The following is an 83,427-nucleotide window of genomic DNA, read 5'->3' on the forward strand; positions in this document are numbered from 1 at the left end:
GCTTCGAAGCCTTCAACCAATTCCATGGTTTTTGGGTCCAGAGGAATCTGACCCGACATGTAAACAGTGTTGCCAGCCTTGATCGCCTGGGAATACGTACCGATGGCGGCCGGAGCCTTGTCGCTGTTGATAACGGTCTTGGTCATGTATGACTCCTTGTGAGGGGTTGGCTACGCGCGCATGCGGGTGATGCGGATGACCCCGGTCAGGGCGCGCAGTTTCTTGATCACGCGGGCCAGGTGCACGCGGTCGTGCACACTGACCACCAGTTGGACCACGCTGATACGACCGTCGCGTTCGTCCATGCTGATTTTTTCGATATTGCCGTCGGCCGCATTGACACTGCTGGCCAGCAGGGCGATCAGGCCGCGCTGGTGTTCCAGCTCGACCCGCAGCTCGACGTTGAATTCGCCGGTGACATCCTTGGCCCACGAGAGCTGGATGCATTTTTCCGGGTTGTGGCGGATTTCGCTGATGTTGCGGCAGTTGTCCAGGTGCACCACCATCCCTTTGCCGGCGGACAAATGGCCGACAATCGGGTCGCCCGGGATTGGCGTGCAGCACTTGGCATAACTGAGCACCAAGCCTTCGGTGCCGCGAATCGCCAGCGGACCTTCCGGGCTTGGCAGCTGTTCACCTTCGCCAAGCAGGCGGCGGGCGACCACGTAAGCCATGCGATTGCCCAGGCCGATGTCTTCGAGCAGGTCTTCGATCAGTTCGAGGCGGTATTCGTGGAGCATCAACTGCACGCGCTCGGCCGGGACTTTTTCCAGGGAGCTGTCGAAGCCGTTGAGCACCTTGTTCAGCAGGCGTTCGCCGAGGCTGATGGACTCGGAGCGGCGTTGCAGCTTCAGCGCATGACGGATGTGGGTCCGCGCTTTGCCGGTGACCACGAAGTTGAGCCAAGCTGGATTTGGTCGCGCGCCCGGGGCGCTGACGATCTCGACCGTGGAACCGCTTTGCAGCGGTTCGGACAGCGGCGCGAGACGACGATTGATCCGACAGGCGATGCAGCTGTTGCCCACATCGGTGTGCACCGCGTAAGCGAAGTCGACCGCCGTGGAGCCTTTGGGCAATTCCATGATCCGGCCTTTAGGCGTGAACACGTAGACCTCGTCCGGGAACAGGTCGATCTTCACGCTTTCGATGAATTCCAGCGAGTTGCCGGCTCGTTGCTGCATTTCCAGCACGCCTTTGACCCACTGGCGGGCGCGCGCGTGAGTGCCTTTGGGCTGCTCGTCGCCGCTGGATTTGTACAGCCAATGGGCGGCGATGCCGTTATTGGCCATCTCTTCCATTTCACGGGTACGGATCTGGATCTCGATCGGAACACCGTGCATGCCGAACAGCGTGGTATGCAGCGACTGGTAGCCGTTGGCTTTCGGGATCGCGATGTAATCCTTGAAGCGCCCCGGCAACGGTTTGTACAAATTATGTACAGCGCCTAGCACGCGGTAGCAGGTATCGACCTTGTCGACGATGATCCGGAACGCGTAGACGTCCATGATCTCGTTGAAGGCCCGACGCTTGCCGCGCATTTTCTTGTAGATGCCGTAGAGGTGTTTCTGCCGCCCGCTGACCTCGCCCTGAATGCCATCGATGGCCAGGCAGTGGCTGAGGGATTCTTCGATCTTGTTGACAATTTCCTTGCGGTTGCCCCGGGCGCGTTTGACCGCCTGGTTGATCCGCGCGGAACGCATCGGATGCATGGCCTTGAAGCCGAGGTCTTCGAACTCTATGCGGATGGCATGCATACCCAGCCGGTTGGCGATGGGCGCATAGATTTCCAGGGTTTCCTTGGCGATTCGCCGGCGTTTTTCACCGGATAGCACTTCCAGTGTGCGCATGTTGTGCAGGCGGTCGGCCAGCTTGACCAGGATCACACGAATATCGCGCGCCATGGCCATGGCCATTTTCTGGAAGTTTTCGGCTTGGGCTTCGGCTTTGGTCTCGAAGTTCATCTGGGTCAGTTTGCTGACCCCGTCGACCAGTTCGGCCACGGTTTCGCCAAACTGCGCTTGCAGCGCTTCCTTGGCAATACCGGTGTCTTCGATCACGTCATGCAGCATCGCCGCCATCAGGCTCTGATGGTCCATGTGCATGTCGGCAAGAATATTCGCCACTGCAAGAGGATGCGTGACGTACGCCTCACCGCTGCGGCGGCGTTGGCCGTCGTGGGCTTGTTCGGCGTAGAAGTACGCTCGGCGGACCAGATTGACCTGGTCCTTGCCGAGGTAGGCCGATAAGCGATCGGCGAGGGCGTCTATGCTCGGCATGATGATTCCTGCCGTTCGTTGTGACCCCGCGCCGTGCTACGTCGACCAGGCATGGACTTATACTGCCTCGTTGGACTCGTCCTCGAACGCTGCGAACAGCGGTTCGTCTTCGACGATTTCAGCGTTGGCAATGAACTCGTAGCTCATCAGCCCTTCAGCGATTTCACGCAGCGCTACAACAGTAGGCTTGTCGTTCTCCCACTGAACCAGGGGCTCTTTGCCACCGGTGGCCAGTTGACGGGCACGCTTGGTAGAGAGCATGACCAGCTCAAAGCGGTTTTCCACGTGTTCTAGGCAGTCTTCAACGGTTACGCGGGCCATGGTATTCCTCGGAGCGAATGCAATATGCGCGCTGCCCGGTTGGGCGAGCGGACTCAACAGTTTAAAAAATCACCAGCGATTAGGGAAGCGCTGATTTTTTGACCAAGCTCTTCAGCGCGCTACAAGTGCCAATGTAAAGCCCTTGCAGCGGTTTTGGGAAGCGCTGTTTAGCCAAGCAATTCAGCCAAAAGTTTTCCGTTACGCTGCTGCTGACGCTTCTGATGCAGCTGATTGGCACGGAAAATTGCCTTTAGATCGTCCAGTGCATGGGCGAAATCGTCGTTGATGATCAGGTAGTCGTAGTCGACGTAGTGGCTCATCTCGCTGACCGCTTCGCGCATCCGGCCTTCGATGATTTCGTCGCTGTCCTGGCCGCGATTAGTCAGGCGCTGACGCAAGGCTTGCTGGCTCGGCGGCAGAATGAAGATCGAACGGGCCTGAGGCATCAATTTGCGTACTTGCTCGGCGCCTTGCCAGTCGATTTCCAGAATCAGATCGTGGCCTTCGTCCAGGGTCTGCTGCAAGTGGCTTTGCGAGGTGCCATAAAGGTTGCCGAAGACTTCGGCGCGCTCCAGGAAGTCGCCGTGTTCGATCATCTTCACGAACTGTTCGCGCGAGACGAAGTTGTAGTTCACGCCGTCCACTTCGCCCGGGCGCATGGCGCGGGTGGTGTGGGACACGGAAACCTGGATTTGCGGCTGAGCGTCGATCAACGCCTTGACCAGGCTGGTCTTGCCGGCGCCCGAAGGCGCGGAAATGATGTAGAGAGTGCCGGTGCTGTGGGTCATGTCGGGTTTGCCTTACTCAATATTCTGCACTTGTTCGCGCATCTGCTCGATCAACACTTTGAGGTTGACCGCCGCTTGGGTGCTGCGCGGGTCGAAGGCTTTGGAGCCCAGTGTGTTGGCTTCGCGGTTGAGCTCCTGCATCAGGAAGTCCAGGCGCCGACCGGCAGCGCCGCCGGATTTGAGTACCCGGCGAACTTCGATGATGTGAGTGCTCAGGCGATCCAGTTCTTCGGCGACGTCGCTCTTTTGCGCGAGCATGACCATTTCCTGTTCCAGCCGCTGCGGGTCGAGGTCGGCCTTCATGTCGGTGAAGCGGTCGAGGACTTTCTGGCGTTGGGTGGCGAGCATCTGCGGGACGAGCTCACGCAGGATCACCACATCTTCTTCTATGGATGTCAGGCGTTCGTTGATCAATCGTGCCAGCTCTGCGCCTTCGCGCTCGCGGCCGGCCTTGAGTTCTTTCAAGCCCTGATTGAACAGCGCCAGGGCCTCGGCATTCAGCGCTTGCGGGTCGATGGCATCGGCCACCAGCACGCCGGGCCACGCCAGGACTTCCAGCGGATTCAACGCGGCCGGGTTCTTGATCAGGCCGGCGACCGTCTCGGCGGCTGCGACCAGTTGCGCGGCGCGCTCGCGGTCCACTTGCAGTGGTTTGCCGGTGCTTTCTTCGGTAAAGCGCAGGGTGCATTCGAGCTTGCCCCGGGACAGTCCCTGGCGCAGGGCTTCACGGACCGCGCCTTCAAGGTCGCGGAAAGATTCCGGCAGGCGCAGGTGGGGTTCCAGGTAGCGGCTGTTGACCGAGCGCAGTTCCCAGCTCAGGGTGCCTTGGGCGCCGGCTTTCTCGACGCGGGCGAAGGCGGTCATGCTGTGCACCATGGAGGTACCTCGCAATGCGGGTCGGCGCGTAACCCATGGTTTCGCGGACCCGCTATCAGTGAATTAAAGCCGACAGGCAGCAAAGGCGCAGGATTGTAGCGCAGTGGGGTGGATGCGCCCAAACACACGCTGTGACAAAGAGCTGCAGACCGTCGGCTACGCTCTATTCAGGGCCTTCAATCGTCGGGTGATTTTTTTAGAAGTGCCCACAGGCGGCCCACGGCTCTATAATGCTCGGCAGTTTTCCGTCCTCCGTACAGGTAATCCCTATGAAACGTCCAAGTGGTCGCGCTGCCGATCAGCTCCGCTCGATCCGCATTACCCGCAACTACACCAAACACGCCGAGGGTTCTGTACTGGTCGAGTTCGGTGATACCAAAGTCATCTGCACCGTCAGCGTCGAGAATGGCGTGCCACGTTTCTTGAAAGGTCAGGGCCAGGGTTGGTTGACCGCCGAATACGGCATGCTGCCGCGCGCCACTGGCGAACGTAACCAGCGTGAAGCGAGCCGCGGCAAGCAAGGTGGCCGCACTCTGGAAATCCAGCGTTTGATCGGCCGTTCCCTGCGCGCGGCGCTGGACATGTCCAAGCTGGGCGACGTCACCCTGTACGTCGACTGCGACGTGATCCAGGCTGACGGTGGCACCCGCACCGCGTCCATCACCGGTGCCATGGTTGCACTGATCGACGCCTTGAAAGTGATCAAGAAGCGTGGCGGCCTCAAAGGTGGCGACCCGCTCAAGCAAATGATCGCTGCCGTTTCGGTGGGCATGTACCAGGGCGAGCCTGTGCTTGACCTCGACTACCTGGAAGATTCGGCTGCCGAGACTGATCTCAACGTAGTAATGACCAGCACTGGCGGCTTCATCGAAGTTCAGGGCACTGCCGAAGGCGCGCCGTTCCAGCCGGAAGAGCTGAACGCAATGCTGGCACTGGCGAAGAAAGGCATGAACGAGATTTTCGAACTGCAGAAGGCTGCACTGGCCGACTGATCGGACCTGCTCCACGCAAGGAGGACGCCATGAGTGACGAGCAACTGCCGCTACCCACACCGAGCCGAGAGGTGCGTCAGTGGGCAATGTTTTGTCACCTGTCCGCCTTGCTGGGGATCTGGCTGCCGTTTGGTACGCTGATCGGGCCGTTGATTCTCTGGCAGATGAAGCGCGAATCAGATCCGTTCATCGACGCGCAAGGCAAGGAGGCGCTGAACTTTCAGATCACCGTCGCCATTGCTTCGGCTATCTGCTTTCTGCTGATGGTGGTGATCATCGGGTTCTTCCTGTTTGGTCTGGTCGCGATCGGTGCGCTGGTATTGACCATCATTGCCGGCGTGAAAGCCAATGAAGGATTCCCTTACCGGTATCCGTTCACTTGGCGGTTGATCAAATAATGATTCGCCACGCAAATGCCCTGACTTGTCGAGGCATTTGCTTTTTTGAAACTGCTTCCCAAGCGTTGCCATAGCAATATCCCGCTGCCGCAGTATTACTGCGCACTATCGCTCTTACACTTCTAGTCACAACTGCTTCGCTTCAGCGCCGCCTATGTACTTGGCAATGAGACTTCGCGGTTGATAAAGTTGCCCCACGCAATATTCCGTCAGAAATATTTCGATATATTCAGACCATTGAAGGTCCTTGAATTCAAAGCAAATCAGTGTTGAGAAGATCAACCTGTTCAAGAGGCGTGTCCAGGTAAAAAGTTCGCCCCTGAATATATATCAAAGAATAATCCCAATGGTTCAACTCGATTTTTATGGAACACTTGTGGCCGCCTCTTTAGTACTGTTACTGGGGCGCGGACTCGTCACACGAATCGGTTTTTTACGCGGTTACAATATCCCTGAGCCTGTAGCAGGCGGCCTGCTGGTTGCTCTGCTTCTCCTGGCTTTGCGGGGATTTGATATTGACGTCCGATTTGACACCTCACTGCAAACTCCCTTGATGTTGGCTTTTTTTGCCACCATTGGCTTGAGTGCAGACTTTTCCAGTCTGAAAAAAGGCGGGCGCGTAGTGGGGATCTTCCTACTGGCGGTGATCGGGCTTCTGGTGGTCCAGAATGCCATGGGCATCGGTCTCGCAAAGGCCTTGGGGCTCGATCCGTTGATGGGCTTGTTGACGGGCTCGATTACGTTGTCTGGCGGTCACGGTACAGGCGCTGCGTGGGGAGCGACGTTCAGCGAGAAATTTGGTCTGGCTTCCGCCTCTGAACTCGCGATGGCCTCTGCTACATTTGGCTTGGTGCTGGGTGGTTTGATTGGTGGTCCGGTCGCCCGCCTGCTCATCAAACGTGTCCAGACACCCGGTTGCGAGAAAGATAAGCCGCGTCTGCCGAAGGGCTTTGAGCAGCCAAACAAAGAGCGCTCGATCACGCCATTTTCGTTTATCGAGACGCTCGCCCTGATCGCGGTCAGTCTGATGGCAGGCTCCCTCTTGAATGGCCTGCTCCACGGAACTGCATTTGAGTTGCCGACGTTCGTATGTGTCTTGTTCGTGGGTGTGGTTTTACGCAACGGCCTTTCCGCTCTCGGCTTGTATCAGGTGTTTGAGCGTGAAGTTTCGGTGTTGGGGAATGTCAGCTTATCGCTGTTTCTGGCGATCGCTTTGATGTCGCTCAAACTATGGGATCTGGCGGCATTGGCTTTGCCGATCTTTATCATCCTGGCTGCGCAAGCGTTGGTCATGGCACTGTTTGCAATTTTCGTGACATTCAGAATGATGGGCAGCAACTATGATGCGGCAGTTCTGGCGGCAGGGCACTGCGGTTTTGGGCTAGGAGCCACGCCAACTGCCATCGCTAACATGCAAGCGGTGACACAACGTTACGGACCTTCGCAAATAGCGTTTCTAGTGGTGCCAATGGTGGGTGCTTTCTTCATCGACATCATTAATGTCATCGTGATCAAGTTGTACCTGGCGCTGCCGTTTTTCGCCGCTACTTGAAGGTATAAAGCATAAGAAAAATGCCCGTGTCGCAAGATACGGGCATTTTCGTCAACCGGTCAGCAGGTTCTCGTGTCAGCGAAACCTAAATCGTCAGCGTCCAGTCGTAGTCCACGATCAGCGGTGCGTGCTGCGAGAACCGCGGCTGACGTGGCAGACGCGCGCTGCGCACGAAGCGCCGCAGGCCCGGGGTCAGTATCTGGTAGTCGAAACGCCAACCCAGGTTGAGCATTTCGGCCTGTTCATTGTCCGGCCACCAGCTGTACTGGTCGCCTTCACGGCTGACTTCGCGCAGGGCGTCGACATACCCCATGTTGCCGACAATCTCGTCCATCCAGGCACGCTCAGGTGCCAGGAAGCCCGGGGATTGCTGGCTGTCGCGCCAGTTCTTGATATCCAGCTTCTGTTGCGCCACGTACAGCGAGCCACAATAAATGTACTCGCGACGTTTGCGTCGCTGTTTATCAAGATAACGGGCGAAGTCGTCCATTAGCTTGAACTTCTGGTTCAAGTCTTCATCGCCATTCTGCCCCGAAGGGAGCAGCAAGGTCGCGATGCTGACCTTGTCGAAATCGGCTTGCAGGTAACGCCCGTAGCGGTCGGCCGTCTCGAAGCCGAGACCGCTGATGACTGCCTTCGGTTGCAACCGCGAGTACAAAGCCACGCCACCTTGGGCGGGAACTTCGGCTTCGCAGGCATAAAGGAAGTAGCCATCCAGTTGGAAGGCTGGATCGTCCAGTTCAAAGGCGGAGGCGCGGGTGTCCTGCAGGCAGATGACGTCGGCGTTCTGTGCTTGCAGCCAACTGAGCAAACCACGCTCGACTGCAGCCTGAATACCATTGACGTTCACACTGATGATCCGCATAAGTGGCCCCAAAAATCGCGTGCGGGTATGATACACGGCGTCTACCTAATTAGCTAAATCCGTGGTATTTGGGGTTTTTTTCATGCAAGCGTATCAGCGCGACTTCATTCGTTTTGCCATTGATCGTGGCGTTTTGCGCTTCGGTGAGTTCACCCTGAAGTCCGGACGCACCAGTCCTTACTTCTTCAATGCCGGCCTGTTCAACTCGGGTTCTGCCCTGGCGCAGCTGGGGCGTTTCTACGCAGCAGCCATCGTCGAGAGCGGTATTTCGTTCGATGTGCTGTTCGGCCCGGCCTACAAAGGCATCCCGTTGGCGGCGACCACCGCCGTGGCGCTGGCCGAACATCATGGCCGTGATCTGCCATGGTGCTTCAACCGCAAGGAAGCCAAGGCCCACGGTGAAGGCGGCAGCCTGGTCGGCGCGCCATTGACCGGCGACGTGCTAATCATCGACGACGTGATCACCGCGGGCACCGCCATCCGTGAAGTGATGCAGATCATCGCTTCCCAGGACGGCGCCAAAGCCGCTGGCGTGTTGATCGCCCTGAACCGTCAGGAGCGTGGCAACGGCGAATTGTCGGCCATCCAGGAAGTGGAGCGTGACTTCGGCATCCCGGTGATCAGCATTGTTTCGCTGAATCAGGTACTGGAATTCCTGGCCGATGATCCGCAGCTCAAGCAGCACCTGCCTGCCGTCGAAGCCTACCGCACCCAATTCGGCGTGTAACCGCATTCCCTGTGGGCGCGGGCTTGGGTGGCGAGGGAGCTTGCTCCCGCTGGGCTGCGTAGCAGACCCAAGGATTTTGTGAGTGCTGCGCACTCAAGCGGGAGCAAGCTCCCTCGCCACAAAAAGTGGATTGTCATAGGGATTGCAGGCAAAAAAAGACCCCGCTCAGCTAGGCTGTGCGGGGTCTTTTTTTTGTCGGCGCAGTCTTCGCCATTTTCCTATCAACTTTAGCGCCATCCCCAGGTTGAACAGGGCAAACGCCAGCAGCGCCAGGACAACTAACACGTAAAGCGTGTCGATCGTGACGAGATCTGCATGGCTCAGTCCTCCAGGATTATTTTTTGCTGCTGCTGAATGTCTCGGCCTTTTTGATCCCGACGGGTTTATTGGCTTTCTCTGGGTACGGGTCAATACGGGCGTCGCCCTGACCAGTCAGAATTTTCCAGCCGTGTCGTGTATGTGGTGTTTTCCGGAGTTGCGGGCACGGTGGCATCGAAGTCTTGGCCTGGTTCGAATACTCATGACCGCAATCGACGCAGGCATAGGTGCCAGGTGAAACATCGCTGCCATATGGGACGTAGTCTTTTTGCATCGGTAGATCTCCTGTGGATTCAGGGAAGATCCTATGCAGATTGATTCTTTTGCGATGTCAGACGTTTCGCCCAATAAGGTCAGGAATTTCTTGCGCGCATAAAAAAGATCGCAGACTTCGTCAGCTCCTACAGATTTTTCGTACATCCGAAATCCAAGGAGCTGCTGAAGGCTGCGATCTTTTTAAGGTTTTGAATCAGTGACGCTTGCGATTGCTGATCAGCGTACCCACACCGGTGTCGGTGAAGATTTCCAGCAGAATCGCATTGGGCACCCGACCATCGATGATCAACGAACTGCCCACGCCGCCTTGTACTGCTTCCAGTGCGCAACGGATCTTCGGCAGCATGCCGCCGTAGATAGTGCCGTCGGCGATCAGGTCGTCGACCTGTTGAGTCGTCAGACCGGTCAGAACCGTGCCCGACTTGTCCATCAGGCCGGCGATGTTGGTCAGCAGCATCAGCTTTTCAGCTTTCAGTGCTTCGGCGACTTTGCCAGCCACTAAGTCAGCGTTGATGTTGTACGACTCGCCGTTAGCACCGACACCGATAGGCGCGATCACCGGAATGAAATCGCCTTTGACCAGCAGGTTCAACAAGTCGGTGTTGATCCCGACCACTTCGCCGACGTGGCCGATGTCGATGATTTCCGGAGTGGTCATCTCGGGGGTTTGGCGGGTGACGGTGAGCTTCTTCGCACGAATCAGCTCCGCGTCCTTGCCGGTCAGGCCGATGGCGCTGCCGCCGTGACGGTTGATCAGGTTGACGATGTCCTTGTTGACCTGACCGCCGAGGACCATTTCCACCACGTCCATGGTCGCGGCGTCGGTGACGCGCATGCCGTCGACGAAGTGGCTCTCGATCGACAGGCGCTTGAGCAGGTCGCCGATTTGCGGGCCGCCGCCGTGAACCACCACCGGGTTGATGCCGACGGCTTTCATCAGCACGATGTCGCGGGCGAAGCCGGTTTTCAGCTCCTCGCTTTCCATCGCGTTGCCGCCGTATTTGATCACCAGCGTCTTGCCGACATAGCGGCGAATGTAAGGCAGCGCTTCGGACAGGACCTTGGCGGTGTTGGCGGCGGCTTCGCGTTCGAGGGTCATTCAGGGCTCCGGGTGTTTCAAATCAAAACGGTAATTGGAGATCAGGTGCAACGCGTTTCAGCTGGACGTGGAATACATCCTTGATGCGCTGCAGTTCAGCCTCGTCATCGGCCTCGAAGCGCAGCACCAGCACCGGTGTGGTGTTGGAAGCGCGAACCAGGCCCCAGCCTTTGGCATAGTCGACTCGCACGCCGTCAATGGTGGTCAGGTCGGCGCCTTCACCCCATTGCGCATCGTGCAGTGCATCAATGATGCTGAATTTGCTCTCTTCGGTCACATGGATATTGATCTCTGGCGTAGAAATATCGTTCGGGAAGGTTGCGAACAGCTCTTCCGCGGTGGATTTTTCCTTGCTGAGGATCTCCAGCAGCCGCGCGGCGCTGTAAATACCGTCGTCGAAACCGAACCAGCGTTCCTTGAAGAAGATATGCCCGCTCATCTCGCCGGCCAACAGGGCGCCGGATTGTTTCATTTTCTTTTTGATCAACGAGTGACCGGTCTTCCACATCAGCGGCCGACCGCCATATTCCTTGATCAGCGGGATCAGGCGGCGGGTGCATTTGACGTCGAAGATGATTTCCGCGTCCGGGTTGCGCGCCACGACGTCGCGGGCGAACAGCATCAGCAGGCGATCAGGGAAGACGATGCTGCCGGTGTTGGTGACGACGCCTACACGGTCGCCGTCGCCGTCGAAGGCCAGGCCCAGGTCGGCGTTGGTTTCCTTGACCTTGGCGATCAGGTCCACGAGGTTCTCAGGCTTGCCCGGATCCGGGTGGTGGTTCGGGAAGTTGCCATCGACTTCGCAGAACAGCGGAATGACTTCGCAGTTCAGCGCTTCGATCAGTTGCGGGGCAATCACGCCGGCCGCGCCGTTACCGCAATCGACCACCACTTTCAGGCGGCGGGCGAGTTTGATGTCCTGGACGATTTCGGTGTTGTAGCGGTCGAGGATCTCGACCTTGGTGATGCTGCCCTTGCCGCTGCTCAGGTTGTTGGTCTTGAGGCGTTCGTGCAGGGCCTGGATCTGTTCGTTGGCCAGTGTGTCGCCGGCAATGACGATCTTGAAGCCGTTGTAGTTCGACGGGTTGTGGCTGCCGGTGAGCATCACGCCGGATTTGCCGGCCAGTACGTTGGCGGCGTAGTACAGCGCTGGGGTTGGCACCAGGCCGACGTCGCTGACGTGGCAACCGCTGTCGGCCAGGCCCTGGATCAGTTGTTCCACCAGTTCCGGGCCGGACAGGCGACCGTCACGGCCGACGGACACGTTGGGTTCGTTCTGGGCCAGGCTCTGGGAGCCGATGGCGCGACCAAGCCAATAAGCTGTTTCAGCGTTCAAGAATTCCGGGACGGTGCCGCGAATATCGTAGGCGCGGAAAATGCTGTCGGGGAACTTGGGTGCGACTTGGGCTGGGGTGCTCATTTCTGGAAATGCTCCATCTCTAAAGTGGCTGGACAAGCCTGCGAAAAACTCGTTGGCTGGCTCAAACTGAAGGGTATGACGGCGTTTTCGGCAGAGAGTTCGTGGTGTGCAAAGGCCATGTCACCAGCGTCCTCGAGCGAATGCCCGGCCAATGCCTTGATTTTCGGCGGTAAACCTTTCAGGTGAGGTCTGCGCAATTTTTCGTCCTTGAAATACAAAATGCAGGTTTTTAGGCCGGGCAGCACGCCCGGCCTCTTTGTAATCAGTGGCTGCCGGAATGTCCGAACCCGCCGGTACCACGCTGGGTTTCGACGAACTCTTCAACCATTTCGAAATGCGCTTGAACCACCGGTACCAACACCAATTGGGCCAGGCGTTCGCCTACCACCATGTTGAAATCGGTCTGGCCACGGTTCCAGCACGACACCATCAGCGGGCCTTGGTAATCGGAGTCGATCAAGCCGACCAGATTGCCCAGCACGATGCCGTGCTTATGACCCAGGCCGGAGCGCGGCAGAATCAGCGCCGCCAAACCTGGATCGCCAATGTAGACGGACAGGCCAGTCGGAATCAGCAGGGTTTCGCCCGGCTTGATGATGGTGTCTTTTTCCAGCATGGCGCGCAGGTCGAGGCCGGCGGAGCCTGGCGTGGCGTACTGCGGCAGCGGGAATTCGGTGCCGATGCGTGGGTCGAGGATTTTGGCTTGCAAAGCGTGCATGTAAATTAAACCTGGTTCAGACGTTCGGCGATAAAAGTGATCAGCTGGCGGGCAATCTTGCCCTTGCTGGTCTGGGCGAAAAGTGTGGCGTGTAGCTCGCGGTCGATCACGCTGCAGGCGTTTTCTTCGCTGTTGAAGCCAATGCTCGGGTTGGCGACGTCGTTGGCGACGATCAGATCGAGGTTCTTGTCTTTCAACTTGCGGGCAGCGTAATCGAGCAGGTGTTCGGTTTCGGCGGCGAAACCGACACTGAACGGACGGTCAGGACGGGTGGCGATGGTGGCCAGGATGTCTGGGTTGCGCACCATCTGTAGCAATAAGCCGTCGCCGTTTGTAGGGTCTTTCTTGAGTTTCTGTGGGGCGACGACTTCCGGACGGTAGTCCGCGACCGCAGCAGAGGCGATGAACAGGTCGCAAGGGATCGCCGCTTCGCAGGCGGCGAGCATGTCGCGGGCACTGACCACATCGATGCGCGTGACGCGATCCGGGGTCGGCAGGTGCACAGGGCCTGTGATCAGGGTCACGCGGGCGCCGGCTTCTACCGCGGCTTCGGCCAGGGCAAAGCCCATTTTCCCGGAGCTGTGGTTGGTGATGTAGCGCACCGGGTCGATGTTTTCCTGGGTCGGGCCGGCGGTGATGAGCACGTGTTTGCCGGTCAGCGCCTGACGCTGGAAGCAGTCTGCCGCGCACTGGGCGAGGTCGTTGGCTTCGAGCATGCGGCCCATGCCGACGTCGCCGCAGGCCTGGCTGCCGGATGCTGGGCCGAAGACCTTGAGGTCACGGCTTTCGAGGGTTTGCAGGTTCGCCTGGGTCGCCGGGTCACGCCACATGGCCTGGTTCATTGCCGGGGCAACCGCGACCACGGCGTCGGTGGCCAGCACCAAAGTGGTCAGCAGGTCGTCGGCAATACCTTGGGCCAGGCGCGCGATCAGGTCCGCCGTGGCGGGAGCGATCAGCACCAGGTCAGCCCATTTGGCCAGCTCGATGTGGCCCATCGCGGCTTCGGCCGCCGGGTCCAGCAAATCGAGATGGACCGGATGCCCGGACAACGCCTGCATGGTCAGCGGAGTAATGAATTCGCTGCCGCCACGGGTCATGACCACGCGCACTTCGGCGCCCTGGTCGATCAGGCGGCGAACCAGCTCGGCGCTCTTGTAGGCAGCAATGCCGCCGCCGACGCCCAGAACGATGCGTTTCCGATACAGCCGCTGCATAGGTCTGCCTTTCATTTCGTTGATGACTGCGTGGCGATACCCCCTCCCCAGGAGTGAAATCGCCCGCAAAAAAGATGGGCTACGATATCACAGCGACCGCTATGGAACAGCGGCGCCCACATTCCAGGGAGGTGCTATGAGTATTCGTGATTGGCCGGCGGCGGAGCGGCCGCGGGAGAGGTTGCTTGAGTTGGGCTCGGGGAGTCTTTCGGACGCCGAACTGCTGGCGATTTTTTTACGAACCGGCGTGTCGGGTAAAAGCGCAGTTGATCTGGCTCGACACCTGCTGAATCAGTTTGGCAGCCTGCGCTCACTGCTAGAAGCTGATCAGGCTACGTTCAGCAGGCAATTAGGGCTTGGGCCAGCGAAATTCGCTCAGCTGCAAGCGGTACAGGAAATGGGCAGAAGGCATTTGGCCGAACGTGCGCGCCAAAAATCGGCACTGGAAAATCCGCAGGCGGTTCGTGACTACCTGAAATCGATGTTGCGTCACGAGCCTCACGAGGTGTTCGGGTGTCTGTTTTTGGATTCCAAGCATCAAGTGCTGGCGTTTGAGGCATTGTTTCGCGGCTCTATCGACAACACGAGCGTCCATCCCAGGCAGGTGGTCAAGCGCGCCCTGGCCCATAACGCCGCAGCGCTGATCCTGTGCCACAACCATCCGTCGGGTAACACCGACCCCAGTCAGGCCGACCGAATGCTGACCAAGCGCCTGCAAGAGGCGCTGGAGTTGATCGATGTGCGGGTGCTAGACCATTTCATCGTCGGTGACGGCGATCCGCTGTCCATGGCCGAGTATGGGTGGATGTAGGAGGAAGGGCGGGTTAAGCGAGTCCATGTGGGAGCGAGCCTGTGGCGAGGGGGCTTGCCCCCGTTTGAGTGCGTAGCGCTCACAAGATTTTTGATGCATCAGAGATTTTGGGGCTGCTTCGCAACCCAACGGGGGCAAGCCCCCTCGCCACAAAAGCCCGCTCCCACAGGTTTTGTGTTGGTGCTTATGGCTTGAGGACTACCTTCGAGTAATCCTGGCGACCAAACGGACTGACCTGATAGCCCTGCACATCCTTGCGTGTCAGCGCAAAGGCCGTCGGGTGCACCAGTGGCAGCCACAACGCCTGTTGCTGGATCTGCGCCTGAGCCTGTTCATAGAGCTTGGTGCGTACACCTTGCTCGCCGGTGGTCTTGCCGGCGCTGATCAGCTTGTCCAGGTCCTGGTTGCAGTAGCGGGCGAAGTTGGTGCCGGATTTGACCCCCGCACAGGAAAACTGCGGCGTGAGGAAGTTGTCCGGGTCACCGTTGTCGCCGGCCCAGCCCATGAATAACAGGTCGTGCTCGCCGGCCTTGGCACGGCGAATCAGTTCGCCCCATTCGATCACACGAATCTCGGCCTGAATGCCGATTTCCGCCAGATCGGACTGAAGAAGCTGCGCGCCGAGGCTTGGATTGGGGTTCAGCAGGCTGCCGGAAGGGCGGGTCCAGATGGTGGTCTGGAAACCATTCTTGAGCCCGGCCTTGGCCATGAGTGCCTTGGCCTTTTCGATGTCATGCGGGTAGCCCGGCAAACCTTTGGCGTAGCTCCAGGTATTGGGCGGATACGGGCCGTTGGCGGGTTCGGCGGTGTCTTCGAACACGGCTTTGACGTAGTTGGCCTTGTCGAACGCGAGATTGATCGCCTGGCGTACTTCAGGCTTATCCAGCGGCGGGTGTTGGCTGTTGATGCCCACGAAGGCGGTCATGAAGGCGTCAGTCTTTTCGACTTTCAGGGTGGGTTCTTTCAGCGCGGCCTGTACGTCCAGCGGTTTGGGCGACAGGGCAATCTGGCATTCGTTGCGGCGCAACTTCTGCAAACGCACGTTGGCATCGGGGGTGATGGCGAAGATCAGCGGGTCTATCGACGGCTTGCCGCGGAAGTAATCCGGGTTGGCCTTGTAGCGAATCGAGGCGTCTTTCTGGAAGCGCGTGAAAATGAACGGACCGCTGCCGATCGGCTGGCTGTTGAGCTTTTCCGGAGTGCCGGCCTTCATCAGTTGGTCGGCGTACTCGGCCGAATAGATCGAGGCGAAACCCATGCTCAGGGTTGGCAGGAAAGTCGAGTCCGGGTGATCGAGAGTAAAGCGGATGGTGAGCGGATCCAGTGCGTCGATCTTCTTGATCAGCGCGGGTAACTGCATCGACTGGGCATGCGGGAAGCCGCTTTGGGCGATCTTGTGCCACGGGTGCGCCGGGTCGAGCATGCGGTCGAAGCTGAATTTCACGTCTTCGGCGGTCAGGTCGCGCGTCGGGCTGAAGTACTCGGTGCGGTGGAATTTCACCTGCGGGTGCAATTTGAAGACGTAGGTCAGGCCGTCGGGTGTGACTTCCCAGCTGTCCGCCAGGCTGGGGATCACTTTGCCGCTGGCCGTATCGAAGTCCACCAGACTGTTCATCAGCACGTCGGCCGAGGCGTTGGTAGTGGTCAGCGAGTTGTATTGCACCACATCGAACCCTTCCGGGCTGGCCTCGGTGCAGACGCTCAGGGCGGCGGCATGGGCCAAAGGGCTCAGTAGAAGCGGGGCGAGCAGCAGCGGTAGGGCAGCAAGGCGCATGGTCGGATTCCTTTACAGATCGAAGGCCCATCTGCAAGTGCAGTCTGGAAAAGGCTTACCCTAGTAGGCTCTTTTACAAATGACTATCCCCTTTTTCATTTTGAGGGGAGTATGGGCAACTGTTTTCGGTGAGTAGCGATTGAGGAAAACCCTGAATGGGCCCGTTGGCCGATTCTCTGCGACGAGCGGTCGTTCTCGGGGACAGCCTTTGTCCAAGGCGCTCGGCGCCCGAAAACCCAGGTTTTTATCAACTCAATGCACACCGGTTGTTGTTGCTCTCTAGTCTTTCTGGTATAAAGCAGCGCTCTTTTCTAGGGGCCCGGTTCCTTCACTGTAGGTGTAGCCGGTAAGACCTCTAAAGAAACGCGGCGCCTGGCGCCAAATGACTGAGAGATTAAGCGGCCAACCCATGCCGGGTTGGGCATGTGGTTTTAGAGGGCTGAGGCATGTCGAGAGTATGTCAAGTTACCGGTAAGGGTCCGGTGACTGGGAATAACATTTCCCACGCAAACAACAAAACCCGTCGTCGTTTCCTGCCGAACCTGCAGCATCACCGCTTCTGGGTTGAAGAAGAGAAACGTTTCGTGCGTCTGCGCGTATCTGCCAAAGGCATGCGTATCATCGACAAGCGTGGCATCACTGTCGTGCTGGCCGAAATCCGCAAAGCCGGCAAGATCTAAGGGAGCTAATCATGCGTGAATTGATTCGTTTGATTTCGAGCGCCGGTACTGGTCACTTCTACACTACCGACAAGAACAAGCGCACTACTCCGGACAAAATCGAGATCAAGAAATTTGATCCGGTTGTTCGTAAGCACGTGATCTACAAAGAAGGCAAAATCAAGTAATTGATTTTTCCCTCTTACAAAAAAGGCCCGTATCGCGAGATACGGGCCTTTTTTGTTGGCTGTGGGTTTTGTGTTGTCTGTCAGGGCCTCATCGCGGGCAAGCCACGCTCCCACAGGTTTTGTGATCGACACAGATCCTTGTGGGAGCGGCGGTGCGGCGATCCGACTTGCCCGCGATGAGGCCGGCCCAAACAGCACAAATCCTCAAGCCTTCTGTTCAAACACCACATAGATCTTGCGGCACGGCTCCAGCACTTCCCAAGTGCCTTTGAAACCGGCCGGGATTACGAAACGATCGCCCACACGCAGGGTCTTGGCGTTGCCCTCGCCGTCGCGCAGTACTGAAACCCCCTGAACGATTTCGCAGTATTCGTGCTCGGTGTAGTTCACTAGCCACTGGCCGACTTCGCCTTCCCAAACACCTGCACTCATCTGGCCGCACGGGCTGTTGTAGTGGTTGTACACCGCTTGCTCGGGGTCGCCCTTGAGGACTTTCGCCGGGTCTGGTCGATAGCGATCGGGCTGGGTAGTGGCCTGGCTGAAATCGACGATATCCTGAATGCTCATGCTGGTATTCCCCCGTGATTGCGCTGGAAAATTGAAAGTCTATGTTTATTAAAATGAACATCGCAAGGCCGTTTGCCGGCCTTGTGTCAAATATATTGAAACTTCACCGGCCGCTGGTTTAGGGTAACGGTTGCCTTGAGCCGAAAAGCAGGCTGGCCGGGCAGAATTCCTGACAGTGCCCGCATAGAACGCGGGGCACTCGTATTCAATAAGAGGAGGACACTCGAATGACCACCCTGACTCGTGCCGACTGGGAACAACGCGCTCGCGATCTAAAGATCGAAGGCCGCGCCTACATCAATGGCGAATACACCGATGCCGCCTCTGGCGAGACCTTCGAGTGCATCAGCCCGGTCGATGGCCGCCTGCTGGGCAAAATTGCCAGCTGTGATGCTGCCGACGCCCAGCGTGCCGTGGACAATGCCCGCGCCACTTTCAATTCCGGCGCCTGGTCGCGCCTGGCGCCGACCAAGCGCAAAGCCACCATGATTCGTTTCGCCGGTCTGCTGAAGCAGCACGCCGAAGAACTGGCCCTGCTCGAAACCCTGGACATGGGCAAGCCGATCAGCGATTCCTTGTACATCGACGTTCCCGGTGCGGCGCAAGCCCTGAGCTGGAGCGGTGAAGCCATCGACAAGATCTACGACGAAGTCGCCGCCACTCCGCATGATCAGTTGGGTCTGGTGACTCGCGAGCCGGTCGGCGTGGTCGGTGCGATCGTGCCATGGAACTTCCCGTTGATGATGGCCTGCTGGAAGCTCGGCCCGGCGTTGTCCACCGGTAACTCGGTGATCCTCAAACCTTCCGAAAAATCGCCGCTGACGGCCATTCGCATTGCGGCGCTGGCGGTTGAAGCGGGTATTCCGAAAGGTGTGCTGAACGTGCTGCCGGGTTACGGTCACACCGTCGGCAAGGCCCTGGCTCTGCACAATGACGTCGACACCCTGGTGTTCACCGGTTCGACCAAGATCGCCAAGCAACTGCTGATCTACTCCGGCGAATCGAACATGAAGCGCGTCTGGCTGGAAGCTGGCGGCAAGAGCCCGAACATCGTGTTCGCCGATGCGCCGGACCTGCAAGCCGCCGCCGAAGCCGCTGCCGGTGCCATCGCCTTCAACCAGGGCGAAGTCTGCACCGCCGGTTCGCGCCTGCTGGTCGAGCGTTCGATCAAGGACAAATTCCTGCCGCTGGTGATTGAAGCCCTGAAAACCTGGAAACCGGGCAACCCGCTGGATCCGGCAACCAACGTCGGTGCGCTGGTGGATACTCAGCAGATGAACACCGTGCTGTCCTACATCGAGTCCGGTCACACCGATGGCGCCAAACTGGTGGCCGGCGGTAAGCGCATTCTTCAAGAAACCGGTGGCACTTACGTCGAGCCGACGATTTTCGATGGCGTGAGCAACGCGATGAAAATTGCTCAGGAAGAAATCTTCGGTCCGGTGTTGTCGGTCATCACCTTCGACAGCGCTGAAGAAGCCATCCAGATCGCTAACGACACGCCTTACGGTCTGGCCGCTGCAGTCTGGACCGCCGACATCTCCAAGGCTCACCTGACCGCCAAGGCTTTGCGTGCCGGTAGCGTGTGGGTCAACCAGTACGATGGCGGCGACATGACCGCGCCATTCGGTGGCTTCAAACAATCCGGCAATGGTCGCGACAAGTCGCTGCATGCGTTCGACAAGTACACCGAGCTGAAGGCGACCTGGATCAAGTTGTAATGCGTAGCGGGCCCCGGTTCATATCGAGGCCCGACGCAACATAGACCCCTTGTGGGAGCGAGCCTGCTCGCGATAGCGGTATGACAGTCGACGTCAACGTTGAATGTTGCTCCGTCATCGCGAGCAGGCTCGCTCCCACATTGCTTTGCGCTGCACATAAAATATCCACAGGAGTGTGGAACATGCGTTGGGCGACTTATTTCGCCGTTTTGGCGTCTGTCTTGAGTGTCGGCCTGGCCCTGGGGGTCAGCATGCCGTTGGTTTCGCTGCGTCTGGAGGGCTGGGGTTACGGCTCGTTCGCGATCGGCGTGATGGCGGCGATGCCGGCCATTGGCGTACTGCTGGGGGCGAAAATCTCCAGCCACCTCGCAGCCCGTTTCGGCACGGCCAATCTGATGCGCCTGTGCCTGTGGGCCGGTGCGATATCCATCGGTTTGTTGGCAGTGTGGCCGAGCTACCCCGTCTGGCTGGTGTTGCGGTTGATGATCGGGGTGATCCTGACCCTCGTCTTCATCCTCGGCGAAAGCTGGATCAACCAACTGGTGGTCGAGCAATGGCGCGGTCGGCTGGTGGCGCTGTATGGCAGTAGCTATGCCCTGAGTCAGCTGGCCGGGCCGTTGCTGTTGGGGGCGTTGGGCACCGAGCATGATTACGGCTTCTGGGTTGGCGTCGCTTTGCTGATGGCTTCACCGCTGCTGTTGCTGGGCCGTAGCGGAGCGCCCAGTAGCGAAGCCTGCAGCGTGACGCTCCGCGACTTGCTGATTTTTTGCCGCAATCTGCCAGCAATTGCCTGGGCGGTGTCGCTGTTCGCCGCGTTCGAAGCGATGATCCTGACTTTATTGCCGATCTATTGTCTGCGTCAGGGCTTCACCACGGAAATCGCCTTGGCGATGGTCAGTACGGTTGTGGTGGGTGATGCCTTGCTACAACTGCCGATCGGTGCGCTGGCTGATCGCCTGTCGCGGCGAACGTTATTCGCCGGCTGCGCAATACTTTTGCTGCTGTCGAGCCTGGCGATTCCGTTGTTGATCGATACGTTATTGATCTGGCCGCTGTGGGTGGTGTTTGGCGCCAGTGCCGGCGGATTGTTCACCTTGTCGCTGATCCTGATTGGCGAACGTTATCGCGACGATGCCTTGGTGCGGGCCAATGCCCATATTGCGCAACTGTGGGGAATTGGTTGCTTGATCGGGCCCTTGCTGGCCGGTGCCGGCAGCCAATGGATCAGCGGCCATGCCTTGCCGTTATTGATGGCAGCAGGTGCGTTGGGATTGGTGATTCTGGTGTCGCGGCAAGGGGCGTTTGGGGCAGTGCAACCTACGTAGTTTTGTAGCAGCTGCCGAAGGCTGCGTTCGGCTGCGAAGCAGTCGTAAACCGGGTTTACTCGGTTAACCTGAAAGTCCGAGGTGCCTGATTTTACGACTGCTGTGCAGCCGAACGCAGGCTTCGCCAGCTGCTACAACATTCGCTCCAGGCCGACCTTGCTGCTAAGCCACGAATTGAAGTGTCGCCACCACCCCCCCGGTTCTTTGGTCAATATGCGCTGCTTGCCGTCATCTTCGGTGACCCAGACGATTTGACCCTTTTCCAGTCGAGCCTGATAGCTGAGGGCGGGCGCCATTCCCTCAAGTGCCAGTTCGCGCACACGCGCGGCAAGTTTCGGGCTGTCCACCAGGACCCCGACTTCGGTGTTCCACAGCACTGAGCGCGGGTCGAAATTGAATGAGCCGATGAAGGTTTTTTGCTGATCGAAAATAATCGCCTTGCTGTGCAGGCTGGAATCGGAACTGCGGTACGACCCGCTGTGAAACAGACGCGGTCCGCTGCCGCTGTCACCGTTGTCGCCGGGCTGGCGGCGTAATTCGAACAGCTGCACGCCGTGCGCCAGCAAGGCTTTGCGATAAGGCGCATAACCACCGTGCGCTGCCGGTACGTCGGTGGCTTCCAGTGAGTTGGTCAGCACACTGATCGATATGCCGGCATCGGCGCGACTGGTCAGGTATACCAGGCCCGGTTGGCCGGGTACGAGGTAGGCCGAGACCATGATCAGTTCTTTGCTGACCCCATTAAGCTCAGGTGCCAACTGAGTAGTCAGCAGTAAGTGTGGATCCGGCTCGCCCTCGGACAGGACTTTGCTCGGTGCGTCCCACAATGCCTGGTTCCAGGCCCAGATCAGCTCGCGGCGCCAGACATCCAGGCGCGGGTGAGTGGTGTAGGCCATCAACTGCTGATAAAGCGCGTGGTTCTGTTTTCGCGTTTCCTCCAGGGACTCGTCCAGTCGGGTCCGGGTATTTTTCAAATCCCTGGCTGTCGGCTTGCTTGAGAGAAACTGCTCGATCGGCTTGCTCAGGGCGCTGTTCCAGTATTGGTCGAAACTGTGCCCCAGTTGCTCTGCAACCGGGCCGACACTGAGCATGTCGATGTCGGTGAAATTGAGGTTGGGCTCGGCATCGAAATACTCGTCCCCCAGGTTGCGTCCGCCAACGATCGCCGCGCTGTTATCCGCCACCCACAGTTTGTTGTGCATGCGCCGGTGTTGCAGCGACAGGTTGAAGAGCCGGCCCATGGTTCGTGTGACGACCGTGCTGCGGCCCAGATGCAGCGGATTGAACACGCGGATCTGAATTTTTGGATGGGCGGCAAGGGTCGCGATGATCCGGTCCAGGCCATCGCTGGTGGTGTCGTCGAGCAGGATCCGTACCCGTACTCCACGGTCGGCAGCCTTGAGCAACTCACCCACCAATATCCGCGTACTGATGCCGTCATGGACGATGTAGTACTGCAGATCGAGACTGCTTTGGGCGTTGCGAATCAGCTCGGCGCGGGCGGTGAAAGCCTCGGAACTGTCGGATAGCAAGCGAAAGCCCGATTGGCCCTGATGGGGGGCAGCCTGGGCCTGGATCGAGCGGCCGAACGCCGAGTTCGTCGCCGGTAGGGCCTGGCTCGGCTCGCGAGGGGCGTTGAGCGTCGTGCAGCCACCCAGAAACGAGGCGAGTAACAGAAGAGCAAGCAATGGCTGTCTGATTCTCACGGAGCGTGTTCCGGGTGGTGGCGGTTAGCATATGGACGCCGCATCCCGAGGAAAGGTCAGTCGGTTTCCGCCAGCAGTTTGATGGCCGCCGCACCGACCTTGCGTACTGCTTCTTCAATCTGCGGGGTTGTTTTGGCAGCGTAGTTCATTCGCAGGCAATTGCGGTATTTGCCCGAAGCGGAAAAGATACTGCCGACGGCAATCTGCACGCCTTGGTCATGCAGCGCTCGATTGAGCTTCAGGGTGTCGAAGCCCTCCGGCAGTTCGACCCATAGCATGAAGCTGCCTTGCGGGCGGCTGGCGCGGGTACCCGCGGGGAAATAGCGGGTGACCCAGTCGATCATCGCGTCGCGATTGCGCTGGTATTGCGTGCGCATCCGCCGCAAATGCGGTTCGAAGTGCCCGGCCTTGAGAAATTCGGCAATCGCAATCTGCGGTTGCGGCGCAGTGCAGCCGGTGCTGATGTACTTCATGTGCAGCACCCGTTCCAGATAACGACCCGGCGCGACCCAACCAATGCGCAGGCCCGGTGCCAGGGTCTTGGAAAAAGAACTGCAGAGCAGGACGCGGCCGTCTTCGTCGAAGGATTTGATGGTGCGTGGGCGCGGGTAGGTGTAGGCCAGTTCGCCATACACATCGTCCTCGATAATCGCCACGTCAAAACGCTGTGCGAGCGTCAACAGCGCACGCTTGCGCGACTCCGGCATGATGTAGCCCAACGGGTTGTTACAGTTGGGGGTCAACTGTATGGCTTTGATCGGCCATTGCTCCAACGCCAGTTCCAAAGCATCGAGGCTGATACCAGTAAGCGGGTCGGTGGGGATTTCCAGCGCTTTCATGCCCAGGCCCTTGAGGGTCTGCATGGCGCCGTGAAAGCTCGGCGAATCCACGGCCACGATGTCACCCGGCTCGCAAATGGCACGGATACTGGTGGACAGTGCTTCGTGGCAACCGGTAGTGATTACCAGATCGTTGGCGCTCAACTGGCAGCCCGAATCGAGCATCAGGCGAGCGATCTGCTCGCGTAATTCGAGGGTACCGTAGATGTTGTCGTAATACAGACCGGGCATGTCCTGCCGACGGCTGATTCGCGCCAGGTTGCGCAGCAGCGGTTTCATGGTCGGGGTGGTGATATCCGGCATGCCGCGACCGAGTTGCACGACGTCCTTGCGCGGTACGGCGCGAATCAGCTCCAGTACCTGATCCCACTGCGAAATATCCACCGGTCGTTGGGCTGGCCGGCCAACCACTGGCAGCTCCGGCAGCTCGCGACTCACGGGCACGAAGTAGCCTGACTTGGGTTTGGGCATCGCCAGACCAACGTCTTCCAGCACTCGATAGGCCTGCTGCACCGTGCTCAGGCTGACCCCGTGTTCGACACTCAACGCCCGCACCGAGGGCAGCCGGTCGCCGGGACGATAGAAGCCCTGTTCGATACGTGTGCCGAGCAATTCGGCGAGATTGACGTAGAGGGTCATGGCGCAGTCTCGATGTGGGTGATTCGGTTAACCAGTACAGATGGGGCGAAAATAAGTGATTCAGACGCTGAAACGGAAAATCTGTATGGGCTTAATACAGCATCATTGAATCTGTAATGCTTTTCGTCGTCCGCGCATCATGAAAGCTCTGGCTACCCAAGTAAACAGGAGCGACGAAAATGAACGGCTTGAGCGATGTGCGGCTGACGTTACACAGTCAGGAACTGGCGGCAGGGCAGAAAAACGGCGCGCGCGAGGCGGTCATGCGCAACGCACCGTCCTGCCTGGGTCGCTGGGGCCTGTTCTGGCATCGTCTGCACACGCGCAAGGTGTTGCTGACGCTGACACCGGAGCAGTTGATGGATGTAGGGCTGAGTCGGGAGCAGGCGTTGGAGGAGGGACTTAAACCGTTCTGGCGGATCTGAGTTCTATGGCGCTTTAAGGGGCCTCATCGCGGCATGGGTATCTACACATCTCTAAAGCCATCGGCTGGCTACCCAGCCGATGGCTTCTTTCGCAAAACCCGCCAGTTCCTGTGGGGTGTAGTGCTCCAGCGTTTCGCACATCATCACCAAAAGCATGGACAAACCGGCCAACACCGCAGACGCGGTAACCGGCTGCGAGCGCTTCATTTGTCGACCCGATAGACGGACCAAAAAGTCCCCCGTTTGCTCGGAAAATTCACCCTCTCCCCGCATTATTCGCCAACTTACCGCACACGCCTGGCTGGCAATCAGTAGCCCATGCCAGTCAGTTAAGCCGTAATGCTACCTGTAGCAGCTGGCGAAGCCTGCGTTCGGCTGCGTAGCAGTCGTAAAATCAGCCACCGGGATGCGTCAGGCGGACCGCGTGCCCGGATTCACGACTGCTTCGCAGCCGAACGCAGCCTTCGGCAGCTGCTACAAGGAAATGCGTCGCGGCTGAAGTTGCTTAACTGACTGGCATTAGGGCAAGCCCGCTCCCACAGGGATTGCGTTCGACTGACAGGCATTGGAACCTCCTCCCCTATCCTCGTTTCGAAACCCCAGACAGCAAAACGCCCGGCGTCTGCGCATTGCAGAGGCCGGGCGTTGCGCTGAAGCCTGCGATTTACTGGATAGTGACGTTGCCAGCGCCGCCGAGTTTGCTCATCACGAAGCCGACAAATTCCTCGAGGGTCATTTTCTGGCCGTTGAAGTCCACCTGATTGTTGGCGTAGTGCAGCTTGGTGACGACGTTGTTACCGTCCAGTTTCGCCAGTTGTGTACCGACCGCCATGCTGCCGAACATGTCGGCGGTTGCGCCCGCCTGATCGGCGATGAGCTTGGCGTCGGTCTGGCCGTCGATTTGCGATTGCACGGTGAGCACGTCAACCAGCATTGGCTTGGACACCAATAGGTTGAAGTCCAACAGTGCGATCAACTGCTTGACCAACTGGTCTGGCGGCAGGTCCATGGACTGCGGCTTGGTCAGGTCCAGCACCAGATTGGCGCGGCTTTCGCCGTTGCTGGTGTTGAACGACAGGTTTTCCAGAGCCACCTGCGGGCCGGCGGCCAGCAGTTTCTCCAGACCGGTCTTGACCTGCGCTTCTTCGGCCGGGGTCAGGTTCAGCTCCGGCACCGGTAGACCAGCGGCAGCGGCTTCAGCGGCGGCCTTCTCGTACGGTTGCAGTTTGGTCTGGTAGATCTGCATCAGCGACATCGTTGACGGGATGTCGAGGTTTTTCAGGCTCATGGCCATTTGCGCAGAGCCGATAACCTTGCCGTTCAAGGACACTTCACCGACCTTGTAATCGGCACGCCCCGAAGCGTTGGTGCCCGATTCCTCAGTCTTGTTCTTCATTTCAAAGTTCTTGAAACCGAGTACCGATTGCTTGGGACCAAAAGTGGTTTTGCTGTTAGTCAGCTCGACGGTGTTTTCGCCGACGTAATAGCCGTACGTGCTTTTGTTCAGGTTACTGGCCAGGGTCAAGCCGTTGAGCTCGACCTTCACCGGGGTCTGATCTTCGGCCACGGTGGTCAGTTTCAGACTGTCCATGTAACCGTCGGCCTTGACCTTTTGCGCCTGGGCACTGGCAGCTACGTCCAGCTTCATCCCGGAGAAGGTCAGATTGGACTTGTCGTCCAGTGCTGCTTCCAGTGGCAGAAATTCAAGGGTGCCTTTGGTGGAGTTGTCGTAGCCGATGTTGACCACGCCTTTGACCGGGGATTTGTCCTTGGCGGCGGCGAACCACTTTTCGGTCAGCGGGGTCTTTTCCAGCTCGTAGTGACTGGTGGCCAGGACCGGCAACCACTTCAGCGACACCAGACGCGAGAACGGCAGAGGGCCGTGTTCGATGCGATCGACGAATAGCATCTCCATCGGCGCTTCACCAAACATCTCGCCCTCGCCCTTGAGGCGGTAGTGCGCGGTGCTGCTGAACACATGGCGGTCCAGCGACACCAGCTCCAGAGACGCCGTGCCGTTGGAACCAGCCAACGCGGCTTGCAGCTCTTTGTTGGCGTCGGCAATCGAGGTGTTCAGCACTCCATCGAGTTTGCTGCCGGTGTACCACGCACCGCCAGCGCTGATTGCACCGATGGCCACGACAATTCCTAGAAGCACGCCTGCTGATTTATTCATGAAGTACCCGATCAATGTCCGTTGTTGGAAGTGTGGTCGTCTTCCCTGAACCCATGACGGGTTGCGGTCACGACTTAAAGTGGGATGGAGATTAGCATTTGCGCCGCAACGCGGCCCAATGATTAAAGGTGAAAGAGTGTCTATGGGCCGTGCAGATAAGTTGAGAGTATCAGCGGACATAAGATCGCCTTCGCGGGCAAGCCTCGCTCCTACAGATTCGTGTCGTGCGTAATATTCGTGAAACGACACAAATCCTGTAGGAGCGAGGTTTGCCCGCGAAAGCGTCAGTCCAGCCAACATCAATTCAGGAATACTGAACCTCAATCTCATCCAGCTGATGATCGAAGCTCTTCAGCCGCGCAGTCCACGTATACACCAGCACTTCAAAATCCCGATTGATCACCGCCCCGCCGGTCACTTCCCCGCGTGGGTCGCAGAAGTCCAGTTGATAGCGCTCGCGGGCCATGGCAGTGGCGACATCGGACAGCTCTCGCGCATTGTTGAGCCAGTGCCACCCCTCGTCAGCCACTTGCTTGTCCAGCGCCAGGCATTGTTTTTTCAATGTTTCGAGGCTTTTTTCCAGTGGCGTGCCGGTGAGTTCACCCATGACTTCCTGGAACGTACGCCCCGGTTGCCAGTAACTGCCCCAGAAATACCGGTCGAATACCGTTTCGACGCGACGCAAAGCCACCTTGGTGTCCCAGATCTGTACCAGGATCTTGCCTTGTTCGAGGTGTTTTTTCTTGATGCGCTGGCCCTGTAATGAAGCCCAGGCGACCACCACGATAGCCATCACGGCGATCAACGCCGCCGCGCTGTCGAGGAACATCAGCGCCGTGTCGAGCTGGTGGGCCAGCATGACGCCGTAGAAATAGGTGGCCGACAGCAAAACCAATGCCGCAATGGCGCACCAAAAGCCGGGAGCGTAAGGGTTTTTCATTATTAGATCCCCATGATCAACGCAAGCCTTGATCGACGGGTTCGCCGCGCGTCCCCATCAATTCAAAGCATAGCAATGGCCTCAGGGTTTGCCGGGTTGTGGACCTTGCGTTCGTCCGCTTTCCCAGCCGCCACCCAAAGCGAGGAACAAATCGATCTGGCTCATGGCCACTTGGGTGTTGGCCGAGGCCAGTTGCGCCCGTACGTCGGTGTAGGTGCGAGTGGCTTGCAGGTCCGCCAAAAACGACGCACGGCCGGCCTGAAAGAAACGGTGGGTCTGGTCTGCCGCCAGTTGCGCCGATTGCTCGGCATCTGCCAACGCATCGCGGCGCTGAAGTTGCGCGGAATATTGCGCCAGGCCGGTCTGAGTCTCGCGGATGGCGTTGAGCACCACACCATCGAAATGCGCCAGCGCGCCTTGGGTCGCGGCTTCGGCTTCGCGGATTCGCGCGCGAGAGCCATTGGACGGCACGGTCCAGCTCAGCAACGGGCCGAAGCCCCAGCGATTGGTCGCCGGTTTGCCGAGATTTTCCAGAATCCCGACCGTGCCAACGGTCGCGCCGATGCTGATGTCCGGGTACAACTCGCCGGTTGCAATGCCGATGCCGGCTGTCGCCGCCGCCAATCTGCGCTCGGCCTGCCGCACATCGGGTCGGCGTTTGAGCAGCGTGGCGCCGTCACCTACCGGCAACAATTGCGCGATTTTCGGCAGCTCGGCACAGTCGCTGGTGCCCGCAGGCAATTGCTCGACCGGTTTGGCCAGCAACATCGATAAGCGGAACAGCCCGGCCTGACGCGCTGCCTCATAACGCGGCAATTCGGCGCGCAAGGATTTGAATTGGGTTTGCGAACGGGTGACCTGGGTCTCATCGCCGCGCCCGGCATCACGCAAGCGCTGGGTCAGCGTGGTGCTCTGGGCTTGCAGGTCGAGGGAATGCTGGGCGATCTCCCGCTCTTCGTTGGCCGCGCAGACCTGGGTGTAAGCCCGCACCACATCGGCCACCAGGGTAATCCGCGCGGTGTCCGCTGCCGCCTGGGTCGCATCGGCATTGGCTTTGGCCGCTTCGATGCCGCGCTGCAACGTGCCGAACAGATCGAACTGATAGGACGTCGTGATGCCGATATCACCGACGTTGGCCACCGGCACTTTATCCGCCAGCAAGTACGCCTCGCCGGACTCCTGCAAACGCTGGGCGCCGACTTTCACGCCGCCGCTCCAACCACCCGCCGCCTGCGCTTCGTCGACCTGAGCGCGAGCCCGCGAAAGATTCGCCGCCGCCACCCGCAAATCGGTGTTGGAGGCCATGGCCTGCTGCACCAATTGGTCCAGACGCGGATCCTGATACAGCCGCCACCAATCACTGGGCACCGGTGCCGAGACGACATTTTTGCCGTTCACCGCCAGATCGCCCTGAAAATCTTCACGATGCATGGCGGCCTCGTCCGGCAAATGATAATCCGGCCCGACCACCTGACAGGCCGACAGCAGCAAGCCTAATCCGGCAACCGCCAAACCTGAGGCCCTGCTCATTTCGCTGGCTCCCGGGTTTGCTCGCCAATGATCGACACCGTGGCCGTTCGACCGGCGATCATGCGGAAGTCCGCCGGCACGTCGTCGAAAGAGATTCGCACCGGAATCCGCTGCGCAAGCCGCACCCAACTGAACGCCGGATTGACGTTGGGCAACAGATTGCTGCCGCTGCTGCGGTCGCGGTCTTCGATGCCGGCGACGATGCTTTCAACGTGCCCGCGCAGCCGAGCGCGGTCGCCAACCACGCGAATATCAACGCTTTGGCCGACATGAATGCCGTCCAGTTTGGTTTCTTCAAAATAACCGTCGATGTGGAACGAGTTGCTGTCCACCACCGACAACACCGGTCGCCCGACGGTGACGAACTCCTGGGAGCGCGGCGCGCGGTCGTTGACGTAGCCATCCACCGGGCTGCGGATCAACGAGCGGTCGAGGTTGAGTTGAGCGCTGTCCACCGTCACCTGTGCCTCCATTAACGCCACTTCGGCGCGGGCGACACGGGACTGGCTTTCCTCCAGTTGCTCGGCCGGGACCAGATTGCCGAGGCCACGGTTACGCTTGGCCTCGCGCTGAGCCTGGGCCAGGGTTTCCTGACGGTCAGCGACGGCAGCCTTTGCCTGGCGCAGCGCCAGTTTGAAACGGTCCTGATCGATGCTGAACAGCACCTGGCCGCGTTTCACCCATTGGTTGTCGCGCACCTCCACTTGCTGGATCAGCCCCGACACGTCCGGGGCGATCTGCACGATATCGGCGCGGATGTGCCCGTCCCGGGTCCAGGGCGCGAACATGTAATACATGACCATGCGCCAGACCACGACAACGGCGAAGGTCACGATCAACAGCGTCAAGACCACGCGGCCGAGGGTCAAAAAAGGTTTCTTCATGTCATCAGGTATCGACTGAGTGAGTCCACGGCGCCGAGGAGCACGGCGTAGAGGGCCACGTTGAACAATGCCCGGTGCCAGACCAGACGGTAAAAGTGCAGGCGTGTCAGCAACCCGTGCACCAACAGGTACAACACGTAGGTAATGCCCATCAGCACCAGCAGCGTGGGCAGGAACACCCCGCTGATATCCAGATCACCGATCATAAAGGCGCTCCATCGATGCCATGGGGAAGCGGTTCTTCAAGCTCACCCGCGCCGACAAACTCCACACCCGGCAGTAAGGCCAGGCGCAAGCCGCTCAGGGCGTGCAGCAAATGCAGACGGGCGCCGTCATCGCACTCGGTGTCGAGGGCGCGACGGGTGCGGTCGAGGGTCATCAGCAAAGGGCTCGGCGCTGGCAGACGTTCGTCGGCCTTGAGACAGGCCTTGAAGTACTCACCGACTTCGGCCACCACTTGCTGCAGCAGCACCTGCGGCACGCCAACCACACGCGGCGTATAAGCCAGCAGGTCGAGTAGATTCAACGCCACGCGCACTTCCCGCAGGGCGATCCCGGTGTCCTGGCCGGTCATGGCCAGCCGCGGCAAGTGCTGCATCAGGCGATCGAGGATCTGCACGCCCAATTGCCGGTGTTCGGCCAACGAAGCCGGCTCGGTGAGGCTGACGATGTCGCGCCAGCTGAAACGGGTCAGGCGCTTGGCCGCCAGTTCCGCGCCGAATGGCCGGGCGATCAGGGTCCAGATGAACGCGAACAGCAAGCCCATGGGCCCGGCCAGGTTGGAGTTGGCGAAGCTGAGGAAATCTGCGTCGTAGGCACCCTGAATGCTGATGAACGATGACGTGTTGACGATGGTCAGCAGCATGCCCAGGTAGAAACGCGGCTGCACCGTCAGGGTGCCAACGCAGATGAACGGGATGGCGAAGGCCAGCACCAGCATCGGGAAGTCATGCAGGTTGGGCAGGATCAGAAACAGATAAAGGCTGGCGAAAAGCACCGACATCGCGGTCCAGAAAAAGAACCGATAGATCTGCGGCGCCGGGTCGTCCATCGAAGCGAAAAAACTGCACGCCACCGCCGCCAGAATCACCGCACTACCGCCGTCGGTCCAGCCGAGCAGAATCCACAGCACCGAGGCGACGATGATGGCGGTGACCGTGGACGCGGCCGAATAGAGCATCAAGCCACGGTCGAGAAACGGCGACAGCCGGCCAAGGCGCCAGTGCCGATACACCGCGCGCCAACTGTCCTGACTCTCGCACTGAATGGCGTATTGCAGGCTGCGACAGTCTTGCCACACATCAATCCATTCGCCGAGGCGATACAGCGCGTTGGAGAACAACAACTGATTGCGATCGCCCAGCACCTCGGCACTCGGTTGCAGCGTTTCGAGCCGGTTTTTCAGGGCCTGCCAGCGGTCGAGGTCAGCGGCTTTGTGGTCGAGCCATTCGGTGGTCGCGGTCAGCAGTGGCGCGAACTTATCCACAAGCTCCGGCGTGCGTCGCTCGAGGGCATAGATCGCGTCGTCGAGGGCATCGATCACCGGCAGCAGATGGATCATTCGCCCGCGCAGTTCCTTGGTATTGCGCACCGTTTGCGGCCGCGCGCCCTCGTGGGGTAGCTGACCGATCATCAATTCCAGACTGTTGAAGTTCGCCACCATCGATGAACGCAGGGCACTGACTTCGTCCGGCTGCACGTTGCGACTGAGGAAGCGCAGGCTGTAGGTCGAGGCATCGGCGAACCATTTATTCACCGAATCGTTGAACACCGGCGCCAGCCGCCGCGGCCAGAACATCGCACCGACCACTGCCGCACAGGCGATGCCGAGAAAGATCTCTTCGGTACGCGCCTCGGCCACGTCCCACACCGCCAGCGGGTTATCCACCACTGGCAGGGCGATCAGCGGCAAGGTGTAACCGGCGAGCATCAAGGCGTAGCTGTTGGCGGTGCGCAGGTGCAGGGACAGGAACAGCAAAATCCCGGTCCACAGCGCGATGACCACCACCAGCACATAAGGGCTCTGCACAAACATCGGCACGAAAAAAACCGCCGCCGCCGCACCCAGCAACGTGCCGACCGCGCGGTACAACGCCTTGGAACTGGTGGGGCCGACGAACGGGCTGGAAACGATGTACACCGTGGCCATCGCCCAATATGGACGCGGCATTTGCATGAGCATGGCGATGTACAGCGCGATCATCGATGCCGCGAAAGTGCGCACACCGTAGAACCAGTCCCGCGCCGGGGGGACGCCGGTGAAAAATCCGCTCAAGGTTGAGCTACCGCTGGATGATTGGCCGCTTCGAAAGCTTTCAGTACCCGCAGCGCCGCTTCCAGATCACTCGGGGCGATCCCTTCGAGCACTTCATGGCGCAAACGCACCAACTCGACTTCGACTGCCTGCACCAGCTCGCGACCGGTCTCGGTCAGGCTCAGGCACTTGGCGCGTCGGTCATGGGTGTCTTCGGTACGGCAGACGTAACCGGCATGGCACAGCTGATCCAACAAACGCACCAGAGAAGGACTCTCCATCCCCGCCGCCTGCGCGACCGTCACCTGCCGCACACCCTCGCCCAAACGCCCGATCATCAACAGCGGGACGGCGCAGGCTTCGGAGATTCCATAGTTGACCAGCGTGGTCTGGCAGATCTTCCGCCAATGCCTGGCGGCCACCACCATGGAGCTGCTGATGTTCATCTGGAGAGCGTCGAGGTTCTTTGGCACGAGGGGATGCACACACTGTTAGTTTGCTAACTATCAATATGGCATTGGAGGGGAAAGTTGGTCAAGTTTTGAAACAATTCTCATGTTGGCAATGAGTTTTCACAGGTCCTCAAGACTGATTGGTTCGCCAGTTTCCTGATTGCGAGCGCGTATGAGAGTTGCAAGGTCGAAATCATCCAGGCGGTCCAGCATCGCTTCAAAGAGATCCGCCGAAACCAGATACGCCCTGATTTGATTGTTATCTACCAACGCGACTGGCCCGGCTTGCGTTTCCCGCAAGACAGCACCGACGTTTTTAGCCAACTCGGAGATGCTGATGATTCTTTCGGCTAAAACATACTGCATGGGTCAGTCTCATCTTGGGATTTGTCGCCATGGAAGCTACTTCAAGCAAGTTAATAAGACCCAGAAGAAACCTGTGACGGGGTTTTTCGTTTACACCCCCCGCCCCTTCCTCAGTAGCACATCCAGTTGATCCACCACCTCCGCCCAATCCGCATCATCGAGAATCTCATCACGCAGCAGCTCTGCCTGGCTCTCGTTCCAGAAGAACGCGTCCGCCAGGTGCAGTTCGGGTTTGAGCGGTGAATGGGTAGCGATGAATTTATCGATGCTTTCGGCGTCATCAGGCAGCCCGAGTTGTTTGAACAGGGAGGGGAGGCTGTGGGTTGGGGATTCCATATTGGGCTCCTTCGTGATGGTGTATTGGATGGGGACCGCGGTGCGGCCATTCGCGGGCAAGCCTCGCTCCTACAGGAACGAAGCTTGCCCGCGATGACGGCAGTTATGTCGACGCTATGCCGACTGACTCAACTCGCACACTTCGGCATGCGGCACCATTTTCAGAAATTCCGGCACGCTCATATGTACCAGATTGTTGTGGTTGCCGGCTTCGAGGTAGATATCTTTCTGCCGGGTCAGCAGTGGGTCGATGACCATGTCCATCCCGTAGGATTCACCCAGTGCAGGCACGGCGCCGCGTTCGCAATCATCGAACAGGTGCGGCAGGTTGCTTTCACGGGTGACTTGCCATTCGCTGCTGCCACGTACTTTGCTCAGGTCCAGGTGACGGCTGGCGGGCAGCACGGCCATCAAGTAGTGGCCGTGACGGTCATCGAGAATCACTGATTTGGCGACCCGTTCGGCAGGGATGCCCGCGAGCCGAGCTGTTTCAAGGCTGCTGGCTGAGTGCGGGTGGGAAACGATGTCATATTCGCAGTGAGCCTTATCCAGGCTGTTCTGCACGGTTTTTGCCATTCGCATGATGCACCTCGGTGTCCGCAGCAACGAATCGCGGACAATGGTTAACTTTTTGTCTCCCTTGAAAGTCTAGGCCCGCTGGTGGGATCCGGCGGGAAATCCGCCCGTCGGACGCTGCCGACAACAGGTCAAAATTCATATCAGTGCAGGCTCAACTAAACTTGTATACAGAGCCATGAACGGCTCGCGGACGGATGACTCTCCCGGAGGGTCAAGTGAACATTCGTTGCTGTGCAATTGCGCTGCTGTTGGCTTTGAGCGGATCGGTTTTCGCAGCGGACACCCTCGTAGTGCTGGTTCCCGACCCCCTCGGGATCTGGCTGATTACCTTCGGCATTGCATTTTTGATCGCCGAGGCGGCCTTGCCCAATTACGGCGTGGTCGGTCTGGGCGGCATTGTGATGTTCGTGATCGGCGCGGTGATTCTGACCAATGCCGAAGTCCCTGTTCCCTTGATGATCGGTCTGGGGCTGATCAGTGCACTGCTGCTGGCTTTCCTGCTGATCCGCGCCTTGAAAACCCGACCGCGCCGCAACGTCAGCGGTGACGCCGAAATACTGGGCGCGGTGACGCCGATAACGTCGTTGCAGGCGGGCAATGCTTATATCGGCTGGGTCCATCTGCAAGGCGAGCAATGGCAGGTATTGAGCGAAACACCGCTGCAACCGGGACAACAAGTCCGGGTGGTAGCACGCAAAGGGCTACTGCTGGAAGTGGCTGCGGCTGACGCGGCGCCCGCAATGAACAATGATGGCGGAGGATAGTCATGGGCCTGCAACTGGGTTTTGCCGCGCTGCTGTTATTGCTGATTGCACTGGCGGGGTCGACCTTCCGCATCCTGCGTGAATATGAACGCGGCGTGGTGTTCCAGCTCGGACGCTTCTGGCAGGTCAAAGGCCCCGGCCTGATCCTGCTGATTCCGGTGGTTCAGCAAATGGTTCGCGTCGACCTGCGTACCGTGGTGCTCGACATACCACCGCAAGACGTGATCACCCGCGACAACGTCTCGGTCAAGGTCAATGCGGTGCTGTATTTCCGCGTGCTCGATCCGCAGAGAGCGATCATTCAGGTGGAAGACTTTCTCATGGCCACCAGCCAACTGGCGCAGACCACGTTGCGGGCGGTGCTGGGTAAACATGAACTCGATGAATTGCTGGCCGAACGGGAACGCCTGAACGTCGACATCCAGCAAGTACTCGATGCGCAGACCGATGCCTGGGGCATCAAGGTGGCCAACGTCGAGATCAAGCACGTGGACCTCAACGAATCGATGATTCGCGCCATCGCCAGGCAGGCCGAAGCCGAACGGGAACGTCGGGCCAAGGTGATCCACGCCGAAGGTGAATTGCAGGCCTCGGAAAAACTCATGCAAGCCGCCGAAATGCTCGGCCGTCAGCCAGGGGCCATGCAGTTGCGTTACATGCAGACGCTGAGTTCGATTGCCGGGGACAAGAGTTCGACCATCGTCTTTCCGCTACCGATCGAGTTGCTCAAGGGGATGGCGGATTTGTCGTCCAAGCCTTGAAGGCGCTAAAAGATGGCAAATCCACCGCCACCGGCAAGCGGGAGAAGACCGGCCGACTCATCGTTTCGGCAGCACCGCGCACTCGCCGAGCCAGGTCAACAAACGGTCGAGACAGGCCTCGACCGACAGCGCGCCGGTGTCGAGCGCCAGCGACGCACACGGCGGTGGTTCGTAAGGCGCGGAAACTCCGGTGAACCCCGCCAACTCACCCCGTCGCGCCCGGGCGTAATGACCTTTGGGGTCACGCTGTTCACACACTGCCAACGAGGCGCTGCACCAGACTTCGCGGTAATCCTCGCCCAACCGTCGGGCGAACAATTCACGCAACTCCACCAAGGGCGCGATCATCGCGAGGATGACAACCTGCCCGTTCTCGACCAACAGCGCCGCGAGTTCGCTGGCGCGGCGGATGTTTTCCAGACGATCGCTGTCGGTAAACCCCAAATCGCGATTGAGCCCGACCCGCAGCCCGTCGCCATCGAGCACCACACTCTGCACACCGTGTTCGAACAGCTCGGCGTGCAGTGCCTGGGCCAATGTCGACTTGCCCGCGGCCGGTAAACCGGTCAGCAGAATCGCCGTGCCGCGATGGCCGTTACGGGTCTCCCGTTGGGCGCGGCTGATGCTCGCCGTCGGCGCCAGCAGGTTATTGGACCGGGGCATGGGCCACCGGCACTGAAATATTGCCCGCCGCCCACGCCTCTTCACGATTGGCCAGGGCCGTGGCGATGGACTGGACTTCGGTCGATTGCACTTCGTCCGGCAGCGGATCGAGACCGGCACTGGCGAAGATTTGCCCGTAAGCGTTGCGCAGGTCGGCGTAAGACAGGTCGCGACGCAGATCGGCTTGCAAGGTGTTTAGCTCGCCCTGGATCAGGTCCAGTTCACCTAGCCCGGCCGCCTGATAGCGGTTGCGCAGTTGGCCGACGATTTGCCCGTCGATGTCTGACAGTTGCTGATTGGTCTTGAACTGCCGCATCGCTTCGCGATAGTTGGCGTTGGCCACGTAAAGCTGCGCCAGTACGGCAATCGACATCGCCTGCCGGCGCGCCGCGGCAACTTCTTCACCGGCCTTGGCGACGTCGATCGCGGCGGGTGCGGAAATCACATTGAACAGGTTCCAGGTGACTTTCACCCCGTAATCCGCCCAGCCCTGCTCCACCAAAAACGAGTTGCTGTCGTAATGCCCGCCGGCAGAAAACTCCAGCCCCGGCAGCAGGCGCAGCATGGCTTTGCGGGTTTCGGCGGCGCTGATGCGGGTCTGGTAATCCTGCTCTCGCAACTCCGGCCGACTGGTCAGGGCTTCCTGTTCCAGGCTGGCGAGGTCGACCTTGAGTTCCGGAATGACGTAATCGTCCTGGGTCGCCAGCGTCAGGTCGGTGCCCAGCGGCAGATTGATCAGGGTCGCCAGTTCGGTTTTCGCCAGTGACAGCGCGCGACGTTGCTCTTCCAGTTGCCGGGTGGCTTCGATCAGCGAGCGCTGATAACCCAACGCCTGGATCGGATCGCCGATACGCTGCTCGCTCATGCTCTGACTATTGTTGCGAGCGGTTTCGACCCGGGCCATCAGGCTGTCGATCTGTTTGAGCAAACGTTCGGCGGCCATGGCTCGCCAATAGGCCGAGCGCACGTCCTGAACGATGGTGTTGATCACCTTGCGCCGACGCTCCTGCACGATCAGCCGTTGATCGCCCTGCTGTTTGGCACTGATGTAACTGACACCGAAGTCGAGCACGTTCCAGACCATGGTCAGGTCCGCCACTTCACGGTCGCGGTCTTGGGAGGTCGACGGCTCCAGGGACTGGGTTCCGGTCTCTACGCTCTGGCTGCTGGAAGCGTTGACGTTGTTACGCCCTACGTACCCGGCGTCCAGCGCCATGCGCGGCAACATGTCGAAACTGGCGAGGTCGAGTTGGCGCTTGGCCAAGGCCTCTTCCATGATCTTGAGCCGGCCTTCGAGGTTGTATTTCACTGCGCGGGCCATGGCCTGGTGCAGTGTCAGTGGGCCACTGAGGGGCTCCTGACCCTTGTACATGTTTTGCAGATCGCTTTTGGCACGCTGTTGGCTGACGCTGCGGTCGATCGGTTCACTGGTGACCGCACATCCGCTGATCGCCAGCGCCAGCAAGCTGGCGCCGAATAACTTCTGACTTCTCTTCATCCTTGGAGCCCCCAGGTGCCGCCCTGCTTTAATGGTTTTTTCAGGCCTGCATTTCACTGATGCCGACCTGTTGCAAAGCCGCGGCCAGGCTTTCGACCTGCCGCTGCTCGGTATCTTTGAGTTGTTGCAATTGCTGGCCAAGACTCGGTGCGCCAAACACGCCGCGCAGCCCTTGGGAAGCATCTCCCGTCCTGATTGAGTTATTGCCGAAGGCGTTCAGCGAATCGACCTCGCTGCCAGTGTCCTGATTGAACAGACTCGACAGCGTACTGGTGCCAAAGACCCCGCCGTCCCCGCCGCCAAAACCGAGGAAGCCGTGGCCTGAGCCATCACCACCGCTATCACTGCCGCTGAATACCTGTGCGATAAAGCTTGGTGTCAGCGCCCCGTGACTCATGAAAATGTCGCCCAGAGGCCGAATGCCGTTGCCGATCACCCGTTGTTCAAACAGCGGGGTAAAGGTCAGCGGCGAGCCGAGATCGCCAGTGGGTGGAGTGAAGATGATCGGTTGTAATGGCACGTTGGGCTGAGCGGGCACGGTGACAGGTGGTAAGACCACAAACGCCGGCCCGGTGTTGATCGTGTAGTTGTTGGAGACCGCGACGCTGGCGCCGATGTTGCCTGCCAGGTCCGTCACATTGCTGGTGTCCAGCGCAATGAAGTTGCTCGGGTCAGTGATGTTCGCGGTGGGTGTGAAGGTTCCGGTCCAGGTCTTGCCGCCGTCGCTGCTGGCCAGGTTGATCAACTCGCCGTTGGTGACGCTCAGGTCCGACAAATCGAAGTCGCTGACCGCCTCGCTGAACGTGAAGGTCACCAACGTCGTCTGACCAATGCCCAGGATCGGGTTGGCAACCACGATGGTGACGGTCGGGCGAGTCGCATCGAGCGCGTAGTTGTTGGAAATGGCGATGCTGGCACCGGCATTGCCTGCGGCGTCGAACACATTGCCGGTGTCCAGCAGGATCAGGTTGGTTGCATCGTTCAGGCTCGCGGTCGGTGTGAGCGTGGCGGTCCAAGTCACTCCGCCATCGCTGCTGACCAGATTGGACAGCACGCCATTGGCGACGCTGAGGTCCGACAGATCGAAACTGGACACCGCTTCGCTGAAGGTAATGGTGACGGTAGTGGTCTCGCCGATACCCAGCTTGTTGTCCGCCACCACAATGGTCGCGGTCGGGCGAACGGTGTCGATCGCATAGTTATTGGAATCGGTCACGCCGACGCCGCTGTTGCCCGACACGTTGGTCACACCGCTGTTGTCCAGGCTAATCAGGTTAGTGGTGTCCGTCACGCTGACCGTCGGTGTGAAAGTCGCGGTCCAGGTCACGCCGCCATCGCTGGACGAAACATTGCTGAGTGTACCGTTGGCAACGGTCAGGTCGGCGTTGCTGAAACCGCTGACCGCCTCGCTGAAGGTAATGGTCACCAGCGAAGTCTCGCCCGCCTTCAGGGTGCTGTCGGCTACCACGACCGTGGCGGTCGGGACCTGGGTTTCCACCACATAGTTGGCCGAGTTGGTGACGCCCGTCCCCGCATTACCCGCCAGATCGGTGACGCCAGTATTGTTCAGGATGATCAGGTTAGTGGCATCGGTGACGCCAATGGTCGGGGTGAACGTCCCGGTCCAGGTGAGGCCGCCGTCGTTGCTGCTCACCGCGCTCAACGTACCGTTGGCGACGCTCAGGTCGCTGTTATCGAAACCACTCACCGCCTCGCTGAAAGTGATGGTCACCAGCGCGGTTTCCCCCGGTTTCAGGGTCGTATCGCTCAACACGATAGTGGCTGTCGGGAGTTGGCTGTCAATGGCGTAGTTGTTGGAATCTGTGGTGCCACTACCGGCATTGCCTGCCAGGTCGTTGACCCCGGTGTTGTCCAGGGTGATCAGGTTAGTCGTGTCAGTGATGCTGGCGGTTGGCGTGAACGTAGCCGTCCAGGTGATGCCGCCATCACTGCTGCTCACCGCGCTCAAGGTACCGTTGGCAATCGTCAGGTCGGCATTGGTGAATCCGCTGACCGCCTCGGAGAAGGTAATGGTCACCAGCGAAGTTTCGTCGGCCTTGAGGGCCGTGTCGGTGAACACGATGCTGGCCGTCGGGCGCACGGTGTCGATGGCGTAGTTGTTGGAATCGGTGGTGCCGCTGCCCGCATTGCCCGAGCCGTTCTGCACACCGCTGTTATCCAGGGTGATGACGTTGCTGGTGTCGGTGATGGCATTGGTCGGCGTAAAGGTCGCGGTCCAGGTGATACCGCCGTCGCTGCTGCTCACCGCGCTCAAGGTGCCGTTGGCGATGGTCAGGTCGGTATTGCTGAAACCGCTGACGGCTTCACTGAAGGTAATGGTCACCAGCGACGTTTCACCGATTCTCAACGCATTGTCGGCGACCACGATGGCGGCAGTCGGCAGCACCGTATCGATGGTGTAGTTGCCGGAGTTGGTGATGCCGCTGCCGGTGTTGCCGGCCACATCGATCACACCGCTATTGGCCAGGGTGATGATGTTGCTGGCGTCATTCACGCCAGCGGTTGGGGTGAAGGTCGCGGTCCAGGTGATGCCGCCGTCGCTGCTGCTGACGGCACTCAAAGTACCGTTGGCGATGCTCAAATCACTGTTGTCGAAACCCGTCACCGCCTCGCTGAAGGTAATGGTCACCAGCGAAGTCTCGCCAGCACTCAGAGTAGTGTCCGCCAAGACAATGGTGGCTGTCGGACGTTGACTGTCGATAGCGTAGTTATTGGAATCGGTAGTACCGGCGCCAGTGTTGCCTGCCCCATCGATCACTCCGGTGTTGTCCAGGGCAATCAGGTTGCTCGAATCGGTGACGCTCGCCGTCGGTGTCAGGGTTGCGGTGTAGGTGATGTTATCGCTGGTGCTCAGATTGCTCAGGGTACCGTTGCTCACCGTCAGGTCGGCTGTAGTAAAACCGGTGACCGCCTCGGAGAACGTGATGGTCACCACCGATGTTTGACCCACCGCTAGCGCCGCGTCTGCGACCACGATGGTCGCCGTCGGGCGTACGGTGTCGATGGCGTAGTTGTTGGAATCGGTAGTGCCGCTACCGGCGTTGCCCGAGCCGTTTTGCACACCGCTGTTATCCAGGGTGATGAGGTTGCTGGTGTCGGTGGTGGCATTGGTCGGCGTAAAAGTTGCGGTCCAGGTGATGCCACCATCACCACTGGTCACGGCGCTCAAGGTGCCATTGGCGATGGTCAGGTCGGCATTGGAGAAACCGCTGACCGCTTCACTGAAGGTGATGGTCACCAGCGACGTTTCACCGACGCTCAACGCATTGTCGGCCACGACGATGGTGGCGGTCGGCAGCACCGTATCGATGATGTAGTTGCCGGAGTTGGTAGTGCCGCTGCCAGTATTGCCGGCCACATCGGTCACGCCGGTATTGGCCAGGGTGATGATGTTGCTGGCGTCATTCACGCCAGCGGTTGGGGTGAAGGTCGCGGTCCAGGTAATGCCGGCATCGCTGCTGCTGACGGCGCTCAAAGTGCCGTTGGCGATGCTCAGGTCGGCGTTGGTGAAACCGCTCACCGCCTCGGAGAAGGTGATGGTCACCAGCGAGGTTTCGCCCGCTGTCAGTGTTGTATCGGCCAGCACAATCGTGGCGGTCGGGCGAAGCGTATCGATCGCGTAGTTGTTGGAATCGGTCGTGCCGCTGCCGGCGTTACCCCCCAGATCAGCCACGCCGGTGTTGTCCAGGGTGATCAGGTTGGTGGTGTCGTTGATGCTCGCGGAGGGCGTGAAGATTGCAGTCCAGGTAATGCCGCCGTTGCTGCTGCTCACCGCGGTCAAGGTGCCGTTGGTAATGGTCAGGTCAGCGTTGGTGAAACCGCTCACCGCTTCGGAGAAGGTGATCGTCACCAGAGAGGTTTCGCCGATTCTCAGCGCCGTGTCCGCGATCACGATGGTGGCCGTCGGGCGCACAGTGTCGATGGCATAGTTGTTGGAATCGGTCGTGCCGCTGCCCACGTTACCGGTGGCGGCAGCCTGCACACCGGTGTTGTCCAGTGTGATCAAGTTGGTCGTATCGGTGATGCTCGCGGTCGGGGTGAAGGTCGCGGTCCAGGTGATGCCACCATCACTGCTGCTCACCGAGGTCAACGTGCCGTTGGCAATCGTCAGGTCGGCGTTGGTGAAACCGGTTACGGCCTGGTTGAAGGCGATGGTCACCAGTGACGTTTCACCGATTCTCAGCGCAGTGTCCGCCACCACAATCGTCGCGGTCGGCAGAGCGGTGTCGATGGCGTAGTTGCCCGAGGAACTGATCCCGCTGCCGGTGTTGCCCGCCAGATCGACCACGCCGGTGTTAGCCAGGCTGATGACGTTGGTCGCGCTGATGATGCCTGCTGTCGGGGTAAACGTTGCGGTCCAGGTGATGCCACCGTCACTGCTGCTCACCGAGGTCAACGTGCCGTTGGCGATGCTCAAATCGGCGTTGGTGAAACCGGTCACCGCCTCGGAGAAGGTGATAGTCACCAGCGAGGTTTCGCCCGCTGTCAGTGTTGTATCGGCCAGCACAATCGTGGCGGTCGGGCGAAGCGTATCGATCGCGTAGTTGTTGGAATCGGTGGTGCCGCTGCCGGCGTTACCCCCCAGATCAGCCACGCCGGTGTTGTCCAGGGTGATCAGGTTGGTGGTGTCATTGATGCTCGCGGAGGGCGTGAAAGTGGCGGTCCAGGTAATGCCGCCGTTGCTGCTGCTCACCGCGGTCAAGGTGCCGTTGGTAATGGTCAGGTCGGCATTGGTGAAACCGCTGACCGCTTCACTGAAGGTGATCGTCACCAGAGAGGTTTCGCCGATTCTCAGCGCCGTGTCCGCGACCACAATGGTGGCCGTTGGGCGCACGGTGTCGATTGCGTAGTTGTTGGAGTCGGTGGTGCCGGACCCGGCGTTGCCCGCCAGGTCGCTGACCCCGGTGTTGTCCAGGGTGATCAGGTTGGTCGTGTCGTTAATGCTTGCGGTCGGGGTGAAGGTCGCGGTCCAGGTGATGCCGCCGTCGCTGCTGCTCACCGCGGTCAACGTGCCGTTGGTAATGGTCAGATCCGCGTTGGTGAAACCGCTCACCGCTTCACTGAAGGTGATCGTCACCAGAGAGGTCTCGCCGATTCTCAGCGCAGTGTCCGCCACCACGATGGTGGCCGTTGGGCGCACGGTATCGATGGCATAGTTGTTGGAATCAGTGGTGCCGCTGCCAGCGTTGCCCGCCAGGTCGCTGACCCCGGTGTTGTTCAGGGTGATCAGGTTGGTCGTGTCATTGATGCTCGCGTTCGGGGTGAACGTGGCGGTCCAGGTGATGCCGCCGTCACTGCTGCTCACCGAGGTCAACGTGCCGTTGGCGATGGTCAGGTCGGCGTTGGTGAAACCGCTGACCGCTTCGGAGAAGGTGATCGTTACCAGAGAGGTTTCTCCGATTCTCAGCGCGGTGTCCGTCACCACGATGGTCGCCGTTGGCCGTACGGTATCGATGGCGTAATTGTTCGAATCAGTAGTGCCGCTCCCGGCGTTGCCCGCCAGGTCGCTGACCCCGGTGTTGTCCAGGGTGATCAGGTTGGTCGTGTCAGTGATGCTGGCGGTTGGGGTGAAGGTCGCCGTCCAGGTGATGCCGCCATCGCCGCTGCTCACCGCGGTCAAGGTGCCGTTGGCAATCGTCAGGTCGGCATTGGTGAAACCGGTCACGGCCTCGCTGAAGGTGAAAGTTACCAGCGAGGTTTCGCCGACCTTGAGCGCAGTGTCGGTGAACACGATGCCGACGGTCGGACGTAAGGTATCGACGACGTAGTTATTGGAGTTGGTCGTACCGACGCCAGCAGTGCCCAGACCGTTTATCACCCCGGTGTTGTCCAGGGTAATGACGTTGGTCGTATCGGAAAGACTGGCGGTCGGCGTGAACGTTGCCGTCCAGGTGATGCCGCCATCGCTGCTGCTCACTGCCGTCAGCGTGCCGTTGGCGATGGTCAGATCCGCATTGGTGAGACCGGTCACAGCCTCGGAGAATGTGATCGTCACCAAGGACGTTTCGCCGATGCTCAGTGTGGTGTCAGCGACCACAATGGTCGCGGTCGGCGGTGGCGAATACGCGGTGTTGAGTACACCTCCGTCGTTGTAGATGGTCGCGACGGAGGTCGGCGAGGTGCCGGTTGTACCTCCGCCCTGCGCGGTACCGCCTGCACCACTGGCCGCGGCATTACCGGCCAGGGCGGCGAAGTTGGCGGCCGTTATCAGCAGCGTGCCCTTGTTCCAGATCGCACCGACGCCCCTGCCGCCCACGCCGCCATTGCTGGCATTGCTGCCCTGGCCACCACCGCCGCCGCCGCCACCACCGGCGCCAATGTTGTTGCTAATGGTCGACGTGCCGACGATGGTCATGGTGCCGCTGCTGGCGTTGTAGATCCCGCCCACCGCGCTTCCGCCGGCGCCACCCACCTTGTCCCAACCGGCCCCGCCGCCACCACCGCCAATGGAAATCGTGCCATTGGTGGCCGTCGCACCGTTACCGCCGTTGCTGTAATAGGAAACGCCCTGCCCGCCAGCTCCGCCAGTGGTGGTACCGCCGCGACCGCCCATGTGGGTCGCGTCATAACCGCCGCCGTAACCACCGGCGCCGCCGCCGCCCGCACCACCACCCAACGTGCCGGTGCCCGGCCCTGCCGAACCGCCATGCCCGCCGCCCTGGCCGCCCAGACCGCCGCCTCCACCACCGCCACCACCGTAGAAAGCGCCCGTGACACCACCGCCGCCCCCGCCACCGGAAGCGCCGTTGGAGGTCACGGTAATGTTGTTCAGGGTCAGAATCCCTGCGTTGAAAATCCCCCCGGCCATCGCGCCCGTGGCGCCGTAACCACCGTTGCCGCCCGTGCCCGACACCAGCCCCCGGGTGATCACCAGACCATCGAGCGTCACGACACTGCCAGACGCCACTTCAACCACTCGGGTCCTGTACTGACCATCGAGAATCACGTCAGCGGCGCCGTCGTTGTTCAAGTCGCCATCAACGGTGATGTTCTTGTTGATCAGCAGTTCGGACGTCAGTTGCACCGTCATGCTGCTGTTAAAGGTAACGATATCGCCGTTCTGCGCCGATGCGATGGCGGCACGCAACGAGCCGACGCCCGTGTTGGCGTTGTTGGTGGCGGTCCAGGTGGCCAGGCCCCATTGATAGTCGCTCATGGCCGTGGTCGAGAGGACGTTGGCGCTTTCGATGTTGCCGGTGGCAATTTCCAGATCCCAGTCGCCACCGATCCCGGTGCGATTGCTGGAAGCCGCCACATCGCGGCCGGTCAACTGAGCCAGCGAATCGATAAAACTCAAGCCACGCTCACCTTCGGCGGTGTAGCAGCCATAGATCATGATGTCGCCGCCGACGTTCATGTCCTTGCCGATTTCCGCCAGCACCGCGCTGCGGGCCGCGACGTTGTCGGCGGACAAATAACTATCCCCCAGCCACAGATCGCCAGCATTACCATGGGCGATGATCTGTACCGAACTGATGCCCTGATGATTGTCCAGATAATCGGCGATCTGCTGCAGGCCATCTTTGCTGGCATCCAGCTGAACCACCTGAGTGCCGGGGGCAATGCCCTGGAGCAGACTGCCTGCATCCTTGACCCGCGAATCGACGAACACCACGCTCTGCCCCGGCACTGCAGCAGGTGCCGGTGTGGCATCGGCCTGACCATGGGTATCCTGGCTGGCGACTTGTTGATCGGCCGTCGGTGCCTTGACCGCCTCGGCAGTGGCATGGCTGTCAACCTGGGCAGTATCGGCAACCGTGGCGACCACCGCGCCGTCGAACAGCATGCGTGGCTCCAGGGACATGATCATTGGCGAGGCCAGTGCTCGTGCGCCTTCGGTAACCCGCGACTTGCCTTTGCTCCACCACATGCTGCTCACCCGGAGTCGAACTTTCTGACGCATCAATGAAAACGCCGCGATCAACTGATCGCGGCGTCCGCTTTCATACGAATGACATTGGCGGCGCTGGCTGAGCCATCGAGCCAAAAGGACAACTCGGCGTACTGCTTGAACAAGTCCGGCGGCAGGATCGTCCGCCTGGATTGCAATTGAACCTTGGCCTTCACCTTGTGCAGCCCCGAGAGGCCGAGGGCCTGATCGAATTCCGGTGCGTCGTAGGCCAAATGCTCGAAGTCATGTTCGAACCAGGGTTCGCCGATGAAGTCGTAGACCAGCCGCATCACCCGCTCCGGCGCCTGGCTCAACAGGTCGTAATCGATGATCAGCAACGAGTCGGCGTGTTCGCCGTAATAGGCTTCCTTGAGGGCGGCCCAGGAAAACCCAACCAGCCGATTGCGCTGAGCCAGGGTTTCGCAGCGGCTATAGACCGTGTTGCGCTCGACCGCATCGCCGAACAGCTTGGTGTTTTCGAAGGGGTTGGCACGGTACAGGCGCTCGATACTGTCCATGACCCAGGCGACATTGCGCACACAGGCAATGATCTTGGCTTGAGGGAACAGATCGCTGATCGCCGGCAGGCGCGAACTCCACAGGCGGTTCGTGTCGAACACCACCGGCTTGTCGGCCTTGTCGGCGTAGAAAGAATCGAACAGGCCGCGCAACAGACGGCGACGCAGGTCGGTGTCGATCACCGCACCGAATTCGCTGCCGGCGCTGCATTGTTCCAGAACGCCGGAAAATAGCGCACCTACAGGGCTGGTCATGCCGGCATGAAAGCGTGGATTCTGCAAAAGAATGGCAGAAAGCAGGGTCGAGCCTGAGCGTGGCAAGCCGGAGATAAAGTGGAATTGTTGCAATCCATTCACCCGTCATCAGTCCTTTGTATGCGGAGCGTAGACCACGAACGGCCTTACGACGAGTGGTGTTTTGATATCAAATCGGAGCTAAATCGACGGAAAAAGGTGATTTCATCAACGATCTCAAAGATGAATCGTTTAAGCCTTACTTCAGCACAGATAGACGCGCAGAGGCACCCTCACATAATCGACCAAGACGCTGAGCTGATCGCCGGTAGCCACTGTGGCATTGTTTTTCAAGCCCACCAGCTCGACGCCGACAAACAGCATCAGCACGGCCAGCGCCAATACCTTGAAGTCCACGTACAAGCGATCGACTGCCAGCGCCACAAGCATCGGCAGACCCAAGGCATAAGCAGTCAAATAACGCTCGATGAACACCGGCGATATGAACGACAGCGCAAACACCAGCAACAACGGCAGAGCCGTGTAGATCAGCGCCAATGCACTGCCACGAAAAACACTGCGATCCCGCGCCAGCGCCACGCCCGCCAGGGCCAGCAGCGCCAGTGGCAGCGCAATAAAAAACAGTGTGGACAGGTCGCCGCCAGCGTCCTGAATCAGGAACATCCAGATCATCGAAGGCAACGAGCCAAGCGCGACGGGTGCGTCCCACCTTACATCGCCATTGGCCTTGAGCTGATCCATGTGCTGGACCAGATCGATCAGATTGGGCAGCCATGGCAGGTACAACACCACAATGGCCATATTCGCCAGCCACCAGCCGGAGCGCTGAATGTGCCGCAATCGATAGCCTGGTTGCACACGGATCAATCCCAGATACAGCCAGTGGCACAACACGCACAGCACTGTGAAGTAATGGGTGTAGAACGCCGCACTCATCAGGAGGGTGTAAAGCACCAGATAGCGCGTGCGTTGCGGCCGTTTTATCCAGCACACCAGGGCGATCGTGGCACCGATCAGCCACAACCCCAGCAGCGAGTACATGCGCACTTCCTGGCTGTAATGCACCGCCGTGGGCAGCAGCGCCAGCAGAACCCCGGCCAGCAACGCGGCGCGACGGGTAGCGAGCAGGTCCACCAGCCAGATGCCGAGCCCTACGGTGGCAATCCCCGGTAATGCACTCAGGCTGCGAATCGAAAAAATGCCATCCCCGAACAGGCCGATCCAGCCGTGCAGCAGCATGAAATACAGCGGCGGATGCACATCATGGGCCGCGTGCTCCCAGATCCCGGCCAGGGAATACTGGCTCAGCAACAGACTGGCCCCTTCGTCGCCCCGAATCGCCGCCGCCGTCAGATCGTAAAAACGCACTAGAGCGGCCAATGCCAGGATCGAAAATAGCCAATGCTCCCGCGCCCATCGAAGCAAGCGACGGGCAGTAGCCCACGAGCCCGGCATCGCATGCGGGTCCTGGGGATCGCCCAACGGTGTTTCTCTGCGCGCCTCCATTACCTCCCCTTGCAACGGCCAACTGAAAACCGAAGCTCCCCAAGCACTGTAGGACAACCGCGAGCCCGCCGTCGATGCTGGCCCTGCGACGGACGACGTCCGGCAATCATTGGGATCAGCGTCTACGCTTTGGCGTGGCGTGACCCAGCCACGGAGAAGAAAGGAGTCGGCTGATCAGCGCGAACTGCCCGGATAACCGGGTCTGCGACGTGACGTATCAGACACTAACCTGAGGGATGAGGAACCATGGAAGTATTCATCGGCACTATCCAGCCTTTCGCCTTTAACTTCGCGCCTAACGGCTGGGCCCTATGCAACGGCCAGACGCTGAGCATCTCGCAATACAACACGGTTTTCGCACTGCTGGGAGTCAACTTCGGAGGCAATGGCACCACCAGTTTCATGCTGCCCAACCTGCAAGGTCGCATGCCGGTCGCCATGGGCAACGGCCTGGGCCTGACCCCGCGCGTCATCGGCGAAGTCTCCGGTACCGAAAATGTCACCGCGACCATCAATAACCTGCCCAACCACACCCACGCCTTGTCCGGACTCACGGCCACCACCACCCTGCAACTGGCCAGCCCGGCGAGTAACCCGGTCACCAACCCGACCGCGACCAACTCGTACATCGGCGCCTCCAGCGGCGGCCCTGGCTCGGCAAGTATTTACTCCGATCAGCAAGGCGCCGCGGCCGTGCCGCTCAAGGGCGTAACCAGCACGGTGACGGGGGAAATCTCATCCGCCGGCAACGGCTTGCCCATGGCGGTGATGAACCCGTTTCTGGTGCTCAACTTCAGCATCGCCCTGAACGGGCTGTTCCCTTCGCGTAACTGAGAATCCGGCCGGGGGGGTGCAAATCCCCGGGCCACTTTTGCTTTATGGAGTGATGCCATGCTGCAACAGGTTCAAAGCCAACACTTTCAGGCACTGTTGGGTAAGACCCGGACGCTGTGGCTGCCCGATGGCAGTGAACTGCCGATCCATATCGACACTCTTCAGGAAACGCCCCGGTCACAGATGCCAAACAGCGAGCGTATGCCGTTCAGCGTCGAGTTCAACAGCCTGCAACCCACCGATTTTGTCGATGGATTGTGTGCGCTGGAGTTGCCGGAGCTGGGTCGGGTACAAGACATTTTCGTGTCGCGGGTGCCTGCGATGGGACGGGATCCACAACAGGGGTACTTTTACATCGCGTTCAACTGAGAACTTTGTGGATACCACACCAACCGTTCCGCCGCCGGGTTGCGCTCTTCAACCTGAAACCCCAGCGCCAGGTAATGCTGGCGAGCATGGGGATTATTGGCCCAGACCACCGTCGCCACCGGACAGCGGATTTGTTGCGCGGCTTTCTGCACGCCTTGCAGCACCGTGCGACCATATCCCTTGCCGCGGGCCTGTGGAATGAACGCCAGGTACAGCACGCGAATTTCATTGGGGCCGAAGTCGGTGGTCAGCGCGCCGATGGCCGTGTCGAGTTTCTCGATCACGTAATGCATGGCATCGGGGAAGTTCTCCCCCAGCCCTTGTTCCTGCACCTTGAACTGCTGGACAACCACCTGCTCAACCATCTCCTGCTCACCGTCGATCCATTGCAAATCCGGCCGTGCCGCCTGGTAAAGGCTGTGCAGAAAAGGCCCATCGCTGGTCCGCGAAGGCCTGACAACCAAGCCGTCCGCTGCCACTGAATCGATATTCGCCATCGCTGTACTCCCTTAGAAACCGCTTTCCCTGACCCCCAAAGCCGCCAAGCGCCGCCAGGCAACGCCCAGCAACGACTCGCCACTGCCCTGCAACACCACAATGCCGCGCAACGGCTGCAGCGGTGTCGGCGTATTTTCGAGGATGCTCAACCGCGCGCCGTACTGCGCCTGCACCGGCTCGGCGCGCTGATGCTGATCGCGTCGCACGGCAATCGGCCCGTGGTGATCGGAGGTCAGCGCTTCCTGATCGACATAAGCCACGCCGTTGGTATCGATTTCGCTCAATTGCACGGCGATCGCCGGGTGCATCGGGTCATCGGCGATGAATCGTCCGCTGGCACCCGGAGCGACACGCCAGAGTTCGGCTTCGGCCAGATAACCGCGTAACCGCGCGCCGTCTTCGACCACCCGGGCCAAAGGATCTTTGGTCGAAAGCCAGCGACCGACCGTCAATTGCGGCAACAGATCGCGCACCTTGCCACCGTGGGGGGCGCGCAGCAGCAAACGTTCACGCTGGGCGGCCAATCCGCGATATTCGGCCACGGCTTCGGCCAGACGCTGTTCGACGATTCCGGCGTCAGCCGCGGTTTCGCTGCGGCTGGCCTGACGACGCATCTGCAACTGCTGAATCTGGATCTCTCGACGGACGATGGCCTGGCGTGAGTCCAGATCCGGCGACTCCAGCTCGATCAGTACCTCGCCCTGAGCAACGACCTGGCCGTCATGCACATTCACTGTTTTGACCCGAGCGGCCACCGGCGCGTGCAGGGCACTGGCGCGTCCGGCCTCAAGCATCGTCGGCAACTCCACCGCGCTGCGCCAAGGCAACGCCAACAGCAACAACAGCCCAAGCAACGCCAGGCTGCTGAGCAGTACCCGAGGCGCATGCGCCTGTTCGCGACGGGTCCACCATTGCCGCCACTCGCTCAGGATCGGCAGGAAGATGAACCACACCAGCTCCACCAGCATCAGGAAAATCCCCAACACCTTGAAGAACAGGTGATAGACCGCCAGCGCAATCCCGAAAAACAATGCCGCGCGCCACAACCACGCGCCATACCCCCAGATCAGCAAACGCCGCTGCATCTTCGGCGACCACGGTTCCGGTGCCGGGGCTGCATAGCCGAACAAAAACTCGCGCAGCCGCCAGCGGCACAAGGCAAAGGCCCGCCCTTGAAGGTTCTCCACTTCCCAGAAATCACTGAGCAAGAAGTACCCATCGAAGCGCATGAAAGGATTGAGGTTGATCACCAGCGTGGTGATCCAGGTCGCACTGGCGAGCATGAACGCCGCCGTGCGTCCGGGGCCATCAGGCAGCAGTGACCAGGTGAGCAGCGCGATACACGCCAACACCAGTTCCGCCAACACGCCGCCCGCACCGATCAGCAACCGTGCACGGCGATCATTAACGCGCCAGGCGTCGCTGACGTCCGTGTAAAACATCGGCAGCAGCACCATGAACGCCACGCCCATGCTCTGCACCCGACAACCGGCACGCTTGGCCATGAAGGCATGGCCGAACTCGTGGCACAGCTTGGCGAAAAACAGCGCCACAGCAAACGCCAGCGCACCGCCGAGGCTGAACAGGTGCGGAAAGGTCGCGATAAACCGCTGCCAGTCCCGCGAGACCAGAAACACCCCAAGCCCCAATGTCGCGGGCAATCCGTAGCGCAATGCGCGTGGGCCGAAACGCTCCAGCCACGGCCAGGCCCGATTGAGAAAGGCGTCCGGGCGCCACAGCGGAATCCGGAAAAACAGGTATTGATGCAGCAGGATTTGCCACAGACTCTGGCGCTGAGCCGCGGCTTTCAAGCTGTAACTGGCGCGCTGCGTTGGATCGAGGGCGCTGATCAGGTCGTGGCCGCGCAAAAACTCCAGCAATTGCTCAAGCGCCGCGCCATCCAGCGGCAGCCCCGGTTCGCGGTTGGCAGCACGCAGCACTTGCTCCGGATCACCCAGGGACCAATGGCGCAGCAGGCGCATCGCCGCCGCACCGAGTTTGAAATAACGCCCACGCACCGGGTCGGCCAGGGTCCAGCGCGGCGACCCGTCGAGGGCCGGGGCCGACGCCGACAATTGCAGGTCTGCCCGCAGGCTCGGCAGGCTCATTTACAGGCCTACGCTCTGACGCAAACCGGCGAGTGGTCGACGCAACAGATACAACGCCAGCGGCGCACGGTCGCCGAAAATTTTCGCGGTGCCGCGCAAACCGATGCGTGGCGGTGCGGCGTCGAACGTTGCATCCAGGCGATAAGCCAGTTGCCCGGCAGCGGTGGGCTGCGCTTCGTAGGCCGAACGTTCGAGTTTGGCCAAGTGCCGCTGCAGCGGATCGCTGTCGAGAAACAGCGCGACCTGCGCCCCCGGTTCCAAGGCAATCGCATCGCCCACGGCCAATTCGATGCGCAACTCGGCCTGGTTCGGGTCGGCGATTTCCATCAGACGTTCGCCGGTCTGCACCGGTTTGCCGGTCCAGCGCTCGGCGTCGGCGAACACCGCGATGCCGTCCCGCTCGGCGCGTACCTCGCTGCGTTTGAGCAGTTCACGGGCGTAATCCCGTTCGGCGCGCTTCTGCTCCACTCGCGCCGCCAGCAGATCGATTTTCGAACTGGATTCGGCATCGGCGAAGGAGCGTTGGGAATTGGCCTTGAGTTCCGCTTCGGCAACGCCCAAGGCGCGCCCGGCCACATCGGCCTGAGCCTTGAGCGTGGTGCTTTCGAAGCGCAGCAGCAGGTCGCCGGTTTTTACCGTCTGATTAGGTTTGACCAGAAACTCGGCGATCACCCCATCCAGCGGCGCCACCACCACCCGACCGCCCAACGGGACGACTTCGGCCGGGGCCAGCACCGATTGGCGCACCGGGATCAGCAACCCGAGCAACAACACGGCAACCAGCGCCACCTGACGCTTGCGCGTCCAGCGCAGTCGCCAGGGTTTGCGCGGTTGCTGCGCGAGCCAGGCGTGGCTGTAGGTGTCGCCCAGCTGCGACAGCAGCACTTGTTCGGAAGGGTTCCACGGCACATCCCGCGCCAGCCACAGACCGCCGAACACCTCGCCCTGATGATCAATCAGCGGCAGCCAGAACACCTGAGCGGCTGACAGACTTTGCCAGTCGGCCAGAATCGATTCACTGAGCAGATCGGGCGTGATCACCCGCGCCTGTTTCAACACCTCAAGCTTGAACAGCTGCGCGACCGCTTGTTCGACAAACGCCACGAACGGCGCATTCGGTTCCACGGCACTGACACCGGTGACCGCCTGCACCTTGCCAGCGATCAACAACGCGGCATGGCGGAAACCGAACAGCGCCTGACCGTCATTGACCAGGCTGTAAGCCAGTTGCGAAGGCGTGCGCGCGGCGCGGGTCTGGCGTTCGAGGTCGAGAAACCTTGCGAACACCTGCTCGGCGCCGCCGGTCACCGGGGCGTTCATTTGAACTCCGCGAAATGCGCCGTTCCGCTCATGCCAGCCAACAGACCGTTGGCGTTGGGCAGCGCCGCTACCAGCAGCAAAGTCTGGCTGCCTTCGTCGATCCGCGCACCGAGGCGTTTGACCGTCGCATCCAGCGGCTGACCGGTTTCATCGGGGACAAAACTGAACGTCTGGCCGGGCTTGAGTTTGCCCATCCAGCGCGACGGCACCAAGAGGTGAATTTCCAGGGTGCGGTTATCGACCACGTCCAGCAACGGCGCGCCGGCGGCAACGCTTTCGTAGCGCTTGACCTTGCGCTCGACGACCTGACCATCGAACGGCGCCACCACATTGCAGCGTTTGACCTGAACCTGATAGACCTGAGACTGCGCCTGAATCTCGCTGACCTTGGCCTCGGCCCGCGCCACTTCAAAGCGTCCGACCGAATTCAACGCTGCCAGTTGTTTGTTGTGCGCCAGCTCTTCACCAGCACCACGGCTGGCAGCCTGAGCCGCATTGAGCTGAGCCTGATAAGCCGAACAGTCAAACCGCGCCAGGGTGTCGCCCTTTTTGAACGACTCGCCCTCACTGAACGGCAACTCGACAATCCGCCCCGACAACTCGCTGGCCAGCACCGCCTGATCCCGGGCTCGCAGCACACCACGGGCTTCACTGCTGGCCGACGCATTACCACCGACCGCACTGTTTTCCAGCAACGGATCGTCTGGCGCAGGTGTTTGCGCCTGTACTACGCACGTTACAAAGGTCAATCCAATAACCAGAATACGAACACGCCGCATAACCGTAACTCCCTGACGGATGAGCGGAGTCTATGACAGCGGGGGTGAGCGTCAAGCCGGATGGCCATCATTGGTTGAAAGAGCGGGCTCGCTGATCAGAGCTGCGCCGTCTCTGCCACCGGATACACCGACTCCCATCCCCCACCCAACGCCTTGTACAAACCAACCATCGCCAACGACACCCCGGTCGAGCTTTCAACCCACTGCTGCTGGGTCGCCAGCAATTCGCCTTGCACAGTGAGGACGTTGACGAAATCCACCACCCCTTCGACGTACTGCTGTTGTGCGGTGCGCAGGGCGATCTGGTTCTGGCGCACGGCTTCGGCGAGGCTGTCGCGGCGCAGTTGGCTGGCGTTGTAGGCGGTGAGTTGATCATCGATTTCATGCCAGGCCCGCAGCACGGTTTGCTGGTAGGCCAGCGCCGCTTCCTGTTGCTGGGCTTCGCGCAGGTGCAACATGCCGCGCAGGCGACCGCCGTCGAACAGCGGCAGGCTGAACTGGGGGCCGATGCCGAATGAGCGCGAGCCCCAGGAACCGAAATCGCTCAATTGCATGGCTTGCGAACCGATGTTGCCCGACAGGGTGATCCGTGGATAAAAGTCGCCCTTGGCCACGCCGATGCTGGCGGTCGCGGCATGCAGACGGGCTTCGGCCTGACGGATGTCGGGGCGGCGCTCGGCCAATTGCGACGGCAAGCCGATGGCGACCTGACGCGGAGTTTGCGGCACCGGGGCGTCTGTGGATAACTCGGCGGACAGCGCTTGCGGTGGTTCGCCCATCAACAGGCTCAGGGCGTTGATCAGTTGCGACTGACGCTGCTCCAGCGCCGGCAAACGTGACTCGATGGCCGCGACTTGCGCAGCGGCTTCGGCAACGTCCAGATCCGTCGCCACACCGTCGGCCAGGCGCAGTTGCGAGAGTTTCAAACTATGCCGGGCGACGTCGAGGTTCTGCTCGGTGACGGCCCGCGTGCTTTGCACACCGCGCAGTTGAATGTAGTCCTGAGCGGTTTCGGCAAGCACCGACAGCAGCACGCCACGACGATCGTTTTCCGCCACTTCCAGCGTGGCATCGGCGGCTTCGGTTTCGCGGCGCACACGGCCCCAGAAATCCAGTTCCCAGGAGGCGGAAAAGCCTGCGTCCCACAGGTTGAACGCCGAGTCGCCGTTGTTGCCCGAAGGATCGTTCAGGCCTTCACCGCTGTTGCGTTTGCGCCCATAGCTGCCGCTGGCGGCGGTATTGGGATAGCGATTGGCGGTGATCACCTGGCGCGCGGCGCGGCTTTGCTGCAAGCGGCTGCTGGCGAGTTTCAGGTCGAGGTTGTCGGTCAGGGCGCGTTGGGTCAGGGCTGAGAGTTTTGGGTCGTGAAATACTTCCCACCAGCGTTCGTCCATTTCGCTGGGAATGATCTGACTGGCGGCGGCTTTAGTTGGTTTGGACCATTCGGCCACTTGTTGTGGCTGAGGTTTCTGGAAGTCCGGGCCGACGGTGCAAGCACTCAATGAAAGCAGACTCAACACAAAAACCACTGAATGAATGCTGACCCTGTGGCGAGGGAGCTTGCTCCCGTTCGAGTGCGCAGCACTCGCAATTTTTGGGTCCGCTTCGCAGCCCAGCGGGAGCAAGCTCCCTCGCCACGGGGATGTGCGATTAACAACGTTCATCGTTGCGCAACCTCATGCTCGCTGGCGCTTGCCGTATCAATCCTCGCCTCCACCGACATCCCCACCCGCAACCGCTCGGCCAATGGCTGCCCCGCCTCGAGGATGATTTTCACCGGAATCCGTTGCACAACCTTGGTGAAATTGCCGGTGGCGTTGTCCGGTTTGACCGAGGCAAAGGTCACGCCGGTGGCCGGTGCGATACTCTCGACGCGACCGCGCAGGGCTTCGCCGCCGAGGCTGTCGACATGCACTTGCACGCTCTGCCCCGGCTGTACGTCTGTCAGTTGGGTTTCCTGAAAATTGGCGACCACATAGGCTCGCTCCAACGGCACCACGGCCAGAATTTTGCTGCCCGGTGTGACATAGGCGCCGACCCGCACCGCGCGCTCGCCGACCATGCCGTCCTGGGGCGCAACGATGCGCGTATAGGACAGCTCATAGCTGGCCATTTCCAGCGCCGCTTGCGCTCGCTTCAGCCCACCTTCGGCCGCATCACGCTGGGCGGTCAGGATCTCTACCTGCTTGCGTTCCGCCGCCAGCACCGCCGTGGCATTGGCCAAGCGAGCGCAGGCCTGATCGATGCGCGTGCGTGCTTGCTGAGCATTCTGCACCGTGCCGGCGCCGACCCCGGCGAGATGGTTGTAGCGGTTCAGTTCATGCTCGGCGAAAGCCATTTCAGCCTTCGCCGAAACCACCGTGGCCTGGGCCTGAGCGATCACAGATGTCTGGCGCTCAAGGGTTGAACGAGCGTTCTGTAGCTGCGCCCTGGCCACCAGGGTTTCAGCGTTGGCAGCCTCAGCGGCAGCACGCAGATCGCGGTCATCGATCAATGCCAGTAGCTGCCCTGCCTTGACCTGCTGATTGTCTTCCACCAGCACGTCCTTGATGAATCCCGCCACGCGCGGTGCCACCAGGGTGAAGTCCGCCGAGACGAAGGCATCGTTGGTGTTCTGCTGCGTACGCTTGCCGAACAAACCTGGCGCCAGCAGGTAAATCAACACGCCGACCGCCATCACCGCGGCAATGCCGACAGCGACTTTTTGCTTTGATTGAGTCGTCATAAAAACCTTCTGTTTCAGTAAAGCGTTCAAGTTGGCGCGCGCGGTGGATAGATCCGCGTCGGCAGCCAGAAAATCAGCAGGATCAGCGTCACGGCGACACCGGCCATACACAGGTAAAGATCGGAGGAGGTCAGCACCACGGCTTGTTGATGCAGTCGGTGAGCGAGACCAGCGCTAGTGCCGTCAACCAAGGGCGAATTACCAAGGTTGTCCACCAGCATGGTCGAGTGGAAATGCAGCCTTGCAGTGGTCAGCGCCTCGATCACACCCGTAGCGATCACTGCGGCCAAGCCTTTCACGGTATTGAACCAGGCCGAGGCGAACGGCCCTTCCATCGGAGTGATGCTGCCGGTGGAGAGCATCAACAGCGGCAGCACGGCCATGGGCTGGCCGAAAATCTGCAGCCATTGCAGGACATAGAAATCGTCGCGAATCCACGCCGACGTCAGCTGCGAACCACCGAGGCAAGACAGCGCCAACATGCTCAGGCCGATCCCCAGCACCCAGCGGCAATCGACCCAGCGCAGGTTGCACAGCGCCGCCACCAACGGCAGCGCGATCAACTGAGGCAACGCCGCCAGCAGCATGATCGGCGCGGTCTGCACCGGGCGATAACCCTGGACCTGCGCCAGGTAACTGGAGGGAATGAGGACCACCGCGAGCAACACCACCAGCACGCCGGCCAGGGTCAACAGCGCGAACGACAGATTGCGGATACCTAACATCTGCAACTTGAAGAACGGAATCGGTTGCGACCACTCATTGATCAGAAACAGCACCAGCAACAGCAGCCCGCCGCCGAGCAGTCCGCAAATCAGGCTCGACTCGAACCAGTCCAGCCGATTGCCCTGCAGAATGCCGATCACCAACATGCAGATCGCCGGAAACCCCAGCAGCAAGCCACGCCAGTTGAATGACTTGAAGCGCTCCAGGCGTAGTGGATCCTGGGGTAAACCGTAAGCCACCGCTGCCATGGCAATCAGGCACGGCACGACGATTTGCCAGAAGGTCCATTGCCAGCCGATGTACTCGGTCCACAACCCGGCCAGCGGTGTACCGAGACCGGGGCCGAATGTCGCCGTCAGGGCATAACCGGCCAGGCCATAGAGTTTCACGTTGGCCGGCAGGAACCGCAGGGCAACGGTCATCAGCATCGGCGGCAGCGCGCCGCCGGCCAGACCTTGCAAGGTGCGCATGACCAGCAGGCTTTCGTAATTCGGGGCCAACGGGCACAACACACCCAACAGCGTGAACGCACTGATCGCGTACAGGGTGAAGCGCCGCAACGAAAACGTCACCGAACACCAAGGGGCAAACGCCATGGCGGCCACCGAGGTCGCGGTGTAACTGGCGACCAGCCAGGTGCCTTCGTCGTAACCGATGGCCAACGCGCCACGGATATCGGCCAGGGCGACCTTGGTCACCATCTCGTTCAGGCCCGACACCAGCACCGCCAGCAACACGCCCACCAGGCCGATGATGATTCGCGGGCCGAAGACCGGTGGCGTGATGGCGGTCGCTGGTTTGGCCGCAGCGAGAGGCGCCGCGACCGTGAGGGAAGTCATGTACTGCAAGCTCCGGAAGGGGAATACCGAAGCATTTTAGGGAGCGTGGAAGCTTACGAAAATTGACTTATTGGCAGCTTATAAGTGCGCCATACGCAATCGTTAGGTCAAAAGATCGCAGCCTTCGGCAGCTCCTACAAAAGCATGGCGAACACACATCCCCGGTAGGAGCTGCCGAAGGCTGCGATCTTTTGATCTTTAAACCGGCTGTGCCGACAGCCAGGTTTCGTCGCAACACGCCTTGAGCGTTTCGCGCATCCAGCGGTGAGCCGGGTCCTTGTCGAAACGCGGATGCCAGGCCTGGGTCAACATCAGGGTCGGTAACGGGATCGGCAGGGTGAACGATCGCAGTTTCAAGCCCAGGCGTCGCACGCTCAGCAATGCTTCCTTGGGCACCGGCAAGATCAAATCGGAATCCGGCAAGGCGAACATCGCCGCATGGAAACTCGGCGCAATCACCGCCACCCGCCGCTCCAGCCCCAAGGCGTTGAGCGCCGTGTCGATCGGCCCGCGGGCGATCCCCCGGCGCGACATGCTGATATGGGAAAAACCGGCGTACCGTTCGGCGGTGATTTCTTCATCGAACAACGGGTGATCTTCACGCACCAGCCCGACAAAGTGAGTGGAAAACAGGTTCTGCACCTTCACTTCCGGCATCAGCGGCCGGTTGTTGCTGACGCTTAAGTCGATGCGCCCTTCGCGCAAGGCTTCGTCGTCCCCATCGCCCTCGGGGACAAAGCGCAATTCACAATGCGGGGCCTGGCGTTCCATCGTGTCGAACAGCTTGCCGCCGTAGACGCCAACAAAGAAATCATTGGCGCGAATGCTGAACCGTCGGCGCAAACTGCCCAAGTCGACGTCATCGGCGGAGCGGAACAGCAAAGCGGCCTGCTCCACCAGATCCCGCACCTGCTCGCGTAACTCCAGTGCCTTGGGCGTCGGCACCAGACCGCGACCGGCGCGCACCAGAATCGGATCGCCAATGGCCTCGCGAATCCGCGTCAGCGTCCGACTCATCGCCGCCGGGCTGAGGTTCATCCGCCGCGCAGCACCCACCACACTGCCCTCATCGAGCAAGGCGTCGAGGGCGACCAATAGGTTCATGTCCGGGAGTTGCATGCTGAGCACTCGTGTCTGATCTTGATTGATTCAGACGCAATGCTAGCAAACATCCTCCTGACTGATGTATTGGCAGGTCTGGCGCCATCGCGGGCTTGCCCGCGATGGCGCCAGATCAGTCACCGCAAAACTCAGCGCTGCATCCCCCACCGCTTCACCGTCACCCGCTCCAACGTATCAAACACCAGATTCTCCACCAGCAACCCGATCAATATCACCACCGCCAACCCGGCAAACACCTTGTCGGTGTACAGCTCATTACGATTCTGGAAGATGTACCAACCCAAACCGCCCTTGCCGCTGGTGGCGCCAAACACCAATTCAGCAGCGATCAGCGTACGCCAGGCGAACGCCCAACCGATTTTCAGTCCGGCAAGAATCGACGGCAACGCAGCCGGAATCAGGATGAACAGCACGAAACGCATGCCCTTGAGGCCGTAATTACGCCCGGCCATGCGCAAGGTATCCGAAACGCCAAGAAACCCGGCATAGGTGTTCAAGGCCAACGCCCAGAGCACCGAATGCACCAGTACAAAAATCAGACTGTTCTGCCCCAGCCCGAACCACAGCAGCGCCAGTGGCAGTAGGGCAATAGCCGGCAATGGGTTGAACATCGAGGTCAGCGTACTCAGCAGATCACGACCGAACCGGGTCGACACCGCCAGCGTCGTCAGTACAAACGCCAGAACGATGCCGATCAGGTAACCCTTGAGCAAAACAACCAGCGAAATCCACACCTTGCTCAGCAGTTCGCCGCTGAGCAGGCCATCCTGCAGCGCGCTGGCGGTTTGCAAGAAGCTCGGCAGCAGCAGGTCGTTGTTCTGATAGCGGGCGACGGCCTCCCAAAGCACCGCGAGCAACATCAGGATCAGGCTTTTGCGCAGCCAACCCTGCTGCCAGAGGCGCTGGCCGAGCGGCAATTCGCGCTCCAGCGGCACACTCGTCAGCGGCTGCAAAACAGTTTCGTACTCTTTACGCGCAGATGATGAATGGCTCATCGGGCAATCCTCCAAGGGCTCAATAAGCGATGCGAATGTCGGCGAAATCCAGCTCACGCTCGGTTTCCGGCGATTGACCTTCATCAAACAGCAGCCGATGAATCCGCCGCGCCGATTCCTGAAACGCCACGCCACCCAAACTGTGCAGGTCGTATTGATGGCTGTGGACCTCCGCCCGCACCCGACCCGGATGGGGCGACAGCAGCAGAATTCGATTGCCCACCACCAACGCTTCTTCGATGGAGTGAGTGACGAACAGCAGGGTGAAGCGCACCTCTTCCCAGAGCAGCAGCAACTCTTCCTGCATCTTGCGTCGAGTCAGCGCGTCAAGGGCAGCGAAGGGCTCGTCCATCAACAGGATTTTCGGTTGCATGGCCAAGGCGCGAGCAATGGCCACGCGAGCTTTCATGCCGCCAGACAAGGTATGCGGATAGGCATCGGCAAACGCCGCCAGACCGACCTTGTCCAGATAGTGCAGCGCCCGCTCTTCAGCCTCTTTGCGTTTGAGGGTTTTGGAAGCGAGCAGCGGAAACATCACGTTCTGTTTGACGGTTTTCCACGGCGGCAGTTGATCGAACTCCTGGAACACCACGATCCGGTCCGGTCCCGGCGCATCGACCCGCTGGCCTTGCAGGCGTATCTCGCCCTCACAGGGCTGAATGAACCCGGCAACGGCTTTGAGCAACGTCGATTTGCCGCAGCCGGACGGGCCGAGCAGCACAAAGCGGTCCGCCGGATCGATCTCGAAACTGACCTGATGGGTCGCTCGAACCACACGCTGGGGTGTGCGGTATTCAAGGCTGACGTTATCGACCGACAGCAGCGCTTGAGCTGCCGCGATCGGTTTGCTGACCGTGTGGCCTTGCAAAGGGGCGTTCATGTCGGTCAGCTCCCTTGCAGCGGTTTGGTGTCCTGGAAGAAGTAATCCTTCCACGAATCCGGTTTGTTTTTGATTGCGCCGACGCGGTGGAGAAACTCGGCCAGCGGGTAGGTATTTTTCGGCGTGATGCTGAACTCGAACTGCGGGTTGTCGATGATTTTCAGCAACGCCGCGCGGTCGATTTTGGCCTTGGTGACACGGATGTAAGTGTCGGCCGCCGCACCTTTATCGTTCTGCGCAAACTCGGCCGCTTCAGTCAGCGCGGCGATGAAGGCTTTGTAGGTTTTCGGGTTCTCATCTCGGAATTTCTCGGTGGCGAACAGCACGGTCGGCGAGTTCGGGCCGAGCAAATCATAGGTATTCAGCACCACATGCACATTGGGGTTTTCCAGCGCCTGATCCTGGAACGGCGGGTTGGAGAAGTGCCCACTCAACTCGGTGCCGCCGGCGATCAGTGCCGCAGTGGCATCCGGGTGCGGAACGGCGATGGTGTACTTGTCGAGGCGATTGAATTCCTTGTCGCCCCATTGCTTGGCCGCCGCGTATTGCAGGAAGCGCGACTGCACCGAGACCCCGACCGCCGGCACCGCAATGCGGTCCTTCTCGGTGAAGTCGGCGATGGTTTTGACCTTGGGATTATTGCTCACCAGGTAGTACGGGAAGTTGCCCAGAGAGGCCACGGCTTTGACGTTCTGTTTGCCGTGGGTGCGGTCCCAAATGGTCAGCAGCGGGCCGACGCCGGCACCGGCAATGTCTATGGAGCCGGAGAGCAACGCATCATTGACCGCCGAACCGCCGGAGAGCTGGGTCCAGTCAACCTTGATGTCGATGCCTTCCTGCTTGCCGTACTTCTCGATCAGGTTCTGATCGCGCACCACGTTGAGCAGCAGATAAACAATGCCGAACTGTTCGGCGATACGGATTTCACCTTCGGCGTGGGCGACGGTCGGCGCTACCAGGCTGCCGGCGAGCAGGCTGAAACCCAGGCCAATGGCCGCAGCCAAGGGTGCGAATGGAAGACGTTTGGACATGGAGGTTCTCCGAAATCAGAAAGGCGCGTCGCCCTGGATGGTGGTGCGATACAACTTGCGGCGCAGATGGCTGGGGCATCCGGCGGCGAGGTGAATCAGCGAACGGTTGTCCCAGAACACCAGGTCGTGGGCCTGCCATTGATGGCGGTAAATGTTTTGCGGCAGCACGCTGTGGGCGTAGAGCTCGTCGAGCAATTGTTTGCTCTCGTCTTCCGGCAAACCGACGATGCGGGTGGTGAACCCCTCGCTGACGAACAACGCCTTGCGGCCGTTTTCCGGGTGGGTGCGGACGATGGGGTGAACGACTTCAGCGACTTGCGCGAGTTGCTCCGGCGTCAGGGTCGGGCGCCAGTTGCCTTCAAACTTTGTCTCGCTGTAGCGCGCCGTGTAGGAGTGCGCGGCCAAGCGACCTTCGACGGCTTTACGCAGCGCCTCGGGCAGGTTGTCCCAGGCTTTGTGCATGTCGGCGAACAGCGTGTCGCCGCCTTCGGACGGCAACTCCTGGGCATGCAGCATCGAGCCCAGGCTTGGCAGTTCTTTATAGGAGAGATCCGAATGCCAGAACTTGCCGGCGTCACCGAGGCCGATGGATTGGCCGTTTTCGATGATGTTGGAAACGATGAGGATTTCCGGATGCCCGGCCAGCAGGAACTGCTTGAGCACGTGGATCTGCAACACGCCGAAACGGCGGCTGAAGGCGATCTGTTGTTCGGGGGTAATGCGTTGGTCGCGGAACACCACCACGTGATGGTCCAGGTGCGCGCGATGGATGCGGGCAAAGTCCTGGTCATTGATCGGGCGGGACAGGTCCAGGCCGATGATTTCGGCCCCGACAGCGCCGCCGAACGGGCGGACATCGAAGACTTGCGACGCGATGGTGGTGGTGCTGGTTGATGCAGGTTTTGAAGAAAAAGAGACGGCTGACATAAAAATCACTCCCACGCACAGCACGCTCAAAAGGCGCGCATCGATCAGAAACTCACGGAGGTCCCGTGTTGGTTCGTGTCGTGCGGCGCGCCGATTGGTCGGCAGGTACGCAGGGGAGTAACTTTATAGGCATAAGAATTGAAATTTAAATACCGTTAATGAATAACGATATGGCATTTGAGATGTGGTGTCTTTGAGGCCGCCTTCGCGGGCAAGCCTCGCTCCTACAGAAGCCCGCGCCCCTTGTAGGAGCGAGGCTTGCCCGCGAAGAGGCCATCAGCCCCAACCGAAAACTACCGCTCGTGCAACGCCTCGGCCCGAGTCCGAATAATCGGCTTGAGCAAGTAACTGAGCACGGTCTTCTTGCCGGTAATGATATCCATCGACGCCACCATCCCCGGGATGATCAGCAACGGTTTTTCATCCGTCCCCAGGTGACTGCGCTCGGTGCGCAGTTTGCTGATGTAGTAGGTGGTCTTCTTGTCTTCGTCGGTGATGGTGTCGGCACCGATCTGCTCCAGCTTGGCTTTGAGCCCACCATAAATGGTGTAGTCATAAGCCGTGAACTTCACCGTGGCGTCTTGCCCCGGATGCAGGAACGCGATGTCTTGCGGACGAATTTTGGCTTCGACCAACAAGGTACCTCCTGATTGGCGGCTCGGGTGCCGACACCTTCATCTGGAAGGCTGGCGATACCGGCAGCGACGTGATCAAGGACTTCAAGGCCAGCGAAGGCGACCGCATCGACCTGCGTGATCTGTTGCAGGGCGAAACCGGCAGCACCATCGACAACTTCCTGAAGATCACCACCGTGGACGGCGTGTCGTCCCTGCAAGTCAGCTCTGGCGGCAAGTTCAACGGCGCCGATGCCGCAGCAGCCACCCCGGATGTGACGATCAAACTGGAAGGTAATAATTGGTCCAGCGCCAGCATCAACTCGTTGATTGGCGGCAGTGATCCGACCATCAAGGTCGATCACAACAACAGCTGATCAGCAGGCTGATGGCCACCCAAACCGGACGGCCGTCACGTTTGCGTCCACCCTCACGGGTGACGATTTCACCGTCGCACCGCATACTCGCCTGCGTTGGCCTATGCTGCTGACAGCACGATGCTGGTCCATTTCCGAGGGATGCTCAATGTTTTACGTGCAACGCGATGCGCAAGGTCAGTTAGTGCGCGTGGAAGCCACGGCCTACGCCGAGGCCACGGAAACGCTGCCGGCCGACCACCATGAAATCCAGGCCTGGTATGCCCACGAAGTGGTTGAAACCAGCCTGAAGCAGCTCAAGCAGAGCGACCTGGAAATGATCCGGGTACTCGACGACTTGATTCAGGTACTGACCCAAAAAGGCGTGATCCGCGTCACCGACCTGCCGGCCGCCGCGCAGGCCAAGCTGATGGACCGGACCCAGGCCCGTGAAGCGCTGGGCGGGTTGAGTCAGTTGATCGATGATGATGATACGGGGTTGATCTGACGCCCGACGCCGATCGTTCCCGCGCTCTGCGTGGGAATGCCTCAAGGGACGCTCCGCGTTCCAGCCCCACCACCGACGTTACGCCTGGCACCCTTGTGACGCGGAGCCTCACGGGCTGCATTCCCACGCAGAGCGTGGGAACGATCATCTGTGCTACCTCACGCTAAACCTTGGCCCGAGACTGCATCATCTGCGGCGATTCAAGGTGATCCAGCGCTCGTTCCACCAACAATTGCACGCCATCGGCCATTCGGCTGAGGGCCAAGGCTACTGAGCGCCGTGAGCCTTCCACATCATCCGCCAGGTCAGCGGCGATGGCGCTGATGGACAGCAAGTCTTCGGAGGCGTTGGCGAGAAGGGCTTCGGTGTCGATGTCGGGGGAGACGGTGAAGAGGCGGCCTTTGCGGGGAGCCGGCGGATTCGGCGTTACTTTGAACATAAGAAATATCCTAAACAGTAAGTTGGAGCCGTCACCGTTCGCTTGCACGCGAATAGGGTGGCGGCCGTGCGCAGGTGTGCAAGACCGGGACTGTTTAGGACACCCAGCAGATCCGAGGATCTCCTGCGCGCAGCCGCCATAAAGCAGTGAACATCGAAATGTTCATTGAGAGGAATGGCAGCACGCTACCTAAACAGTTTGGTCGGACTTGCACGTCCGTGTCACCGATTATTCAGTGACAAGGCCAGACTAGCCTTGGATTTCAGCCGGAACAAGTTCACCAAAACCGCTACAACTTGAAGGAAATCTCCTAGGACTTTGCCATCGGATTTTTCCGGCGCCTGTGCTGGCGCCTTCGCGGGCAAGCCTCGCTCCTACGGGGGTTGTGCTGGTTCACGCGATGGTGCGTTGTCATCCGTCCTGTAGGAGCGAGGCTTGCCCGCGAAGACGGATTCACTGACGACTTAACTCAAAAGCTTCACTGCCAAGGCTTAGGCTCACCAAACAACTGCCCCTGAACCCCATACAACCCCATCTCACGAATCACCGACAATTCCCCTTCGGTCTCGACCCGCTCGGCAATCAACGGCAAATCAATGCTATGCGCCGCCCGTTGAATCGCCTCGATGAACAGACGCTTGTCGCTCTCCTGATCAATCGCCCGGATGTAACTGCCGTCGATCTTCAGATACGCCAATCCCAGCCGCGCCAGGTTACCGATCATGCTGAAGCGTCCACCAAATCGTTGCAGACTCAGCGAGAACCCAAGCTCGCGCAGACGCCGCGTCAGCTGTTCCAGCACCGCTTGTTCAGGCAATTGTTCTTCGCCGATTTCCAGGGTCAATCGTTCCCCGAGATTCGAATGTTGACGCAGCATGTCGAACACTGCGTTCAGCGCCTGCGGATCCGCCAGTGTCGCCGAGGACAGGTTCAGCGCCAGCGACTCTTCATGGTCGGCCATCTGCTCGAGCACCAGCTCCAGCATCAAACGGTCCAGCCGCGCGGTCCAGCCGAAACGCTCGAGCCAGGGCAAGAAACGCCCGGCGGGAATGGTCTGGTCCTGCTCATCGAGCAGGCGCGACAGCACTTTGTAGTGCAGAACCACCTGCGTGTCGTGGCTGGCCACCACCGGCTGGAAATACAGCTCGAAACGCTGCTGATCCAGCGCCTGATCCAGCAACGTGTGCCAAGCATGATGATCGTCGCCAACCCGGGCCGGCGTGCCCTGATCGAGGCACACCCAGCTCGGTTCGCCCTGACTTTCCGCCTGGGCCAGTGCCTGATCCGCTAACCCGATCACCGCTTGCGGCGAGTCGCCATGGGCAAACGGCGCCAGCCCGATCGAGGCCACCGACGCCACATCCGTGGCGCCCGTCGCATGCAGGCTCGCCAGGGCACTCTCGAGGTTACTCGCCAGTTGCAGCGCTTCTTCGCGCACCAGCCCCGGTGCCAGCACGGCGAACTCACCGCCACGAATGCGCGTCACAAGGTTCTGGGTTTCCGGGTACTTGGCGCACTCACGGGACAACTGCTCGCCCACCGCTTTCAACAACTCATCAGTACGCTGGCCGCCCAGCCGCTGGTTCAACCCAGCCAGATCCTTGACCCGCAACAGCAGCAAATAACCGGAGCTGGCCTGCTCGGCATTACTCACCCGCGCGTTCAATTGCATCTCGAAATAGCGCCGGTTGGCCAGGCCGGTCAGGTTGTCCTGATAGGATTCAGCCCGCAGTTTTTCACTGCGTTCGGCTTGTTCCTGGAACAGCGCCTTGAGCTTCTCGACCATCTGGTTCATCGCCTGCACCACCCGGCGCAGTTCCGGGGTGCGCGGCAGTTCGGGCAGGCTGAGGAATTCGCGGCGAGCAATGGCGTGGGATTGCTTGACCATGTAATCCAGCGGCTTCAGTTGCCGACGCAGCAACAGTGCACCCAGCACCGCACTCACCGCGCCGCAGATCAGCAACCAGCCGAGGCTGCCCAATGCGCTCTGCCACAGCTTGGCCAACGCGAACATCGGATGGCTGACCACCTCGACCCGCGCGGCCTGCTCCCAGCCACGACTGACAAGCGCGTCGCCACCGGCCGGTTCCAGGTCTATCAGTTTGACGAACCAGTCCGGCACGCTGGTGACCGCCGGGATGCCGCTGCGCTCGACAATCGTCTTGTCGTTGCTCAGATCGACCACACGGATGCTCGCGTAATAACCGCTATCGAAGATCGAGCTGACCAGCAACTCAACCATCGCCGGATCGTCGATGTTCGGCGTCAGGGACAGCGCCAACGCCGTCGCGGCGTCTTGGGCGTGGGAGCGCAACTGATTGACGTACTGGGTACGCGAGCTTTCCAGACTGACCATGAAGCTGCCGGTGAAGGCGACCACCAGGAACAGACAGATAGCGATCAACAGCTGTTTGAACAAAGACATCTGAGCGCGTGCTCCTAGTTAGTCGTCTCGACCGGGAAACCTTCGGCCTGCATTTTCTTCAACACATCCTGCCAGCGGGACAGCCGCTTGGTGTCTCCGACCTTCTTGTTACCCTTGGCACCCGGCAGCCACAACCCTTCGGCATTGAAAGAGTAGACCGGCAGCAAATCGGTTCGCTGGCTGGCGGGCTTGATTGCGTCGATCAGGCTGTCGAGCACCAAAGGCATGGCCTCGGGACTCGAGTAGTAGGTCAGCACCATGTGCGCGCGGTTCAGGCGCAAAGCCTTGACGTAGGTGATGCGCAGCTTGTCACTGGAGACACCGAGATGGCGCAGGCTGAAATACTTGGCAATAGCGTAGTCTTCGCAGTCGCCGGCGCCTTTCCACAAGGCTTCGATCGGCGTTTCCCAATAATCGACCTCGTGCCACAGATCGATGTCTTCTTCGTAGCGCATCTGCTTGTTGAAGAATCGGTTGACCACGTTGAGTTGTTCCAGCTCGCCAATCTGCTTCTGCGTGGCCAGCAATTGCTGCCAGGCATCAATGCGCTGCTGCCCTTCCCCCAAAGGCCCGTACAATGCCTGCGCGCGACGGCTGATCAGCGAAAAATCCCAGTCGGCATGCAACCCGCCCAGCATGGCGCCGGCCAGCAGCAGTGCGCAGCCTAGCCAGCGCAAAGTCCGAGGGATCGCGAAACGTGCCGCCAATGCGAGGCATCCAGGGTAGGCAGGTGGAAGTCGGTTGATGGTGCAGGTTAGCCCCGTAAAAGACAATGGCACGGTGAGATCACTGTCGGCACGCTAGACTTTAAGGTAATGCGATCTTTTGACTGTTTGACAACCTGTCAGGCAGTCACTAGTGTCCATTTGGATCCAAATATTTCAGCCAAACAGGGTGCGTTTGTTGTGACACAGAAGCCCAACCCTCTCAGCAGTATCAAGGTCAACGGGCCGATTCCCGCTCATCTGGCGCGCTCGGTGATCGAAGAAACCCTGCGTGCGGCGATTCTCGACGGTCGCATTCCTTGCGGCATCGCCTTGCGTCAGCAAGACCTGGCCGATCTGTTCGGTGTCAGCCGCATGCCGGTGCGCGAAGCCTTGCGCCAGCTCGAAGCGCAATCGCTGCTCAACGTAATCGCCCATAAAGGCGCGGTGGTTGCACCGTTGGTTCAGGGTGATGCGGCAGAAACCTATGAGCTGCGAATCCTCCTGGAGTCCGAAGCCCTGCGTCGGTCGATCCCCCGGCTTGAAGCCGCCGATTTCGAACAAGCGGCGCGCTATATCGAGGAGTTGGAAACGGAACACGACTACACCGAGATCGGCCGGCTCAATCGCCTGTTCCACATGGCGCTTTACAACAAGGCTCCCAACCAGCGGTTGCTGAGACTGGTCGAAGACGGGTTGAACGAAGAGGAGCGTTTCCTGCGCTTCAATCTGGAAGCCATGGGCTTGGGCAAACTGTCCCAGGAAGATCACCGAGCGTTATTGCGGGCCGCCGAAGAGCGGGACGTCGAGCGTTCGGTGACGTTGCTCGAAAACCACCTCAACCGGGGTGTCGAAGTCATCACGCGCTACCTCGAAAGCGCTGAGCCGCAGCGCCGGAAAACCTCGAAGTAAACCCGCAGCGACAGCCCCGAGCGAGCCCATTGAGTGGCTCGCTTTCGCTATTGAGCTGATCCGCACCTGGATTGGTCGACGAACAATCTGCTTACAAATCCCCCTTTTCGTTCATACCGGACCGGTGTGCAGCGACTTCATGCCTGCTCCACAAAGCCCCCGCGATCTTCCAGCCCGACAATTGCACCTATCAGATCATGCAGGGGTGATAGCGACTGCCGTGAATTACGCTCACTCTTGGGCTGCCAACGAATAATGACGGACGACGCATCGCATCCGCGGAGCAGTCGACGCACCAAGAACCTACGGAAGGAGTCTTGCCACGGGAAAGGAAGAACCGGCGTCGCTCCCAGCCAACTTCCACCCCTCAGATCACATCAACGAACCCAATAGAAAGTTGCTTTGAGTGAGGCATTCACTCTTTATTTAAATTTTGGCCCATATAAGCCGAAAGGAGCAACTACGCCCAAATAAAACTTAATGCAAAAGTCTTATTGGAACTTGTCGCGCCCGACAAAGTTAAACTTTAAATTAATTCAAAAATGACTTGCCCGACACTTTAATCGTGTATTAGTTTTTCTCCGCCGCCCACAAACCCTGGGCGCCACGTACCAATTAGTGATTACACACCTGAAAGACATCAATTCAATTGAGGCTCCTGTTCGCCAATAAAAAACTTCAAGCAACCGTCACTTATTGTTCAGCACCATCCTCACCGGTATTCCAGACCACTTATAGGCTCGCTCATGAAACCGACTAAAGATCGTCTCAATCAGAAGAAAGCAGAACTTAGTGCACACCCGATCTTCTCTGAAATACATTCGTTATCGGTCCTTCAACGCTTTATGGAAACCCATGTGTTTGCAGTGTGGGATTTCATGTCGCTGACCAAGCGCCTGCAACAGGAACTGACCTGCGTTCAGCTGCCCTGGCTGCCGCCGCGAGATCCTCAGGCTGCGCGGTTGATCAATGAGATCGTGCTCGGTGAAGAGTCCGACGATCGTCCGGCCCAAGGTCACTACAGCCATTTCGAGTTGTACCTGGATGCGATGCGCGAAGTCGGTGCGAGCACGGTCGCCGTCGAACGCTTCGTCGCGCTGCAAAAAGAAGGCGTGAGCTATGACGTGGCCCTGCAAAGCGTGGACGTCGACCCGGCGGCCGCGCAGTTCGTGCGCCACACCTTGCACACCGCGATGCATGCACCGGGGCACAGTGTGGCGGCGGCGTTTCTGCATGGACGCGAGAGTGTCATCCCGCAGATGTTCCAGCGGATTCTCGACGACTGGGGCATCGGCGTCGAACAGGCGCCGACCTTCCGTTACTACCTGGAACGGCACATCGAGGTCGATTCCGAAGACCACGGCCCGGCAGCGGAAAAACTCCTCGCGCGCCTGGTCGACGGCGATCCGCAGCGTGAAGAAGACGTCTACGCCAGCGCCATCGCCGCCGTGGAAAGCCGCATCGCTCTGTGGGACGGCTTGCGCCTGAGCATGAGCGAACCGGTGGCGGAGGTGAACGCATGAACGCCGCCGACTACCAATCCTTCGCCGATGCCTGGGAGAGCCGCGCGACCATTCGTACCCGCCCCCGGCGCGTACTGGAAAACGACGACAAGCTGATCTATCCGCTGAGCCGTCAGCCGTTGGTACTGAGTGAAACCTTCCTGCGCGAATGCCCGGAACAACGGGACTTTGCCCTGGTGCAGACGCTCTACAAGTTCATCAATGACGTGGTGATTTTCGAAACCGAGATCGTCGACAAGACCGCCCGCAGCATCGCCAAAAACCGCTTCAGCGTGGCGTTCCCGTTCGCCTGTCGCTACGACGCCATGACCGTGGTGGTGGACGAGGATTACCACGCCTTGGTGGCCATGGATTTCATGCAGCAGACCGTCGCCATGACCGGCATTGCGCCGATCGGGCTGCCGGATGAAATCGAACTGAGCCGTGCCATCCCGGCGGCGGTAGCCCTCGCACCGGAACACCTGCGCAGCGCCGTGGAGCTGATCTGCGTGGCCATCGCCGAGAACACCGTGACCGGCGATGTCGCGGCGTTCGCCAAGGACGACACGGTCAAGCAGTCGATCAAGGGCCTGATGGCCGATCACTTGCTCGACGAGGGTCGTCACTCCGGGTTCTGGGCGCGGTTGGTGCGCATCTATTGGCACACCGCAAGCGAAGACGATCGCCAGTGCATCGCGCAAATCCTCCCGGTGTTCATCGGCCATTACCTGACCAACGATATTCAGAAGTCCTTCGACTTCCGCTTGATCGACGCCTTGCAGATCAACGACACGGCGCGTCGGGCACTCAAGAGCGAAGTGTCGGGGCTGGCCTTCCCGATTAATCGCCATCACCCGCTGGTCGCCAACATTGTGCGGTTTTTCCGCAGCAGTTCGCTGCTCGATTCACCGTGTGTGCAAAGCGCCCTGAGCGACTACCTGGTTTAACGAGGAGAACATCATGAGACGTCTCGATATTTTGCTCATTGGGCAAAGCCAGGCTCTGACCGACCTGGCGCTGGAACTCGAACAACACGGTCATTCACTGGCGCGACTGGCGAATCTGGTGGAGCTGCCGCCAAGCACGTTTGATTTGCTGATCGACGATGCGAGCCTGCCGTTTCAAGACTTCGGCGATGCACCGCGCCTGACGCTGCAGCTGGGTGTCGGCGTGCCGGGCGCCTCAGGCCTGCCAGCATTGGACTTGCTGTGCACGTACAACTCGATGCAGCTAAGTCGCGTGCCCGTCGCCGAAGAACTGTCCGGCAACGGCCAGGCATTGCGCCTGCGCGCGGTGGCCGATCTGGTCGATCACTTGGCGCTGCTGGTCAGCCGCTTCTCTCGGGATGGCGATTATTTTCTTCTCGTCGAACCTCCAATTCCCGCTCACTTCGAGCAGGTGGAAAGTCTGCTGCTTTTAGAACGCCTGGCCTTCGTCCATCGACTCAACACCACGGCTGAACCATGGCTGCTTCAACTCGGCCAGATCCCGATGATCGAGCGGCTTGAACGGCGCTTCATCCAGTCTGCCGAGCGGCCGGCGCTGAACATCGCCGGCATGTCGCTGAGCTATCGGCAATTGCACGCCCACAGCCGCGCCATCCAACAGCGTTTGCAACCGTTGCTCGATCAGCATCAGGGACCATTGGTGATCGGGATCTGCCTGCCAAAATGCAGCGCGTTGTATGCGGGGATTCTGGCGATTCTGGGCTGCGGCGCGGTGTACCTGCCGCTGGAGCCAAGTCATCCGCTGCAACGTCAGCAGTACATCCTGGAAAACGCCGGCGCGGTGTTGTTGCTGCATGACGGAGAACACCCGCTCAGCGAGACGATGCCTGGGCTGGACATCAGCCGCATCGACATCGGCGATGTAAATCTCGATCAACCCTTGATGCGCCAACGACCCGATCTCGACGCACCGTGCATGGCGCTCTATACCTCGGGCACCACGGGACACCCCAAAGGGGTGTTGCTCAGCCAGGCCAACCTCGCGCACTTCACCGCGTGGTACGCCGACTACGTGCAGCTGACCGAACAGAGCCGGGCGTTGCAGTTTTCATCGTTGAGTTTCGACTCATCGCTGATCGATATTTTCCCCACGTTGATCCAGGGCGCCGAGCTGATCGTGCCCGATGAGGACCAACGTCGCGACCCGCTGCAACTGGTCGAGCTGATCCGTCACCAGCGGCTGAGCCACGCGTTTTTACCGCCCGCCCTATTAAGCATCCTGCCGCTGGATCAGTTGCAGGTCCTCGATCATGTGATGACCGGTGGCGATGTCTGCGAACCCTACGTGATTGAGCAACTGACCCGCCAAGGCAACCTCTACAACCTCTACGGCCCGACCGAAGCCACGGTGCTGATCACCGCGCGGCAACTGCGCCCCGGCGACAGCAACCGGACCCTCGGTGCACCGATTGCCAACAGTCAGGTGCTGATCCTCGATGAGGATTTCCAACCGGTGACCGAGCAAACCGTCGGTGAGTTGTACATCGTCGGCCCGGGGGTGTGTTTGGGTTACCTGAACAACCCACAGCAGACGGTCGAACGCTATCTGAACCTGAGCCTGCCGAACGGCCAGAGCCTGCGCGCGTATCGCACCGGCGACATGGCCAAGTGGACCCGCGATGGCATCGAACTGTGCGGGCGGCGAGACAATCAGGTGAAGATTCGCGGCTTTCGGGTCGAGCCGGAAGAGATCGAACGCTGCCTGCGCGACAGTCAGCTGTACCGTCAGGTGGCGGTGGTCATCGACCGTCATCGACGGATTCTGGCCTTTCTCGCACAGCCTCAGGAAGAGCAACCCGGCGCTGCTCGCGAAGCCTTGAAAGCCCACGCGATGCAGTTTCTGCCGGACTACATGCAGCCCACCGCATGGACCGAACTGGCGAGCATGCCGTTCGCCAGCAGCGGCAAGGTCGACCGCAAAGCGCTGCTGGAACTGCCCGTCAACGTGACCGAAAACAGCCCACGGCGTTTGCCCGCCAGCGCCGATGAAGCGCTATTGCTAGATATCTGGACCGAGCTGCTGGAGCTGCCCGCCAGCGACATTTCCACCGACGAAAGCTTCTTCAATCTCGGCGGGCACTCGATCCTGCTATCGCGCATGTTGCTGCGTTTGCGTGAGGAGTTCGGTCGCAGTATCTCGATCAACCGCTTCATCGAACTGCCGACGATTGCGAAGCTGGCGACCTTGGTTCGTGGCTCCGGGACTGAAGAAGTGCTGAGCGAAAAAGCCTTGGCCGATGCCTTCCGCGAACTGAACATCGAGCCGTTGCCGGTCAGCCGAATGGGCGATGTGCACAAGGTGATCGTCACCGGCGCCAACAGCTTTGTCGGTGTTCATATCGTCGAAGCGCTGCTGGCCTGGGGCGCCAGCGAAGTAGCGTGCCTGGTGCGCGATGGCGGCGGGCAATCGGCGGCGCAACGCTTTGCTGACGCATTGCGGGAAAACCGTCTGGAGCATCTGGACTTGAGCCGGGTGCGGGTTTACGCGGCAGACATCACCCGCCCGCAACTGGGGCTCAGCGAAGAGATTTACCAGCGGCTGGATCGCGAGTTCGGTGCGCTGGTGCACAACGCCGCCAACGTCAATCACGTCCTCGATTACGAGTCGTTGGCGCGGGATAACGTCGAGCCAATTTTCGAGTGCCTGCGTCTGTGTGAAGGGCGCAGCAAGAAGATCTTCAACTTCGTCTCGACGCTCTCGGCGTCCAGCACGATTTCCGACGATGGCCGGGTACTGGAACTGCCCGCCGCGCAGACACCGCCGATCTATATCAAGAACGGCTACAACCTGTCGAAATGGGTCGGCGAGCGGATCCTCGAACGGGCGCGGGAGCGTGGGGTGCGGGTCAATCTTTATCGCCCCGGCAACATCAGTTTCAACAGCCTCACTGGCGTCTGCCAGCCCCACAAAAATCGCTTGATGCTGATGCTCAAGGGCTCGATCCAGCTCGGTCAGGTGCCGGAGTTCGCACTGAATTTCGACCTGATGCCGGTGGACTTTCTCGCCCGTTTCATCGCCTTCCACGCCAGCCGTTACCAGGCCGAAAAAGCCGTGTTCAACCTGCACAACCCCGAGCCCCTGAGCTGGGATTGCTACGTGGCGTCATTTCGCGAGGCCGGTCGGGAGTTCGCCATGGTCAGCGTCGCCGACTGGCAACAGCAACTGGGCCGGGTCGACAGCGACAACGCGCTGTTTGGCGTACTGGGTTTCTACCTCAACGGCTTCGAGGAAGACATCGGCGACATCTCGATGATCGGCCACGACAACGCCCAGGCCGGCGTCCGCCAGATGGGCGCGCACTACCCGGAAAAATCCCCGGCGCTGCTGCGGCGCGGCTGCGACTACCTCAAAGAAATCAACTTCATCTGATTCACCCTAACCCTGCACGGAGCAAAACCATGAAAACTCTGCAACCCGATACCCTGATCAAAAATCCTCACGGCTGCCACGTCATTTCTTCGGTGGACGTACCGGCCGATGCGGCGAAAGTCTGGGCGGTGGTCGGTAACTTTGCCGGCTTCGATCAGTTCATTCCAGCGCTGTCGCACATCGAGATGACGGGCGAAGGCGTGTCGTCGCTGCGCAAGAAATTCTTCAAGGACGGCAACCTGGTGGTCGAGCAACTCAACTCCCGGGACGACCAGACGCTGAACATGACCTGGACGACGATTTACAACACCTTGGGCGTGGCCAATTTGTGGGCGGCGATGAGTGTTGAATCCTTGGACGCAGACAAGTCGCGGGCGACCTGGACCATCATCGCCGAACCGGCCCAAGGTGGCGCCGAAGCTCTGCCGGGGTTCAAGGATTTCGTTCAGGGGTTTGCCGATGATGCGATGGGGAATGTGTTGAAGTTGTTTGTGTAAGGCTTCGGTTCGGCGGTGACTGATCTGACGCTTTCGCGGGCAAGCCTCGCTCCTACAAGGGCACTTGTGGGAGCGGGCTTGCCCGCGAAGAACGATAACGCGGTCCAACTGACCTCAATCAGATCTTGAAACTATCAACCAACTGCTTCAACCGATTGGCCTGCTGGGACAACGCATCGCAATCTTTCAATGTTTCATTGAGGTTGGCCACGCTCTGTTGATTCAGCAGGTTGATCTGGTTGACGTCGATGTTGAGGGTATCCACCACGGCAGTCTGCTCTTCGGTCGCCGCGGCCACCGACTGGTTCATGCCGTCGATTTCGCCGATGCGCTGGGTCACGCTGACCAGACGCAGGCCGGCCTGGTTCGCCACTTCGACACTTTGTTCGCTGGAGACCTGACTGGCGTTCATGGTGGTCACCGCTTCGCGAGAACCGATCTGCAGCGAGCTGATCATCTTGTGGATCTCTTCCGCCGATTCCTGGGTGCGATGAGCAAGGTTACGCACCTCGTCCGCCACCACCGCAAAACCACGACCGGCCTCACCGGCACGAGCCGCTTCGATGGCCGCGTTGAGCGCCAGCAAATTGGTCTGCTGGGAGATGCCTTTGATCACATCGAGAATGTGGCCGATGTTGTCGGTGCTCGCGTTCAGGGTTTCGATCTGCGTGCAGGACAGGCTGATTTTCTGCGACAGCTCAGTCATGGCCAGGATGGTTTTTTCCACCACCTGACGACCGTCATCGGCCTGCTCGCTCGCGCCGCTGGCGTGTTGCGAAGCATCGGCGGCATTGCGGGCGATTTCCTGGGTAGCGGCGCCCAATTGGTTGATCGCCGCGGCCACGCTGTTGGTGCGAGCGCTTTGTTCGTCAGAGCCGATGATCGAAGCGTTGGACGATGCCATTACCCGTTGCGACAGGTCATGAACCTGACGGGTCGCCGAAGACACTTCGCAAATCGACGCGTGAATCCGCTCCACGAACTGGTTGAAGGAGCCGCCCAACTCGCCGAACTCGTCTTTGCTTTCTACGACCAGACGACGGGTCAGGTCGCCCTCGCCCTGAGCGATGTCCTGCATCGCACGGCCCATCGTGGTCAGCGGACGCATCAGCACGTTAATCAGCAGACTCAGCAGCACTGCAATGGCGGTCACGGCGATGAACATCGCGATCAGCGCCGAAGTGCGGAACTGGCTCAGTGGTGCATAGGCCTTGGCTTTGTCGATCGACAGGCCGATGTACCACTCTGCATTCGGCAAACCACTCACCGGCGTGAACGAGAGGATGCGGTCCTGCTTGTTCAGTTCTACTTCCTGAATGCCTTTCCCGATACGGACACTGGAGCCCGGATAAATGTCTTTCAGGTTCTTCATCACCTGATCCTTGTCCGGGCTGACGATCACCTGACCGTCGGCGCTGACGAGGAACGCGTGACCGATGCCACCGAAGTCCACCGAGTTGATGATCTTCACCAGGGTTTCCAGACTCAGGTCGCCACCGACGACGCCCAGCAGTTCACCTTGCTTTTTCACCGACATGGCGATGGTCACCACCAACCCGCCGACCGCTGCCATGTAGGGCGGAGTCAGCATGGTCTTGTCGGCGACCACGGCTTGTTTGTACCAGGGGCGCTGACGCGGATCGTAGCCGTCCGGCATCTTCGCGTCAGGGCGCTGGGTGAACACACCATTGGCCTGCCCGACGTAGGTGAACTGGAAGTTCGAGGTGAGGGCGGGTTGATCGACCAGCCCCGGCAAATCGGCATTGGCGCCTTGATGAGCGACGTTCTGCGCGAGGTTTTCCAGGACCAGCACGCGGCCGCTCATCCAGTTCTGCACGCTGCTGGCGGTCAGCTCGCCGGATTGCTCAACGGAAGATTCGAGGTTTTGTCGGATGGTGTTTCGCTGCAGATAGTCGTTGTACAAAGTGAACAACGCAAAAGCCAGCACCACGACGCCTGAAGCGGCCAGCAGAATTTTATGGCTGAACTTGAGATTCATTTCATGGGACTTCTTATGCAAAAAGTGGGGATGCGTTCCGGGTTTGCAACATTCCATGTAACAGCGCAGACGGCATTCTGGAGCCGCTCTACTTTGGTGCACGCATGTCTCACCAATCTGTCGGCACGAGTGGGAGAAATCTTAGGGATTTCGTCAGATACCCGCTGAACGGCGTGCTAGAGCGTCCGAACAACAGTGTTTGCTGATGGTTGCTCGAACGGCAGTTGCAAATTTTTTGACCCTTGATGACAATGCGACTAATTATCATTTATGACGTCGAGCTGTCGCGTTCATGTCTTCACCTGAGTTTGCAGTACAGGCGCTTTACAGCAGCCATCACGGTTGGCTCAACACATGGCTGCGCGCGCGATTGGGCAATGCGGCCGATGCGGCGGATCTGGCTCAGGACACGTTCGTCCGTCTGCTACAAAGAACCGAACGCCTGGAACTCAAGGCTCCATGCGCCTTTCTGCGAACCATCGCCCGCGGCCTGGTGATCGACCATTGGCGCCGTGAGGAAATCGAGCGCGCGTACCTGGAAACCATCGCCCATTTGCCCGAGGCCGAAACCCCGAGCGCCGAGGCCCGGGCATTGGTGCTTGAATTGCTGGAAAGCATCGCCCGCATGCTTGAAGGCCTGAAGCCGAAAGTACGTCAGGCATTCCTGCTGGCCCAGTGCGAAGGACTTACCCACAAGCAGATCGCCGAACACATGGGATTGTCCCTACGCTCAGTGGAACGTTATGTGGCCGACGCGCTGTATCACTGCTACGTGCTGCGGTATGAAGCGTAATGCCTGTGGATAACTCAGTGCTGAACCGCCGCGGCGAGCCTCATCAGCAGGTGGTCAAACAAGCCATCCACTGGCTGCTGAGCCTGCGTAACAACGCGACCAATTCCAGATTGCGCCAGCAATGCGACGTCTGGCGCGCGGAACACCGTGAGCATGAATTGGCCTGGCAACGGGTGCAGTCCCTGCAAGCCGAGTTGAGCAGTAATCTGCGCGCGGTGCCCGGCGCCCAAGTCGCTTTCAACACTTTGGAAAACAGCGCACAGCGGCTCGGGCGACGCCAGGCGTTGAAGCTGCTGTCGGGCGCATTGCTGATGGGTTCGGCGGCGTGGCTGGGCAAGGATACGATCGGCTGGCAACAGTGGACCGCCGACTTCGCCACAGTCACGGGTGAGCGACGCAGTTTCCAGTTACCGGACGGCACGCGCCTGGAACTCAACACTGCCAGCGCGGTGGATCTGGACTACAGCGCGCAACAGCGCCTGATCAAACTGACTCGCGGCGAGATCATCGTGACGTGCGACGGGGCAAGTGAAGGGGTTTCGTTTGATCGACCGTTGCGGGTGCAAAGCCGTCACGGCGTATTCGAAGGGATGGCTGCACGCTTCATCGTTCGCCAGGACACTGACTGCACACGGCTCAGCGTCACCAGCGGCGTGGTCGCGATCCATTCGCCACGGGCCGCCGATGGTCTGCCGATTCAGGTGCAGGCCGGGCAGAGTTACCTGATCGATCGAAGTCGCGCACAGTTGGCACCGCCTCAAGACATGGACGCCGGCGCCTGGGTCGACGGCCTGATCGTAACCCGAAACATGCGCCTCGGGGATTTTATTAATGAAGTCGGACGTTACCGTCCCGGCTATCTGACCTGCACGGCGGACATTACCCACTTGCGGCTGTCCGGGGTTTTCCGTCTCGAAGACACCGACAAACTGCTGGCCATCCTGCCGCACACCCTGCCGGTGCAACTGCGCTATCGCACTCGCTGGTGGGTGACGCTGGAGCGACAGGCCTGAATTATTTTTGGCGGGTTTTCCGAACAAGTCCGGCTTAGTCAGTAAGCACTTCAACTCTGCCTTCAGCGACTTCCTACGGAAACCTACAATGACTGTGCGCCCCATCAGTAAGAACCCTCTCCCTTTCACCGCGGAATCAGGCGTATTGCGCCACGCCATCCGCGCGGCACTGTTCTCGACCGCATTGGGTGTCGGCCTGCTGCCGACACTTGGCGTTGCAGCCCAAGGCAGCGAAGCCACTAGCCACCGCTACAACATTGCCGCCGGCTCCTTGAGCGATGTGCTCAACCAATTCGCGCGTCAGGCGGGCATCACGCTGTCGACGACTCCAGCTCAAACCCAGGGCCTCCAGTCGCCGGGATTACAGGGCGACTATTCGGCGGATCAGGCGTTGAGCCATTTACTCAACGGCACAGGGCTTGTGGCCGTCAGTCAGGATGGCAGCAGCTATGTGCTGCGGCCCGGCGCTGAAACCGAAGCCCTGGCGTTACCCACCACCGACATCAAAGGCTTCGCCTTGGGCAATGCGCTGGGCAGCACGGATGGCTACAACGCGACGCACAGCCAGATCGCCACCAAGACCAGTACCGCGCTGCTGGAAACCTCGCAAAGCGTGTCCGTGGTGACCCGCGAGCAAATGGACGACCAAGGCTCGCAAACCGTGTCCCAGGCGATGCGCTACACCCCGGGCGTGCTGACCAACCCTTACGGCGCGACCCACCGTTATGACTATGTGGCGATGCGCGGTTTCAACGACGGCTCGGTGGATAACATTTATCTCGACGGTCTCAAATCCATGGGCGACAGCGGCACCTACAGCACCATGCAGGTGGACCCGTATTTCCTCGAACGGGTCGATATCCTCAAAGGGCCGTCGTCGGTGCTTTACGGTCGCAGTTCGCCGGGCGGGCTGGTGGCGTTGACTAGCAAGAAACCGTTGTATGAGCCCTATCATCAGGTTCAGGCCACGGTGGGCACCCAAGGCCAGCGCGGCATGGGTTTCGACTTCAGCGGGCCGGTGGATGATGACAAGCGTATCGCCTATCGCCTGACAGGGTTGGCGGATCAGTCCGACACACAGTTCGACCACAATAAGGAAAAGCGCTTCGCCCTGGCGCCGACGGTGAGCATCGATTTCACCGAAGATACCTCGCTGACGCTGCAAGCCTATCTGCAACACGATCCTGATGGCGGCTATCACGGCGGCGTCCCGGCCGACGGCACGATCCATCAGCGCAACGGCAATCGGATCTCTCCAAACTTCTTCGAAGGTGAGCCGGGCGTTGATAGTTTCCAGCGTGATCAACAGTCCTTCGGTTATCAGTTCGAACACCGCTTCAACGACGTCTTCACCGCGCGGCAGAACTTCCGCTATCTCGATTCCAAGGTGAAGATCGATCAGGTTTACGCCTATGGCTGGACCACCCCCACCAGTAGCGAGCTGAACCGCTATTACACCGGCGGCGACGAAAAACTCCACGCCTTTATCGTCGATAACATGTTGCAAGCCGAGTTCTTCACCGGCGCAACCAAACATACCGTGCTGATGGGCGCGGACTACCAGCGACGCAAAACAGTGGTCGACTGGACGAGTGGCGGTCTTGCGCCGATCGATACGTTCAATCCGGTGTACGGCAACTCGGCCATCGACTTCTACAGCCCAATCAGCTATCTGCGTCGCCTGGAACAGACCGGCGTCTACCTGCAAGACCTGATCGAGATGGATAAATGGCGCTTCTCTTTGGGCCTGCGTCAGGACTGGGTTGAAACCTCTGATGAAAATCGGCTGGCTGAAGCGGGACGCCCTGTGGGCACGGAAATCAGTGACGAACGCACCAAGCTGACGGGCCGGGCTGGGGCGTTGTACCTGTTCGATAACGGCATTGCGCCGTACATCAGTTACTCCGAATCGTTCAACCCGAATTCCTACGCGGACAGCGCCGGCAATCCTCTGGCACCGACCGATGGCACCCAGTGGGAAGTGGGCCTGAAATACCAGCCGCCGGGCACCGACAACTTGTTCACGGCATCGCTGTTCCGCATCGATCAGGAAAACCTGGCAACCAAACTGCCGCAGGAAAACTTCTATCGCGCTGTAGGCGCCGTCCGCTCCCAAGGTCTGGAACTGGAAGCGCACATGCAGCTGACCGATAACCTGAAAGTCCTCGGCAGCTACACCTTCACCGACATCGAGTATTCAAAGTCGATGATCAGTACGTTGAGCACCGACACCGACGTGATCGAAAACAAGGGCAACTCGCCGACTCAGGCACCACGCCATATGGCCTCGGTATGGGCGGACTACAAGTTCGACAGCGCAGCGCTTGACGGCCTGCGTCTGGGCGGCGGCGTGCGTTATGTCGGCTACAGCTGGGCCGATGCGGAAAACACCCTGAAGGTGCCGTCCTACACGCTGTTCGATGCGTCTGTCGGCTATGACTTGGGCAAGGTGGGTTTGAAGGGCGTGGACGTACGTCTGAATGCCAACAACCTGACCAACGAGTCCTACGTGGCCTCCTGTGCCAGCCTGAACTTCTGCTACCTGGGTGAAGAGCGCAACGTCGCCGCTACCGTGAGCTACCAGTTCTAAATCATTCGTTATGACGACAAAGCCAGCACCTGAGTCCAGGGGCTGGCTTTGTCGTCTCTGCAGGAAAATTCCATGCGTGCATTTCTGGTTCTACTTCATCGTTACATCGGTTTGGCGACCGCGCTGTTTTTGCTGATGGCGGGGCTTACGGGCAGCATTCTGGCGTTCAATCATGAGCTGGATGAGTGGCTTAATCCGGAGTTTTATACAGCGTCTTCCGAAGGTCAGCGTTTGCCGCCCGGCACCTTGGTCGACAAGCTGCAAGCTAAGCATCCGAAGCTACAAGTCTGGTACATGGAGTACCCATCAGAACCGGGTCATACGTCATTGCTGGCGGCTGTACCGCGCAATGATCCTGCGACCGGAAAAACTTTTGCCGAGCCCAATCAGGTGTTCTATCTGGATCCGGTCAATGGCGAGCAAATGGGCCAGCGGTTCTGGGGGGAATGCTGTTTTCAGCGGGAGAACTTCATTCCGTTCATTCTTGAGTTTCACTACAACCTGGTCCTGCCGGATAACTGGGGGTTGTTGTTAATGGGACTGGTCGCGATCGCCTGGGTTGTCGATTGTTTCATTGCGCTTTGGCTGACCCTTCCACGAGGGAAACCGTTCTGGAGGAAGTGGTCTATGGCCTGGAAGATCAAAGGCGGGCATGCCTACCGACTGAACTTCGATCTGCATCGGGCGGGTGGTTTGTGGCTGTGGCTATTGCTGTTGCCGATCGCTGTCAGCAGTGTCGCCATGAACCTGCCGAGTCAGGTCTTCAAGCCTGCGGTATCACTGTTTTCGCCGGTTGAGCCGAGCGTTTATGAGGCCCGTGGACGAATGCCTGCCGAGGAGCTGGGGGTTACACGGCTGAGTTATCAACAGGCTTATGAACGTGCGTTGCAGGAAGGGCAAAGGCTGGGGCTGACAGCTGCGATCGGGGAGTTGTATTACAGCTTTGAGTACAACTTTTATGGGGCAGGGTTTGGGCAACATGATACCGAGGCCCATGGAAAGTCCTGGCTGTTCTTCCATGGCACGGACGGGCGTTTACTGGGGCAGGAAATTGCAGGGCAAGGCACCTTGGGAGAGCGTTTTTATCGGCTGCAATTGCCGATACACGGAGGGCGAATAATTGGGCTCACCGGGCAAGTGATGATCGCGGTGTTGGGTGTTTTGATTGCAGTATTGTCAGTGACGGGAATCTATATCTGGTGGCGCAAGTTGCTGGCTCGAAGGAGTAGCAAGGTACGTAAGAGCGGGATGTACCCCATACCGGATTGAAGTTCCTATAGCCCAGAAAGACAAAACCCCTGTCTGCATAAGCAGACAGGGGTTTCGGAATTCAATCTTGACGATGACCTACTCTCACATGGGGAAACCCCACACTACCATCGGCGATGCATCGTTTCACTGCTGAGTTCGGGATGGGATCAGGTGGTTCCAATGCTCTATGGTCGTCAAGAAATTCTGTGACCAGCCCGTTACAGCGGTAACGTGCCAGCAAAATCGGTGACTTCTACTAAAACAAAACCCCTACCTGCTTACGCAGATAGGGGTTTCGGAATTTAATCTTGACGATGACCTACTCTCACATGGGGAAACCCCACACTACCATCGGCGATGCATCGTTTCACTGCTGAGTTCGGGATGGGATCAGGTGGTTCCAATG

At 59.8% G+C, this 83,427-nt stretch carries 70 protein-coding genes, 2 rRNA genes and 5 pseudogenes (1 of these 77 cut by a window edge); 25 read left to right on the plus strand and 52 right to left on the minus strand.

The genetic code is table 11. The features are described from left to right. The 5 genes from CKW20_RS20155 to CKW20_RS20175 all read right to left on the minus strand — a co-directional run. Positions 1–146, minus strand: partial view of a RidA family protein gene (locus CKW20_RS20155; protein ID WP_003177257.1) — the 5' portion only. 235 nt of this gene lie to the left of the window's left edge; 146 of the gene's 381 nt are visible here — the first part of the coding sequence; the start codon lies at positions 144–146; its stop codon lies off the left edge, out of view. 24 nt (positions 147–170) lie between these two features. Beyond that, the gene (spoT, locus tag CKW20_RS20160; protein ID WP_095054484.1) at positions 171–2,276 is read right to left on the minus strand and encodes a bifunctional GTP diphosphokinase/guanosine-3',5'-bis pyrophosphate 3'-pyrophosphohydrolase; all 2,106 of its coding nucleotides are present in this window, start codon (positions 2,274–2,276) and stop codon (positions 171–173) included. A gap of 57 nt (positions 2,277–2,333) precedes the next feature. Further along, on the minus strand, positions 2,334–2,597 hold the full coding sequence (gene rpoZ, locus CKW20_RS20165) for a DNA-directed RNA polymerase subunit omega (RefSeq protein WP_003177259.1): 264 nt from the start codon (positions 2,595–2,597) through the stop codon (positions 2,334–2,336). A 167-nt stretch (positions 2,598–2,764) separates the two neighbouring features. Beyond that, positions 2,765–3,385: a guanylate kinase gene (gmk, locus tag CKW20_RS20170; RefSeq protein ID WP_059403875.1), complete on the minus strand. Its 621-nt coding sequence runs from the start codon at positions 3,383–3,385 to the stop codon at positions 2,765–2,767. A gap of 12 nt (positions 3,386–3,397) precedes the next feature. Next, the gene (locus tag CKW20_RS20175) at positions 3,398–4,261 is read right to left on the minus strand and encodes a YicC/YloC family endoribonuclease (protein WP_095054485.1); all 864 of its coding nucleotides are present in this window, start codon (positions 4,259–4,261) and stop codon (positions 3,398–3,400) included. 269 nt (positions 4,262–4,530) lie between these two features. Between CKW20_RS20175 and rph the strand changes: the two genes are divergently transcribed. The 3 genes from rph to gltS all read left to right on the plus strand — a co-directional run bounded on the left by rph (position 4,531) and on the right by gltS (position 7,203). Further along, the gene (rph, locus tag CKW20_RS20180; protein WP_030132447.1) at positions 4,531–5,253 is read left to right on the plus strand and encodes a ribonuclease PH; all 723 of its coding nucleotides are present in this window, start codon (positions 4,531–4,533) and stop codon (positions 5,251–5,253) included. Positions 5,254–5,282: 29 nt separating this feature from the next. Next, positions 5,283–5,651, plus strand: coding sequence for a DUF4870 domain-containing protein (locus CKW20_RS20185; protein ID WP_030132446.1), 369 nt, complete (start codon positions 5,283–5,285; stop codon positions 5,649–5,651). A gap of 346 nt (positions 5,652–5,997) precedes the next feature. Beyond that, on the plus strand, positions 5,998–7,203 hold the full coding sequence (gene gltS, locus CKW20_RS20190) for a sodium/glutamate symporter (RefSeq protein ID WP_095054486.1): 1,206 nt from the start codon (positions 5,998–6,000) through the stop codon (positions 7,201–7,203). 85 nt (positions 7,204–7,288) lie between these two features. Here the strand turns inward: gltS and CKW20_RS20195 are convergent, their stop codons facing one another. After that, complete coding sequence (locus CKW20_RS20195) at positions 7,289–8,068, minus strand: exodeoxyribonuclease III (RefSeq protein ID WP_008030595.1); 780 nt, start codon at positions 8,066–8,068, stop codon at positions 7,289–7,291. A gap of 82 nt (positions 8,069–8,150) precedes the next feature. Here CKW20_RS20195 and pyrE point away from each other — a divergent pair, with 82 nt between their 5' ends. Continuing rightward, positions 8,151–8,795: an orotate phosphoribosyltransferase gene (gene pyrE, locus CKW20_RS20200; RefSeq protein WP_095054487.1), complete on the plus strand. Its 645-nt coding sequence runs from the start codon at positions 8,151–8,153 to the stop codon at positions 8,793–8,795. Positions 8,796–9,129: 334 nt separating this feature from the next. Here pyrE and CKW20_RS20210 read toward each other — a convergent pair whose 3' ends face one another. The 6 genes and pseudogenes from CKW20_RS20210 to coaBC form a co-directional block, all read right to left on the minus strand. Further along, the gene (locus tag CKW20_RS20210) at positions 9,130–9,387 is read right to left on the minus strand and encodes a hypothetical protein (RefSeq protein WP_095054489.1); all 258 of its coding nucleotides are present in this window, start codon (positions 9,385–9,387) and stop codon (positions 9,130–9,132) included. 195 nt (positions 9,388–9,582) lie between these two features. Next, positions 9,583–10,488, minus strand: coding sequence for an acetylglutamate kinase (gene argB / locus CKW20_RS20215; protein WP_053163877.1), 906 nt, complete (start codon positions 10,486–10,488; stop codon positions 9,583–9,585). 22 nt (positions 10,489–10,510) lie between these two features. Next, a pseudogene (locus CKW20_RS20220) lies at positions 10,511–11,914 on the minus strand (phosphomannomutase/phosphoglucomutase); the annotation flags it as partial. Further along, a complete protein-coding gene (locus tag CKW20_RS20225; protein WP_095054491.1) occupies positions 11,905–12,153 on the minus strand; it encodes a hypothetical protein in 249 nt (82 codons plus the stop codon). The pseudogene CKW20_RS20220 and the gene CKW20_RS20225, both read right to left, overlap by 10 nt. Positions 12,154–12,170: 17 nt before the next feature. After that, positions 12,171–12,626 (minus strand): dUTP diphosphatase, encoded by a 456-nt coding sequence (gene dut, locus CKW20_RS20230; RefSeq protein ID WP_095054492.1) that lies wholly within the window; start codon positions 12,624–12,626, stop codon positions 12,171–12,173. Positions 12,627–12,631: 5 nt separating this feature from the next. Next, positions 12,632–13,840 carry a bifunctional phosphopantothenoylcysteine decarboxylase/phosphopantothenate--cysteine ligase CoaBC gene (coaBC, locus tag CKW20_RS20235; protein ID WP_095054493.1) on the minus strand — a complete coding sequence of 403 codons (1,209 nt, stop codon included), beginning with the start codon at positions 13,838–13,840 and terminating at the stop codon, positions 12,632–12,634. A gap of 136 nt (positions 13,841–13,976) precedes the next feature. On the opposite strand from coaBC, the gene radC reads away from it, so the two are divergent. Then, positions 13,977–14,651 carry a DNA repair protein RadC gene (gene radC, locus CKW20_RS20240; protein WP_095054494.1) on the plus strand — a complete coding sequence of 225 codons (675 nt, stop codon included), beginning with the start codon at positions 13,977–13,979 and terminating at the stop codon, positions 14,649–14,651. A 184-nt stretch (positions 14,652–14,835) separates the two neighbouring features. On the opposite strand, the gene CKW20_RS20245 is transcribed toward radC, so the two are convergent. Continuing rightward, a complete protein-coding gene (locus tag CKW20_RS20245) occupies positions 14,836–16,425 on the minus strand; it encodes an ABC transporter substrate-binding protein (RefSeq protein ID WP_095054495.1) in 1,590 nt (529 codons plus the stop codon). A 446-nt stretch (positions 16,426–16,871) separates the two neighbouring features. Here CKW20_RS20245 and rpmB point away from each other — a divergent pair, with 446 nt between their 5' ends. Together rpmB and rpmG are read left to right on the plus strand one after the other, a co-directional pair. Then, entirely contained in the window at positions 16,872–17,105 is a 234-nt protein-coding gene (rpmB, locus tag CKW20_RS20250) for a 50S ribosomal protein L28 (RefSeq protein WP_007894701.1), read from the plus strand. Positions 17,106–17,116: 11 nt separating this feature from the next. Then, positions 17,117–17,272 (plus strand): 50S ribosomal protein L33, encoded by a 156-nt coding sequence (gene rpmG / locus CKW20_RS20255; protein WP_007894709.1) that lies wholly within the window; start codon positions 17,117–17,119, stop codon positions 17,270–17,272. 204 nt (positions 17,273–17,476) lie between these two features. Here the strand turns inward: rpmG and CKW20_RS20260 are convergent, their stop codons facing one another. After that, positions 17,477–17,839, minus strand: coding sequence for a cupin domain-containing protein (locus CKW20_RS20260; protein ID WP_095054496.1), 363 nt, complete (start codon positions 17,837–17,839; stop codon positions 17,477–17,479). Between the two features lie 227 nt (positions 17,840–18,066). On the opposite strand from CKW20_RS20260, the gene CKW20_RS20265 reads away from it, so the two are divergent. Both CKW20_RS20265 and CKW20_RS20275 read left to right on the plus strand, forming a co-directional pair. Continuing rightward, positions 18,067–19,560, plus strand: a complete 1,494-nt coding sequence (locus tag CKW20_RS20265) for an aldehyde dehydrogenase (protein WP_095054497.1) — start codon at positions 18,067–18,069, stop codon at positions 19,558–19,560. 182 nt (positions 19,561–19,742) lie between these two features. Further along, positions 19,743–20,885 carry an MFS transporter gene (locus CKW20_RS20275; protein ID WP_095054498.1) on the plus strand — a complete coding sequence of 381 codons (1,143 nt, stop codon included), beginning with the start codon at positions 19,743–19,745 and terminating at the stop codon, positions 20,883–20,885. A 131-nt stretch (positions 20,886–21,016) separates the two neighbouring features. Here the strand turns inward: CKW20_RS20275 and CKW20_RS20280 are convergent, their stop codons facing one another. Next, the gene (locus CKW20_RS20280) at positions 21,017–22,591 is read right to left on the minus strand and encodes a phospholipase D family protein (protein ID WP_095054499.1); all 1,575 of its coding nucleotides are present in this window, start codon (positions 22,589–22,591) and stop codon (positions 21,017–21,019) included. Positions 22,592–22,647: 56 nt separating this feature from the next. Beyond that, complete coding sequence (locus CKW20_RS20285) at positions 22,648–24,069, minus strand: PLP-dependent aminotransferase family protein (protein WP_095054500.1); 1,422 nt, start codon at positions 24,067–24,069, stop codon at positions 22,648–22,650. Between the two features lie 179 nt (positions 24,070–24,248). Here CKW20_RS20285 and CKW20_RS20290 point away from each other — a divergent pair, with 179 nt between their 5' ends. Next, positions 24,249–24,494, plus strand: coding sequence for a DUF1127 domain-containing protein (locus tag CKW20_RS20290; protein ID WP_095054501.1), 246 nt, complete (start codon positions 24,249–24,251; stop codon positions 24,492–24,494). Between the two features lie 51 nt (positions 24,495–24,545). Here the strand turns inward: CKW20_RS20290 and CKW20_RS29625 are convergent, their stop codons facing one another. The 11 genes from CKW20_RS29625 to CKW20_RS20340 form a co-directional block, all read right to left on the minus strand. After that, entirely contained in the window at positions 24,546–24,701 is a 156-nt protein-coding gene (locus CKW20_RS29625) for a hypothetical protein (protein ID WP_176466932.1), read from the minus strand. A 457-nt stretch (positions 24,702–25,158) separates the two neighbouring features. Further along, complete coding sequence (locus CKW20_RS20295; RefSeq protein ID WP_095054502.1) at positions 25,159–26,670, minus strand: YdgA family protein; 1,512 nt, start codon at positions 26,668–26,670, stop codon at positions 25,159–25,161. A gap of 304 nt (positions 26,671–26,974) precedes the next feature. Continuing rightward, positions 26,975–27,610: an NADH:ubiquinone oxidoreductase subunit N gene (locus CKW20_RS20300; protein ID WP_095054503.1), complete on the minus strand. Its 636-nt coding sequence runs from the start codon at positions 27,608–27,610 to the stop codon at positions 26,975–26,977. 81 nt (positions 27,611–27,691) lie between these two features. Then, positions 27,692–29,140, minus strand: coding sequence for an efflux transporter outer membrane subunit (locus CKW20_RS20305; RefSeq protein WP_095054504.1), 1,449 nt, complete (start codon positions 29,138–29,140; stop codon positions 27,692–27,694). Continuing rightward, positions 29,137–30,024, minus strand: a complete 888-nt coding sequence (locus tag CKW20_RS20310) for an efflux RND transporter periplasmic adaptor subunit (protein WP_095054505.1) — start codon at positions 30,022–30,024, stop codon at positions 29,137–29,139. Before CKW20_RS20310 ends, CKW20_RS20305 begins: the two co-directional genes overlap by 4 nt. Next, positions 30,021–30,230: a DUF1656 domain-containing protein gene (locus tag CKW20_RS20315; protein ID WP_007899582.1), complete on the minus strand. Its 210-nt coding sequence runs from the start codon at positions 30,228–30,230 to the stop codon at positions 30,021–30,023. The genes CKW20_RS20310 and CKW20_RS20315 overlap by 4 nt, the downstream gene beginning before the upstream one ends. Then, positions 30,227–32,299 (minus strand): FUSC family protein, encoded by a 2,073-nt coding sequence (locus tag CKW20_RS20320; RefSeq protein ID WP_095054506.1) that lies wholly within the window; start codon positions 32,297–32,299, stop codon positions 30,227–30,229. The genes CKW20_RS20315 and CKW20_RS20320 overlap by 4 nt, the downstream gene beginning before the upstream one ends. Further along, positions 32,296–32,724, minus strand: a complete 429-nt coding sequence (locus CKW20_RS20325) for a MarR family winged helix-turn-helix transcriptional regulator (protein ID WP_095054507.1) — start codon at positions 32,722–32,724, stop codon at positions 32,296–32,298. Before CKW20_RS20325 ends, CKW20_RS20320 begins: the two co-directional genes overlap by 4 nt. A 126-nt stretch (positions 32,725–32,850) precedes the next feature. Next, positions 32,851–33,096 (minus strand): type II toxin-antitoxin system Phd/YefM family antitoxin, encoded by a 246-nt coding sequence (locus CKW20_RS20330; RefSeq protein WP_095054508.1) that lies wholly within the window; start codon positions 33,094–33,096, stop codon positions 32,851–32,853. Between the two features lie 90 nt (positions 33,097–33,186). Then, positions 33,187–33,432 carry a DUF2789 domain-containing protein gene (locus tag CKW20_RS20335; RefSeq protein ID WP_095054509.1) on the minus strand — a complete coding sequence of 82 codons (246 nt, stop codon included), beginning with the start codon at positions 33,430–33,432 and terminating at the stop codon, positions 33,187–33,189. A 114-nt stretch (positions 33,433–33,546) separates the two neighbouring features. Then, complete coding sequence (locus CKW20_RS20340; RefSeq protein ID WP_095054510.1) at positions 33,547–34,014, minus strand: aminoacyl-tRNA deacylase; 468 nt, start codon at positions 34,012–34,014, stop codon at positions 33,547–33,549. 212 nt (positions 34,015–34,226) lie between these two features. Here CKW20_RS20340 and CKW20_RS20345 point away from each other — a divergent pair, with 212 nt between their 5' ends. After that, a complete protein-coding gene (locus CKW20_RS20345) occupies positions 34,227–34,775 on the plus strand; it encodes an NfeD family protein (protein ID WP_095054511.1) in 549 nt (182 codons plus the stop codon). 2 nt (positions 34,776–34,777) lie between these two features. Beyond that, entirely contained in the window at positions 34,778–35,536 is a 759-nt protein-coding gene (locus CKW20_RS20350; protein WP_030128605.1) for a slipin family protein, read from the plus strand. Between the two features lie 57 nt (positions 35,537–35,593). On the opposite strand, the gene cysC is transcribed toward CKW20_RS20350, so the two are convergent. The 5 genes and pseudogenes from cysC to CKW20_RS20375 all read right to left on the minus strand — a co-directional run. Next, positions 35,594–36,199, minus strand: a complete 606-nt coding sequence (gene cysC, locus CKW20_RS20355) for an adenylyl-sulfate kinase (RefSeq protein ID WP_095054512.1) — start codon at positions 36,197–36,199, stop codon at positions 35,594–35,596. Beyond that, positions 36,183–37,697, minus strand: a complete 1,515-nt coding sequence (locus CKW20_RS20360) for a TolC family protein (protein WP_095054513.1) — start codon at positions 37,695–37,697, stop codon at positions 36,183–36,185. Before CKW20_RS20360 ends, cysC begins: the two co-directional genes overlap by 17 nt. Before the next feature lie 40 nt (positions 37,698–37,737). Next, on the minus strand, positions 37,738–45,588 hold the full coding sequence (locus CKW20_RS20365; protein ID WP_256585081.1) for an Ig-like domain-containing protein: 7,851 nt from the start codon (positions 45,586–45,588) through the stop codon (positions 37,738–37,740). A gap of 50 nt (positions 45,589–45,638) precedes the next feature. After that, a complete protein-coding gene (locus tag CKW20_RS20370; RefSeq protein ID WP_095054514.1) occupies positions 45,639–46,484 on the minus strand; it encodes a sulfotransferase in 846 nt (281 codons plus the stop codon). A gap of 171 nt (positions 46,485–46,655) precedes the next feature. Then, positions 46,656–47,888, minus strand: a pseudogene (locus CKW20_RS20375) (glycosyltransferase family 39 protein); the annotation flags it as partial. Between the two features lie 246 nt (positions 47,889–48,134). Between CKW20_RS20375 and CKW20_RS20380 the strand changes: the two are divergent. Further along, positions 48,135–48,722: a phage tail protein gene (locus tag CKW20_RS20380; protein ID WP_095054515.1), complete on the plus strand. Its 588-nt coding sequence runs from the start codon at positions 48,135–48,137 to the stop codon at positions 48,720–48,722. Positions 48,723–48,779: 57 nt separating this feature from the next. Continuing rightward, positions 48,780–49,091, plus strand: coding sequence for a hypothetical protein (locus CKW20_RS20385; protein WP_095054516.1), 312 nt, complete (start codon positions 48,780–48,782; stop codon positions 49,089–49,091). On the opposite strand, the gene CKW20_RS20390 is transcribed toward CKW20_RS20385, so the two are convergent. From CKW20_RS20390 to CKW20_RS20450, 13 genes and pseudogenes are all read right to left on the minus strand, one after another. Further along, entirely contained in the window at positions 49,073–49,588 is a 516-nt protein-coding gene (locus CKW20_RS20390) for an N-acetyltransferase (protein ID WP_095054517.1), read from the minus strand. The genes CKW20_RS20385 and CKW20_RS20390 overlap by 19 nt on opposite strands. A gap of 12 nt (positions 49,589–49,600) precedes the next feature. Then, positions 49,601–51,697 carry a biotin/lipoyl-binding protein gene (locus CKW20_RS20395; protein ID WP_095054518.1) on the minus strand — a complete coding sequence of 699 codons (2,097 nt, stop codon included), beginning with the start codon at positions 51,695–51,697 and terminating at the stop codon, positions 49,601–49,603. Next, a complete protein-coding gene (locus tag CKW20_RS20400; RefSeq protein WP_095054519.1) occupies positions 51,698–53,017 on the minus strand; it encodes an efflux RND transporter periplasmic adaptor subunit in 1,320 nt (439 codons plus the stop codon). Continuing rightward, on the minus strand, positions 53,014–53,796 hold the full coding sequence (locus tag CKW20_RS20405; protein ID WP_050682096.1) for an efflux RND transporter periplasmic adaptor subunit: 783 nt from the start codon (positions 53,794–53,796) through the stop codon (positions 53,014–53,016). The genes CKW20_RS20400 and CKW20_RS20405 overlap by 4 nt, the downstream gene beginning before the upstream one ends. Before the next feature lie 95 nt (positions 53,797–53,891). Beyond that, positions 53,892–55,460 (minus strand): efflux transporter outer membrane subunit, encoded by a 1,569-nt coding sequence (locus CKW20_RS20410; protein WP_095054520.1) that lies wholly within the window; start codon positions 55,458–55,460, stop codon positions 53,892–53,894. Then, positions 55,457–56,521, minus strand: a complete 1,065-nt coding sequence (locus tag CKW20_RS20415) for an HlyD family secretion protein (RefSeq protein ID WP_095054521.1) — start codon at positions 56,519–56,521, stop codon at positions 55,457–55,459. The genes CKW20_RS20410 and CKW20_RS20415 overlap by 4 nt, the downstream gene beginning before the upstream one ends. Positions 56,522–56,547: 26 nt before the next feature. Beyond that, a complete protein-coding gene (locus CKW20_RS20420; RefSeq protein WP_095054522.1) occupies positions 56,548–58,086 on the minus strand; it encodes an MFS transporter in 1,539 nt (512 codons plus the stop codon). A 198-nt stretch (positions 58,087–58,284) separates the two neighbouring features. After that, positions 58,285–59,205 (minus strand): LysR family transcriptional regulator, encoded by a 921-nt coding sequence (locus tag CKW20_RS20425; RefSeq protein WP_095054523.1) that lies wholly within the window; start codon positions 59,203–59,205, stop codon positions 58,285–58,287. A gap of 131 nt (positions 59,206–59,336) precedes the next feature. Then, positions 59,337–60,203 carry an ABC transporter permease gene (locus tag CKW20_RS20430; protein ID WP_095054524.1) on the minus strand — a complete coding sequence of 289 codons (867 nt, stop codon included), beginning with the start codon at positions 60,201–60,203 and terminating at the stop codon, positions 59,337–59,339. 19 nt (positions 60,204–60,222) lie between these two features. After that, positions 60,223–61,083 carry an ABC transporter ATP-binding protein gene (locus CKW20_RS20435; protein ID WP_095054525.1) on the minus strand — a complete coding sequence of 287 codons (861 nt, stop codon included), beginning with the start codon at positions 61,081–61,083 and terminating at the stop codon, positions 60,223–60,225. A 5-nt stretch (positions 61,084–61,088) separates the two neighbouring features. Then, positions 61,089–62,114, minus strand: a complete 1,026-nt coding sequence (locus CKW20_RS20440; RefSeq protein ID WP_095054526.1) for an ABC transporter substrate-binding protein — start codon at positions 62,112–62,114, stop codon at positions 61,089–61,091. Positions 62,115–62,129: 15 nt separating this feature from the next. Further along, positions 62,130–63,041, minus strand: coding sequence for a TauD/TfdA family dioxygenase (locus CKW20_RS20445; protein WP_095054527.1), 912 nt, complete (start codon positions 63,039–63,041; stop codon positions 62,130–62,132). 293 nt (positions 63,042–63,334) lie between these two features. Further along, positions 63,335–63,682 (minus strand): annotated as a pseudogene (locus tag CKW20_RS20450) (HlyD family efflux transporter periplasmic adaptor subunit); the annotation flags it as partial. Between the two features lie 5 nt (positions 63,683–63,687). Here CKW20_RS20450 and CKW20_RS20455 point away from each other — a divergent pair. Both CKW20_RS20455 and CKW20_RS20460 read left to right on the plus strand, forming a co-directional pair. Then, positions 63,688–64,032 (plus strand): annotated as a pseudogene (locus CKW20_RS20455) (type I secretion C-terminal target domain-containing protein); the annotation flags it as partial. 148 nt (positions 64,033–64,180) lie between these two features. Next, entirely contained in the window at positions 64,181–64,519 is a 339-nt protein-coding gene (locus CKW20_RS20460; RefSeq protein WP_095054528.1) for a tryptophan synthase subunit beta, read from the plus strand. A gap of 163 nt (positions 64,520–64,682) precedes the next feature. On the opposite strand, the gene CKW20_RS20465 is transcribed toward CKW20_RS20460, so the two are convergent. From CKW20_RS20465 to lapG, 3 genes are all read right to left on the minus strand, one after another. Next, a complete protein-coding gene (locus CKW20_RS20465) occupies positions 64,683–65,012 on the minus strand; it encodes a DUF6124 family protein (protein WP_371857441.1) in 330 nt (109 codons plus the stop codon). Between the two features lie 424 nt (positions 65,013–65,436). Continuing rightward, a complete protein-coding gene (gene lapD, locus CKW20_RS20470; protein ID WP_095054530.1) occupies positions 65,437–67,383 on the minus strand; it encodes a cyclic di-GMP receptor LapD in 1,947 nt (648 codons plus the stop codon). A 14-nt stretch (positions 67,384–67,397) separates the two neighbouring features. Next, positions 67,398–68,090 (minus strand): cysteine protease LapG, encoded by a 693-nt coding sequence (gene lapG, locus CKW20_RS20475; RefSeq protein ID WP_095054531.1) that lies wholly within the window; start codon positions 68,088–68,090, stop codon positions 67,398–67,400. 198 nt (positions 68,091–68,288) lie between these two features. Here lapG and CKW20_RS20480 point away from each other — a divergent pair, with 198 nt between their 5' ends. From CKW20_RS20480 to CKW20_RS20500, 5 genes are all read left to right on the plus strand, one after another. Beyond that, positions 68,289–68,999 (plus strand): GntR family transcriptional regulator, encoded by a 711-nt coding sequence (locus CKW20_RS20480; protein WP_095054532.1) that lies wholly within the window; start codon positions 68,289–68,291, stop codon positions 68,997–68,999. Between the two features lie 746 nt (positions 69,000–69,745). Next, positions 69,746–70,522 carry a DUF3050 domain-containing protein gene (locus tag CKW20_RS20485; protein ID WP_095054533.1) on the plus strand — a complete coding sequence of 259 codons (777 nt, stop codon included), beginning with the start codon at positions 69,746–69,748 and terminating at the stop codon, positions 70,520–70,522. Then, the gene (locus CKW20_RS20490) at positions 70,519–71,448 is read left to right on the plus strand and encodes a diiron oxygenase (RefSeq protein WP_095054534.1); all 930 of its coding nucleotides are present in this window, start codon (positions 70,519–70,521) and stop codon (positions 71,446–71,448) included. Before CKW20_RS20485 ends, CKW20_RS20490 begins: the two co-directional genes overlap by 4 nt. A gap of 13 nt (positions 71,449–71,461) precedes the next feature. After that, complete coding sequence (locus CKW20_RS20495) at positions 71,462–74,878, plus strand: non-ribosomal peptide synthetase (RefSeq protein WP_095054535.1); 3,417 nt, start codon at positions 71,462–71,464, stop codon at positions 74,876–74,878. A 29-nt stretch (positions 74,879–74,907) separates the two neighbouring features. Continuing rightward, the gene (locus CKW20_RS20500; RefSeq protein ID WP_095054536.1) at positions 74,908–75,375 is read left to right on the plus strand and encodes an SRPBCC family protein; all 468 of its coding nucleotides are present in this window, start codon (positions 74,908–74,910) and stop codon (positions 75,373–75,375) included. A 118-nt stretch (positions 75,376–75,493) separates the two neighbouring features. Here CKW20_RS20500 and CKW20_RS30220 read toward each other — a convergent pair whose 3' ends face one another. After that, positions 75,494–76,279: a methyl-accepting chemotaxis protein gene (locus CKW20_RS30220; protein ID WP_371857442.1), complete on the minus strand. Its 786-nt coding sequence runs from the start codon at positions 76,277–76,279 to the stop codon at positions 75,494–75,496. Positions 76,280–76,396: 117 nt separating this feature from the next. Continuing rightward, positions 76,397–77,431: pseudogene (locus CKW20_RS30225) on the minus strand (cache domain-containing protein); the annotation flags it as partial. 235 nt (positions 77,432–77,666) lie between these two features. Here CKW20_RS30225 and CKW20_RS20510 point away from each other — a divergent pair. From CKW20_RS20510 to CKW20_RS20525, 4 genes are all read left to right on the plus strand, one after another. Then, complete coding sequence (locus CKW20_RS20510; RefSeq protein WP_095054538.1) at positions 77,667–78,167, plus strand: sigma-70 family RNA polymerase sigma factor; 501 nt, start codon at positions 77,667–77,669, stop codon at positions 78,165–78,167. Next, positions 78,167–79,180, plus strand: coding sequence for a FecR domain-containing protein (locus tag CKW20_RS20515; RefSeq protein WP_095054539.1), 1,014 nt, complete (start codon positions 78,167–78,169; stop codon positions 79,178–79,180). Before CKW20_RS20510 ends, CKW20_RS20515 begins: the two co-directional genes overlap by 1 nt. 88 nt (positions 79,181–79,268) lie before the next feature. After that, a complete protein-coding gene (locus CKW20_RS20520) occupies positions 79,269–81,770 on the plus strand; it encodes a TonB-dependent siderophore receptor (RefSeq protein WP_095054540.1) in 2,502 nt (833 codons plus the stop codon). Between the two features lie 72 nt (positions 81,771–81,842). After that, positions 81,843–83,039, plus strand: coding sequence for a PepSY domain-containing protein (locus tag CKW20_RS20525; RefSeq protein ID WP_095054541.1), 1,197 nt, complete (start codon positions 81,843–81,845; stop codon positions 83,037–83,039). Positions 83,040–83,104: 65 nt separating this feature from the next. Here CKW20_RS20525 and rrf (CKW20_RS20530) read toward each other — a convergent pair. Together rrf (CKW20_RS20530) and rrf (CKW20_RS20535) are read right to left on the minus strand one after the other, a co-directional pair. Beyond that, positions 83,105–83,220 (minus strand): 5S ribosomal RNA (gene rrf / locus CKW20_RS20530). 107 nt (positions 83,221–83,327) lie between these two features. Beyond that, positions 83,328–83,427: ribosomal RNA gene (gene rrf / locus CKW20_RS20535) — 5S ribosomal RNA — on the minus strand; the annotation flags it as partial.

The organism is Pseudomonas sp. Irchel s3b2, assembly GCF_900187445.1.
Lineage (GTDB): Bacteria > Pseudomonadota > Gammaproteobacteria > Pseudomonadales > Pseudomonadaceae > Aquipseudomonas.

What these genes read in the sequence shown, in the direction of transcription:
- CKW20_RS20330 (WP_095054508.1), bottom strand. Translation starts at nt 33,096, where the DNA reads ATGCAGTATGTTTTAGCCGAAAGAATCATCAGCATCTCCGAGTTGGCT.
- CKW20_RS30220 (WP_371857442.1), bottom strand. Translation starts at nt 76,279, where the DNA reads ATGGCATCGTCCAACGCTTCGATCATCGGCTCTGACGAACAAAGCGCT.
- CKW20_RS20380 (WP_095054515.1), top strand. Translation starts at nt 48,135, where the DNA reads ATGGAAGTATTCATCGGCACTATCCAGCCTTTCGCCTTTAACTTCGCG.
- CKW20_RS20490 (WP_095054534.1), top strand. Translation starts at nt 70,519, where the DNA reads ATGAACGCCGCCGACTACCAATCCTTCGCCGATGCCTGGGAGAGCCGC.
- CKW20_RS20415 (WP_095054521.1), bottom strand. Translation starts at nt 56,521, where the DNA reads ATGACGACTCAATCAAAGCAAAAAGTCGCTGTCGGCATTGCCGCGGTG.
- CKW20_RS20390 (WP_095054517.1), bottom strand. Translation starts at nt 49,588, where the DNA reads ATGGCGAATATCGATTCAGTGGCAGCGGACGGCTTGGTTGTCAGGCCT.
- CKW20_RS20500 (WP_095054536.1), top strand. Translation starts at nt 74,908, where the DNA reads ATGAAAACTCTGCAACCCGATACCCTGATCAAAAATCCTCACGGCTGC.
- CKW20_RS20245 (WP_095054495.1), bottom strand. Translation starts at nt 16,425, where the DNA reads ATGCGCCTTGCTGCCCTACCGCTGCTGCTCGCCCCGCTTCTACTGAGC.
- CKW20_RS20435 (WP_095054525.1), bottom strand. Translation starts at nt 61,083, where the DNA reads ATGAACGCCCCTTTGCAAGGCCACACGGTCAGCAAACCGATCGCGGCA.
- CKW20_RS20335 (WP_095054509.1), bottom strand. Translation starts at nt 33,432, where the DNA reads ATGGAATCCCCAACCCACAGCCTCCCCTCCCTGTTCAAACAACTCGGG.
- CKW20_RS20305 (WP_095054504.1), bottom strand. Translation starts at nt 29,140, where the DNA reads ATGAGCAGGGCCTCAGGTTTGGCGGTTGCCGGATTAGGCTTGCTGCTG.
- CKW20_RS20265 (WP_095054497.1), top strand. Translation starts at nt 18,067, where the DNA reads ATGACCACCCTGACTCGTGCCGACTGGGAACAACGCGCTCGCGATCTA.
- CKW20_RS20440 (WP_095054526.1), bottom strand. Translation starts at nt 62,114, where the DNA reads ATGTCCAAACGTCTTCCATTCGCACCCTTGGCTGCGGCCATTGGCCTG.
- radC (WP_095054494.1), top strand. Translation starts at nt 13,977, where the DNA reads ATGAGTATTCGTGATTGGCCGGCGGCGGAGCGGCCGCGGGAGAGGTTG.
- gmk (WP_059403875.1), bottom strand. Translation starts at nt 3,385, where the DNA reads ATGACCCACAGCACCGGCACTCTCTACATCATTTCCGCGCCTTCGGGC.
- CKW20_RS20495 (WP_095054535.1), top strand. Translation starts at nt 71,462, where the DNA reads ATGAGACGTCTCGATATTTTGCTCATTGGGCAAAGCCAGGCTCTGACC.
- rph (WP_030132447.1), top strand. Translation starts at nt 4,531, where the DNA reads ATGAAACGTCCAAGTGGTCGCGCTGCCGATCAGCTCCGCTCGATCCGC.
- rpmB (WP_007894701.1), top strand. Translation starts at nt 16,872, where the DNA reads ATGTCGAGAGTATGTCAAGTTACCGGTAAGGGTCCGGTGACTGGGAAT.
- CKW20_RS20525 (WP_095054541.1), top strand. Translation starts at nt 81,843, where the DNA reads ATGCGTGCATTTCTGGTTCTACTTCATCGTTACATCGGTTTGGCGACC.
- CKW20_RS20510 (WP_095054538.1), top strand. Translation starts at nt 77,667, where the DNA reads ATGTCTTCACCTGAGTTTGCAGTACAGGCGCTTTACAGCAGCCATCAC.
- CKW20_RS20365 (WP_256585081.1), bottom strand. Translation starts at nt 45,588, where the DNA reads ATGTGGTGGAGCAAAGGCAAGTCGCGGGTTACCGAAGGCGCACGAGCA.
- CKW20_RS20515 (WP_095054539.1), top strand. Translation starts at nt 78,167, where the DNA reads ATGCCTGTGGATAACTCAGTGCTGAACCGCCGCGGCGAGCCTCATCAG.
- lapD (WP_095054530.1), bottom strand. Translation starts at nt 67,383, where the DNA reads ATGTCTTTGTTCAAACAGCTGTTGATCGCTATCTGTCTGTTCCTGGTG.
- CKW20_RS20425 (WP_095054523.1), bottom strand. Translation starts at nt 59,205, where the DNA reads ATGCAACTCCCGGACATGAACCTATTGGTCGCCCTCGACGCCTTGCTC.
- CKW20_RS20175 (WP_095054485.1), bottom strand. Translation starts at nt 4,261, where the DNA reads ATGGTGCACAGCATGACCGCCTTCGCCCGCGTCGAGAAAGCCGGCGCC.
- CKW20_RS20445 (WP_095054527.1), bottom strand. Translation starts at nt 63,041, where the DNA reads ATGTCAGCCGTCTCTTTTTCTTCAAAACCTGCATCAACCAGCACCACC.
- CKW20_RS20310 (WP_095054505.1), bottom strand. Translation starts at nt 30,024, where the DNA reads ATGAAGAAACCTTTTTTGACCCTCGGCCGCGTGGTCTTGACGCTGTTG.
- CKW20_RS20420 (WP_095054522.1), bottom strand. Translation starts at nt 58,086, where the DNA reads ATGACTTCCCTCACGGTCGCGGCGCCTCTCGCTGCGGCCAAACCAGCG.
- spoT (WP_095054484.1), bottom strand. Translation starts at nt 2,276, where the DNA reads ATGCCGAGCATAGACGCCCTCGCCGATCGCTTATCGGCCTACCTCGGC.
- CKW20_RS20385 (WP_095054516.1), top strand. Translation starts at nt 48,780, where the DNA reads ATGCTGCAACAGGTTCAAAGCCAACACTTTCAGGCACTGTTGGGTAAG.
- CKW20_RS20290 (WP_095054501.1), top strand. Translation starts at nt 24,249, where the DNA reads ATGAACGGCTTGAGCGATGTGCGGCTGACGTTACACAGTCAGGAACTG.
- CKW20_RS20210 (WP_095054489.1), bottom strand. Translation starts at nt 9,387, where the DNA reads ATGCAAAAAGACTACGTCCCATATGGCAGCGATGTTTCACCTGGCACC.
- CKW20_RS20185 (WP_030132446.1), top strand. Translation starts at nt 5,283, where the DNA reads ATGAGTGACGAGCAACTGCCGCTACCCACACCGAGCCGAGAGGTGCGT.
- dut (WP_095054492.1), bottom strand. Translation starts at nt 12,626, where the DNA reads ATGCACGCTTTGCAAGCCAAAATCCTCGACCCACGCATCGGCACCGAA.
- gltS (WP_095054486.1), top strand. Translation starts at nt 5,998, where the DNA reads ATGGTTCAACTCGATTTTTATGGAACACTTGTGGCCGCCTCTTTAGTA.
- pyrE (WP_095054487.1), top strand. Translation starts at nt 8,151, where the DNA reads ATGCAAGCGTATCAGCGCGACTTCATTCGTTTTGCCATTGATCGTGGC.
- CKW20_RS20395 (WP_095054518.1), bottom strand. Translation starts at nt 51,697, where the DNA reads ATGAGCCTGCCGAGCCTGCGGGCAGACCTGCAATTGTCGGCGTCGGCC.
- rpoZ (WP_003177259.1), bottom strand. Translation starts at nt 2,597, where the DNA reads ATGGCCCGCGTAACCGTTGAAGACTGCCTAGAACACGTGGAAAACCGC.
- rpmG (WP_007894709.1), top strand. Translation starts at nt 17,117, where the DNA reads ATGCGTGAATTGATTCGTTTGATTTCGAGCGCCGGTACTGGTCACTTC.
- CKW20_RS20260 (WP_095054496.1), bottom strand. Translation starts at nt 17,839, where the DNA reads ATGAGCATTCAGGATATCGTCGATTTCAGCCAGGCCACTACCCAGCCC.
- CKW20_RS20275 (WP_095054498.1), top strand. Translation starts at nt 19,743, where the DNA reads ATGCGTTGGGCGACTTATTTCGCCGTTTTGGCGTCTGTCTTGAGTGTC.
- coaBC (WP_095054493.1), bottom strand. Translation starts at nt 13,840, where the DNA reads ATGCAGCGGCTGTATCGGAAACGCATCGTTCTGGGCGTCGGCGGCGGC.
- CKW20_RS20430 (WP_095054524.1), bottom strand. Translation starts at nt 60,203, where the DNA reads ATGAGCCATTCATCATCTGCGCGTAAAGAGTACGAAACTGTTTTGCAG.
- CKW20_RS20360 (WP_095054513.1), bottom strand. Translation starts at nt 37,697, where the DNA reads ATGAAGAGAAGTCAGAAGTTATTCGGCGCCAGCTTGCTGGCGCTGGCG.
- CKW20_RS20340 (WP_095054510.1), bottom strand. Translation starts at nt 34,014, where the DNA reads ATGCGAATGGCAAAAACCGTGCAGAACAGCCTGGATAAGGCTCACTGC.
- cysC (WP_095054512.1), bottom strand. Translation starts at nt 36,199, where the DNA reads ATGCCCCGGTCCAATAACCTGCTGGCGCCGACGGCGAGCATCAGCCGC.
- CKW20_RS20325 (WP_095054507.1), bottom strand. Translation starts at nt 32,724, where the DNA reads ATGAACATCAGCAGCTCCATGGTGGTGGCCGCCAGGCATTGGCGGAAG.
- CKW20_RS20460 (WP_095054528.1), top strand. Translation starts at nt 64,181, where the DNA reads ATGTTTTACGTGCAACGCGATGCGCAAGGTCAGTTAGTGCGCGTGGAA.
- CKW20_RS20315 (WP_007899582.1), bottom strand. Translation starts at nt 30,230, where the DNA reads ATGATCGGTGATCTGGATATCAGCGGGGTGTTCCTGCCCACGCTGCTG.
- CKW20_RS20405 (WP_050682096.1), bottom strand. Translation starts at nt 53,796, where the DNA reads ATGCGGCGTGTTCGTATTCTGGTTATTGGATTGACCTTTGTAACGTGC.
- CKW20_RS20520 (WP_095054540.1), top strand. Translation starts at nt 79,269, where the DNA reads ATGACTGTGCGCCCCATCAGTAAGAACCCTCTCCCTTTCACCGCGGAA.
- CKW20_RS20350 (WP_030128605.1), top strand. Translation starts at nt 34,778, where the DNA reads ATGGGCCTGCAACTGGGTTTTGCCGCGCTGCTGTTATTGCTGATTGCA.
- CKW20_RS20300 (WP_095054503.1), bottom strand. Translation starts at nt 27,610, where the DNA reads ATGAAAAACCCTTACGCTCCCGGCTTTTGGTGCGCCATTGCGGCATTG.
- CKW20_RS20400 (WP_095054519.1), bottom strand. Translation starts at nt 53,017, where the DNA reads ATGAACGCCCCGGTGACCGGCGGCGCCGAGCAGGTGTTCGCAAGGTTT.
- argB (WP_053163877.1), bottom strand. Translation starts at nt 10,488, where the DNA reads ATGACCCTCGAACGCGAAGCCGCCGCCAACACCGCCAAGGTCCTGTCC.
- CKW20_RS20295 (WP_095054502.1), bottom strand. Translation starts at nt 26,670, where the DNA reads ATGAATAAATCAGCAGGCGTGCTTCTAGGAATTGTCGTGGCCATCGGT.
- CKW20_RS29625 (WP_176466932.1), bottom strand. Translation starts at nt 24,701, where the DNA reads ATGAAGCGCTCGCAGCCGGTTACCGCGTCTGCGGTGTTGGCCGGTTTG.
- CKW20_RS20410 (WP_095054520.1), bottom strand. Translation starts at nt 55,460, where the DNA reads ATGAACGTTGTTAATCGCACATCCCCGTGGCGAGGGAGCTTGCTCCCG.
- CKW20_RS20285 (WP_095054500.1), bottom strand. Translation starts at nt 24,069, where the DNA reads ATGACCCTCTACGTCAATCTCGCCGAATTGCTCGGCACACGTATCGAA.
- CKW20_RS20485 (WP_095054533.1), top strand. Translation starts at nt 69,746, where the DNA reads ATGAAACCGACTAAAGATCGTCTCAATCAGAAGAAAGCAGAACTTAGT.
- CKW20_RS20195 (WP_008030595.1), bottom strand. Translation starts at nt 8,068, where the DNA reads ATGCGGATCATCAGTGTGAACGTCAATGGTATTCAGGCTGCAGTCGAG.